The organism is Sporosarcina sp. BI001-red, assembly GCF_003384035.1.
GTDB lineage: Bacteria > Bacillota > Bacilli > Bacillales_A > Planococcaceae > Sporosarcina.
Genome location: NZ_QQAK01000015.1, coordinates 115,344 through 200,638, shown reverse-complemented (window position 1 = coordinate 200,638; position 85,295 = coordinate 115,344). Strand labels below are relative to the sequence as shown.

The following is an 85,295-nucleotide window of genomic DNA, read 5'->3' as shown; positions in this document are numbered from 1 at the left end:
TTCGTACTGGCATCATTTAAGATGTCTATCAGATCAATTAAGATCTGTTTGTGTTTGTTCCACCGGCAGAACCGGTTTCCCAAACGATATTTCGTTGACATTTTGCTGTTCAGTTTTCAAGGTTCATGTTGTCTGAAGCGCTTCTAGTAAGTCTCGCTCCCGACTGCTTTATTACTATACCAAGCGCGTCAACATAAGTCAACACTTTTCGTCAATTAAATTACTAATCATTAATTTAACCGAAAAACATGGCTCTAAATATCATTTCTAAACTGTTTATCTTACTTAGTATTTAAATGATTATGGAGTACTTATTCAGCTTCTCAACAAAAAAAGCCGCTAACTTCCTATAACGGAAAGTCAGCAGCTGTAGAAGCTTCATTATTTAACGAAAATGAAATACAAAATGAAGAGAACCATCAATATATACATAATAGGATGTATTTCCTTCTTGCGACCGCTTAGTAGCATCGTAATTGGATAGAAGATAAATCCAATCGCTATTCCTGTTGCGATACTATATGTCAATGGCATCGCAATGACGGTGAAGAATGCCGGGACAGCCATTTCAAAACGTGTCCACTCGATATTCCCCAAATTAGAAACCATCAATACTCCGACAATGATTAAAGCAGGAGCTGTTACTTCAGGTGTAATGACAAACAACAGAGGCGAGAAGAATAAAGCGAGCAAGAACAGGAGCCCTGTTACAACAGAAGCAAATCCTGTTTTCGCACCAGCTGCAACGCCTGCTGTGGATTCCACGTAAGAAGTTGTTGTAGATGTTCCGAAAATTGCACCTGTAACGGTTGCCATGGAATCCGCCAACAATGCTTTTCCGGCACGTGGCAGTTTTCCTTCCTTCATCAACCCAGCTTGAGTTGCGACTGCAACAAGTGTTCCAGCAGTATCAAAGAAATCTACAAACAAGAATGTAATGATGATGACAAGAAACTGCGTTGTAAACAATTCGCTCGGGTTATTAAAAATGGTTTCAAATGCTGCACCAAAAGTCGGAGCGACACTCGGTACACTGGAAACAACTTTATCCGGTACGTCAATAAGATGGGTCAACATCCCTGCCACGGTAGTTATAATCATTCCGTAGAAAATTGCTCCTTTAATTCCTCTAACCATCATGATCACTGTAATGACCAATCCGAAGATCGCAAGCAATACGGGACCTTGTGTTAAATCACCTAATGTAACGAGTGTATTGGGGTCGCCCACAATAATATTTGAATTTTGAAACCCTAAGAATGTGATGAACAAACCAATTCCCGCACCAACCGCATATTTCAATTGCGCCGGGATTGCGTTAATGATCTGTTCACGAAGTCCAGTTAATGAAAGAACAATAAAAATAAGTCCTGAAAATAGCACACCTGTTAACGCCGTTTGCCAAGGGATTCCGTACCCAAGGACGACAGAATATGCAAAGAATGCATTCAATCCCATGCCTGGTGCTAATCCTATAGGATATCTCGCTATGAGTCCCATAAATAATGATCCGACTGCTGCTGCCAATGCAGTTGCAACGAATACTGCGCCTTTGTTCATCCGCATTGCGTCCGAAATATCTGGGACACCGTCAAGAGATAATACAAGTGGATTCACGGCCAATATGTACGCCATCGCAAGGAATGTCGTTAATCCCCCGATGATTTCTCTTCTATAATTCGTTCCTAACTTGTCAAACTCAAAATACTTCTTCATCATCAACCGTCCTCATCTGTTTTGGATTTAAAAAAAGCATGCGACATCTACCGTCGCATGCTCCTTTAAACTCTTCAAAATGGGGACCCTTCTTAGTAAGTACTCTAGCAAGAAGCGTTCCATTCATCGTAGTCAAAGCATTTACGGTGCTCTGGTAGAGACTTTCGGGCCTTATTCCCAAGGATATACGACAATCAGCTATTTAGTTTTATTCCCACTCGATAGTACCTGGTGGTTTTGCAGTAATATCATAAACAACGCGGTTGACGTGATCGACTTCTGCAGTAATCCGTGAGCTGATTTTCTCCAAAACATCCCAAGGGATACGTGCCCAGTCAGCACTCATACCATCTGAAGAATGAACTGCACGAAGACCGATTGCATGGTCATATGAACGCTTACCGTCTCTCACACCGACACTTTTGATGCCAGGAAGAATTGCGAAGTATTGCCAGATTGAACGGTCGAGACCAGCTAATGCAATTTCTTCGCGAAGAATGTAATCTGCATCGCGGACAATGTTCAACTTATCTTCAGTTACTTCACCAAGTACACGAACACCTAGACCTGGTCCAGGGAATGGCTGACGATTGTAGATGTCTTCAGGCAATCCAAGCTCTTTACCGACATTACGTACTTCGTCTTTGAACAATGCTTTCAATGGCTCGATCAATTCAAAGTCCATATCTTCAGGTAACCCGCCAACGTTATGGTGAGATTTGATGACTTCAGCAGTTGCTGTACCGCTTTCGATGATATCCGCATAAATTGTACCTTGTGCAAGGAAATCGATGCCTTTCAGCTTTGCTGCTTCTTCATCGAATACGCGAATGAATTCGTTACCAATGATTTTACGTTTTTCTTCTGGGTTTGTAACACCCGCAAGCTTGTCCAAGAAACGCTTCGCTGCATCTACTTTGATGAAATTCATGTTGAACTTCGTGCTGAAAGTATCTACAACACTTTCCACTTCACCTTTACGTAACAAACCGTGATCGACAAAGATACATGTCAACTGATCCCCGATTGCACGGTGAATCAATGTTGCGACTACTGAAGAATCGACACCGCCACTAAGTGCACATAAGACATTGCGATCGCCGACTTGCTCACGGATCTTTTGCACTTCCTCTTCAATGAAGCGTTCCATTGACCATTCGCCTGTCGGATTACAGATTGAACGAAGGAACGTACGAAGAATCGTTTCTCCATTTTCTGTGCTGTCGACTTCTGGATGGAACTGGACGCCGTATAGTCCCTTATCAGCATTCTCGATTGCTGCGATATGTCCATGCTCGTCTTTTGCTGTTGCAGTAAAGCCTTCAGGAAGTTCTGTAATTTTTTCAGTACCGCCAATGTGTGCTGCAAAAGATCCGCTGATTTCTGCAAATAATTTAGAAGTACCTTCAGCAGTTAGTGTAGACGCTGCACCATGTGCTTCCATAGATGCTGTCTTACCGCCAAATTGCTGTGTAATGACTTCTAAGCTTGAGCCAAGTCCAAGAACAGGGAGTCCTAATGTAAAGATTTCAGGATCAATGTCTGCGTCCATTTTCGTATCTCCACCAGATAAGACAATGCCAGCTGCGTGCATATTACGAATCTCTTCCGCTGTTACTGTGTGCGGATAAAGCTCGCTGTAAACGCCTAAATCGCGGATAACTCGTGTAATAAGTTGGTTGTACGTGCTGCCTAAATCCAAAACTACGATTTTCTCTTGTTCTGACAATAATGGAGCTGCTGACATGAAATCCACCTCTTCTTATTTTTATTTCAAGTATACCCTTAAAATAGAGAAAGACGCGTTAGAAAGTGAACTCTTTCTCCGCGTCTTCTGTTTCTATCTATATCTATGAAATAACGAAAACAGACCACGGATTTCCCGTAGCTGCATTCGCTAACATAGACAGGTCATTTGTGGTGACCAGGTAGAAACATCCGAACCATATTATCGGACCTATATGAGAGCATTCAAGTATTTTATTCCTGGCATCATTCTACTTGCATTCAGTAAAAAAATCAACCAGTTGTCTCGATGATTAAATCTTCCCATATTTTACGTAATTCAGTCCAGTCTTGTTGAGTTTCCCTTTGTCCGTATAAGCCTTTCTCATACGCAACGGTTAACGTACTCATTATGTCATCGCCACGCATTCGATCCACTTCTTTTGCGTAGTTTGATAATGTCATGCCCGCGGGCTTCCTAATACCAATCCGGTTCAACTGTTTCAATAACTGTTCATATTGAATCGCAAATGTTTCCCATCCTTCTGACTTACTTCGACTCTGACGGACAGCAACCCGAGGCAGCCATTTTTTCCGAGTAGTATATAATCCAACTGCCAGTACAACAACAGCACCTCCAGCAATGATACTAACTGTCACCCAAGAACGTAACCATTCCGGAATAATTTGAAGCAACCAAGATTCCTGGTTATTTTTTCGTTTAGCAGCTTGCTGGTCTTGCTCTTTTTTCTTCTTTTCCGGGCGCTTGATTGGATCTTGTTCTTGCTCGTCATCTTTCGCTACTTCAATATCGAAATTCACATTCGATATTCCATTAAATCCAATGGTCGGTTCAAATGGCATCCAACCAATGCCAGGCATATATGCTTCTACCCAAGAATGCGCTTGGTTGTTAGTCACTGTGTAATACTTATCCCGATTATCATCACGATTTAACTGACCCGGGGCAAACCCCTTCACCCATCTGGCGGGAATGCCGACAGATCGAAGCATGACGACCATGGACGAACTAAAGTTGTCGCAATAGCCTCGTTTCGTTTCAAATAAAAATTGGTCGACATAATCTTCATTTTCTTTAGGGACAGCAACCTCGTCTCGAGAGTATACAAATCCACTTCTTCCGAAATACCTTTCAATGGCTTGCGCTTTCTGATAAACACTCGGTGAGCTCTTGGTCACTTCTTGGGCTAAGTCGTTCACCCGTGCCGGGAGTTCATCTGGCAAGTCCAAAAACTCATCCATTTCGAATCTTAAAGAATCGAGCGATGCCATGTCCGTTTCACGGAGTTCCTTCAAGCTGTATTCCGGAGGAACGAATTCTGTTTGGTATGTCATGTCTATAGGCTCATCAGAATTCAGTGTCAGCTTTCCTGAATCGATTTCTTGCTTATATAGAAGTCCTTCAATAGTCTGCAAGTCTTGTAAACCATATGGATACGGCAAGATTGGGAGAGGTTCATACATTTCCACTTCCGCACGTTGTCTAGGTGGAATTAGTACCTGCCCACCAATCACTCCTGAAAAACTCCCTTGAGACTCAGGATATTCCTCGGATGAAAACTGAATCCATCCTTTCGAGGTGTACGTATTTTTCGTCTCCATTCTCCAATATTGGCGAGAATCTACATACGCTTCAAATACAATTGAGTCATCTGGTTGAAAGGGTCCACCTAATTGCGTATCATCGGGATCGTATCCTACTTTTGAAATCCCTTGTCCGTTTCCACTGTCTCCTAAACCTGCAGCAGAGCGAATAAACGGAACAGGATCTGGCCACGCAGGTTCTTTAACAGGAACAAGAACCGCGACAATTGCAACGAATAGTAACAGCCCCCCTAAAGGAGCGATTACATTAAAATAACTTCTAATCGGCAACTTTGTTTTCGTTTTTGCAGATAAGCGAAGCGGAAACAATAGTCCCAGCAATAGCAGGCCAATCACCATGACTCTCAAGATTGCAAAAGAGGCGTCAAACGTTGTAAATGTATCCACCACTGAGAGGAAAACCACTGTCATTCCGAAAAACAGCATGATTGACTTGCGGTATTCAATCCAAAAACGGATTAAGTAAGCAAGCATCCAGAGTAAAATGAAGAATAGTCCTGTACGAAACAAATAGGAAATCTCCATCCATTGACCGGACCAAATGAATGTTAAACTTTGTGCTATATCGGATACAGTCATTTTCAACGCTTCACTAGTTAGCCATTCATTTCCACGAAACACAAACTGAAGCGAAAGAGTTATGTAAATCACCTTAATCGGAACGACAATCCACCCTGGAATGCGTAGCAAACCAAATAACAAGGACATTCCTATAAATCCATAAAAGTGGCTAATGTGCCCCGTGTCTGTCAGTTCTGCAACTGGCTTAAGCCACTCGATTGTCATGAAGTAAGCAAGTATATACAACAGTATCACCAGCCACTTATCGATCCGGACATCTTTCACCCTTTAGCCACCTCCTGAAACGAGCGTTCAAACTGTTTATCTGTCAGCAATTGAACGGTCACACCTAGCGCTTTTGCCGCTCTTACATTCTGCTCAACAAGGTTAGAGAGTGGTTCCGCTCCTTTTCTTACAACAAAACAAAATACCGGTTGCGCGCGTGAAGCACTCAGTACAGCGCGTAACAAAATAGCATCTGGATTTCCCGAAATGATCACGATTGCCCCAGCACCTTGTAGTGCAACCGCATAGTTGGGTGGTTTTGCCTCTGTCGCATCTATGGGTTGGAGACGAGCTAGTTGTGTGAGAGCTTTTCGAAGCTGACCCTCTCCTGAGATTGTCCCAATCGCAGCGTTACCAACATCCGTCGTTAAAAATGTCAAATCCGCCTTGCGTGCAGCAGCTTCTTTTAAAATGGAAGCGGCGAAACGAATTTGTTCTTCAATCGTTTCTGAGGATCTAGCATCCAGCAATAAGGTGACATGCTCACCTCGTTTGTTCTCGAATTCTTTCGTCATTAAATTTTGCGTCCGGGCAAATGACTTCCAATGGATCCATGACATCCGATCTCCTGGTTGATAGTCTCTGACGCTCGTCGCTACCGTTGTTTCTTTGATTAAAGAAAATGGTGATCTCGTTGTCCCTTTATCATGATACGAACCGATTGGCACGTATTGTACGGACTTTGTCTCAGGGAAGATTATGAGTGATGACTCTCCTTCTGTGACAATCGTTTCGCGTTTTTTTACCCATCCTAAAAAGTCCGCTATTTCTATTTGCACAGGGGAAAAATGATGCTCCCCTCTTTGTTTGCCTTGTAATTCGTACTGAAAGAGTACCTCTTTTCGAAATCCCATGACAAACAACTTTGAAGTTCCTCCTTGCGTGATCGTGGCAAACCCATCACATTCTAGTTCTTGAACGGAAAGATACAACAACGGGAATCGATTCCTACGTTTCACACGAATCGTCACTGTCGTCGCTTCACCAATCCCAAGTAAGGGATGTTGAATAACGCGTGATACCGTGATCGATTTCAACGGATATAATACAATGGTTAACGCATACAAAGTAAACGGCACGATGAAGTAAAAAATTGTCCAACTCCCCATACCGCCTTGAAACATTGCAAACGAGTATGCCCCCCCTATAATGAGCAGAACAAATAACGTTTGAATGATGAGTGTTGCACGCTTTCGTGTCATACAGAGTTCGTCCTTATGACTGGAACACGGACTTTCGCTAAGACATCGATCAGAACAGTTTCTATGGAGTGGCCGCTATACTCCGCGTCTGGATGCAAGATGATTCGATGACTAAATGCATATGGAAGTAAATACTGTACGTCGTCTGGCGTAACATAATTCCGTCCTTTGATGAGTGCAAATGCTTGGCATGCTTTCATGAGGCCAAGCGATCCCCGTGGACTGACTCCAAGGTAAACGGATGCATGGAGACGTGTAGCAGTCGCACAGTCGACGATATAAGATTTAACCGTTGCATCCACAACGACATCTGTCGCAGCAACTTGAAGTTCGAGTAAGTCATCCAGCGTAATGGCAGGAGCTGTGAGTTCAGGTGGAATTTGAGATTCTGAACGAGAAAGCACTTCAATTTCTTCATCTCTTGTTGGGTAACCCATTTTCAATTTAAATAAGAACCGGTCCATTTGAGCTTCCGGAAGTGGGTAGGTCCCCTCATATTCAATCGGGTTTTGTGTCGCCATCACAAAGAACGGTCGTGGCAGTTGCAATGTCTTCCCATCAATTGTGATGGACGATTCCTCCATCCCTTCTAATAATGCTGCTTGGGTTTTAGGAGAAGTCCGGTTAATTTCATCCGCCAATATGATGTTGCCAACTATCGGACCTGGTCTGAATTCAAACTCCATCTGCTGTGGATTGTAAATTGACACCCCAAGTACATCTGAAGGCAATAAGTCTGGCGTAAACTGGATCCTCTTGAACTCAGCGCCGATAGATGCAGCCAAAGATTTTACCATCACCGTTTTTCCTACACCCGGTACATCTTCGAGAAGGACATGTCCTCCCGCTATTAATGCTGTAAGACTGAGTTCACTAATTTCACGTTTCCCCACAATTGTTCGCTCAACGCTATTCAATATAGCATCGATGTTCTCTTTATGTGACATCCCATTTCCCCCTTGATGATTTGCTGGATGACTCTACAGTTATTTCCATCATACCGGAATTTGAACTGTCCGACAAACTAATATACAAAACAAACAGAATTAATGGTTAATAAAAAAACCTCCCTAGAGTTAAGAGAGGTTTTCGCCATTATTTCCAAAAATTATCAAACACTGTAATCGGAAGATGTCGTTTGTGTTCGGAACGTAGGTAGTGACGTTCAATTGTTTGACGCACATCGTCAGGTACCTGTTTTCCTTCCAAATAATCATCGATTTGTGTGTACGTAACACCGAGTGCCACTTCGTCTGGTAGTGCAGGCTTGTCTTCTTCCAAATCCGCAGTCGGAACTTTGTTATACAGATGCTCCGGGCAACCAAGGAATTCAAGCATTTCCTTCCCTTGTCGCTTGTTCAAGCGAGATAACGGAGTCACATCCGCTGCCCCATCGCCAAATTTTGTAAAGAAACCGGTGATAGCTTCAGCTGCATGGTCTGTTCCAATCACCGCACAATGATGGAACGCGGCCATTGAAAACTGAACTTTCATACGTTCCCTAGCTTTTTCGTTACCTTTTTCAAAGTCAGTTAAAGAAATCTCTGCCGTATCTAGTGCAAGGCGGCTAGCATCTACTGCTCCTTTAATGTTCACAGTATACGTAAGGGTAGGGTTGATGAAGCGCAAAGCATCTTGACAGTCTTCTTCGTCAAATTGCGTGCCGTATGGTAATCGGACTGCGACAAACTTATAGCGATCCGTCGCGAGCTCCTTATTCAATTCATCTACTGCCATCTGCCCTAGTTTTCCTGCTAACGTCGAGTCTTGACCTCCTGAAATCCCAAGGACGTACCCTTCTAAAAACTTGTTTCCCACTAAATACGCCTTCAGGAAATCCACCGAAACCCGAACCTCTTTTTGAGGATCGATTTCCGGTTGCACATGCAATTCATGAATAACTTGCTGTTGTAGTTCATTCATTTCAGATCACTCCTCGTGTATGAAATCGCTTACCATTTCCTGGACCTCTTGAATATTTCTCATCTTATTATCCCAACACTTCTGACTCAAATCGACAGGATACTCTTCTGGATTGAGGGAACGCTTGTATTCATCCCACAATAGATTCAAGTTGTCTTTTGCATACTGCTGGATTTCCGTGGCGGTTGGTAAATCATAGATCACTTGTCCATTGTCGATGACTTTTTCATGAAGGTCCCTTGCTTCAAAATTCGTCACAAACTTAGAAATGAATGTGTGCACGGGATGAAACATTTTAATACGATGTTCTGCATTCGGATCTTCATCATACATCGTGATGTAGTCTCCTTCAGCTTTGCCGTTTTCTTTATCGATAATTCGATATAACTTTTTACGCCCAGGCGTTGTCACTTTTTCAGCGTTGGATGAAATCTTGATAGTGTCCACCATTTCACCATTTTCACCTTCGATTGCAACAAGTTTGTAAACCGCACCGAGCGCCGGTTGGTCATATGCAGTAATAAGTTTCGTCCCGATTCCCCACACATCTACTTGCGCCCCTTGAGCTTTCAAGTTGAGGATAGTGTATTCGTCCAAATCATTAGAGACAACAATTTTCGCATCTTCAAATCCTGCTTCGTCCAACATACGACGTGCTTCTTTCGAAAGAAACGCGATGTCACCACTGTCTAGGCGAACGCCTATGAAGTTGATTTTGTCGCCAAGTTCCTTCGCTACTTTAATAGCCGTCGGCACGCCAATTTTCAATGTATTATACGTATCAACAAGGAACACACAATCGCGATGGCGTTTTGCGTACGAGTGAAAGGCTTTGTATTCACTTTTATAAGCTTGTACGAGTGAGTGTGCATGCGTACCACTCGCCTGTATACCGAATAGTTTTCCCGCACGGACATTACTGGTCGCTTCCACCCCGCCAATTACTGCAGCACGAGCTCCCCAAACAGCCGCATCCATTTCTTGGGCACGTCTACTTCCGAATTCCATCACCATCGCATCTTTGACGACTTGCTTAATACGGCTCGCCTTCGTTGCAATCAAGGTCTGGTAGTTGACGATATTCAAGAGTGCCGTCTCAATAAGCTGCGCTTCTGCTAGCGTAGTTTCAACTCGAAAGATCGGTTCGTTTCCAAAAACAGTTTCCCCTTCTTTCATAGAATAGAGGTCCCCCGTAAAACGGACGTCCTTTAAATAATTAAGAAAGTCTTCTTTATAATGTAATTCTTCTTTTAAATAAGCGATATCAGTGTCCGTAAATTTCAGATTTCGCAAGTAATCCAGAGCACGCTCAAGTCCTGCAAAAATCGCATATCCATTTCCAAATGGCAATTTCCTGAAATACAACTCGAAAATAGCTTTCTTATTATGGATACCTTCTGCCCAGTACGTTTCCATCATATTGATTTGATAAAGATCTGTATGTAATGCAAAGCTATCATCTGTATAGTTTGAACTCACACTAATTCGCCTCTTCCAATGGATTATGTAGACTACTTATAACGTTAACTACCCTTTTTCATATTCCTTGTAACTTACTTCAATTGACCATTATCCAAATACTTTTAGTCCAACAGCTCCTCCAACAATACAACTCAAGAATAGCATTCGCTTCCAACCTGCACTTTCGTTGAAGAACATGATCCCAAGCAAAACGGCTCCTGCAGCTCCTAAACCTGTCCAAATCGCATAGGCAGTCCCCATCGGAATCGATCGCATCGCAAGCGACAGGAAGACAAACCCCCCGGCAAACGAAACAACTAGAAAAAGTAATCGAAGTGGAGTCTTTTTCTGGATGAACAAATTAATACACATGACGCCAAAAATCTCGCCAAAACTTGCGATAACTAAATAGATCCAAGCCAACTCATCCACCTCCTTGCCCATTCTCGTGAGTTTCCGACGTAAGCTTAATGCCAATCACACCAAAAAGAATTAAGCCAATGAACAAGAAGCTAGTGACATTCAACGGAGCATTAAAGACAAAGAAGTCGACAAGAACAATAGCGGCTGCACCACTCCCAGTAAATACAGCATAAACGGTTCCCGAGGGAATTTGTTCACAGGCTTTGATGACGAAAAAGAAACTGAAGATAATTGCGATGCCCGTGCCAGCCCATTCGAGTAAACTATTTGCGTGACGGAGCCCCACTACCCAAAACACTTCTACCACCGCAGCCAAAACAACATAGATCCAAGCCATTTCAGAAGCCTCCTGAAGAATTTCTAAACTATATGTAAGTATATCAAATTCCCCAGAGAAAGAAATCTTCAATACCTATTGCTTTCAGTAATCAGCCGTGTTATTATCAGAACAATCACTTTTCAAACAATTCAATAAACAAATCTTATCAAGAGAGACGGAGGGACTGGCCCTACGATGTCTCAGCAACCAGCCATAATGGCCGAGGTGCTAATTCCAGGAGATGCACATGCATCTCTTAAGATGAGAGCTGACTTCATGCAGTATGCAAAGAAGGCCCTCTTATGATTCATGGAGGGTCTTCTTTTTATATAAAATAGCCGGTATTCGGCATTAAAGAAAAGGCGGGATTGAGATGACAACACAAACACAATCAGATTTGCTAGCTGCTCTTAATACGTTAAAAGCAAAGGAATGGGTGGATCTCACTCATACATTTGGACCAGATTCCCCACACTTCTTCATGTTCGAAGACGCGGAGTTCAAAACACTTTTCAATCATGATGACGGTTTCTTTGCACAACAATTCAGCTTTGCGGGCCAATATGGAACACATATAGATGCGCCCATCCACTTCGTCCGGGATACTCGTTATTTAGAAGAACTCGAGTTAAAAGAGCTTGTACTTCCCCTAATTGTTGTCGATAAATCCAAAGAGGCAGGTGCTGATCCTGACTTTACGTGCTCGAAAGACGACTTGTTAGCATTTGAGAAGGAAAACGGGACGATTGAAGAGGGATCATTTGTTGCACTTCGGACTGACTGGAGCAAACGCTGGCCAGACTCTGAGAGCTTTTGCAACAAAGACAAAGACGGAAATAACAGAATCCCAGGGTGGGGATTGGATGCCTTGAAATTCCTCTTTGAAGAACGGGGCATAAAAGCCGTAGGTCACGAAACCTTTGATACCGATTCTGCAGCAGACTTCAGAAAAAATGGAGCGCTCCATGGAGAATATTACGTACTCGAACAAGATACGTATCAAGTTGAACTACTAACGAACTTAGACAAACTCCCGACAAAAGGCGCTGTCATCTTTAATATCGTTCCAAAACCTGAAAAAGCATCCGGATTCCCAGTACGCTCTTTTGCAATCCTCCCTTAACAAAAAACAAGCATTCTGCTGTTTACACAGAATGCTTGTTTTTATTATGCTTTTTTCGATGCATGCATTTCAGTCATGCGCTCATAAAAGTCAACGAAGTTATTCACAACAGAATCCAAAAATGCGACTGTTGATGCGTCTGTTAACTCATCGTCCTCACTCAGTTTCTGATGAATGGATCCAATGTATACTTCATTGTTTGGCAAAATGAGTGGGGATAGACCCGGATTGGATAAAATTTCGCGTAAATGGATTTGAGCTCGTACGCTTCCGAACACACCCATTGACGACCCGACGATGAACGCAGGCTTATCACGTAACGTTGCTTCTCCTCCACGGGATAACCAGTCTAACGCGTTTTTCATAGCGCCAGGGATGGAGAAGTTATATTCAGGAACTGCAAATAGAACAGCATCCGAGTCTTTTACATTCTCTTTAAATGTACGAACATTTGCAGGCGGTTCACTTTCATGATCTACTGAAAACATTTCCACGTCGTTGATCGAAACTAACGTAATGTCTAAACGATCTGCATAACGTTTCTTCATGAAGTTCACCAATCTTTTATTGTAGGAAGTCGAACTTGTACTTCCGATAATTGCTTTTACTCGTATTGTCATTATTGAGGAACTCCTTTATATGATCTTTTATTTGATATACTTAAATAAGAATAGCACTTTCACCCACGAAACCTTATTATTTTGCTCAGGAATCAAAAAAACTGCACCTTCTCAAACACTAATGTGCCCGAGAAGGTGCAGAATATGCCTCAATCATTAGAACTTAAATCTTCGAATCGTTTCTTGCAATCCTTCCGCCATTTTAGCAAGTGTATCTGAGGCGGCTGCAATTTCTTCCATAGAGGCAGTTTGCTGTTCGGCCGTAGCTGCAATATTCTCCGTATGATTTGCGGAATTCATGGCAATCGTAGCGGTTTGTTCTATGACCGCTGCAATTCGGCTGGACTCCACTCTGTTTCTTTCAGTACTGCTCGTCACATCTGTGATCTGTGATGAGATACTGCTAATCGCTTCTGAAATCTGTTGGAAGGTTTTTCCCGTCTCTTGAACGAGATCAGCCCCTTCTTTTACCGCTTGATTTCCTTTTCCTATAGCTGTTACCGAATAGCCAATGTCTTCCTGAATAGCTGCAATGAGCGTACCCACTTGAGTGGCAGCGTTTGAAGATTGTTCCGCAAGTTTGCGTACTTCATCAGCAACTACTGCGAAGCCTCTTCCGTTTTCACCTGCACGCGCAGCTTCAATTGCTGCGTTTAAGGCAAGCAAATTTGTCTGTTCAGCAACGTCTGTAATCATTCCAGCGATTTTGCCGATTTCTGCAGATTTACCGCCAAGCTGGTTGACGTAATTGAATGCGGAATCCGTTTCATGCTGGATGGAATCCATATGGTTCACAACCCGTGTAACTGAGTTTGACCCTTCATGAGCAAGTTGGACTGTTGTCCGGACCGTATTCCCTGCTTGCCCCATCTCTTTTGTTACATACTCCATATCTGACGACAAATTAGCAGCTGCTTGATTGGCAGTTTCCGTTTGTTCAAGTTGACCGTCAACTCCGCTTGCTAACTCTTGAATCGCTTCTGAGACGTGCTCAACAGAACGACTCGTTTCCTCACTGCTTGCTGACAACTCCTCAGAAGTTGCGGCCACTTGCATGGATGCGTTCGAAACTTGTTCGATCATATCCTTCAGATTATCTGACATACGATTTGTGTATAATGCAAGATCTCCGATTTCATCACGATTCCTGACATGTCCAACTTCTCCGGACAAATCACCATCTGCCACTTGGGCGACATGATTTGTAATCCTTATAAGAGGCTTCGATAGATGTCCTGAGAACCAAATGATGACGACAGCCCCGGCGAGAAGTGATACTCCAAGAACTACTGCCAAAACCACCAACAAGTTTTTGGACTCGCTATTAAAATCCATTAAGTAAGATCCCGCTACAACGTTCCAACCCCACTGAGGGAACACTTGCGTATAGACAATTTTAGGCGCAACGGTCTCTGTTCCTGGCACCGCGAAATCGAAAGTTAGAAACCCTCCGCCACTTTGAGCGGTTTTAATTGTTTCCATTGTAGTCATCATGCCGTCTTTCGTCTTCGATCCACTTAAGTCTTCACCCTCTTTAACAGGGTGTGCAAGAGCGACTCCATCATCTCCAAGGACAAAGAAATACCCGTGTTCACCCATATCCACTTTAGATTCCATTGTACGGGTTCCATCTTCCTGAAGCGGACCGATCAGTTTTTCTTTTGCAATCTCTTGTGCTTCTTTAAGTGATATATTGCCTTTATCCACTTGTTCTTGTAGCGACTCCATTACATCGATCGCTAACATAACATCATTTTTTAATCCTTGCGATCCTATATCATTTAAACTACTTTTAGCTAATGTGTAGCCACTAAGTCCGATAACAAGACTTGGTATTACAAGTAAAATAGCAGAAATCAATATAAGTTTTGTACGGATTTTCATTTTCATATCTAATCCCCCCATAGGTGATATCGGTTAAAACGTGTTAATTGTGACTATTTCAATGTTTTTGCAATACTTTTTCCGTGACCTTAGGAATTGGATAACTTCTACCTCTTCATTTCTTAACTGGCTTGTATTGAACATGAAGAATTCATCCTATCTATCCCACTCATCGGATGGCGTCACCTCATAATGCATAGTACTTCAATTGTCTTGTAACCAACCAAATTAAAACCCCATCCACTCCGAAAATACCGGAGTGGATGGGGTTTTAATTTTAATAAGCGCGCGCAAACCAAACAGTATGCTTTGCGTCTTTACCACAGTTAATACATGTATGCTTTTCAACTGGTGGATTGAATGGAATGTTACGCGTCGTGAACTTAGTTTCTTCTTTCACATGCTCTTCACATGCGTCTTCTCCACACCATCCTGCAAGAATCCAACCAGGAATTTCATTGTTTTCTTGGGATGTTGCAATATGGGTCGTGAGCTCATCTAACGTTTCAATGTTCGTGTGAGAGTTTTCATCACGGAACGAACGTGCTTTTACCAACAAGCGGCTTTGCATCGTTGTCAGTTGGTTTTCAATTTCGGATACCAAGCCATCTAATGCGAATGCTTCTTTACCTTCTTCATCGCGAATTTTCAACATGGCTTGTGCGTTCTCTAAATCACGTGGTCCAAGTTCAACTCGAACTGGTACGCCTTTTAGTTCCCACTCGTTAAATTTATAACCAGGAGACTGATCCGAATCATCCAAACGTACGCGGATTCCTTTAGACTTCAACTCCGCATAGATTTCATCCAGCTTTTCCATGATTGCAGGATTCTTTTTCCAAGGACCTACCGGGATTAAGACAACTTGAGTTGGCGCAACGCGTGGTGGTAACACCAACCCTTGCTCGTCACCGTGAACCATAATGACAGACCCGATCAGGCGAGTTGACGTTCCCCATGAAGTTGTATGAACGTATTCGTGTTTATTTTCTTTTGTCAGGTATTTAATATCAAATGCTTCAGCGAACTTTGTTCCAAGATAATGGGATGTTCCTGCTTGAACTGCTTTTCCATCCTTCATCATCGCTTCAATTGAAAACGTATCTACAGCCCCTGCGAAACGCTCTGAAGGTGTTTTTTGTCCATCATAGACAGGAATCGCGAGAAGTTCTTCAACAACTTCTTTATAAATGTTCAACATTTGCATCGTTTCGTGACGTGCTTCTTCTTCATTCGCGTGCGCAGTATGGCCTTCTTGCCATAAGAACTCAGAAGTACGGATGAACGGCAATGTCTTCTTCTCCCAACGGAAAACGTTAGCCCATTGGTTAATAAGGACTGGAAGATCACGATAGCTCTTAATCCAATCAGAATATAAGTGACCGATCATCGTTTCTGATGTTGGACGAAGCGCAAGTTTTTCTTCAAGTGGCTCCCCCGCAGCTTCTGTTACCCATGGCAATTCAGGAGCGAATCCTTCGATATGATCCTTTTCTTTTTGGAAGAAGGATTCAGGAATTAACATCGGGAAATACGCATTACGGTGACCTGTTTCTTTGAATCGACGGTTCATCTCATCCTGAATGTGCTCCCAGATTTCAAAGCCATCCGGTTTGAACGCGATACACCCTCGTACTGGTGTATAATCCATCAAGTCTGCTTTTTGAATCGTATCAATATACCACTTCGAAAAATCATTCTGTTGCGTGTTTGACATGTCTATTCCTCCTGTTCAATGATTGTGCGCGAAGTCTTTGTCCACAAAAAAACACAAAAACATCCTTGTAAAAGGACGTCTTTGTGTTTTGGACGCGGTACCACCTTAGTTCGACTAATTAGCAAACATCGCAAATTAGTCCTCTATCGTTTCGTAACGGGACGAACCGGTCGTGTTTACACGACATCTCGGTGGTAGGGTTCGAACAAGAAGAGGTGATAGAGCTTTCAGCAATGCGCTCTATTTTCTGTTTCACGATTCTTATCTACTTAGCCACTTCATCGATCATTATTTCCTATACTATACCAAACAATCGTTTCCTAAACAATGGTGAAAAGCGTCCCATCCCTCACCAAAGAAAAACAGCTCCTTATTAAAATCATCTTAAGAAAAATGGATTCTTTAATATAGTCGGGGTTTCCAAAAATAGTACCCCCTCTTGTAGTGAAAAGAGTGATCGATTTCGAGTTTCATTACGTAAGCTTATTAAGAGTCGACTTGCTAGAGTACAGGTCCTATGACTTATGGTATTCTAGGAGAAAAGCATTTATAAAGGAGACTCGGATGAAACATACAGACGACGGAACCTTATACGCTCTAGCCGCCGCCAAGGATCGATCAGCATTTGAACTCCTCTATGATCGATACGAAAAACTCATCTTCTCCTTTGCTTACCGATTGACTCAAGATCGTGAAATCGCAGAGGAAGTTGTGCAAGATGTATTCGTAAAGTTATGGAATGGTACGACTACCTATAAAGAAGAAAAAGGTTCCTTTTCTTCATGGTTGTTAACCGTGACCCGAAATAAGGCCATTGACGAAATCCGTCGCTTAAAACGACATGACCACGAACCTATGATTGAAAAGGATTCCCTTATTGAACAACCGGGAAGCGTAGAAAATACGGTTGAATGGGGCGAACAGCGAAACTCTATACGGAACGCCGTTCTTGAACTCAAGCAGGAGCAACAAGAAATTATCGAACTCTTTTACTTCAAAGGGCTCAGTCAACAAAAAATCGCAGATCAGTGTAAACTACCACTCGGGACTGTCAAAGGTCGAATCCGATTAGCACTTAAACATTTAAAAGGGTTCATCGCCCAGGAAGGAGGATTCTCGAATGACTGAACAATGCGTGCATCTACTTGATTATTTCAACCGTTCTTTGACTGAGGAAGAACTACTTGCCTTCGAACACCATCTCGAAGAATGCCCTTCCTGTAGCGCAGAACTTGAGGAACTCAACTTATTAACCGAAGACCTTCCCTACTTGGCGGATGAAATTGAAGTACCGTCTACTTTAAAAGCAAAAGTTTTCGCAGCAATTGATGAACAACCAGCTTCTGTTGTTAACGATAGTAAACCATTTAGCACCAATGTAGAAGAATTCCCTCAACCGAAAAAAGTGATACAACCTAGGAAACGAAAAGGTCCACTAGTTCCTGTACTCGCAGCTGCACTCGTCGCTTCGCTAATGACAAATGCTTACCTAGCAACAATGGATGATTCCGCGCCAACTGAAGTCGCAGAAAGCGATCTCCAACTAATCGGCAAAGCCTTGTTGGATCCGCAACCTGGAGCAGACAATGCCACAGCAGTTGCAATGATGATTAAAGACAATAATGAAACGGTGTTGTTAGTAGATGCCAGTAATTTGCCAAAGTTGAAAGACAACGAATTGTACCAGGTTTGGGTAATTGATAAGGAGACGCCTCAACCAGCTGGCTCATTTAAGCCAACCGTTGATGGCAACGGATCGGTTACGCATCCAATGGATCAGCTCAAAGGCGATTGGGATACGGTCGCAATTACGATTGAAACCGAGCCGAACCTCCCTTCTCCAAAAGGATCTATTGTTCTTGCGGGTAATATTTAAATACACATAAACCAAGTAGGACCGCCGTTCATGGCGGTTCTTTTTTGTTGCAATATAAACTTTTGAAAGTTTTCTATACAAAAAGTGATCCATTCTATTTTTCTCTCCGTTAGCTTATTACAAAACCGAAAAGGGGAGATTCATGATGAACTACAAAAAACTCGCAGCAATTCCATTAAGTGTTTCACTATTATTCCCAATGGGAGCGATCGCGAATGCAGCTGATCACTCAGGCCACGGAACAACCTCAATGGCTGTTTCCAACCCAGCTACCGATTTGAGAGCGACTCTGGATTCCATCCTTTCCGAGCACGCATACTTAGCGATTGTTACTATGCAAAAAGGCATAGACGGTTCAAAAGACTTTGACGCAGCTGCAGCACAATTAGGAGAAAACACGGACGAATTATCCGCAGCAATTGGTTCCGTGTATGGGGATTCAGCAGGCGAGCAATTCAAAGAGATTTGGAGTAGCCATATCGGATTCTTCGTCGACTATGTGAAAGCAACTGCAGCAAATGATGAAGACGGCAGACAAACAGCAGTTAAGTCGTTGGACGGTTATCGCGTACAAAACGCAGAATTCCTTTCTAAAGCAACCGACAATCGTTTGAAAGCAAGCGACCTGGAAGAAGGTCTAAAAATGCACGTAGATCAGCTAATCTGGGCATTTGATAACTACAATGCAGGAGAATATGAAAAAACATACGAAGGCATCACAGAGTCAATGATGCACATGTTTGAACCAGGAAAAGGAATCGCTTGGGCAATTACAGATCAGTTCCCCGAGAAATTTGACAACCAATCTGTCGATACACCGGCTGCTGATTTACGTGAACAGTTGAATAACCAATTCTCCACACATGCAGCACTCGCAGTCCTAGCGATGCAAAAAGGAATTGACGGAGCCAAAGACTTCGATGTCTCCGCAGCTGAATTGAATGCCAATACGGAAGACCTGACGAAATCGATTGAGTCTGTTTACGGCGCAGAAGGTGCAAAACAGTTCAATGAAATTTGGAGCAGTCACATCGGTTACTTCGTGGATTATGTAAAAGCCACTGCTGCAAATGATGAAGAAGGAAGAAAAAAAGCAATGGCCAATTTAGATGATTATCGTGCTAAACAAGCAGCAATGTTAGAATCAGCAACCGAAGGACGTTTGAAAGCTGCTGACCTCGAAGAAGGCTTGAAAGTACACGTGGATCAGCTACTCGCTGCATTCAACAAATACAATGATGGCGATTACGATGGAGCATATGATGACATTCACGAAGCATACAGCCACATGTTTGGTGTCGGTACAATGATGGCAGGGGCTATTGTTGATCAGTATCCCGACAAGTTTGCAGGATCCATGCCTGCAGATATGCCGAAAACCGGGCTTGGTGGGATGAGCCAAGAGTCGAATGATTCTACAGTTATGTGGATAATGACTAGTTTGATACTCGCAATGGCAGCTGGGGCTGTTGTAATCCGCAAGACACGTACAGAGAAGAACTAATTAGGAGGGGGCTTGGTCCCCTTCTTTTTCTATATAATACATTTCATGGAGGTATTCATTATGAAAGTCCCTACATTACTTACTTCAGGACTTCTCGCACTTGCGTTAACAGGGTGTAGTAGTTCGCATGACTCTTCGGCACAAACGGTAGCTTCCCCGGAACCTCAATCCTCTCTACCTACAAAACAAGAGGCCTCTGTAAAGAAGCCATCACCAGACGGACTACTACTAAAATCAGAACAAAAAGGGATTATCCCGGTTACACTCGAAATCCCTGCAATCGGGGTGAAAACCGATATCGAAAATGTTGGTGAGTTAGAAAACGGTCAGATGGGGGTACCAGACGGTGTGGATAACGTTGGATGGTTCGAACCAGGAACATTGCCAGGAAATAGTGGGAGCTCAGTAATGGCTGGACATATCGATTCGCTGACTGGACCCGCTGTTTTTTATAAGTTGGATCGATTAAAAAAAGGGGATGAAGTTGTTGTTCGCGGTGAAGATGGGAAATCGTTGACCTTCATTGTTACAAGAACGGAAAAGTATCCTCGCAAAGATGCACCTATCGAAGAAATTTTTGGTTTCTCCTACGGTAGCCGTTTAAACCTGATCACATGTACAGGAGAATTTAATAGAAAAGCAAAGACGCATGAAGAGCGTCTAGTCGTCTATACAGAACTTAAAGGGCAAGCCGAGGAAGGTTGACTTCACTGAGTACGGGTATACTGCTACAAAGGAGTGAGATCTATGAATTCGTCACACCAGAATAAATCATTTTCTCCTATAGAAGCCGTAAATGTGATTGAGCAAGTTGCCGGGATACACAAGGGGTATCGAAGAGCCCATGCAAAAGGAATTGGATTCGATGCCCTATTCACACCGAACGATAATGCAGCACCTTTTACTCAAGCTTCATTTTTGCAAGGAGATACTCAAAAAGTCATAGTTCGTTTTTCACATAGTTCTCCAATACCCGATACTCCAGACCAACTGATCCCAATCAAAGGGATGGCTGTACAGTTTCCATCGCCGAACGATAAGCCCATTTCTCTCGTAATGGCTAATGTACCTGTGTTTCCAACTAAAACGCCGGCAGCATTTGTACGGCTCATCCAAGCATTTGGTGGAAAAGACATCTCCTTAAAAGCCAAACTCGCGACACTTAGTAAGGATACTGAATTCAAAACTATCCCACCTTTACTCAAGCGATTGAAAACACCCGCAAGCTTTGCAACAACCCGCTTCTGGGCACTTCATGCTTATATTCTCGATACAACTTCAGGTGAACGTCAAGCTGTCCGCTTCTCATTTGAACCTGTTGCTAAGGAGGATCAACTTCCCTTCACGACAAAAGATATGGAACTGGAGCTATTGGAACGAATGGTGGATTCCCCGGTACATTTCAGACTGCTGATGACGCTGGCAGCATCAGAAGATCCTATAAATGACCCATCCATTTCATGGCCAGATGATCGACTTGTTGTTGATGTCGGTGATTTAGTACTGACTGAAAAACGGGCAGACCTTGCAGATAACCATCTGTTTAACCCAACAAACGAAGCGCCCGGATTCAGCTGCTCGGATGATCCGGTGCTGCATTACAGATCTGAGGTATATGAAGAATCATATCGCAGACGGATATCTGGAAGATAACAATCCTTCGGCCAACTATGAACTAACTTCTAGTTTCTCTCACAATTATTAGGTTTTGACATAGTTTGATAGGGGTAACTTAAGGTTAATTGAGTTTGGAAAAAGGAGGTACTTTTATGATCCATTTAAAGAGTAAGATTGAGGGGAAGACAGTCAAATACGGAGGTGCATTGAAGCTATTCAAAGACGCTGGCATGGACATAGGAGGGGGCTGGGAATACGATCACGGCATGTTCGACACAATTTTGTTCCAGCGCAAGGAAACAACCATCTATTTAAGAGTCCCTTTTAAGGTGTTAGAAGGCGAACTGGATTCGTCTAATACCATCATTCACTTTCAAACGCCTTTCGTGATTAAGCACGTCATGAATGTCGGGTTGGATGAAGAAGATAGTGCCACCATGACCGTTGCTGGGCTGGAGCAATTTCAGGCTCCGCAAAATCCAGATGCACCCATTGATCGACAGCATGAATTTGCAATCGATGCTCAGATGAAGCTAGATCAGATTACTGAGGACGTCCTGTTTGCTTCTATTTAAAATCCAGCATACATACACTATTACCTCCCCATGAAAACTGCCTCTCTTGCTGAGATGAGCAGTTTTTTTATAAAGTTATTGATTGCTTTGACTCAGTTCAAGAAACCGCGTGAATGCTTCCTGTTCATCAAAAGTACTGAACCAGACATAATCTTCATTATCCAATATTCTAAAGTGTTGGCTGATCAAGTTTTGTTGAATTCTAAAGTCTCCTTCGTTTTCTACTTCTTTCCACCAAACTTTACCTCCTAGTGTCTTGCCTTTCGGCCGATCCAAACCATTATGGGCAATTGTCCGGATAACTTCCAAGGGCGCATCACCTAAAAGGGATTGAATGATTTCACTATCTGAAAAAAGAGAGACAATCGCTACCACTACAGTCCAACTAGCAGTTGTTCGATTTTTTTCTATTTGAACTAAGGTTTTCTTGGATATCCCTAAAATTGAAGCCATGGTTTCTTGGGAATACCCCGCTTCTGTTCTGATTAGGATGGCACGATGTGAGATTTGCTCGATAAGTTGTTCTGGATTCATGGGATCCCCCCTTACATAATAGTGTAATTCTACACGTATTGAAGTGATTTAACAAAGTTAATATTGATCATGGCAACTTGTTTATGCCATTTCCGTCTTGTTACCAATGAACGAAAAAGTAGGTACTAAGAAATGGAGCGACTTCGATGAAAAAGGGGAAACGTCTTATGTTTGTAATACTCGTGAGTTTGTCCATGATCTTCGTATGGTGGTTCGTAACAAGTCATGCGATGAATAAGGCACAAAATAAGCGTGCTGACGGAAAATATTCAGTTGCAGTCGTTCTCGGTGCAAAAGTAAATGGAACCACCCCTTCGCTAGCACTACGATATCGGTTGGAGTCTGCTCTTTCCTATGCAGAGAGCCATCCGAACGTCACGCTCGTTCTTTCCGGAGGACAAGGGCCTGATGAAGGTATTAGCGAAGCACAAGCTATGGTGAATTATTTATCAGCACAAGGATTTCCTGAAAATCGTATGCTAGTGGAGGATCAGTCCACTTCAACGTATGAAAACTTAGTCAACACGAAGAAACTACTTCCTCAAGAAGTGACAGGTATCACGTTAATCACTAGTGATTACCATTTAGCACGTGCAGGATATCTTGCAGAAAAAATAGGAGTTGAATGGGATGCAATCCCCGCCAAAACACCAAAAGTTGTGGAAGCGAAAGTTCGATTCCGTGAGCGACTTGCCTTGTTGAAAACATGGATTGTTGGAAAATGAGTAGGCGCATCACCTTCTATATGCTATCTACATAGGCTATTTAGAAGAGGAGGAGTTCCAATAGCCGATACTCAATTTGAACGGACTTGTTTCCAATTTTCACAGATTTTAAATGGGAAGAGCAAAACAGATGGCTCCTTGTGTTCGATTCCGTTAAAACGTCAGTTAACTGTCAATATGCAAGGAAAGAAGACCACTTCTGTGTTAGGCGTGAACGTTACATTCGAATCACTAGACACTCAAGGAAATGCCCTGAACATTGCAGAAGTCGTATTACTTGAAGAGGAAGTCCCTCATTTCTTATTTGCAGTTATGCAACAAGGCCTTATCGTGAGTGCTTTGCATAATCATTGGTTATATACGAATCCCAATCTGATGTATACACACGTTCAATCAGTCGAACCCCCCACCACCTTTGCGCAAAAGATATCGAATGCATTTGGTACACTTTCACCGCCTCCAGTGGATGTTGCATCCCATTAATACTTATAAACGAATAACAACTGATTAATAGAAAATTTCAAAAAACATATTCTCCTCTGAATTTTACTATGATAGTCTTAGTAAGTGTCATTAGTAAAAGGGGGAGGTATGGGAATGCGCGTACTTACAAGATGGTCGAACACTATCATGGAACGATATTTACCAGATCCGTACATATTTGTAGCAATACTCACACTCGTTGTATTTGGATTAGGACTTGGTTTAACAGACTCCGGACCACTTGACATGGTCGTCTACTGGGGAGATGGTTTCTGGGAATTACTTTCATTTACCATGCAGATGGTCATTGTTCTCGTAGCAGGTCATGTTTTAGCGAGCAGTCCCCTATTTAAAAAGGGACTGAGCAGCTTAGCAAGTCTGGCAAAGTCACCGGGTTCTGCAATCATTCTAGTTACCGTTGTTTCTTTAATTGCTTGTTGGATCAACTGGGGATTCGGTTTAGTCATCGGTGCCTTATTTGCAAAAGAAATTGCAAAGAAAGTGAAGACAGTTGATTATCGATTACTGATTGCTAGCGCCTATTCTGGATTTATCATTTGGCACGGAGGACTTGGGGGTTCCATTCCTTTATCCATTGCAACTGCTGATCATCCATATGCGGATTTGATGGGGATCGTGCCAACATCAGAGACGATCTTTTCTTTTTATAATCTTTTGATTGTTGGAATTCTCTTTATTACCCTTCCTATTTTAAATCGGTTTATGATGCCAAAACCGGAAGATACGATCGCCGTAGACCCGGCACTTTTAGAAGATGAATTGCTGATAGATGAAGTCACTGAAAAAACACCTGCATCACGGTTAGAAAACAGTTGGATTCTTTCAATGGCCATTGGTGCTCTTGGACTCGTCTATTTAGTTCATCACTTCGCGGTGAATGGATTCAACTTGAACTTAAATATAGTCAATTTGATATTCTTCATATTAGGCATCATTTTCCACGGTACACCGAAGCTTTTCCTAGCAGCTGTTACTAATGCTGTGAAAACAGCGGGTGGAATTATTATCCAGTTCCCTTTTTATGCGGGCATTATGGGTATGATGGTCACATCTGGATTGGCTGGTGTGATCTCAGAAGGGTTCGTTAATATGTCAACTGCAGCTACATTCCCATTATTTTCGTTCTATGCAGCCGGAATTGTAAACTTCTTTGTTCCTTCCGGAGGCGGACAATGGGCTGTTCAAGCACCGATTATGCTGGATGCTGCCCAGACGTTAGGAGTTAGTTATTCTAAAACTGCAATGGCCATCGCTTGGGGTGATGCTTGGACGAATATGATTCAACCGTTTTGGGCGTTGCCAGCACTCGCAATCGCAGGTCTTCGTGCAAAAGATATTATGGGATACTGTATTTTTGTCCTTTTACTTAGCGGTATCGTCATTAGTGTCGGTCTATACTTCTTCTAAGTGTTTCTGAACATTAGAAAGGACGATCCAAGAGTCACTTTGACTTTTGGATCGTCCTTTTTATATTAGCTATTCAGATATTCTTTCACTGCTTGTGATACTACTTTACCTTCAGCGCTACCTGCAGTTTCCTTCATTATCTGACCAACGACTGGGCCCATAGAACTTTCTTTGCTAATGCCAAGTTTGGCGATAAGTTCTTTAACTTCATCTACAGAAAGTTGTTTTGGTAAATAGTGCTCAACGATCGTAATCTTTTCAGCCTCTGCAGCAACAATATCTTCACGATTCGCTTTTTGCCCTTCTTCGAGTGATTGCTTTGTTTGCTTAAGTTCCCGCTGAACCACTTTCAACTCTTCCTCTTCCGTCAATTCACGTTTAAGATCGAGCTCTTGGTTTTGAATTCCTGCACGAAGCAAGTTAATGACACCCTTCTTAACGGTGTCCTTTTCTTTCATTGCTGTTTTCATATCAGCCATTAATGTCTTTTTTAGTTCTGACATTGCAATCCCTCATTTCAGAAAGTACGTTCAGCTCTAGTATACAAAAAAATCCCCTATACCACACTCCCCGTGCCTTCACAGTAATGAATAGTTCAATGGGAGTGGATATGTTAGGGCAGAAAACTGCGTAAAGAAGCTCGGACTACAAATAGTCCGAGCCATTTTGCTTTTATCGTGCGAGTCTCTTTTCAACATCATCTACAATATCTTGAACCGAGTTCCCTTCGATGCTGACAACAGGGAAATCGTATTGATCCACATTGACATCACTCAGCGCTCGGACTACACCGAAATCATAACCACTTACACGTTCGTCCGATTCAAACATTTTCACTTCATGTCCTTTTTCCTCAAGTGCCTGTTTCACATCATCAAATGGTTTTTCAACTGCAATTTTAGCCATAAAAAAACTCCTCCTTTTAGTACCAATATGTTTTATGTTTATATTATTATAATTCCCCATTATCTACATTTTTAAACTAACTCAATTTAACTATGTTTCCTATCCATTCTCCTATTCCCCTTCCCTATGCCGTATTAACGAGGTTCATGGTCATTTATATCGGGTATTCTCTAGTAGACAGTTCGAAAAGGAAGTGAGATATTCTTGTTTGGTATTTCAGATTTATTTGCGCTAATAATATCTTCTTTCATCATTATTCCGGTAACAGTTTTCATACGGGAATTTGGATATTTGTGATTACAGCCAGGGAAACTTACCACTCGTGACATCTTTATTACCACTGAACGCCAAGAAATGTACCACGCTACGCCAATGCGTTTACCACTCTAATACCTTTGTATAATTAGTGAGCACACCTTTAAGTGTGACATTAGTTATATGGAGGTATTTTTGCATGATTCAATATCGAAAGATACTGGAATTACAAGACGAGGGAATTAGCCTAAGGGGGATTTCAGCAAGTACAGGTAATTCGCGTCAAAAGGTAACTGAAGTTCTAACCACTGCAGATCAAAAAGGACTCATCTGCCCATTGGAAGAAGAAATGACAGATCAATGGATAGAGGAATTTCTCTTTCCCGAAAAAACGTTAGAAGGTTCTGGGAGACACCCTTTAGACTTCGAACGTATTCACAAAGAGTTAGGGAAGCCCAATGTGACTCTCTCGCTCCTACATCATGAATATGAAGCTGAATGTAGAACTAATAAAAAGATTCCATACTCCTATCGGAGCTTTCTACGTCACTACAGTAAATATGCCAATAAACATAAAGCTACACTACGTATCCGGAGAAAACCTGGTGAAATAATGGAAGTTGATTGGGCAGGTTCCACTTCGTCTGTCATTGACAGAGATACAGGAGAAAGAATAAAAGCTTATATATTTGTGGCAACATTGCCGTGTAGCCAAATATCATATGCGGAAGCTACCCTATCAATGGACCTTCGGTCTTGGATAGATGCCCACAATCGCGCCTACGAGTATTTCGGTGGTTCTACACAGATCGTTGTACCAGATAACCTTAAAGCCAGTGTAACAAAGCATACATCTAGTGAATTGGTGCTGAATCAGTCGTACAGGGAAATGGCCGATTACTACAGTACAGTAGTCATGCCTGCGCGAGTCCGGTCACCTAAGGACAAAGCAAGTGTAGAGGGGGCAGTTAGAGTTATATCCACTTGGATTATTGGAGCTTTACGCAATGAACGTTGTTTTAGTTTAGAGGAGTTAAATAAAGAAGTATGGAAAAAGCTAGAAGAATTCAATCATCGGCCTTTTACACGAAAAGAAGGATGTCGCATGTCGGCATTTAATGAAGAAGAGAAATTTGCGCTTTCTCCTCTTCCCGCTATGCCTTTTAAAATGTCTCACTGGAAGACCGCGAAAGTACGTCCAGATTACCACATATCTATTGAAAGCATGTTTTACTCAGTTCCATATGAGTATATCAATCAACAAGTAGAGATGAAAATCTCTGACGATCTTGTGGAAATCTTTTTTAATCATATGCGAGTCGCTTCTCATAAAAGATTATATGGGAAGTTTGGTCAGTTATCTACTGTTCGTGATCATATGCCTGATAACCATAAGTTGTTCGTAGATCAGACACCCGATGCAGCTATTGAATGGGCGGAAAGCATAGGTCCAGCAACATTAAAGGTCGTTCAATACATTATGACCAATACTTCTAATGAAAAACAAGCAACACAATCGATATTTTCCTTAAAGAAATCCGAGCGTAGTTATACGAAATATGAGATAGAGCGTGCATGTAAAATGATTGGATCTATCACTAAAAGACCTACGGTCACGAGTGTGCAAGCACTCCTCAAGAGCAATAAAAAGAACGACCTAGAGCAAGAACTGGAACGCGCCATAGAAACTATCGAAAATAACCATAGCTTCACACGAGGGGCTTCATATTATGGAGGGACGAAAAAATGATGAATGATCAATCGGTATCTAAACTATACGAAATGAAATTAAATGGCATGGCAGAAGCTTATCAAGAACAAGCAAACAATAAAGAATTTCAGAAGATGAGTTTTGAGGATCGATTCTCGCTACTTGTCGACCTAGAATATTCTCGTCGGAAAAGCAATAAACTTCAGCGTTTAATTAAATCAGCTTCTTTCATGAACTCTACTGCCTGCATCGAAGACATAGAATATTATGCAGATAGAAAACTGGAGAAAGAATTCATATTAAAGCTCGCAAATGGTGCTTATATCCTTGATGGACACAACATCATTTTAAAAGGACCAACAGGTTCTGGGAAAACATTTCTAGCTAGTGCATTTGGCGTAGCGGCTTGTCGGCAATCCCACACAGTAAAATACATTCGATTACCTGAGTTATTAGATGAACTGTTACTTGCCAAGTTAGCAGCAGATGGAAGCTATAGAAGATGTCTTAAAAAGTACGCTAAGGTGGATTTACTTATCCTTGATGAATGGTTATTAACAGATCTATCAACCGATGAAGCAGCTATCGTATTAGAAATTGCTGAATCTCGCCATAAAACCGCATCTATTATTTTCTGTTCACAAATTGATCCAAGCGGATGGCATCTTAAATTAGGAAACGAAACCATTGCGGAAGCTATATTAGATCGTATTGTCCATGATTCTTATCAAGTTTTAATAGATGGCGATGTTTCTATGCGAGAGCGTCATGGATTAGCTGGATTTAAATGATTTAAGAATACGGTGAAGACCTCATAGTTAAGTACTATCTCCATAAAGATTTACCTGATGAACTCGTTCATTGAGAGGTACCGAGGTGATTAATGAAAGTTTAAATAATAAGAGATTTAAATAAGACAAACAGCCACCGGAACGTTCCGATGGCTGTTTATTTATATACGTCTACAACGCTTTGACTGCCAAATTTCCATAGTGGTAAACGCATTGGCGTAGCGTGGTACATTTCTTGGCGTTCAGTGGTAAAAAAGATGTCACAAGCGGTACATTCTACTGGCCGTAATCAGATATTTGCCCGTTACCTACTTATTTGGCGTGAAAAACCCCCGCCTCACTATTGGATCTGGGCCTCGTGTATACATGTTCGGAGTCTTCGATATCCGTAAATATTATCATATGTATAGTTGGTTCTCTTTCGATGATATAAAAAGAAAAAGTAATTTCGCTTATATTATGGTATACGCATCGCCAATTCTTTCAAATGTCATATTTGCTCTCACATTGAATACCTTAATCGCAAATGGATTTCTTGAAGAGCAGGCAAGGTTTTGGAATCGGTTTATATTTTATGCATTTTTTTATGTGTTAATTGATGCAGTTCCTATGCTTATGACAAATGGAAAACCGAATAACGGAATGATTATATATGAGCTAATCCGATACGGTAAACGTGTAGATTACTGTGAAGATGACATTATTCCTTCCACCACACAAGTAGATAAAGAATATGAAAAAGAAATGAAAAACATTGAAGAAGTGCAAGAAAAGATTGAACAAGAAAAGAAAGGAATATGTAATAAAACTCCTGAGGAGGCAGAGAAAGCTGCTGTAGGGCAACAAATACAAGAAAACATTCAAGACACTGCCGCGGAGCTTACAAAAGAAGAATTTAGAAAAGAAAAAGAATCTGACTAACGAAAAGGAAAGAGGTCTATTTCAGACCTCTTTCCTTTTATTGTGTTCTCATGATGTGCTCTCCGTTAGTATCTCGTTCTTCAATAAAATCAAAGCCTAGTTTCTGATAGAGTCGAACTGCTTCCTTATTATCAGGGTATACACTAAGGTAAATTGGTTGCTGTCCGTATTCCGATGTTACTTTTTCAACTAACATTTTCATGAATTGTGTACCGTAACCTTTACCTTGGAATCGCTCATCAATCAGTAACCGATCAATCCATAATCTACCGTGCTCGCCTTCTTCTTGGAAAAGTCCATACATTGCAAATCCGACGAGTTCTCCATTCACATAGAGTCCAACAGGTTTGAACTGCTCCCACTCAACGGAGTCCTCAAGGCATTCATAAGGTGTTTCTATATATTCTTTTTGTGACTGGGCAACTTTCAATTCAAGGATATCTCGATAGTTCGTTGCCGTTACGTCATGAATTTCAAGATTCACGACTTTTCAACCCTTTCTGTTGTACTGCATAAAGAATCTATGCATACGTGCTTACTATTTGAACTGACGTCATTCCCCGAGATGAGGTTTCACTTTTTCGTCTTCTGTTTGAATCTGTTCAAATTCTTCAGCAATCTCAAGCACTATACTAAGAATGATTCTATTTTCTAGAATAGGATCACTTGCTAATGTGAGATGTAAGTGTTTGACCACACTAGAATACGTAACCCCCGTTAACCAGCATGTCTCAATCTGTTGTAAAAACGCTACTACTCTTAGAGAAATTTCTTCTTTCATACCGTGCATTTCTTTCCACATCAACAGTTCATAGAGCGTGTTACTCGCGAGTCTTCTTGGAGCAAATAGCTCATCTGCGACATCTGTTCCAGCAGCTTGTAAGTTAACACGCGCACGCTCTTCAATCATCGTACTAATGATTAATAAGTTTTTCATACTATGGCTGCCGACTGCAGCATTTCCATTAATGGCGTCCTTCGCTTCTTTCAGCATTTCAGTCAGCGTATCATTGGACATTCTTCCTAAATTGACATTGGCATCCGTCATTTTATACGGAAGCACAAAACGGTTAATAAGGAGCGCAATAAAAACTCCCGCCAACACCATTAATAATCGTTCTACCGTCAAAAATTGAGTTTCTCCCGATATTAAAGCGACAGAACCGATTGCTGAGAACGTTACTAGGATTGTACTGTAGCGATACACTTTTACATAACTCATCAAATACCCTGCAAATAATAACAATCCTGTGCGTACTGCTGTTACTTGGAAGATCGAGAATACAATCCATACGAGTGTTGCCCCAACAACTGTCGCAAATATACGATCTCGCATTTTTTTGTGCGATTGTTCATAAAACGGGATGATGACCGACAAAACGGTAAACATCATCCATCTACCTTCTGTTAAGTCGAAGAAGTCCATTAAGAAACCAGAAATTGCAATCCCCGTCGCCATACGAACCGCATACGACATTTTTAGTGATGATACATGAAGGGGTGCCGCATTCAATGTGAATTTCTTGAATTTCAGTGGAATTTCTTCGATTTTCCGAGTGATTTTACGTTTTTCAGGTGTTAACTGCTGTAACGCGAGTAAGCTGTCTGTCAGATAGTCAATGTTATTCAGTAAACGCAATTGAGTTGAGGACTGGGGCGGCTCTGTCATATAACTTTGCATCACTTCTTCTGATGCTTTACTTAGTTCCCGCGCATTGATTTCTTTGGAATCCCCTTCTAACGCTTTGTTTAAAATCATTCTCACATCTTGAATTACTTTTCCTTCTGCATGTCTCGGCTCCAAGGTATCTAAAAGTGTATCCATTTTCTCTAGTGCAGCTGTGATATTTAACCGTAATCGTCCCTCTTCGGTTAGATAGTAGTCTTCTTCGCGCTGGTCATAGATCATGGAACGGAGCGATCCAATGGACTTTCGAATTGCTGTATCCATTTCGGTAGAGTCTTCCCCCGCCAGCTTCTTGTCTATTTTCCCCAACAGTGAGGTACAAACACTTTTCACAATCGGATCTCCATTCTTAGAGATCCGTTTCCGATTTACAAGCATTTGTAATGCCATGATTGAAATGGCACCAACTACAAGTCCTACTAATCGGAGTGGTAATTCAGCTCCCGTTACAGGTATCGCTAGTAAAAATAAATATTGAAGTGAAAATGGTAAATACAGTGGATTTTTCAAGTTGAATATCAATGTGTAACTGATGATGAACATCATTACAAAATGGATTGGTACCGCTGTCCATACAGAGAATCCAGCGGCAAATGCTGCAATTCCAGTCAATAAATTCAAACCGGCAAATTTAACTGTGTTCTGAACAGGGTGGATTGTCAGATCACGTTCTAGCAACATGAGCATCGCTGTAATTGTAGCAACACCTATCAAGATATTGTTTTGTCCAAACAATGCGCCAAACAACAAAATATAAGCCATTATTCCAACAAATAACAGGGTATTGCCTATAATCTTCTTCTTTGTCATGTTTTATTTTTTCATTCCTTTTCAAAACCTAATTGTTTATTAGGCTTCGGATTTGTATTATTACTTTAACCCAAACTACTATTTTCACTAACAAATGTACTTGTATTTGTGTGAGCAATTTCAGGACTTAAGACTTTTTCATCCACATTACCTAAGCATCATTCTCACCTATAACGAAACTCTATAGATGAAGAAACGTATCATACACAGCATACCCAATTAGGAGGCACTCTACATATGAAGAAAACAGGACTTTTGCTACTTATTATTTTTTTACTTGCAGCATGCAGTTCTAATAAGGTACCGTCACAGAAAGAGGACGACATCGATAGCGACTCAGCTGAAGAGAATGCGGAACAAACGAATGAAAACGGTAAGGAGATTACCCCAACTTCATCTGACGAAATCGTGGATAGTCAAACATCTGATGAAGACGGAGAGTTGTACGACGAAGCAAAAATGAGGACCGTTGAAATCCCTTCCGTCTATGACAATGAAGGGAATTTCCCTAAAAACCTTACACAAGAAGAATATGAACAGTTAGCCAAAGAACAAGGAATTGTCCGCTATGCACTTGATGATCACCCAGTGAGAGGCATTACAAGCCAAGGCGGTAAGGTAACAAATGTAACCAATCTAGGGGATGCTTTGATTGATATTACAGAAAGTCGGGCTTATCAATTACAAGATTCTGTACTCCCTGAGGCCTATCAATTATTTCTTCAAACACGTGCTGAGGAATTCGCTACCACCCCTGATTCCGAATATCGTACTTGGGAGGAAGCGACTAATCTAGAACGAAGTATCATGCAAATTGTTCTTCTGATTGCACCTTCCTTAAATGATCTTGGATATCTCATTGAGAATGATGAGTTTGAACACCCGGTATTCCCAATCATTCAAGAAGATTTCTTCGACCTTGGATCTCCAACTGTATTAGTTCCTGGTCCACAGACGGGAACGGATATGGCGCTATTTGAAGAAATGATGAAAATGAAAACGATGTGGGAGGAAATTGGAAAGTTTGATAATCCTGCAGAAAATAAGGAAGCATTTGTAGAAACATACAAAACACTTCGTAGTGAAACAAATAATTTAATCGTCCGTGTAAATTTCGCACTTACTGAATGATAAAAAACCCGCTTTGCACATTGTGCAAAGCGGGTTTTTTAGGCTACATCAGCTGCTGCTGCTGCTAAACGTTTTTCGGTTCGGGTGACAAGGAATATACTTGCTTCGTATAAACCTATCATCGGAATTAGAATAATGAGCTGACTGAAGAAGTCAGGTGGAGTAATGAGTGCTGATATGACTCCTAGCACTACATATGACCATTTTCTCACCTTTTTCATAGATCCTGAAGTAAGAATTCCAATCGCGGAAAGGAATAACGCAACCACAGGTAATTCAAACAGTAAACCAATTGGCATTGTTGTTATCAAGAGAAAGCGTGCATACTCTTGTGCCGAAACCATCACGTCAAAGTTCATACTACCGAGTTTGACTAAGAAATTGTAGCTAAGCGGGTTCACAACAAAGTAACCAAATGCTATTCCTGCTACGAACAATATTAGGATCGCAGGAGAGTATAGACTTAAAAAACGACTTTCCTTTTCATTTAGACCCGGTTTCACAAATTTCCACAAGAAGTGGCAGAGAAATGGAACAGATAGTCCAAATGCAAGTGCAGCTGAAATGGTCGTGTAAAACGAAATGACTTCCATCGGACTCAAAACAATTAACGTGTACCCGTGTGTAATGTAAGGGAACCATACGTTAATGGTACTGAATGCGGCGATGAAAAACACCAAGAAAACAACAATACTTTTGATCAGCTGTTTTCGTAATTCACTTAGGTGTTCTACGAGGTTGGAATCTCCACCCTCGTCTTCGGTTTCATCTTTTGTTTCTTCGGGTGGAATAATTCCGTTCTCGTCCGTAGGAGTCGTGAGTGCTGGTGTCTTTAAGACCTCTTCATCTGCAGCATCCGATTTAGCTTCTACGGACAATTCAGCTTCTTCTTTATTCTTTTTATCTAATGGACTTAATATTTTCCGATTATGATCTCCATATGGATCCATCGTTTCACCTACTTCTCTGTATCAGAAGTTTTGCTAGCTTCAGTTTTTTTAACTTCAGCTTTCTCATCATCATCCATAATATCTTTTGCAGACTTTTTAAATTCAGCAAGTGTCTTTCCTACCGCAGAACCAACCTCAGGTAATTTACGAGGTCCGAACAAAATTAGTACAATTACAAGAATGATAATAAGCCCTGGTACTCCAATAGCTGCTAAGTTCATATCTTTTTTCCCCTTCCAAATTAGACGAGCATGCCGCCTTGTTTACGGTATTTCTGAATCCCTTCAGCTGTTCGGTAAGCTAGTGCTCCGACAGTAGCCGTTGGGTTATAACCACTATTGTGATTAAAGTTTCCTGCGCCTACCACAAAAAGATTTTCCATATCCCAATGCTGTAGATAGTTGTTTACGACACTTGAATCAGGATCCGCACCCATTATTGTACCACCCGTATTGTGCGTAGATTGATATGGTGCAACGTCATAGTCGCCTAAAGGTCCACCGCCCTCAGTCTTCTTAGCGCCCATACCTTTCATAACCTCAACAGTCTTTTCGGTAATAAATTTGTGTAAGTTTCGATCTTGTTCCGTAAAGTTGTACGTTAACCCTAACAATGGTACACCATATTTATCTTTGTATGTTGAATCCAGTGATAAATAATTATGTTTGTGTGGCATCGAAGCACCTTGTCCAAAAACATATAGCGAACGTGTATAGTTTTGAATGGACGCCTTTTTAAACTCAGCTCCCCACATAGGGACGTCAGAAGGGACCGGATTGCTTAAAATTGGACGGTCACCGGATTGGACAAATGAAATACTAGCTCCATGAATGAAATCCAATTTGCTATGGTCAAAGGCATCACCATTGAAATCATCAATTGTCATTCCAAGTGCGCCTGCACCCATGAATGTATTCATTTGCTCATCAAAGAACCCTGCAGCTCCTGGTTCAATCTGGTAGCAATAATTTTTTCCAAGCGAACCTTTTCCAGTTGCCGGATCATACTGTTCACCAATATTCGATACCATGAGCAGTTTAGCATTATTCATCACATAACTAGTGAGCACAACAACATCGGCAGGCTGGATGAACTCTTCGCCCGATTGCGTATCGACAAAGCGAACCCCTGTTACCTTATTACCTTTTTTCAGAACTTCAACAACATTCGCATCGAAAATAATATCATAATTTCCTGTCGCTCTTGCAGTAGGAATTACTGTAACCTCTGGTGAAGATTTCGCACCATACTCACAACCAAATCGCTCACAGAATCCACAATATTGACAGCCACCGATTTTTGATCCATCTGGATTTTCGTAAGGTTCTGAAAGTGTTGCCGCAGGAACCATATATGGATGATATCCAAGATCAGTTGTTGATTTCTCAAACTTTTTCAACAACGGTGTTTTTTTCATTGGTGGTGTCGGAAAGGCAGATGAACGCTTTCCCCAAAACGGGTTCGTATCTTCACCCGACAGACCAGCTGTTTTTTCAAACTTATCATAATAAGGTTCCAGCTCATCGTAAGTTATGCCCCAGTCAGACAACAAATAATCTGATGACAGCTTATTTTTACCGTATTTCTTATCAGTTTGTGATTTAATCTCAAAATCATATGGAAGAAAGCGATATGTCATCCCGTTCCAGTGGGTTCCAGCTCCTCCTAAACCTTCACCTAGAAGGAATGACCCTAATTGACGCATTGGCAATGCACGTTGTTTGATATTATTACGAACTGTCACAGTTTCTTTAGACAAATCCTGCATCAACTCGTACCTTACTGCATAGCGATACTCGTCATGCACCATCGAGAAGTCTCTTGTGCCACGATCTTTTCCTCGCTCTAACCCACGTACTTTCATTCCCGCTTTCGCACATTCAGCAGCGATAATACCGCCTGTCCAACCAACACCAACTGTTACTACATCTACTTTATCGAGCGTCTTTACCACTGTGACTTACCTCCCTCTTTGATTAATGTTGCATACTGCTAATGGATTTAGGCTCGAACTTCTTAAATTTATCGTCCTCAATGTCATTGATATAAGACATTTGATGACCCGGGAATCCTTTCATCTTCCATCCTTCCATGTTTGCATTTCCGTTATAAATCGGATCTGCATAAGCACCTTCTAGAGTTGCCGAACGGAGTAAACCGAAGAAGAATGAGGCAGACGCCCCTTTCATTGGCACAGCATTCTTTTGCAAATCAGTAAGGATTTCATCCATCTGACCAGCTTCGATTTCTGTGAAGTCCTTGTCAAACCTCTTGTTCGCTTCGCTGTCCATTAATGCAATACCTACACGGTAAATGTCTGAACGGCTCATGCGGCTTTGGTATCCTTGCGTTGGCTCACCCTCGTAGAATGGGCCTTGCATATATTCCTTCGCATTGCTGCCATAATTACCAGCAAGTTGATTGTCAATAAAAAATGGGACGCCTAGACCGATTGCACCTGGTCCTAGATCATCCTCAGGAAAAATACGTTCTGTAGCTTGGGAGAGTACGTCAAACTCATGTTGATTTTGAAAAAACATAAGTCCTCGATTCGCATCGGAATTTTCATGCTTCATATCCATAGTATCGTTGCTGGAAGTATCACTTTTTTTCGCGTTAAAACCAACCAGTCCGCCAATTAGTCCTCCACCGACTAACGTACCTGCCGCAATACCGCTTGTTTTCAAAAAGTCCCGTCTTGAGACACCTTTTTTTGAATCTGCCATGTAAATTCCCTCCTAACTAATTTATGTGTGTGGCATTAATTCTTTATCCTTCGTTTAATTGTATAAACGAATTACAAGATTACGTGAAAAACACGTCATTTTTTGTCGAATAATGTCGATATTCGCGTTTTATTTTATCAGAGTAAAGGAATAGGGTCAATAACTATTTCGGATTCTAAAATAATTTACTGTCTAATTAAATTTCCCTATGAATGTTTTTGAACGTTTTTGAAATATTTTGGTTGAGTTCAGAATACTCTAGGTATATGATGAATGTAACGAGATTGGTTAAGGGGGATTCCCATGCTAGAGACTGAACGTCATCATCTAATAGTGAAGTTGTTAGAGCACAACCAAACGGTTCGCTTGCAAGACATCACTACTGAAACAGGTTCTTCAGAGTCTACAATACGACGTGATTTAATAGAATTAGAGCGCCAAAGAAAACTAAAACGAGTACACGGTGGTGCAGCAAAGCTACAAGGAAAACTCCAGGAATCTTCTATGTCTGAAAAAACATCTAAAAACCTTCAAACAAAACAACAAATCGGTCAACTAGCTGCTTCTTATATCCAAGAAGGCGACACGATCTACTTAGATGCCGGGTCTACCGTGTTTGAAATGATTCCCTTTCTTCCTCCATCTATCATTGTCGTGACCAATGGAATTTCTCATACGGATGCCCTGCTTGAACGTGGTTGTAAAACGATTCTAACGGGTGGGATTGCAAAACCTTCCACCAAAGCTTTAATTGGCAGAGGTGCTGTTCATAGTCTTCAACACTATCGTTTTGATAAGTGTTTTCTAGGTGTGAATGGCATCCATCCGGATTATGGGTTTACCACTCCTGATGAAGAAGAAGCACAAATCAAAGAACTCGCGATTCAATTATCAAGAGAAGCTTATATTTTGGCAGACCATTCTAAGTTTCAAGAAGTGGCCTTTGCGAAGTTCGCTGGCCTTTCACAAGCAGTTGTCGTAACGACAAGTGAGAGCTCCGAATCCTTACAAGCATTCCCGAAGAATACGAAATTGGAGGTGATTGTCGAATGATCTATACAGTGACGCTGAATCCCTCATTGGATTATTTACTGACTCTCGATTCCCTATCACTAGGTGCGTTAAATCGTTCGACCTCAGATCATTTTTTAGCTGGTGGTAAGGGCATAAATGTCTCACAAGTGTTGACGACGTTAGGTGTCCCAAGTAGCGCACTTGGCTTCACTGGAGGGTTTACTGGACAGGAAGTTGAACGACTCCTGCAAAAAGCCGGCATTTCTACAAATTTCATATCCGTCGAAGGAGAAACACGAGTGAACGTGAAAATACGTGCTGCTGAAGAAACGGAAGTAAATGCAACTGGCCCCATTATCGACGCTCTCCGTTTTGAAAAGTTGAAAGCACAAGTGAAAAACTTAGGCAGGCATGATGTACTCGTACTATCTGGCAGTATCCCTTCTTCGCTTCCTGAAGACACCTACGAACAATTTGCACGGTTATGCAAAAAGTCGGGTATCCGTTTTGTTGTCGACGCTGAAGGTACTTCTTTGTTAAAGACACTTCCTTACCGCCCGTTTCTTATTAAGCCGAACCACCATGAACTAGGGGAAATGGTCGGTGCTGAAGTAAATTCGCTGCATGATGCAGTGAAGCATGCGAAAACGCTCGTCCACCTTGGTGCCGAACAGGTAATTGTATCGCTGGCCGGCGCGGGAGCCGTGTATGTAAATGATTCGCTTTCACTCATTGCCAATGCACCTAAAGGCACAGTTCAAGGATCTGTCGGTGCTGGAGACTCCATGGTTGCTGGATTCCTCGCGTCACTTGAACAAGATGAAACAATAGAACAGGCATTTAAAATGAGCATCGCTTCCGGAAGTGCTACCGCGTTTTCCGATCGATTATGTACGAAACAACAAGTTGACGCGTTACTACCTCAAGTTGTAGTGACATCATTAGAAGGAGGGAATGGACAATGAGGATTACCGAATTGTTAACGGCTGATACGATTTTACTTGGGCTTAAGGGAACAGACAAACCAACGGTCATCGAAGAACTAGTGGATGTGCTTGACAGAGCCGGGAAACTAAATGATCGCTCTGCATTCAAAAAAGCCATTTTGAATCGAGAGTCACAAAGCACGACTGGGATTGGCGATGGTGTCGCAATCCCCCATGCGAAAACGAGTGCCGTTAAGGTTCCAGCGATTGCATTTGGTCGTTCGGAAGCGGGGGCGGAATACGAATCGCTTGACGGACAGCCGGCTCATTTGTTCTTCATGATAGCAGCTGAAGACGGTGCAAACCGCATGCATTTGAAAGCGCTCGCACGGTTGTCCACGGTACTTATGAACGAAGACGTACGCAAGCAATTACTCAAAGCTTCATCGAAAGAAGAGATATTGTCACTCATTGACGCACATGATCAGCCGGATGAAGAACCCGCTCCTTCGACGCCGCCACCATCGGCGGATTCGTCTAAACCATATGTAGTTGCTGTTACTGCTTGTCCTACAGGGATTGCCCACACGTATATGTCCGCAGATTCACTCAAAAACAAAGCGGCAGAGCTCGGAATCCCGTTCAAAGTCGAAACGAACGGATCGGGTGGTGCACAAAACGTGTTGACTGCTGAGGATATTGAGCGTGCAACGGCTGTTATTGTTGCTGCGGATACCAATGTCTCAATGGGGCGTTTCGCTGGGAAACATGTAATTGAAGTTCCTGTTGCAGAAGGGATTCGGAAGCCGAAGGAATTACTTGACCGCGCGGTGAAACAAGATGCACCTGTGTATAAGGGCAGTTCGAGCGCTGATTCAGAGGCTGGTGAAGAATCAGCATTGACTAAAGGAATTGGATCTACAATTTACAAGCATTTGATGAGCGGTGTGTCAAACATGCTTCCATTTGTAATCGGTGGCGGGATACTTATTGCCATCGGATTCTTGTTCGGGCCAAACTCATTTAAACCAGATGACCCGTCCTATAATGCATTTGCTGCTGTATTGAATACAATTGGTGGCGGAAATGCGTTCGCGTTAATGGTTCCTGTCCTCGCAGGGTTCATCGCCCTTAGTATCGCGGATCGTCCTGGTTTTGCCCCTGGTATGGTCGGTGGATTAATGGCTGCTACGAGTGGTGCTGGTTTCCTCGGTGGAATCATCGCAGGTTTCCTTGCCGGTTACTTGGTAGTCGGATTAAAGAAGTGGCTTTCTGCACTTCCTCCTTCATTGGACGGGATTAAGACGATTTTGCTCTATCCATTACTTGGAATCGCAGGCACAGGACTTATCATGCATTACGTCGTGAATACGCCATTCAGTGCTCTCAATACCGCCATTTCCGCATGGTTAACAGGACTCGGTACAGGGAATGCGGTAATGCTTGGGATTGTCCTTGGATTAATGATGGCAATTGATATGGGGGGGCCTATCAACAAAGCTGCCTATTTGTTCGGTACAGGATTACTCGCAAGCGGCGTGTACGAACCGATGGCTGCAATCATGGCAGCTGGAATGGTTCCACCTTTCGCCATTGCAATCGCAACAACCGTTTTCAGAAACCGATTCTCTCTTCAACAACGGGAAGCTGGCAAAGTGAACTACATTATGGGGGCATCATTCATCACTGAAGGTGCGATTCCATTCGCAGCAGCAGATCCGCTGCGCGTCATTCCCTCTGTAATGGTTGGTGCAGGAATTGCTGGTGGTTTATCGATGGCGTTCCACATCGGTTTACAAGCACCTCATGGCGGGATATTCGTCTTCCCTCTCGTTGACGGAAGTTGGATGCTCTATTTACTCGCTGTGGCCATTGGATCGATTGTATCCGCGATTCTCCTTGGTATTTTGAAGAAGCCTGTGTCTTCTTAACCTAAAAAAGTCGACTTCGTCATATGCGAAGTCGACTTTTTTCTATTAAACAGGTCTTATCGTGATTTCATTGACGTTGACATAGTCAGGCTGTGTAACTGCGTAAACAACCGCTTTTGCGATATCCGATGTTTGAAGTTTCTTGCGATCGCCCCAGTCGTACTTTTCCCCTAATCGAGTGTCGACCAATCCCGGAGAGATATTGGTCACTCGGACACCTGTTTTTGCAAGTTCTTTTTCGAGACCCATAGAGATTGCACGGACGGCAAATTTAGTTGCGCTGTAAACTGTGCTTGTTTTTGTCACTTCTGTTGCAGAAACGGAAGCGATGTTAATAAGATGACCTGCCCCTTTTTCAAGCATGGATGGCAGTACGGCGTTGATGCCGAACAAAACACCTTTAATGTTGACGTCAATCATTTGCTCCCATTCTTCCGTTTTGCCAGAACGCACTTCTGCTGTAAGTACTTGCCCGGCATTGTTGACGTAAATATCTACGCCGCCAAAAGCATCTTTCGCTTTAGCTGCGAGTGCTTCCACATCTGATTGGCTGGATACATCTGTCTTCACAACAAGCACGGAGCCGCCATTGTCTGTAAGTTGTTTTGCTAATTCATGTAACTTTTCTTCGTTGCGTGCAGCAAGAACAACGTTTGCTCCCTGTTCCGCAAGTTCCTTTGCAATACCTGAGCCAATCCCGCTGCTTGCACCTGTAACAATTGCCGTTTTCCCAGTGAGTTGTTTCATCCAAAATCCCTCCTACTAGTCGTTGAAGTGAGTGTATCATACCCTACAGACACGAGCTTGATTAAGGATTTTTATTGTTGTTCATTAAAAAAAGGACCGTCTTCAATAGGAGAAGGCCAATGAAAAAGTCCTTTAATATTTGTTGTGTATAGGAGACTGTTGATTTCCCCTTCAGGCGGACGCTTTCTGAGGGGCTCGATTTCAGCCTCCTCGTCGCTTCGCTCCTGCGGGGTCTTCAATCTTCGCTGATCCCTCCAGAGTCGCCGCCTTCTTCTCCAATCAACGAGGATTCTTCATTCGTCAGTAGATAGTCAAAATCTTCATAATCATAAATGGAAAGATAATGAAAGAGGCACCATTTCGTTCAAGTTTGAACGAAATAGTGCCTCTTTTTTAACTATACAACTTGTTAGCTTGAAAAAAGTAAGTTTTTTCATGTCCTCCAATAGGAGACGGTTCTTTTTGTTTCACAGTATATAATTCCCTGCAATTCCTGCAACAACGCCTAGCACAACGACAGATACACTGACGAAGACGAGAACACGTTTAGGGAACGACTTTGAAACGAGCAATAATGACGGCAAACTAACAGCTGGCAATGTAAGCAACAATGCTGCTGCCGGGCCACCGCCCATTCCGTATGCCATGAATGTCTGGATGATTGGAATTTCTGCAGCTGTTGGAATGACAAACAACATGCCGCCAATCGCAATAAGCACTAGTAACAAAATTGAACTTCCTGTCGCTTCCCCTAATTGTGGGAACAACCACCCTTTCACTGCACCCATCAACAAAACGGATAGGAAGTACGCCGGTAATATGAACAATGTCATTTTCCCTAGACTCTTGAGCCAGCGCATAAGAAACGAACCTTGTTCTTCCTCAGCAGCTTGCTGTAATAACTTTTCCGTATCCACCGGTTTAACGGCTGGGGCGAATCGGTTCGCTAAATAGCTCACACCAAACGTCAAAATTATTCCAAACACTAACCGAAGCGCCGTGAACTTCCAAGACAATACGAATGTCATGAACACGAGCGCCGCTGGATTTAACGTTGGATTTCCAATCCAAAATGCAAGTGCCGCACCAACTGATACATTCTTTTTGCGGAGACCTACTGCTACAGGGGCTGCGCAACACGTGCACATCATGCCCGGTACTGCAGCGAGTCCGCCAGCAGCTGTACTTGCGAATGATGTTTTACCAAGTACACGAATAAGCCAATTTGCTGGCAGAAGCACTTGCAATAATGAGCCTAATAGAATTCCGAGCACTGCGGCTTTCCATACTGCAGCAAAATACGTTACTGCATAGTCCCACGCTCCTGAAAAAGAAGCTGACTCCGCTTTTCCGGGGTCTGTTCCTAAAATTGAGTCCCCGATGGAATGTGTCGTAATCGCAGTAATACTCTTGCCCACATACGGCATCCATTTAACATAGGTAAGACCAATGATCGCAATTGCTAAAAACGTTAAGCTATATAGAAGAACTCGTTTAGACTGAGTTTGATGATGTACTTCTGTCGTATTCACGATATAACCTCCATCCAAAAATTGAAGAACTGAATAATTATAGCATTAATGAACGACATCTGCGTTAAAAAATATTAATCGAAAACTCCAACATTGCTAGTACCAGTAAAAATATCTTGTACAACTAAATTTCTTCTGGTAGTATAAAAACAATTAAATTGCTCCTTTAACACGGTCCAGAGAGGCCGGAAAGGGTACCGGATTGTAAGACTGGCTCTGCCTTGTCTTACGTGATTTGTCGTACTTTGCCCTTGCTGTCCTCCAAGACGGCGAGGGCATTTTTTGTGCACATTTAACTACTGAGCACTCTTTTAATAAGCGTTCTGTGAGACGCAAAAAGAGGATGGCAATCGCCGTGAATAACGGTTCCATTCTTCTTACGTTGAGCAACACCCTACAATAGGAAGGCGGAACATACGATGAATTATCAAAAGAAAACGGTGGTGGCTTCAGTCGCCGGTCTTACTCTTGAAGGCATGGATATCATGTTCATTTCCTTCGCAATGACGATGATCATTGCGGACTTCGGAATCGACTTTGCAACAGGCGGTCTGATCTCATCTGTTACAAATATCGGTATGCTCGTCGGAGGCGTGCTCTTCGGGATTTTAGCAGATAAATTCGGACGCGTTAAAGTGTTCACATATAGTATTCTATTGTTCGCACTTGGAACAGCCCTTACTGGACTTGCAGCGAACATTGAACAAATTTATATCTACCGCTTCATCGCTGGACTTGGTGCTGGTGGAGAATATGGAATAGGAATGGCACTCGTTGCGGAAGCATGGCCTAAAAACAAACAAGGTCGCGCATCCTCTTATGTTAGCGTTGGGGCTCAATACGGTGTCATCTTAGCTGCATTGCTAAGCGCACTCATTTTACCTGCGTTCGGTTGGAGAGCATTGTTCTTCGTTGGCATCATCCCAGTCATCTTTGCATTCATCGTGCGTCGTAATTTGGATGAATCCCCTGAGTGGCTCGAATCTCAGAAATTGAAAAAAGCTGCGCAGAAAAAAGAGAATGCCGGGAAACTTCGTTTGCTTGTTGCTTCCCCACGGGTTGCATTTACAACAGTTACACTCGCTGTCATGGCGACTGTCCAAATTGCAGGGTACAACGGCTTGATGATCTGGTTGCCTTCAATGTTGCAACAATCACAAGGGCTTTCTGTTTCAAGTTCGGCTCTATGGACAATCAGTACAGCAGTTGGAATGATCGCAGGTATGCTCGTCTTCGGGCAAATCATGGACAGACTCGGTGCGAAAAAAGCGTATGGTCTCTTCTTAATCGCATCAGCCATAGCCGTCTTCCTGTACAGCTATGCAACAGGCAGTGCCGGGGTTCTGATTGGTGGAGCTATCGTTGGGTTCTTCTCTAACGGGATGTTCGCAGGATACGGAGCTTTGATCAGCAGTTTCTACCCAGTGGAAATCCGAAGTACTGCAACGAATACTATTTTCAACTTTGGACGTGCTGTCGGCGGTTTCTCACCAATACTCGTCGGGTACATCTTGCAAAACTATGATATGACTGCTGCGATGATTTACCTCGCAATCCTGTTCTGTGTGTCATTCATCTTCATGTTGACACTTTCGCATACACAGAAGGAAAGTCCATCTAGTGTAAGCACACCTACTGTAGACTTAAATTAATCCATAAAGAAAGCCGTCCCTCTAAACTTGGGACGGCTTTCTTATATATAGATCACTTTGCTAGCGTCAGCAACATCTCTCGAATGGTCTTACAAGCAACTGCTGTCGAGGCACCTGACGGATCGTATTGTGGTGATAATTCTACGACGTCTGTCGCTACGATATTTTCAAGTGTTTGAAGGTGTCCAATCGCCGCGAGCAATTCCCGGTATGTGAGGCCACCAGGCTCAGGCGTTCCGGTACCGGGGAATGTTCCAGGATCCAGTACATCCAAGTCTATCGTCACATACACGGGGACGTCTTTCAACGAGTTTACCACTTCGGGTAACGTATCAAGTGTGAACTTTTCCAAATGGGTATGCGTCTTTGCCCAGTCAAACTCACTCTTCAAGCCGGAGCGGATTCCGAACTGAAAGATGCGTCCGTCACCGAGAAAATCGTGGCAGCGCCGAATAACGGATGCGTGCGATAGTGGCTCCCCCATATAGTCTTCTCGTAAATCGGTATGCGCATCAATGTGGATGACATGCAGATCTGGGAACGTGTCGTAAGCCGCTCTGATGGAAGGCAAGCTGACTAAATGCTCTCCTCCTATCATGAGAAACTTCTTCCCATCCGCCAAGACTTGACCGCTGAACGTTCCAATTTGTTGAAGGACACGCTCCGTATTCCCGAACGGTAATTCCAAGTCACCGTGGTCGAAAACGCAAGCATCTTCGAGGTCTTTATCCAAATAAGGAGAATACGTCTCTAAGCCATAGGAATCCGGACGAATCGCTTGGCCTGCAAATCGGGTACCAGGTCTGAAACTAGTCGTTCCGTCAAATGGTGAACCGAATAATACGATATCCGCTTCTTCATAGGGTGTTTCACAGCCGATGAAGGGATTTGTATTCAACACATTATTCTTCACTATCTAGCGCCTCCCGCACATAACTCGGCAATGCAAATGCTCCGCGATGAAGATCTGTATTGTAATACTTCGTCTTCAAACCGAGTGCGTTCCACTTTGTCGCATCTGCATCTTTCAATGGATCAAGAGATTTCGAAGCGAAACCGAACAGCCAGTGGCCCGATGGATACGTCGGCATATGATATTGATAAACACGTGCGACAGGGAAGATTTTTTTAATCTTCGTGCGCGCTTTTTTCATGTTCTCTGCATACTCCGAGAAATACGGTGACTCATGCTGGTTGATCAAGATCCCTTTGTCATTTAACACACGATAGCATTCCTTGTAAAAGGCTGTCGTGAACAACCCTTCTCCTACTGAAACCGGGTCAGTAGAATCGACGAGAATTAAGTCAAAAGAAGCGTCTGGTGCATTTTGGACATATGCAAGTCCGTCACCGAAAGCGAGTTCCATGCGCGGGTCTTCTTCTACACCTGCTGCTGTAATTGGTAAGTACTGTTGGCACAGACGGAATACTTGCTCATCTATTTCAGCAAGGACAACTTGTTCCACGCCTGGATAGCGCAATACTTCACGCGCAGTCCCCCCGTCTCCGCCGCCGATCACGAGCACTTTCTTAATCTCTGGATTCGTTGCGAAAGCCGGGTGGACAATCATGTCGTGGTAGATGAATTCGTCTTTTTCGTTGACCATCATCAAGCCATCTAGCGTGAAAAACGTACCGAATTCTTTGCCTTCATAAAAATCGATTTGCTGGAACGGCGACTTTTCGCTGTGCAGATGCTTTTCATATCCTACAGAAAACTTGCAGTCCTCGCTCCATTGTTCTGTATACCAACTCATACGTTTGCACCTGCCAATATTGGTTTCACAGTCACTTCTTCAATCTCACGCTCTGCAAACTGACGAATCTTTTCGACCATGCCACGTGGTACTTCAAATGACTCCACCTTTTTGGCTTGTAGCTTCTCAGCCAAATAATCAGCCGCTTTCCAAGGGCTTACTGAATCGCCACATGTATAAACATCTACAGAAGCAAAGCCGTATTCTGGCCACGTGTGAATCGTAAGGTGAGATTCCGCGATGATGACAGCGCCCGATACCCCGTATGGATTAAAATGATGGAACACTGATTCTACAATGGTAGCTCCTGAATAATCAGCAGCCTCTTTCATGAACTGCTCAATCACTTTGTTGTTCTCTATAATTTCACTCGGGCACCCATAATATTCAATCAACACGTGGCGTCCTAGCGCCGATAATTCTAAACTCATCGTTAAAATCCCCCTTTTACGACAGTCACGCTGCCACTTTGTTTTGACTCAGATAACACGCTTCCGAATGCTTGCTCATAATAGGCATAATGCTGGATCACTTCACACGTTATTCGTTCACCTGGAATCACTAATGGAATTCCAGGCGGGTAAATCATTAATGTATCTGCACTAATTCGACCGATGGCATCATCTATCGCTACTGATTCTTGTTCTGCATAAAATGCATCTCTCGGTGTCATCACGAGTTCATTGACAGAATCCACCACTGTCCATGCAGAGTGGAGAACGTGCGGTTTTGTGCACGTTCGTTCTATATCTAGCAATGCTGATGTTAGACATTCGATTGTAGTTGTTGTATCCGCTGGCGTCACCACCGCCATGACGACATACCCTTCTGCAAGCTCCATCTGAATACCATAGCGTTGTTTTAATAGTGAATAAACTTCAAAACCAGTCCGTCCCAGGCCGTTCACCCGGATCACTAACTTCGTCCAGTCATGGGACTGAAGAAAACGATTGCTGACATTATTGTTTTTCAACACTTCATAATGTCCGCCTGATTCAATTAATTCTATAGCCTCGTCAATAATCGGCTTCAATCGTTGAAATGCATTAGCCCCATGAAGGGCAAGTTCTCTTCGAGCTGCGTCCAATGAGCTCATCAGCAGGTAGTTGGCACTTGTCGTTTGGAGCATGCTGGTCACTTTCCGTACTTTATCTGCAGTAATGCGATTGCCTTGAAGCAATAAAAGCGAACTTTGAGTAAGCGAGCCGCCCGTTTTATGCATGCTCGTTGTAACAAGATCTGCTCCCGCTTGTATGGGGTCAATCATTCCCTCCATACTCCTTAAATGCGCACCGTGTGCAGCATCGACTAGTACGATGGCACCTGCTGCATGGGCTATTTCACAAATCGTCTTCAGATCGGTCATCGTCCCGAAATACGTTGGATACGTAACGAGCACTGCCTTTGCAGTTGGATTTTCTTTCAGTGCTTTCGCGACGTTTTCTGCTGAAACACTATGTGAAATCCCAAATTGTTCATCCACTTCCGGTTGCATGAATGTAGGCAAGACACCACTTAAGATCATTCCGTCTATGACCGATTTATGGCAATTACGTGGTACAAGGAGTGTCTCCCCTGGTTTACACGACGCGAGAAGCATCGCGTGGATCCCGACAGTTGTGCCGTTGACTAGAAAAAACGCATGATCCGCTCCAAAACTTTGTGCCGCTAACTCTTGTGCATCTTTAATGACCGATTTCGGATGGCTTAACAAGTCTAGCTCCACCATCGAATTGACATCCATTTTCAGCGCTTGCTCCCCGATTGCATCGCGAAACGGAGTGTTCAATGCTCCCATTTTGTGACCCGGTACATCAAACGAAACCGTTTCAGAATTCGCATATCGGACGAGCGCGTCAAATAGTGGCGCATCCGTTTGGAGAAGATTTCTTGTTGGAACTGTCGTCTCTTTGACGATGTTCATCAGCACCCGGCTCCGATTGTGTCATGTACAGATTGCGTTAACGCATCCACTTTGTCTGTCCGCTCCCAAGGTAAATCTAGTTCTGTACGGCCAAAATGTCCGTATGCAGCTGTCGCCTGGTAACGTGGTGCCCGTAAATCTAGCATGTCGATAATCCCTGCAGGCGTCAGATTAAATACTTCTCGTATAGCACGAAGCATTTTTTCGTCTGAGACATTTCCTGTTCCAAACGTATCAATTGCAATACTGATTGGCTCACTGACGCCAATTGCGTAGGACAGCTGAATTTCACACTTCTTCGCAAGTCCAGCAGCAACAATATTTTTCGCGACATATCGTGCAGCGTATGCCGCGGAACGGTCGACTTTCGTACAGTCTTTTCCAGAAAATGCACCGCCACCATGACGAGCTGCTCCACCGTATGTGTCGACGATGATTTTTCGTCCTGTTAACCCTGCGTCTCCATGAGGACCACCTGTGACAAATCGACCCGTTGGATTGATCAGCACACGGATTGGTTCAGGTAAATTGAATTCTTTCACCGTATTAAAAATGATTTCCTCTTTCACATACGCATCGAACGCTTCTTTATCAAAGTCACCGTCATGCTGGATCGACATTAAAATCGTCTCGATCTTTGGCGTTTCTTTCGATGTATAGTCAATCGTTACTTGAGATTTCATATCGGGACGTGCCCAGCGGAACTGACCGTTTTTCCGGAGGACAGACGCTTTTTTCACAAGCGCGTGTGCCAGTTCAATCGGCAACGGCATGAATCCTGCTGTTTCGTCCGTTGCAAACCCGAACATCAGACCTTGGTCCCCTGCACCGATTTCTTTCGTATCACTCGACGTATCTACGCCCATAGCGATATCCGGTGATTGCGTATGGACAAGCACTTGCACGTTACAAGTGTTGCCATCGATTCCTAATTCATCGTTCACATATCCTATTTCCAGAAGCGTTTGCCGAGCGATTTTTTCAATATCCAACACCGCTCCTGTTGTGATCTCTCCACCAACAATTACAGTGTTTGTTGTCGTAAACACTTCACACGCAACCCGTGAAAACGGGTCCTGTGCAAGCGCTGCATCCAAAACTGCATCCGAAATTTGGTCCGCAATTTTGTCTGGATGTCCTTCTGACACTGACTCTGAAGTAAATAAAATCTTTTCAACCAATTGTATCCGCTCCTTACAAAAAATGTGTTTTGGAGCACAAAAAAAGCTCTCCTACAACCTAAGGAAAGCTTCGATCTGCATCAGCTGCTTATCCTCTTATTGTTCACAGTTCCATAACAAAACTGCGCTCAGGTTGGGCGCCCTATCCAGAAAAATATACTGAATGGGTTTGCCACCGCATCGTCGACCCCTCGTCTCCACGGCTACTAATAAGAATGACTTTATTCATGCTGAAAATAATAGTATAGGATTGTGTTTTTCATGTCAATATATTTTCACAATTTAATTGAATGAAAGTTCAAATGGTTAAATAGTGTTATGAATTTATATATACAACTATATATATTGGCTCAAACAATTCCATTGACCGCCGTTGTTTTCCGCTCCCGGTGGACGCTTTCCGAGGGGCTCGATCTCAGCCTCCTCGGCACTTCGCTTCTGCGGGGTCTTCGATCTTCGCTGATCCCTCCGGAGTCGCCACCTTCCGCTCCAAACTACTAATATACCTGAACCTTTACTTCAACATTTATAGACTTCTTCTGTTAACCGTAGCTTCAAGAAGAGAATATTGATAGACTGGAAATCAAGTATTTCAAATCATTCTAAAAGGTGGTCAAGATCTAGTGAAATTGATTTTTATGATTTCCGCATTCCCGCTAACCATACTCATTGTAGGAATTGCAGGGATTATACTGTATAAGAAGACCCTTCGCCAAAAAAGTTGGTTCGATGGCCTTCAGTTGGAATTCGAATCTGTGAACTGCCTACATAGAAAAACACTTCCCTACGCAGAGACATTCGGTATTTCGTTCAAAAGGAAAGAAACGAGAGTTAAGAAAGTTGTTCTGAACAAATCAGAAATACGTAAAAACGTTACTTACCGACTCTTCTGTGAATCCTGCCACAAAAAGCGCTCCTTCCATCTGATTGAATCACCCGAAGTGAGTGCCTATCAAAAGCACAAGATCCTCTATCTCTTAGGGACATTTGCGACCATTTTTCTTGTATACGGTGTCATTATCGCTCCTGTTCTTACATTCGTTTCTAAATTGTTTAATCTTTAACGAAAAAAGTAAACCCCATCGCAGTTACGACACCAAAAATTATTGACCATAACGCGATACTGACTGTCATCCAAATGATTGTCTTCTGTTTGGAAGCACCAAATAGAAGAGCGAAAAAGGCTGCGATGTGTGTACCGATAAGAATCGGTCCCGCTAATGCGAGTCCGGCAACCCCGTATTTATCCATGATTTTTCTACCACGGAGTTGCCTTTTAGATTCACCCTCCGTATTATCACCTTTTCGTCCCCTGTACCATTGCTCCATTCGCTGGTACAGAAAGATGAGCAGTACCACGGTCAGCATATTTCCTGCAAAGGCCGATACTATGACCCAGAATGGAGACAGGCCTCGGACAATCCCGACCGGAATAACAATTGCAATTTCAAGAGCGGGCACGGCTGCCCCTAAAAACACTAATATGTACTCAACCATATTTTCTCCTTCCTAACTTACAAAACCTTGCTTTCTTCTTTCAAGTCTTTTAAGGATTGCTTACCTCCACACACTCAGCCGCTCTGATTTATCGACAAAAATAGCAGACATCGCCGTGAGTCTCGCAACGAGCAATTCTTTTCGACCTTCAGGTGTACGCGTGTAAGTCAACCTAGCATGGTCAACATGATGATTCCATTGTTTCAGGAAAAACTCTGCGTATTCTTTTTTACGACCTATTTCTTCAGGAACTGCATGGAAGTCACGTCGTTGGATGAAAAGAAGTTTTGACTGACGTACTAACAAGTATCTCGGGTTTTCAATAGGGTCAAGCAACTCTTGCATCGCCTTGAGAAAAACCGTTTGTTCATGGATAGTTCCCCGTTCCAAACTACAAGATATCGAATCTCCTCCCTCTGTTCAAATGCGATTTTCTTTCAGAGGAATGGATAGTAAGCCAGCATGAAACAGTGTCTCATAGACAGCAGTCGCAGCTTGAATCATACTGCGTTCCAGTGAACGATGGCGAATCATCGCTTTACCTGACTTCCATAAATACGGAGAAGCTAATACAATCCCGACCAGTAACGCGATCATCAGCCGTTCTTTCGATATATTGAAAGGGACAGGTCCCATTATTTCTCGAGCCGCTTCAAAAAACACTGCCACTCCGACAATGACTAATGATTTAACAGTCGCTGCGTATACGAACGGCTTCGGAATTCTCTTCCGTTCGGCGACAAGCTCTTCTTTCCGCTCACCGCGTTCTGCATTTCCTATAGCCTGCTGCCACCTTTTCTGTAATGATGTTCGGTCCACGGCGCGTTTAAACGTCTTCTGATTTTGTTGCTCTGCAATACTTCCAGATTCGAGACTTCTCGCTAGATGGAGCCTATCGATGCCTGAAGAAATGCGCGGAAGTTCTGCATCCAGTCCGATTAACGATTGGAAGCGTCTTTCCAAGGCAATCTGGTCTGGACCGCCTCCTTCCATTACCGGCTGAATACATACTAAATGCCAGATAGCAGCAGTTTTATTCGGATTTCCTGCTTGAGTCCGAATGGCACGCCCTCTCATCTGATTGCTCAACATATAACTTCCTACTGTCGAGGCAATAATGAGTGAATTGATGGCAGGCGCATCCCAACCTTCTCCAAGAAGCGCTGCAGTACCGATGAGCACTTGGATTTCGCCTCTAGAAAAAACTTCTGTCATGAGAGAGGTCACCTGCTGTCGATTGGAACCCACTTCAACGGAGACATACCCATCGTCTTGCACTAAAGGTACTGAAGAAAGTTCAACCCCGCTATTCATAGCAAGTTCAGTAAGTGTCGCCCATGCGGTCGCTGGAATAATGATGAGCGACCCCGTCAGCACGCCAAGTCGCGAATCCGTTCTTGGTGATCTGCGAAGTCTTTCAAAAATGGGAGCAACTCCAAGACGTACCAACGGTTTTTCATCATCCGCTGACGTTGGCAGCGCCTCTTTATGGATGTAATCCGTCAAAATCACTTGCCGCAGAGAAGTTCCTTGCTGCTCGGTTTCGAACGATACGATCTCTTCAATACTATTTAGTTTGGTTACACTTTTCACTAGAGTCTGTTGAATTTCATGACTCGAACGCAGCGTAACCGTTCGTCGTTCAATCGCATTCATTCTGGATAATTCTAATCTCATGGGCCTCAAAACAGGATGGTCAACCTCGTAAAATGGATCTTTATACAAAACACCATTCAATAGTTCTTCAAGCCAACCGAGAGAAAACTCTGGGATATTCTTTTCATCTGCTCCGATGATTTCGAGTCCGTCCTTCCAACTCTCACTCCCTGCATTTCTTAAAAACAACAGCAAGCTTGAATAATATGCAGGGTTGCCAAGTAACTCATCCATGTATTCTTCCGGCGTACGAATCCATGGGTGTCCCTCCAACATTTCGAGGAATTCCTGGTTGGATAAAAGACGCTCGACAAACGTATCCACTGACCGATGGAACTGTGCAATTATTCCTGCTTCTTCCGGTGAGGGGATAGATGCATAGACATAATCCTGATGGGGACAAAGATCCCCTTCACGAATTAGTTCGGGGACGTAGATTTCTTCATCAATCGGACCGCAAAGCTGTATGTAGTTGTTCCATTCTCTTTGCCCAGCGTCGTACGGCGGTGTGGCTGTGAGTGCAACAATGTTCGGTTCGCTCAATCGATCCCTGATTGTCATTGCACTTTGCCACCACGACGTGCGTAAGTGATGGGCTTCATCCAAAATAATAGTTTTGAAATTCACAGCATCGAATGCTGCGAAGAACGTTTCAAGATGTTCTCCTTTTAACACACTATGTAAAGATTGGTAGGTTGTCACCGTCATTGCCGCCGGGTTTCGTAAATCCGTTGAAATCCAGTCTGGCTGTTGAGACTCTTGCAAAAATGACTCGACGAAACGCTCAATCCACTGATTACGAATCGCAAGCGTTGGTGCAATAATGAGTGTGGGTTCATCTAATCTGAGCATCACTTCAAGACCGAGAACCGTTTTCCCTGATCCTGGCGGTGCCACTAGATGGAGGTGCCTGTTTTTCAAATGGTCATCCAAATCTGCAAGAATTCGCGCCTGATAGGATCTCCACGGATGGCAAAAGGTTATGTTTTCGTTAAATACATTCATAAACTTGCCTCCTCTCCAATTACACTATCCTTAGTTATTATACGGAATCTTGCTATGAATAGTTTCAGCAATGTGTTCTGTCCCATAAGGAAAACCAGCTCCCTTCCTAGAAGCTGGTTTCATTCCCTATCTATTCGGCTAAAAGTGCGGCACCGTAAGTTTCCAAGATGTAACGCGGAACAAAGAACCGGACGGTGACAAGTGGATCGACGACTTGACTCACTTGAACTTGCCCTACTGCGCTCAGCAGCATGGTCACTTCAGATAAACTGAGTTTGGTTCTTGCTGCCAATAAATCTGCTGTCTCTTCGACTGCAATCTTTACCGCTTCGTCCAATGTTTCCGCCGAAACTAAGAACGTGAATCCTTTTTCATTTTCAAGCAATGGATGATTAAGTGGCGTGTTTTTAATGACATCCAGCGTGACGACAGCACTGCCCGGCACTTCAATTCCAGAAACACCAATTTCGCCATCTCCCATCGCCGCATGGAAGTCTCCTAGCGCAAACAGCGCACCTTCAGCGAAAACCGGGAAGTACAGGACGGCCCCTTCCGTGATCAGCTTCGTGTCCATATTCCCGCCATGTGCCCCCGGGGTTCCGCACGAAATCGGTTCCCCTTCAGGAGCAACGCCAATAACGCCAATCATCGGATTTAGCGGAATGGAAAGCCGATTGTTAAATTTAGCAACACCGTTTTCGATTGGTATGATTTTAGATTCGAGCTCCGTCAGACGGTGTCCCATCACACCAAGATCCGGCCCCGTTGCCATAACTCCTTGGTCGCCAATGTTCAGCTTTTGAATGGTCACTTTCAAGATATCGCCAGCAGATGCGCCATTCACAAAAATGGGGCCGGTTGCGGGATTAATGGCATCCCAGTCAATCCCACTAATTTTCGTATCTGGTGACTGGACTTGGTTTTTAAAGCAGTCATATGTTTCAATTTCAATGGTTGTTCCGGAATTGATTCTCTTTACTGGCGGATGTGTTTTACTGAATGCGTAGATGACATCCTGGTGCGACAACGTTTCGGTCACTATTCATCATCCTTCCGTTAGGTTTCATCCATTCTAGCAAGACTTTTCAAAGATTGCGAATAATACTGGATGCACTCTACTAAAAAACAAGATAGGAAACTCCCCTATCTTGCCAGTTATACTTGTGATTTAGATACTGACGGTTCAACTTCCACGTCCACATTGCCTTGAATAGCTTTGGAAATCATGCAGTTTCTCTCTGCTTCCACTATGAGCACATTCAACTTTTCAAAGTCAGACGCACTCGCTTCTGGTTTCAATGAAACTATTGGTCTATGAATAATCTTTTTATACGTGAAGACACCCATTGTCACATCGACAAATCCAATAGATTCGAGCGACATGTTCCCGAGGGGCAAGTGAGCCCGCTCAATCATCGCTGCTAATGTAATGATATAGCACGTAGCCGCTGCACCCAGTAGCATTTCATCGGGGTTTGTGCCAATGTTCGGACCTTCCATTGCTGACGGGATTGATATTTTAGTTTGAAGATTTCCTGCTTCAATATACCCTTCACTATTACGGCCACCTGGCCAAAATGCTTTCAAGTGAAATTCATGTTCTGCCATTTTCTACACCTCTTCTTCTACACTCATACTTTTGGCTTTACCCTATTTGAGTTGCTAATAATCCACTTTGTAGGGCGAATGCAATATGTCCCCTTTCCTCTTCATTCACAGTATACTAGTTTAAAAAGATTGCACTGGAATTAGGCGGTCTGATGATCAAGCTCGGACAATTTTTATCTGCACGCGCAGATATCACCCCCCCCCCCCGCGAAGCGCCACCAATATCATCTTTCAATCACTTGAATTGTGTCCCTTTATCGAGAAACTCCGCTATGTGTCGGACAAATCCCTCTGTGTGATGGAGAAACACGGCTATGTGTCCGAGAACCCTCGCCGGTTGTCGGACAATTCATCAGTTCTGTCGGACAATGTGAATTCAGTCTTCCCCATAGAGTTGTCCCTTCCTAAACAAGCGAAGCGCCACCAATTTCATCTTTCAATCACTTGAATTGTGTCCCTTTATCGAGAAACTCCGCTATGTGTCGGACAAATCTCTCTGAGTGATGGAGAAACATGGCTATGTGTCCGAGAACCCTCGCCGGTTGTCGGACAATTCATCAGTTCTGTCGGACAATGTGAATTCAGTCTTCCCCATAGAGTTGTCCCTTCCTAAACAAGCGAAGCGCCCCCAATTTTATCTTTCAATCACTTGAATTGTGTCCCTTTATCGAGAAACTTCGCTATGTGTCAGACAAATCTCTCTGTGTGATGGAGAAACATGGCTATGTGACAAACAAACACCACCCACCGATCGACAACTCACTCTATCTGATCGCCAATTCACACAAAAAAACCGGGTGCCCAAAGGCAAACCGGTTTCAAGACTTCATCTCATGCAAATGATTTGTGCAGTTAAATAACTCACACAAATTTTCATTGTCACTGATTTTAACAATCGTCAACGACGTATTCCCAAGCGGTTCTTCATACGTCGTTCCAGGCAACAACTCAGACAATAACCGTTTGATGAATCCACCGTGACTGACTGCAAGTACGCGGCCATCTGGATAACGTTGCTGCATCTCTTCAATGAACGACATCCCTCGGGTGATCACACTATCATGCGACTCCCCTTGCAAGTCAAGCTGCTTCCAATCAGGACCCCACTTTGCCAAACGATCGGCTTCCGTCGTCCCTTCGATCAATCCACCAGCACGTTCACGCAACCGTTTGTCTTCAATTACTTCAGCATGAGTCAACTGCAACCCAATAAGTTCTGCAGTTCGTTTTGCACGCTGCCAAGGACTTGTGTAAATTACATCCCACTTATCTGCCGCAAATCGCTCTGCTGCACGTTCCGCCATCATAATTCCTTCATTATCCAAGGGAATATCCGTACTCCCTTGCGCTCGTCCTTGTTTGTTCCAGGCAGTCACCCCATGGCGTACAAATCCAACTGTCGTCATCCAAGCAGCCTCCTTTTCAAACATTGTAATGTGTATTACTTTATCATATACCCGCTAACTTTCAAAACAATCTAACAACATTCGAACTTATTCGACAGCGCGATTCATAGACTGTTCGACAATTACTTTGCCTGCCTTAATTACGAAGTTTGCAATCGGTTGGTCTTGAATCACGTCACTCAATTTCTGAGAATCAAACACAACCAAGTCCGCCAGTTTCCCTTCAGCAATTCCATAGGTCTCTTCAATACCTAGACATTTTGCCGCATTGTACGTAATCATATCGAGAACAGTTCGCTGCTGTTCAGCAGATCCCATGAATTGTGTCTCCGCAAGCAAATATCCGATCAGTAACAAATTCGCATTGCCAAACGGTGTAAAGGCATTGCGGATATTATTTGAAGCGAATGCCACATTTACCCCGTGTTCAAGCATCTGTAGAACTGGTGCCATCCCACGTCGTACGTTTTTCTCATCGTTGCGTCCATTCAAATATACATCCGTTGCAGGTAGCGGCATGATCGTAATCCCTGCCTCCGCAATTTTAGTAAATAACGTAGACGCGTCTTCAGGCTCAAGCGATCCAAGACTCGTCACATGACCGAGCGTCACACGCCCCTGCATCCCTCGCTCCATCGTCATATCGCAAATTCGATCCGTCAGCATGTACCTAGGATCTTCCGTATGATCGGCAAAATCCACATGCAAGTCTAGCGGTAGATCATGCTTTTCCGCTAGTTCAAAGACCATTTCCAAGTGGCGAATGGAATCTTTCAGCGTCTTTTCATTGTAAGGGCACCCGCCAACAACTTCCGCACCCATACGAATGCCTTGTTCCATCCGGTCAAGCGTCCCTTCGGACTTCAATATCCCTTCTTGAGGAAACACAACAATTTGCAAGTCGATTTTTTCCTTATAGACCTCTTTCAATGCAAGCAACACTTCCACGCCAAGCAACTTCTCGATATGATCGACATCAGGATGAGCACGCATAACCGTTGTTCCTTTAGCAATCGCCCACTGCAACACTTTCTCAGAACGCGCATACACATCTTCATACGTATACTCTGCTTTCAGTTCAGCAGTATTTTTAATCGCCTCTTCAAGTGTTCCGGATACATTCGGTTTTCGTTCTTCTAAAAATGCTTTGTCCGGATGGATATGCCCCTCGACTAAGCCTGGGAGAACAACTCTTCCTTCACAGTCTATAATGCGATCCGCATAATCAGATAACCTTGTTCCGATTTTCCGGATGAACCCTTCTTCAATCCAAATATCCTGCAATTCTTGATCATCCCGGACCCGTGCATTTCTAATCAGCAACGTCATCATCTTGCTGCACCTCCATTAGTTCGTCTCTTCATTCTCTTTCGGCACACTCAACCGTTTCACAACCTCTTCATCCCGGATTATCGGTTGGATTTTCACATCGTCCAACGAATGCAGGTTGATATGACAGTACCCGTTCGGATTCTTCACTAAATAATCTTGATGGAACTCTTCAGCTTTATAGAAGTTATCGAGAGGTGCAGCTTCCGTTGCAATGTCTTTCTTATAGAACTGCTGTTCATCTTTCACAATTTCTTTTACAGTATCTGCATCTGCATCATCAGAATAATAAATTCCGGAACGGTATTGAACACCTGCATCATTTCCCTGCTTGTCAATGGAAGTCGGATCAATCACTTGAAACAGATGGTCAATGAGGGACTCTAATGATATCCGGTCAGGATCATACGTCACTTCTACAGTTTCCACGAATCCTTGGTCACCTTTAATGACGTCTTCATAACTCGGATTTTCTCCAGTTCCGTTGGCATATCCGGAAACCGTATCTTGGACACCGTAAAGTTTAGCAAAATACGCTTCCACGCCCCAGAAACAGCCGCCCGCAAAGTATATCTTGTGCAACTCGCTATCGTCATAGTTCAAGTGTTCGTTAATATTTGTCACGTCATCTTTCAACACGTACCCGTCTTCTTGTTCAGGCTCCGTGCTCGGTCTACCGGCATTGGCACCGCAGGAAGCTAGAAGGAAAACTGCACAAACCATTGAAAACAACATCGCCTTACGTTTCAACATAACACTCCTCCTATTCTTCAGTTCGTTTTGAATTCATAGCTCACATTCTTTCTATCAGTTTATCACACAACACAAAAAAGCTACCCAGTTCGGATAGCCTTCTATGCTCCTATTACGCTGTGCCGAGAACGACACCGCATTTCTTCAAGTACTGGCGATACGCGATGCTCACACGATCTGATACAAGCGATAATTCTACTTGCAAATCGAGTGGCAGTTCTTCAGGTTTCTGATTTTGAACAATTGGTTTGTCTTGGGTGAATATCAAATCTTGGAACGCTACAATCTCTTCATCTGTCTGTCCGGTATCGTAGTTGAACGACAAAATTCCATACGCGACAGAATGCGTTTCTGACATAGGTCGCACCGTCAGTAGTATTGTCATCAATCTATCATTTTCTGCATCTCGCTTCGTAAAGCGTACCGTGAGCGGACGAACAATCTCATACGTATAGTACACGTATTTTGCCACTCCAGTCCCATCTGCATCCGGTTGGAATATACGGATTTCATCTGAATACATTCTTCCATCGACTTCGTTCATCTTATACGGTTCAATTTCACGATGCGCTTCTTCACCAAGATAACCTTGGTGAACAACAGCTAGATGACCTACATCCAAGAAATTTTCCACTATTCTCGGTGGAAGCGCTTCTGCTTCCTGGGGACCCCAAATGACACTTCTCCATTCATCTGACTCCATTTCTGGATACGTAAAGAAATCAGGTTCATTTCCTGAAAGATTCACCCAGATGAATCCATACTTTTCGATGCAAGAATAGGTGATGGCTTTCGCTTTTTTCGGAATCGATTTCCCTTCAGGCAACTGAGGGATTTTCACACAATCCCCTTCGTCTTCGTATTCCCAACCATGATATGGGCAGACAAGACAATCATTCTTCACTTCACCGAGCGATAGTGCAGCCCCCCTATGTATACATAAATCCTTAAATGCATGAACCCCTTTGCTATTTCGGAAAATCGCCAGTCGTTCTCCCATTAATACAATTTGAATCGGCGCTTCTTGGACATCTTGAGATCGACAAGCAACGAGCCACTCTTCTTGCAAGACAGTATCTTTCAACATGGATAGATCCCCTTCCACTGGTTTGGTTACCCCAAGTGTACGAAAGGATTCTCGATAGGTCAACCGAAATACGAACTAATTTTTAAAAATTTTTAAAAATGTTCGTAATTAGACTGTACAAATCGATTTTCATTCTTTATACTCCAATCTATACCGTAACAAAAACGAACTAAGGAGTGTTCACGTGTCAAAGAAACGTCCTGATGGTTTGCTCATAGGTGTTAATGAGAAAGTAAGTTATCCAAAAGCGATCGCACTCGGATTACAACACGTACTCGCAATGGATTTGTACATAGCGCCCATTATCGTGGCGGGCTTACTATCGTTAAGTACTGAAAATACTTCGTTCTTCGTCCAAATGTGTTTCCTCGCAACCGGACTTGCTACACTCATTCAAACTGGATTCGGTTTAAAACTCCCAGTTGTTCAAGGCCCTTCCTACGTACCCATCGGTGCAATTGCCGCAATTGGGGGCAAGCTAGGACTCGGCGCGATTGCAGGAAGTCTCATTCCTGGAGCCATCATGATTGCACTCCTTGGTTATCCTTTAAAAGTATTCGCAAAAACCGTCCGTAAAATTGTTCCACCCATTGTTGGAGGAACTGTCATCATCATTGTAGGTATCGCGTTAATGCCCGTAGGCTTGAACAATATTTACTTCGCAGAAGGGACCATCGGACAAAACGTAGCCATCGCTTCAATTTCTGCCGGTGTCCTTGTCACGTGCATGGTTCTCGGTAAACGATTGCCACGATTCGGCTCGTTTTTCCGACTCGTCTCTGTTATTCTCGCAATTGTCACTGGCTCGATCGCTGCTAGTTTCTTTTATCCAATCGACTTCTCACCTGTAAAAGACGCTGCATGGTTCTCACTTCCGACATTATTGCCATTCGGAAAGCCCGTATTCGATATGGGTGCAATTCTTACGATGATGCTTGTCTACTTAATCATTCTGCTTGAAACAACTGGTACGTGGTTCGTTGTTTCAACGATTACAGAAGAAGAGCTGGATGAAAAACGTCTAAATCGTGCATCATTCGGTGAAGGACTCGGCTGTTTCATCGGTTCCCTTTTCGGGAGTACGCCACTCACTGGCTACTCATCTAACGCAGGACTTCTAGCAATTACAGGAGTCGGCAGCCGCATGGTCATCATGGCAAGCGGATTCATTCTAGTATTACTGGGGTTCATCCCCAAATTATCCGCAATCATTATTTGCATCCCAGAATCCGTCATTAACGGGATCTTCGGTATTGTCTGTGTTGCAATTGTCACGAACGGCATGAAAATCATTCAACCAATCATTATTGACGATCGCAATATGATCGTGATCGGCGTTCCAATTTTGCTGACGATTGCTGTTACTGTGCTTCCGAAAGAAGTGCTCGCAACCGTTCCGAACTGGGCGAATTACCTTCTCTCTTCAGGGATTTCAGTCGGTGCACTTGCGACTGTGATTCTGAACTTGATCATTCCTGTGGATAAAAACTTAGGACAAAAACAAATCCAAACAGAACAGTCGAATGATACAATTTAGAAAACCCTATGTATTCCTTCCACAAGAAAAGACCGCTAATAATAACTCATTAGCGGTCTTTTTTCATGCACTTATATACATTCCATTTATTAAATTGTCGCTGCCTATAATTTCAACAACGACGTCCAACATATTCTAGACCTTTTAATAAAGAAATATAGTAACTGATAAACTTATCAATTAGTATGGATTTGTTGCAATGAAGCTAGCTGTTTTCACATAAACCCGAGGATGCAGTTTTAATTGGTTTACAATAATTTCAGCAATGTCTTCAGCTTGAATTAGTTTCGTATCATCATTTTCAGAAATTAAGTTTGACTCTAACGCTAAATCAGTGGCTACCGTACTAGGTGCTAAAGCGGAAACCCTAATATTATTCCGACGAACTTCCTGCGCTAATGATTCAGTAAACCCGATCACACCAAATTTAGACGCACAATAGGCACTTGATGTCGCTGCCCCATTTAGCCCATTGGTCGATGAAATATTAATAATATCTCCACCATTTTTTTCAATTAGCTGAGGCAATACGGCACGGGTAACATAATAAGTACCCATTAAGTTTACATCAATTATTTTTTTCCATTCTTCCGGATCCATATCTAACACTGACGCAAATGCTCCAATACCTGCATTGTTTATTAAAATATCAGCAGGACCTAAGTCATTCGTTAATGTCGTAATTGCTGTTTCCACTTGGTCTTTAGATGAAACATCAGCCGTAACGTAAGCTACTTTGACACCTAACTCACCAAGTTCAGCAGCCACATTTTTTAAAGTTGATTCATTTCTTGCGAGTAACCCAACATGTACCCCTTCTTTTGCCAATGCAACAGCAACTGCTTTACCAATTCCTCTCGCTGCACCAGTAATATATGCGGTTTTTCCTTGTAGTGATTTTGCCATATTAGCGTCTCCCTTCCATGCTTTCCATATAACTATAGCTTTTATTATACTACTCTCTGCCCACACTAGCATGGACTTTGTTTTTCGGTTGTATTCTAATTATGCTTTATGACTCTTTGAAGGCTTGAAGATCCCCCAAGGTACTTCCCTTATACAACACATGGTCACTTAATAAAACAGCACTTATTTATGGTACGGTTCACCCATCTATCTTTATTGTTTAATGATAAATCAAACACCGTATTAAACTAACCTGCCTCTTTAGTTCATTAAGAAAAAAGAGATGAAATAGCAACTTGATGATTTATGCCTCTATTTACAATTTATGTTTTGAAAAGAGAGACTATTAAGGTGTTCAGGTATAACCTGTTCTTTGCAAGACAGGATAAGTCTGTACCTATATGCTTCTTTATATTAAAAACATGTTCAAAAAATAGCTAGTGGCCCATAAGGACCTTCGATAATCTCTATTTTCGTTTCAAAAATCCCAGTCAAAATGTCGGGATTCATAATCTCTTCCACTGTTCCAAAAGCGGCAATTTGTCCATCCTTCATAGCACAAATTCTATCAGAATATTTGGCTGCGAAATTTATATCATGCATAACAGTCACAATTGTTCTCCCAAATTCATCAGCAACATGTCTCAGGTACTCCATCATTTGAACAGAACGAGCAATATCAAGATTATTCAGAGGCTCGTCCAAAAGTACATATTCCGTCTCTTGGCACAACACCATTGCAACATATGCCCTTTGTCTTTGACCACCTGAAAGTTCATCTAAATATCTATTTTCTAAATCAGTCAAATCTAAGAAGTCTATATACTTGGATATAATAGCCTCGTCCTCTTTAGTTAACCTTCCTTGCGAATATGGGAAACGTCCATAACCGGCTAGCTGTCTGACAGTAAGCCTCGTTACAAAATGATTTTCTTGTCGTAAAATAGTTACAATTTTTGCTAAGTCCTTTGATTTAGACTTAGAAACATCCATGTTTGCAACCTTAATTTGACCCTCATCCATATCCAAAAGTCTGCCAATCATCATAAGTGTCGTAGACTTCCCAGCGCCATTGGGTCCAATTAAAGAAGTGAAACCAGCTTTTGGTATTTCAATATCCAAAGGTCCAATTTTTACCTCATCAGTATAGTGCTTTCTAGCATTATTAATTTTTATCATAGGGCCCTCTTCCTTAAAATCACAATTAAGAATATTATTCCGCCTACCAATTCAATAATAACTGATACTACGCCTTGAGCATGGAATACATGATTCATTATAAAGTATGCACCTGTCAGTACTACAAATCCTATAGCAAGAGCCATCGGGAAAATATATCTATGGTCATGAGTAGGCGCTGCTTGATAACTCAACGTCGCAACCAAAAATCCAAAGAATGTAAGTGGTCCAATTAAAGCTGTTGAAATAGACATCAAAACCGCAACTAGTATAAGTATATAAATTATACTAGACTGATGCTTAACACCAACAGAAGTTGCAACATCCTTCCCAAGTGATAAGACATTTAACCTATTTGAATAAAATACAATTAAAAATCCTACAATTATTACAATAGGAATTACGACTGGAAAATAAGCAGCATCCGCATTATTGACAGAACCAAATAACCTTGCCTGTAAAACGTCAAACTCTGACGGTGATAGGATTCTTCTCATAAAACTTGAAACAGACCTCAGTCCAGTACCAATAATAATTCCAACTAAAAGCATTAGTTGTAAGTTTCCGTACTTTCCAGAAAGCAGCCATCCATATAGCATTAGACTCATCAAGATCATAAGAAGGACTTGAAATAGAAATGAACCAATCCCACTAAAATTAATGATGGCAGTAACACCAAATAAAAATACTGTACCCGTTTGAATTGTTGTATAAAGCGATTCAAACCCTAAAAGTGAAGGCGTTATAATTCTATTATTTGTAATTGATTGAAAGGCAACGGTCGATAAACTATGACAAATCACAGCAATAATCATTGCAATAATAGCTACAATTCTTCTCTTAACAACGGGTATAAAAGAAGGTGAATCTATTGGAACTGGATTGTTATAAACTAAAAGACCATACGAAGAAAGAGCACCCAAAACAATCAATGTGATAAGCAATATCCAATAACGTTTCTCATCTTTCTTAGAACGAAAAGCCTTAGCTGATCTATTTTTATTATGGAGGCCAGAATGAACTTCAACATTTTCTTTGTGTCTAAATTTTATTGCGCTCATCTTGACCTCCCTGGCTTTCTTTGTCTTAATAAAATAATAATAAATACAATTGACCCTACTGTTCCAAGTATTAAAGAGACAGGCAATTCGAAGGGCATTATAATTGTACGAGAAATTATATCGGAAGCAGTTATCGTACCCATTCCTATCACACATACCCAAGGCAAATTGCTTCTGAGGTCATCTCCTCTAAAAATTGAAACAATATTTGGGACAATTAAACCTAGAAAAGGCAAGTTTCCTATTACAGTTGCAACAATTCCAACTGCTAAAGAAATTAAAGCAGTAGCAATAAGAATGATTCCATTATAATTTACACCTAAACTTGTTGCCACATCTTCTCCCAAGCCAGCCAAGGTCAACCTATTCGCATAGATAAAAATCAGGACAGTAACGACAACGATTACCCATAAATATTCATATCTTCCTATTTGGACATTCGCGAAAGAACCCACAAACCAACTTTCAATATTTTGAGTCATTTGAAAAACAAGTCCTAAAAATGTCGTAACGGCAGAAATCACTGCCCCTAGCATTAGCCCAATAATCGGGACAATTAAAGATGAACGGAGTTTAACTTTTCTTAAGAACAAAAAGAAAACCATCGTTCCAATAAAAGAAAAAAGGATGGCTCCAGTCATTCTTAGCATTAAAGGTGGTGCAGGAAATAGTAAATAAACTACCAGTAGTCCCAACCCAGCCCATTCAATCGTTCCTGTTGTGGTAGGTTCGACTAGTTTATTTTGTGTAATAAGTTGCATGACGAGTCCACCCATTGCCATGGCTGCTCCAGTAAGCAGTAGCGCAGCTGTTCTTGGAATACGGGTTATGAAAAACATATTCACCCCATCTTCTTGTCCTCGTAGCTCATAAACGCCAGTAAACAGCGATATAATTGTTAGTATTCCAACAATTATAATCGCAATTACAAATGATTTTGTCCATATTTTATTTTTATTATAAAAATGAGGTTGAGAATTTTTCTCAACCCCACTAATGATATTTTTCGGCACTATGTGATACTCCTTTATACTACTTACCTAAAGCTTCTTTAAGGTCCTCAAATAACTTTAAATAAGTTTGAATTGATTCATTTAAGTATGTGTCAGCAGGTGCATAAACAATTTGTTCTTTAGTAATAGCTGTTGTTTTTTGAAGAGCAGGTGATTGATCAATAACATCTTGTGCAGGAACTTTATCAGTTATGCCAGTTATTGAAGCATCACGGTCCATTACGAAAATCCAATCAGGATTACTTTGTGCAATAGCTTCAACTGAAACTTCATCACCTTGGTGATCTGAGGTAGACTCTTTAACTTCTAATGCTGGAACCCATCCAAAGATTTCATACATTGGTCCCCAAACGCGTCCAGAACCAGGAGCTGCAAAACCAATATCTCCACCCGAAACGATAACACCCATAACTGTATCTGTTCCATTATATGCAGACTTAGCATCTTCGATAGATTGATCAAAATCAGCTATTAATTTTTCAGCTTCTTCATTTTTATCAAAGATCTTGCCCAAAGTAACTGTATTGTCTTTAAGTCCTTTTACCAAGTTTTCACCAGGTGTCTCAGTTTCCTCAGAAACATCAACATTGATATCAATAACAACTGCATTTGGTACTAATTTTTTTATATCATCATAATAGTTAGCAAATCTTTGTCCAACTATTACAAGTTCAGGGTCTGCTGCAGCTAAAATTTCAAGATTTGGTTCACGATGATTCCCAATGTCTTGGACTTTTTCATCCTTTACATAGGGTGAATCTGCAGTCATTACAGCCTTTGGAACAGCAGCTAACTCAATTCCCCAATCAGCTAAAGTTTGAAATGATCTATTATCTAAAACAATTACATTCTTAGGGTTTATAGGAACCGTAACAGTTCCATGTATATCAGTGATTTCAACCGATGTAGCTTCAGCAGGTTCTACTTCTTCCTCCCCAGCTTCCACTTCACTAGATTCAACTTCTTTATCCTTATTTTCAGCTTTGCCTGATTCATTATTTGTGCCTGAGCAAGCTGTCAACATTAAAACAAAGACTGCCATAGTAATGACTAATTTGAATTTACTCAATGCTTGTACCTCTCCTCTTATATGTATTATTGACTATTGAGTTGATAAATTATTATCTCTGTTCAATTCACATAGTGCATAGCAATGAAAGAACCTAAGTGATAATGATTATCAATTTCAATGTCCTGATTAACTATAACAAATTAGAAAATATTTGCAACACTTTTACCAAAATTTTTGATCATTTTATTTTTATATAAATTTAAACAAACAAAAAAGACTGATTCCTTTAAACCGGGAATTAGTCCATTTTTCAATAAATAGTTACACATTAGAAATCTCATAAATACTATGCCAAAAAGCTTAATATCATGATACCCGTTTCAATCAAAACTTTACCTCATTAAGTAATATTCTTATAAACAGTTTTGATTCAAAGCTCATAAACATCCAATATATTATATTTATACCAAACAATAAGGAACTCTATTTTTTTGTTTTTTATGAGTTTATAGTATTACTTTCATCGACCCAAGAATTCATTTCAACGATTTCCTCTACTGATAAACTCTGTTCTTCAGTAACTTTTTCTTCTACAAAGTACTAATTCACTTCTTACCACTTGGGATAGTTTACAGTTCTGAAACTTCTCTATATGTGAATGCAGTGGCATGGTTCCCTCCATATGCATCAGCCTCCAAACTCAAATCCAAACGCAACATACAAGAACATTGCTAGTTCAGCAATACCAAGACCAAGCACTATGAACGGAATCGCTTTTTTAGGGCCGTCTTCAAATACGGCACCTAGCGTTCCTGTCACTAAGAAGATGGGGCCTGCGAGTATAGTTGAGATTATTATGACCACTATCCCCATGAGAGGATTCGTGAAAAATAGTATAAAAATGGAAGCGATTTGTAAGACAAAGACAACAAACATGGCAAATGCAATTCTACCGGCTATCGTACTAGGCATGAATTCCTCCTCGAATTTCTAATTGGGTAAGACCTTTAGAAGGTGGGTTCCTTCTTCTCATTAGATGAACAAGCCTTCCTTAACATTTGGGCCCGTTAATGGAATATATGCTTACCCCTTATTAAATTTCCTAAATTCATTTATGTAGAAAGCTACATAACCGCAGTTTGGACATACTGCCGCTTTAGGTTTAGCGGAAACATTGTTGAAAACCCCTTTGCCCTTTTGAATAACCTTAATTCCATACATCCCACCTTCAACACTCACTCTGCAATTCTCTATCATTTCAGTTTGGCATTGATTACAAATTTTTTTCATTATAAATCCTCCATTTATTAAGAGAAGTTTACTCCTGACGTTTTCTTTATTACGATTAAAGCGCCAGTATGTTTCAATATACTCTTTCATTATAGGTAAACTTATTACTCTTCTTAATCGGACACTTTGCAGAATAGACCTATTCTCCTTTGCATTCACAGTACGCTTTAAATGATATATATTTTACTGGCAATTTTTTCGTTTGATGATTCTGTAGTACTTGAAGAGGTTTTCCAGCACCCTCAAAGTGAAATCAGCCGGATTGAGTTTTTAAATACCAGGTACAAGCAACAGGATAAGTGCGATACTAAACGTGGAAGTGATCCAGGTAATTACGAGCTTCCTCTCTAGTTTGGCAGTGGACTCAACCGCCTTATGCACGATCGATAAAACGAACAGGTTCATGAAAAACAGGAAATAGAATACAACAATGAACACCAGCCATGGATAGGCAGTGAAAATCTCTCCTACAGGTGTTAACGTGAATAGCAAGATAAAACTCACCAACGAGATCATGAGCCATATAAAGATGATACTAAACATTTTGCTCCAAATCTTATGTTTCATGAATGAGCTATGTTTTTTTCCATAGTTATAAAGTAGATGATTGCAAACGAACAGTACAATCGAACTAGCTATAATGATGACAAGTTGCGGTGATTTCATGTTTTCAATTCCATTCACATCATTTTGTAAATAATAATCACTTACAATGGCACACAAAACCAAAAATATGATGCTGATCAGTTGTTTCATATAATAAGTAATCACTGTGACGTCACCTGTTTTCTGAGAAGGACGAAAATTTTTTTGACGCTGTATAAAGAAAGGGTGACGATTACTGCTGTTATGGCATACTTAATGAGTCCAGGGATTTCCAACTGTTGAACATGAAAAGAATTTGTCGAGTAAACCCAAGTCAAAAGAAATCCTTGTAGCAAATCTGCAAACCCTATCGAGATGAGTACAACCAAAAAAGTCCCCATAATAGCTTTCATATATCCCACTCCTTTGTATAACTTTACGGAAAGCTGTGTTAAAAGGTTTCACGCACTTGTAGGAGAACGACCTAGAACTGAGAATCTATGAAGCTCAGGTCCTGCTTTGTATCATGCATGTTGACTTCTATTTTGGAGAACTGAAGAAATGGGGAACTTCCTCATTTACCACAGTATTTATAAATTCCATGGATAGACTCCAATCTTTGAATTAATTTAAGTTGAACCTGTTGAGTAAAGGTGCTATTCGGTTGTTCCTAGGCATCTTCCAGTTGAGAATGAATACCTCTATTATCTTAAAATCATGACAACCGGTTTCTCTACTGAAGTTTCTATGGAGACGCAGAAAGTTCAACCTTTACATTATCGGTTTACTCATAAAGGTTTCTTCATATAATTTCTTCTATAATTTCACAACAAAAAAGCACTGCTTTAAGCAATGCTTGATTAAAAAATATTTTGTTATGTTAGAACACATTCAACTCGATTGAACAATCCCTACTGTTTAAAACTATCTCTCCTCCAATAGGGAAGGTGAAACTCGGTTGGGTGTGACCGAAATCAACGTCATAGAGAACGGGTATTTGTTGAAGTATCGGATGTTTGTCTAGGATATAACGAATGTGCTCATCAGTAACTTTGGATCCACGTTGGAACCGTCCAATAACGAGTCCGCGGATTTCACCCGCCACTTGCAGCAAGGAAGCCAAATCGCGAGCAAACGTCTCGGGAATCGTCATTTCATCATCTTCTATGAACAAAATCGACTCCTTTAACTCAGGCATATACTCAGTCCCCTGCAATAGGTTCAGCGTACACAAATTCGCACCAAAGACGCGTCCCGTTGCCACTCCCTCGTTATAAACTTTCCACTTTGTCGGTTCAAACGATCGATTTTCCTGGTCCATATACCATGAATCGTCACTCCACTGCTTAGAAGGTGTGAGCGCAACCTGTTCATCTTGCATGAGACATTTTTTGAAGAACTCCGTCTGCCATTCTCGTCCAATATCCATCGAAAAACTTGAAAAATGAGGTCCCGAATACGTGACCATCCCTGTTTTGGCCGTAATGGCTGTCGCAATTGCGGTAATGTCACTATATCCACAAAATACTTTAGGGTTGCTACCAATCAGTTCATAATCCAAATACGGTAGCAATTCATTGCTATTGAATCCGCCAATGACCGTCAAAATGCCTTTGACAGCAGGATCTCTGAACGCTTCATGGACATCCTCGACTCGGTGCTCAATGGAAGCGGAGTGGTGTAGATCCGACTCAAACGCGAACTTACCGAATGTCACCTTAAAACCAAGTGCTTCCAGTCGTTCTGTGGCGCTCTTCACTCCAACTTCAGACAATATTGCACCACTTCGACTCGGTGCAACAATACGAATCTCATCACCAATTTGTAATTTAGCAGGGACGTTCATTGGCTCACAACCTTTTCAACTAGTGTCAAACTATTTTGATTCATCATAAGACAATGACCCTACGAGGTCAAACTAAAACAGGTACCTATTAGAAGGTACCTGTTTTAGTTAGTTATTACGTCGTGCGAACTCTTTCATCGCATTGCGCATGAAACTGGCAAGCCCTCCGCCAAACTGATCGATGTTCGTTGTGAATCGTTCATCTGCCACATACATCTCCCCAAGTCCTGCGAATGCTTCCAATGAGTACGTACCGATCGTATTCAAAAACTGAAACCACTTCCCAATTGCTTTTTGGGCTTCCTCCGAGTCCGGTTGGAGATGTCGTACGTCAGCAAGGCGTCTGTAAATCATATTCATTTTTTCCTGCTGCTTACCACCGAACTGTTGTAACTTCTTACTCGTTTCATCCACCACTTCATCCCCCCACCGGTCTCGCGCTTCCTGTTCATAAGGATTTAAGTTAAAATCGAATCCTTTGAATCGCTCTTCACGTGTCATCGTCCCTTCACCCTTTCCTTCTTTTATCGTTTGTTCAATCGTTCTGATCATGTCGTCGAGTTGACATCGCTTCTGATGGAGCATCTGTTGCTGACTAACTAACGCTTCCAGTCGATTGAATGATGGATTCGTCAGTATTTCTTTAATTTGTTTCAACGAAAAACCAAGTGCTCTGTAAAACAGAATCTGCTGCAGCTCAGCAAGATTTTCGTCGGAGTAAACCCGATATCCCGCTTCACTTGTTTTTGCAGGAATCAATAATCCTAGTTCATCATAGTGATGCAACGTTCGGACACTTACGCCTGATAATGCTGCTACTTCTTTCACTTTCATACCCATCCTCCTTTCCTATGATCAGTGTAAAGGCTGACGTAACGTAAGAGTCAACAGTAAAAAGGAGACTGCTTATTTTTATAAGCCGCCTACCTTGAAGATTCATATTCGAACCAATAATAAGCCTGAGCTACTCAGATAACATTCGTGAAGTAGATAAAGATCACTCTCCAGCAACGTATACCCGCGTGAGTTGAATTACACTAAATCCTTTTAAACTAATATCCATGTGAGATCAGATTGTGATGGAATTCAACGGAACGGATTGCTGAATAGTTCCAATTCCTAATTCTCATGGTCCCATTTCTTATGTCGATTGCAGTATACTTAGATTATATTGTTTCTTATCGAGGTGATTATATGGAGTTTCTTCACTCCTTACTAGACGAGCCACTAATCTTATTATTCATTATACTATTTCTTGGCTCCTGGTTTGGCTCCCTTTCTATTAAAGGTCTGAACTTAGGAGCAGCTGGAGTTTTGCTAGTGGCCATGGTATTTGGACACTTCGGTTTCGCGATTTCACCCGTCATCCAAAACTTCGGACTAAGTCTATTCATTGTCGGCATCGGATTACAGGCTGGGCCGAAGTTTTTCCGTATGCTCCGATCAAGTGGCCTGATTTTTGGGATTCTATCGTTCCTAATCATCCTCTTTGCGGTGGTAACGACGATCGTGGTCGCGAAAGGGCTCCACTTGGATCCGGCGCTAAGTGTCGGACTAATGACAGGTGCCCTTACGAGTACACCTGGTTTAGCCGCGGCCTTGCAAGCAACTCATGATCCCCTTGCATCTGTCGGTTATGGGATTGCTTATCCATTCGGAGTGCTGGCCGTCGTATTATTCGTCCAGTTATTACCCCGCATCGGGAAGGTAGACTTACAAAAAGACTTGGAAGATACCGCAAACCCTATTCGAACGGTAGGTTCTCCCGTACTCACTACGCTTGAAGTGACGAACCCGATGCTTCATAAGAGCAGCTTGAGCGAGTTAAATTTCGCTCCTTATGACGCCGTTGTCAGCCGGGTCATCCGTGATGGTCATACGATGATTGCGTTAGGTGATACGATATTGCTAAATGGAGACAACTTAGTGGTCGTTGGCAACGAAACGAAGCTTGAGGGATTGACTGCCTATATTGGCAAACCTGTCGATACAGATTTAGACAATCCCGACAATGTTCATCTTCGTAAAGTGACTGTCGATTCTGATGAAGTCATTGGAAAAACACTGAAAGAACTCCGTTTACGTAAAGATCACGGGACGACTGTAACACGTATTACGAGGGAAGGGATCGAACTGACGCAAAACCCGAATTTGCCATTGATTCGAGGGGATGTGTTGACGATTGTCAGCACGGAACAACGGCTTGATGAAGTCGAAGAACTATTCACCCGTAAGAAACTCACCATCACGAATTTGGATATCTTCTCAATAAGTGTCACGTTACTGCTTGGTGTATTGCTCGGGATGGTTCCTATTCCAATACCAGGTCTTGGCACCATTAAGCTAGGAACTGCGGGTGGTCCGCTCTTTGTTGCATTAATCATCGGGCATTACGGCAAGATCGGACCGATTCACGTACGCTATTATGGTCCTTCCAATCATGTCATCCGCGAGCTAGGTTTGGTGTTGTTCCTGGCGGGTGCCGGAACGACAGCAGGTGCCGGCATTGTAGAAGTGATTCAGACTGAAGGTGTGAAGCTCATATTTGGCGGTGTTCTGATAACACTAGTCCCTATTTTTGCTGGCTATTTCGCGGCACGGAAATTGCTAAAACTAAGTGTCGTCCACTCCCTAGGCGGACTTTCGGGTGGTATGACAAGTACACCAGCACTTGGTGCGCTGAACCAGCTCATCGACTCGGAAGACCCAGCGATTGCCTATGCAGCTGCGTATCCATTCGCGCTTATACTCGTTGCGATCGCCTCACAACTGATTGTGTTCTTCCTATAGAAAAAGACCCTATACATCCACCGCTTACAACGGCTGGTGTATAGGGTCTTTTGTTACGTCAGGTCTACGCATCCAAACGAATGCGAGTATAGCTCCTCCTATGAGAACGATTGTTGCGAAATAGAAAGGATAGTCCAGGTTAATATCGAACAGAATTCCTCCTACGATCGGGCCGATCATATTCCCGATGCTCGTGAACATGGAGTTCATCCCTCCAACAAAGCCTTGTTCATTCCCAGCAATTTTAGATAAGTAGGAAGTCGCCGCTGGACGGATCAGGTCAAATCCGACAAATACGACCATCGTTACTGCTAAAATCGCAAAATACGAACTCACTACGGTCATCGCTCCAACTAAAATAGCGGATAAAACTAAGCACAAGTAAATGAGCTTCTTTTCACCTATCCGTTTTGCGAGTCGGTCGAACAGGACAACTTGTGCAATGGCACCGACAATTCCACTTCCCGTAATAACAATCGCAATATCTGCAGGTGTGAACGCAAACTTGTGATCGACGAACAGGCTAAAAATGGATTCGAACGCTGCAAGTCCGAATGATAAGACAAAAATCAGAAGGAAAACGATGAAGTATATGGGCGCAAAAACCCGAGTCAACCCCGGTTTTTTCGTATTCATCGTTTGTTCATATTGACGGTCAGGTTCACGTAACATAATTAGCGAGAAGATTGCGGCAAATAGTGCCAGACCCGCCGCGAAGAAAAACGGAACCCGGGTACCGAGAGTCGCGAGAAATCCGCCTACTCCTGGTCCTAGGATAAAGCCAGTGGAAATCGCTGCGGACATATAGCCAAGCGCTTTCGCCCTAGTTTCATTTGTCGTGATATCTGCGATGAACGCTGTCACTGCTGGCATGATGAAGGCTGCACTGATCCCACCGACAATTCGGGATGCAAACAGCACCGATAACGTTTGACCAATAGCAAACAATAGTTCAGATGCACTGAACATGACTAATCCTATGACAATCATTTTCTTCCGTCCAATTGAATCTACCCAACGTCCCGATAACGGTGACGCTACAAGCTGTGCCACTGCAAAGAAAGCGACTAAATAGCCGACTGTTTTTCCCGAGAGGTGCAATTCATTCATCAACGTTGGCATGACGGGAATCACAAGACCTATGCCTAAGAAAGCAATGAGCAAATTGGTTAGCAACAACCATAAAGTTAGGGATGGTTTTTTCATTAAAATACGCTCCTACAGCCAGTATCGATCCAAAATAATATATTTCTTCATCTTATCACGGTTATGGCAGGTTACCTAGCTAATTGTTTTAACGAATACATTGGTTGTGACTAACTATTGTCAGCGCGCATTAAAAAGCTCCGGCACCACCACCGCCGCCTCCGACTCCGCCGCCTCCTCCCCCAGATGATGAAGATGTTGTCGATGCAGCAACTGCACTACCTGCCCGATTCAATTGCGTGTATGCAAGCGTACCGATTGGGAAGTAGTACATAATCGGCAAAACACCCCCTCGTTCGTATGTGGAATCTGTTGAAAACAATTTCTTTTCATCTATTGTCTTTGTACCAATCCCAAAAATCACCGCACGCTTCTGGTCATCATCAAGTTGTTCATTCAAATCTGATTCTGTCACCTCTGGCAATCGCTTCTGGAAATCTTCCCATTGATACTGAAGCCCATGTCCCTTGACTGTTTTCGGACCGTACAAAAACCCAAATAGTACGAGAATGATACTAGGGAATATTAAAAACAATAGCCACATAGGTTGGTTATAGATTCCAAATGCAATCATAGGTGCGATCAGTAAAAATCCTGCTATTGCGGATAAGACACGGACTCCTTTACCGCCGCCCTTCAACTGGTTCTCATCTATTTCCTTATAAATAGACTTCTCCCAGGCAATTTGCAATTTATTGTATTTAGTGACTTCCTGTTGAACTGATAGTTTGTCTCCTTCCAACACTTCCAAATCACTGTAGGAAAACGTATCGCCGCTGCCAAAACCATCGAATAACCATTCAATGAGTAATCGTTCGTGCTCATACTCCGTATCCCGATTAATTACACGAAATGCATCTTCTCCTTCTCTTTCAATGTATCCTTTTCGAAGAAGTTCTAATAATGCAGTTGTTTGAACTTGTGTACTTTTCACATGGGGCACCGTGTATCTAAGCGTTGAAGGCAAGCTCATAATCGCCTCTGGAACAAAATAGGCTTCCGGATAATCCATCATTGCTATCGCTCGACGTTTGTTTTTTAGTTGCTTGACATATACACCTATAAGAAGCAATAGCAGTACAGCACCTCCAAATATGAATGGCGCCACCTTCCCCGATAACTTGTGCATCTTGTCAAAACGAGCTTGAGCCGCTATGAGTGACGCTTGCTCCTTTTCCAATTCGGGTCGTACTTGTTTGTCACTTGTACGTACAGCTCCTGGAAACAGTGCTTCGTCAACACCTACACGTACATCTGCATTTGTCCCAGCTGATACTTCACCGAGATTAAATACAACCGTTCCCTCTTCATCCGTCACTTCAGATCCACGGGCTGCATTATACCCCATCGCAATCACGTCTTCCGTTGCTTTAGGTGGTCGAACGGTGATCACTACGTTTTCAAAGTCCGTTTCGTTACGGTCATCAAAAAATGGCCAATAAAATTGTGCCATGTCCGCGTATTTTTCTACACCTCCTACAATTGTGTAGGTTAATTCAATAGCGACAGTCTCATCTTTTGCCTTCCGATGAATTTTATAGTTGCCGTTCTTCCCTTCGATTTTTAGGGGTTTCCCATTCTCTTCAGCATGAAGGTCACTGATTTCACTACCTTTTTTCGGATATAGATCACGGGTGATCCCATTGAAGTCACCATCGAATTCGTATGTCAACAGTTCCTTCACTTGTACATTCCCATCCGTTTCTAGGTGTGCATCAATCTTAAAATCGTTGATTGTGAAGTCATCTGCAAATGCTGGAATCGGGAAAACGATCAGCAATACCAACATCACAACACTTAACAATATCTTTTTCACGTCCATCACTCCCTTTCTTCTCTTACGAATGTTCACCGTAATAGTTTCAAAGTTCGAAAGACTTTTCTGTTTACATGTCTCTTTCCCTAAATTCACCAAAATAAAAGCGTCCCATCCATTTTCGGATAGAACGCTTTCGACATCTCTATTTATTGCTCCAATAGCCGATAGTCAAAATCAGCAAACGACTCAATGAGCTGACCTTTTTCATGGAACGACAAAGAACGTGTCACATCGTTCGGGATAATTAAGCAATGCACACCTGCGCTAATTGCCGCAATCGATCCGTTATAGGAGTCTTCCACTGCAATTGCTTCATCTGCCGTAACACCTAATCGTTTCAATGCCACGTTGTAAATCGCTGGATTCGGTTTCACTTCTTCAACATCGTCCGCTGAAACTATAATGGGGAAGTACTCTATCAAGCCATACTTATTGAGAAATCCTTCAATCCAATTACGATTTGAACTACTCGCAACTGCAAGGAGCACACCACGTTCTTTCAATTGCTTCACAGTCTCTAAAAACCCTTCCCGCAACGCCAATTGTTCCCGAATTGTTTCAAACCGGCTATTGACCTGATCATAAAAAACAGTGCGATTCATTGGTACATCCAACGATTGGTCGATAAAATCAAACAAGTCTCCATCCGTTGACCCCACTACTTTCACGAATTCTTCCAACGTCAAATTGAAGCCATGCTGTTCCTTCAAGATTTCTTGATAGATATCAAACCAAGCTGATTCTGTATCAATGATCGTTCCATCAAAATCGAAAATAACTGCCTTCTTCACTCTTGTTCCTCATTTCTTCATACGAAGTAATACTTCTGTCCCTATTATAGGGGCTCAGACTCATTTGGTCGACCCATACTCTTGGATTCGTTTTGTTATCAGAATACTGTCGTTAATCTTTCTTTCATTTGTTATACTTAATCCATAACCGAGTAAATAGAAATGAGGAGACTACATGCAATTAGTGACACTAGCTACGGCCTTACCTAAGCAAATTAGTACTGCAAAAGGAAAAGAACTCGTCACGGGCATTTGTAAGGAAACAATTGAAGAAGCATTCTTGTCCGTTGATGGTTTCAAGGGCGATGATGTAGCGGATAAAAAACACCACGGTGGACTAGATCGTGCGGTTTGTCTATATCCTCATGAACATTATTCTCAATGGAATGAGGAGTTTGGATGTGTACTTCCTCCCGCTGCGTTCGGAGAAAATATCACAGCATCCGGAATGACTGAAGCTGAGGTTTGTATTGGCGATATCTTTACTTTAGGAGACGCTATCATACAAGTAACTCAAGGAAGAGTCCCATGCAATACAATTGATCAGCGACTTGGATATCCAGCGATGAAGGGCATGATTCAGACAGGATTCACAGGCTACTTATGCCGCGTTCTAAAAGAGGGGCTTGTTCGGTCAGATGCTCAGATTACGTTACACAAAAAAGATCCCCATGGAGTCACAGTACTTGAAGCCAATACAACGTATTTCCACAATCCAAAAGATGTCGAAGGACTCCGTCGTGTGCTAGCAATTGAAGCACTCGCTGGCGATTGGCGTGATAAGTTCGGCAAACGCTTAGAAATAGCTTTGGCGAACAGGTAGTATCTTAAACTGTTAGGTGAGAGAGAGGTTGCCAGAAAATTTGTACTGTTGTATACTCGAGTCACTTACATAACTGACCGTACGGGTGCTTGAGTGAATCAGGCTGAGATAGCAGACGAATCCGCTGCTGACCGCATCTGATCTGGATAATGCCAGCGTAGAGAGCCGTGATCTGAGGATCATTTGGGTACCCGGGAACCCACTCCTCGACCGTCTGCGCTTTCAGACGGTCTTTTTTTGTGAGAACACAAGCAAAAAAGGAGTTGGAGTTCCATGAAAAAGTTAACATTCACCGATTTACTCATTACGATTATGGTAGGTGTCGTATTTGGGATCCTTATGAAGTTTTGGGATGATCTTTATACGGTTGTCAAACCGATGATGCCTGTTGCGCGACAGCTGCTTTATGGTATGTGGTTCATGACTGGCGTGTTTGCATTTCTACTCATCCGTAAGCCGGGTGTTGCATTGATTGCCAGTATTGCAGGTGCAGGTCTTTCTGCATTTATCGGACATGGGTTGGAAGTTCTAATTTACGGGTTTGCTCAAGGTTTAGCTGCAGAATTGCTGTTTGCGGCATTCCGTTATAGAAAGTTCTCTATGGTCATTGCGGGGGTTGCAGGAGTCTTCTCATGTGCTGCGAGTTTCGGGCTGGACATGTTTTACGGATATGCTGACTTGGAAACTTGGGCGCTCGTTGTAAAATATGGATTGCGCGCAATTAGTGCATTCATCTTTACGGGTGTATTTGCAGTACTCATCGTTCGTGCACTCGAAGCGACAGGTGTTACTCAATCCATACGACCGGTAGCGAAAGAAGAGTATTCGCTGCTGGACAGGTGATTTGAATGAAAACTGCGATAACACATCATCGAGAAGCCGCATTCAGTATGACGAAGTTGCGATTGAAGTTTCCTGGAGAGGAAACCTTGTTATTCAAGGACCTCTCCTTCTCAGTTCGTAAAGGTGAAAAAGTGCTGTTGCTCGGTCCTAGCGGCTGCGGGAAGTCAACGCTGCTGCAAGTTGCCAGTGGCATCGTCCCGAATTCCTTTGAGTTACCAATGAAAGCAGAAGCACTTGAGCTCCCGGATTCATGGGGATTTGTCTTCCAAGATCCCGACACTCAATTTTGCATGCCTTATGTAGATGAAGAACTCGCATTTGTATTGGAAAACTTGAACGTGCCACGCGAAGAAATGCAAGTGCTAATTGTTGCATCGCTGGAACGTGTCGGCCTTCATCTAACTGACTTACACACTCCAATTCTTGAGCTTTCTCAAGGTATGAAACAACGGCTAGCCCTTGCTTCTGTGCTACTGATGGAGCCGGAAGTGCTGTTTTTGGATGAACCTTCTGCCCTTCTAGATCCTGAAGGTACTAAGCAAATTTGGACATCCATCCAAGCCGCAACAGCTGAGCAGACTGTCGTCATTGTGGAACACAAGATTGAGCAGATCGCTGAGTGGATTGACCGTGTCGTTCTGTTTACGGATGATGGAAAGATAGCAGCAGATGGTCCGCCTGATTCGATTTTCAAAGATTATAAGGAAGAACTCATTCGATATGGCATTTGGTATCCAGGAGTATGGGATGACTATTTGAATTCAAAAGTATTTAAGACGTTGAGTGAGAATCGTTCATCCACAAGTACGGTTGAAGTTCTTCACGCGGAGGAATTCAACGGGTATCGCGGTAAGAAATCCGTTATTCACGTGCCAAGCGCATCTATTCGCCAAGGTTCTTGGGTGACGATTTTGGGAGAGAACGGTTCTGGTAAGAGCTCGCTACTGCTTTCTCTTATGCAGTTATTGAAAACGTCAGGTGCGTTGCAAGTGAATGGCGAGCCTATCGTACAAAAGAAGCGTAGGAAAACACTTCCTGCTGGACTATCGCTCGTCTTCCAAAACCCGGAACTTCAGTTTGTAACGAATTCGATTACGGATGAATTGACGATTTCGTTGATGAGTGTTTCGTCTACTGAAGCGAATCACCATGCAGAAGAAATGATTGAGCTGTTCAACTTACCCGTCTCAGGTAACCGCCATCCCTATCAGTTATCGGTTGGTCAAAAGAGACGCTTGAGCGTCGCAACTGCGCTAACTTCATCCACCGACATTTTGTTGTTGGATGAACCGACATTCGGTCAAGATGCTCGCAATACGTTCGGGATGCTAGAAAAGTTGGAGTCGTTGCGGAGGAATGGCATGACGATCGTGATGGTAACACATGATTTAGAGATCGCATCACATTTCGCGACAGATATTTGGACAGTTTCGGATGGAGAGCTCGTTTCATGCACGCGTAAAGGGGGTGTTGCGGATGCCCGCTTGGTTTACGCCTAATCGAGAAACATGGCTATTTCGAGTGAATCCGGCGTTGAAATTCATGATTTTTGTTTTGCTGCTACTCTTTACGCTGTTCACTAGGAATTTAGCCTTTGTCAGTTGGCTAGCTGTCCTATTCGGGATTCTACTCTATGGATTCAGTGGATATCCGATCCGAAAGTTAGCACTACTTTCAATTCCACTTATTATCTCTTTTGCCTCTTCAGCGTTCACAATGATGCTGTTCGGTAAAGGAGATACAGTGATCTGGCAATGGGGACTCTTTAAAATTTCTGAAGAGAGCATACAGCACGGATTGCTACTCGGTACAAAATCGTTAACATTCGGGTTTGTCGGTTTTACATTTCTACTCACTGTGCAACCGGTACTGTTCTTTTACGCGATGATGCAGCAATTCCGATTACCTTCAAAATATGCGTACAGTTTCATCGCATCGATTCGCTTGCTCCCTGTTGTGGTCGAGGAGATTCAAGTACGGAGTAACGCACTGAAAGTTCGCGGCATTACGTTCTCTCGTGGGATGAAGGGTTGGGGCGAACGGATTCAAGCATACGCAGTACCTCTATTTGCACAAAGTATTCGCCGTGCGCAGCGGATTGCTATTGCGATGGAGGCAAAACAATACCAGATGGGCGCCGCCCGAACTTACTTCTACCCGACTTCATACAGTCGGATGGATGTGGTGTTTATCGGCGTAATTTCCGTGAGTATAGCTAGTGTTTCGATGGTTGCGTTTGTGATGAATTAAGTGAAAACAGGAGCCTCCCGGTGATGGGAAGCTCCTGTTTTTGTTAGGATATTTCAATAAAACGACTTCGCGGAGGCGAAGCTCCCTTTAATTTGTTTTTAAAGTGCTTGATTGGTCGCGAAATTGTGTGAAGTTGGCGTTTGGCTTACTCCGCGAGTGGGGTTGGATGGGATGCTACTTTGCGTTTATGAGCGTTTTGCGTGGTTTATGAGCACTTTGCAGAGTTTATGAGCGTTTTGCGTGGTTTATGATCACTTTCCTAGGTTTATGAGCGCTTTCTGTGATTTATGATCACTTTCCTAGGTTTATGAGCGCTTTCTGTGGTTTATGAGCACTTTCCTAGGTTTATGAGCGCTTTCCGTGATTTATGATCACTTTCCTAGGTTTATGAGCGTTTTCTATGGTTTATGAGCACTTTCCGTGATTTCAGAATAAGGTAAGGAACTTCATCTAGTAAGTTGAATTGGTTATAGGACGAGAAATCATTTACCAGAGATCCGATAAGTAGATCGCCTATTACGAGAACATCCCTTCCGCATTAATTAGCGGAAGGGGTGTTTCTCTTTTTCCTAATCATCCAGAAGAGTGTTCCTATTAACGCGAGTAAACTTACAACCAGAGATACTCCGAAATAAGGGGGCCGATATGACATTTCAATTGTATTGGTACCCGCCACTATCGGTATACCCGTAAACGCATAATTCGCTTTCAACACAGACACTTTTTTTCCATTCACTTTAGCGGTCCACCCTTTTTCAAATGGAACCGGCATGATCGCCAGACTGTCTCCATTTGAATTATCCAACTGTACAATTACACGACCGCCTTTCCACTCTACGATTGGTTCAGAAGTCTGTTTGGCTTTCCGCTCAGCCTTCTGAAGTGTGGAATAATCCTCAGCGTAAAGAGCTAAATCACTTAATGTATACGTCCCTTTAGGCACACGGATTCGAATCGTTTCTTCAGATGGGACCCGGATCGTCATGTCATTGACACGCGTGCGGTATATCGAATCCGACCGTTTACGTGTCGTTTTGTAGTCATTCACTTTGAGTTGAAAGCCTATGTCTGAAGTTGCGCGCTCTAAGTGAAAAGAAACATACACGTCTTCTTTCAGAAGACGGACATCCGACACTTTTAAATCGATTCCGCCATTCTTTCCTGTCACTACAAGTTTGTCATCTTCATACGTAGCTTGGATAGGATGAATGGTCACCTTGTCCATTACATTTTTCGCAACTGGAACAGATTCTGATGATTCATCCCACCCATCCAAAATTACACCATCTAACATCGCGTGCTCCCGAGCAATCGCAGGACTTTTCGCCAACTGTTCTTCTGTATAGACCGTATTCGTAGTTCGGACAAATGGTAGACGGTGTTCGTTTTCAAACGCTTTGAAATCACCCTTTTGCGCGACTTTTTCAAAACCGAACGGAACCGGATTCCCCTTATCTGAACGAACCGTATATCCTCCGTTCAGTAAGCTATAGAGGTTCGTTCGTCCGCCAAATCCCGCATATCGACTGACACTCTCTCGTCCCATGTCGATCGATAAGTCGTCTAAGTAAAAATGCAGCAAGTGCTGATTTAAAATACTCGAGTAAATACTTGTCCCTAAAAAGTCCTGGACAATCGGTGTGTTGTTGCGTGTACCAATCATCCAATCGATTCTTGTGAGTGGATCTTTTTCACGCGACGTCAACTGCTGGACCAGTTCGCGTGATTCTTCCCCGTTGTAGGCTTCACTCTTGAAAAAGGACTGCGGAATGCCTTGTCCTTGAACTTGCTCTACTTTCTGATGATTTCCTGTGAGCTTTTCCTCTTGAAACATGTTTACTGTGACTAAACTGGAACCGATAATCACGATCCACAATGCAATATCCCAATGTTTAAATTGCCGAACAGCAGCAAGAATTGCAACTGCACAAGTTAGCAGTGCCATCACAACTAAACTGTCAGCATACAAACTTGGCTTACCTTCCAATTCCATAATTGAAAATAGGTAATAAACCACGATTGTCCCGAACGCCCCAATTACTACATGCTTCAAGTAGATTTCCTTCCAATTCTGCATTGCGACAGCTGCCAATCCACCTGCAACTAACATTAGCATGTGTTCCCATCGAAATTGTGGTGCGGATAACCCATTAAACACACTTCCAACTGCAGGAGATGCGTGAAGAATTGCTAACAATACGGTCATAAGAGCAAATAACCCAAATGCTTTCTTTTTATACAATGGAAATAGAATTAGGCAAAGGATCACAATAGCAGGTAAGACCACTAACTTCCCATCGGATAAAATATTCTCCGTCATATCGAACAGTGGAATGTCCCCTTCAAATGGTGGTCTGAAGTTATTCAAATACCCGTAAACAGCCGGAACAAAAAATGGACTACTGATTGCTGCTCCAAGCACCCCACCTAATAGAAATTGTATGATTTGCTTCGTCCGCTTCAACTCACCCTCAACCAAAGGGATAATCCATCGAAAAACTATGTAGATCAACGTTAGCAAGAAATTAATATAGGCAAAATAGAAATTGTCGATCATGCTGAGTGCTACCGCGGCAATGAACCAACCTGGTTTCCCGTAGCGCATAATCCGTTCTGCACCGATGAGTAATAGTGGTAGAAAAATAATAGCATCTGCAAAGAACTCCCAATACGTCACATGGCGGAAGTACAAAATACTAACTCCATAAATAGTTGCGCCGATATAGGCGAATCGTGTTTTCAAACCGATTAAGCGAAAGAAAACTGTTGTGATTAGCAGAATCACAGTCAGCCGAATGATACTGACAAACACAGTTACATCTGCCCAGTGTTGAAGTCCAGGAGTAGTCAGAACCCCTATCCACTCTAAGACTGCTGTAACTAAGGCAGTTAGTAAAAAGACTATGGATGTTGAAAAGTAATAACCTAGTTGTGAAAAAGTTCCGCCCCCTAAGCCAAAACGTTCTGAGTAAAAGAAGTTCCCGTCACGCATGGATTCATAAAGAAAATGTTTGAAAGGAATCATTTGTGATAAGCCGTCGTTCGGACCTACCACGTAGCGTCCTTGCATCCATTCTGACAACATGAACCAGTGTGCAAGTATTGCTGTAATCACACTCACAACAACAAGTCCGAGCCAACTTTTTTTAGTCATCATGCCGCCTTCAGCACCTTTCCAGTCACAACGAATGTCACAGGAACTGTAATGATTAACGCCCCCAGAGGCGCAATGCTACTGCTCACATGCAATCCGTCTACTAGAATGTAGAGCAACACAGCAGTCACCACGATATTGACAAGTTGAGTCACCGGGTATATTAAAAACTTTTTTAGTGTAGGTTTCACTTTATAGGTCACATAACTATTCAAGAAAAATGAAATAACCATACTTAAAATGACAGCACTAAAATGAGAGATCATATAGGCTAATCCAAGCCCTTTTAATCCATACAAGTAAAACGCATAGTAGGTGGCTGTATTAATTACGCCAACAATGGCGAATGTGATGAATTCACGAACTTCGAATTTTGGCATGAGAGACTGGTTTTCCTTTCACCGCTTCGCTTGTCCGTCGAACGAGGTAATGCGGGCGTTTTTTAGTTTCATTGTAAATCCGTCCAACATACTCTCCGATTATGCCTAAGGATAACAATTGGACTCCACCAAGAAAGAGGACTGCTGAAATAGTCGTGAAATAACCGGGTACGTCTACACCGTTTCTTGCGATATCAATTAACGTGATAAAAATATAGCTAATAGCTAAAAACATGCTTACCAAACCTGTATAGAAGCACAATCGCAATGGCTTCGTATTAAACGACACGATACCATCCACTGCATAGTTGAGCAATTGCTTAAATGACCACTTCGTTTCACCATGCTGTCGTGTGACATTATCATAACAAATCGTCTTCTGTTCCAATCCAATCCATGAATACAACCCTTTGGAAAAACGATTTCCTTCACTGAGTTGCAACAACGAATCGACCGCGCGACGGCTGAGCAAACGGAAATCACCTTCGCCATCATGTAACTCGACATCGATCGTTTTGTTCACTCCCCAATAATAAGCACGCGACAACAAGGACCGAATAGGAGAATCTCCTTTCCGATTTCGCTTCGCA

Annotated in this window: 79 protein-coding genes, 4 riboswitches and 1 other annotated feature (1 of these 84 only partly in view); of the genes, 25 read left to right on the top strand and 54 right to left on the bottom strand. The window is 42.5% G+C overall.

All coding sequences use genetic code 11. The features are described 5' to 3' along the window. Nucleotides 1–381: 381 nt before the first annotated feature. The 9 genes from DVB69_RS15380 to DVB69_RS15340 all read right to left on the bottom strand — a co-directional run bounded on the left by DVB69_RS15380 (nucleotide 382) and on the right by DVB69_RS15340 (nucleotide 11,259). Nucleotides 382–1,716 (bottom strand): NCS2 family permease, encoded by a 1,335-nt coding sequence (locus tag DVB69_RS15380; protein ID WP_116020009.1) that lies wholly within the window; start codon nucleotides 1,714–1,716, stop codon nucleotides 382–384. Between the two features lie 109 nt (nucleotides 1,717–1,825). Further along, nucleotides 1,826–1,927: riboswitch (purine riboswitch) on the bottom strand. Next, nucleotides 1,925–3,463 carry a glutamine-hydrolyzing GMP synthase gene (gene guaA / locus DVB69_RS15375; protein WP_116019993.1) on the bottom strand — a complete coding sequence of 513 codons (1,539 nt, stop codon included), beginning with the start codon at nucleotides 3,461–3,463 and terminating at the stop codon, nucleotides 1,925–1,927. It overlaps the preceding riboswitch by 3 nt. Nucleotides 3,464–3,599: 136 nt before the next feature. After that, a riboswitch (purine riboswitch) is annotated at nucleotides 3,600–3,701 on the bottom strand. 34 nt (nucleotides 3,702–3,735) lie between these two features. Continuing rightward, nucleotides 3,736–5,913, bottom strand: coding sequence for a transglutaminase TgpA family protein (locus DVB69_RS15370; RefSeq protein WP_116019992.1), 2,178 nt, complete (start codon nucleotides 5,911–5,913; stop codon nucleotides 3,736–3,738). After that, on the bottom strand, nucleotides 5,910–7,115 hold the full coding sequence (locus DVB69_RS15365; RefSeq protein WP_116019991.1) for a DUF58 domain-containing protein: 1,206 nt from the start codon (nucleotides 7,113–7,115) through the stop codon (nucleotides 5,910–5,912). Before DVB69_RS15365 ends, DVB69_RS15370 begins: the two co-directional genes overlap by 4 nt. After that, complete coding sequence (locus tag DVB69_RS15360; protein WP_116019990.1) at nucleotides 7,112–8,062, bottom strand: AAA family ATPase; 951 nt, start codon at nucleotides 8,060–8,062, stop codon at nucleotides 7,112–7,114. Before DVB69_RS15360 ends, DVB69_RS15365 begins: the two co-directional genes overlap by 4 nt. Nucleotides 8,063–8,210: 148 nt before the next feature. After that, entirely contained in the window at nucleotides 8,211–9,038 is an 828-nt protein-coding gene (nadE, locus tag DVB69_RS15355; RefSeq protein ID WP_116019989.1) for an ammonia-dependent NAD(+) synthetase, read from the bottom strand. A gap of 6 nt (nucleotides 9,039–9,044) precedes the next feature. Continuing rightward, nucleotides 9,045–10,517 (bottom strand): nicotinate phosphoribosyltransferase, encoded by a 1,473-nt coding sequence (locus DVB69_RS15350; RefSeq protein ID WP_116019988.1) that lies wholly within the window; start codon nucleotides 10,515–10,517, stop codon nucleotides 9,045–9,047. A gap of 90 nt (nucleotides 10,518–10,607) precedes the next feature. Then, nucleotides 10,608–10,922, bottom strand: a complete 315-nt coding sequence (locus tag DVB69_RS15345; protein ID WP_116019987.1) for a DMT family transporter — start codon at nucleotides 10,920–10,922, stop codon at nucleotides 10,608–10,610. A gap of 1 nt (nucleotide 10,923) precedes the next feature. Then, nucleotides 10,924–11,259 (bottom strand): DMT family transporter, encoded by a 336-nt coding sequence (locus tag DVB69_RS15340; RefSeq protein ID WP_116019986.1) that lies wholly within the window; start codon nucleotides 11,257–11,259, stop codon nucleotides 10,924–10,926. Nucleotides 11,260–11,401: 142 nt separating this feature from the next. After that, nucleotides 11,402–11,509, top strand: a riboswitch (SAM riboswitch). Between the two features lie 105 nt (nucleotides 11,510–11,614). Here DVB69_RS15340 and DVB69_RS15335 point away from each other — a divergent pair. Further along, nucleotides 11,615–12,364, top strand: a complete 750-nt coding sequence (locus DVB69_RS15335; RefSeq protein WP_116019985.1) for a cyclase family protein — start codon at nucleotides 11,615–11,617, stop codon at nucleotides 12,362–12,364. A gap of 44 nt (nucleotides 12,365–12,408) precedes the next feature. Here DVB69_RS15335 and DVB69_RS15330 read toward each other — a convergent pair whose 3' ends face one another. From DVB69_RS15330 to proS, 3 genes are all read right to left on the bottom strand, one after another. Beyond that, nucleotides 12,409–12,984, bottom strand: a complete 576-nt coding sequence (locus DVB69_RS15330) for an NADPH-dependent FMN reductase (protein ID WP_116019984.1) — start codon at nucleotides 12,982–12,984, stop codon at nucleotides 12,409–12,411. A gap of 156 nt (nucleotides 12,985–13,140) precedes the next feature. Beyond that, nucleotides 13,141–14,874, bottom strand: a complete 1,734-nt coding sequence (locus tag DVB69_RS15325; protein WP_158541109.1) for a methyl-accepting chemotaxis protein — start codon at nucleotides 14,872–14,874, stop codon at nucleotides 13,141–13,143. 271 nt (nucleotides 14,875–15,145) lie between these two features. Then, the gene (proS, locus tag DVB69_RS15320; protein WP_116019982.1) at nucleotides 15,146–16,585 is read right to left on the bottom strand and encodes a proline--tRNA ligase; all 1,440 of its coding nucleotides are present in this window, start codon (nucleotides 16,583–16,585) and stop codon (nucleotides 15,146–15,148) included. Between the two features lie 68 nt (nucleotides 16,586–16,653). Further along, nucleotides 16,654–16,876, bottom strand: a binding site (T-box leader). A 273-nt stretch (nucleotides 16,877–17,149) separates the two neighbouring features. Here proS and DVB69_RS15315 point away from each other — a divergent pair. From DVB69_RS15315 to DVB69_RS15290, 6 genes are all read left to right on the top strand, one after another. Beyond that, a complete protein-coding gene (locus DVB69_RS15315; RefSeq protein WP_116019981.1) occupies nucleotides 17,150–17,713 on the top strand; it encodes an RNA polymerase sigma factor in 564 nt (187 codons plus the stop codon). Then, nucleotides 17,706–18,461, top strand: a complete 756-nt coding sequence (locus tag DVB69_RS15310) for an anti-sigma factor (protein ID WP_116019980.1) — start codon at nucleotides 17,706–17,708, stop codon at nucleotides 18,459–18,461. The genes DVB69_RS15315 and DVB69_RS15310 overlap by 8 nt, the downstream gene beginning before the upstream one ends. 145 nt (nucleotides 18,462–18,606) lie before the next feature. Continuing rightward, a complete protein-coding gene (locus tag DVB69_RS15305; protein ID WP_116019979.1) occupies nucleotides 18,607–19,965 on the top strand; it encodes a copper amine oxidase in 1,359 nt (452 codons plus the stop codon). 60 nt (nucleotides 19,966–20,025) lie between these two features. Further along, nucleotides 20,026–20,670 carry a class F sortase gene (locus DVB69_RS15300; RefSeq protein WP_158541108.1) on the top strand — a complete coding sequence of 215 codons (645 nt, stop codon included), beginning with the start codon at nucleotides 20,026–20,028 and terminating at the stop codon, nucleotides 20,668–20,670. Nucleotides 20,671–20,712: 42 nt separating this feature from the next. After that, nucleotides 20,713–21,618 (top strand): catalase, encoded by a 906-nt coding sequence (locus DVB69_RS15295; RefSeq protein WP_116019977.1) that lies wholly within the window; start codon nucleotides 20,713–20,715, stop codon nucleotides 21,616–21,618. A 116-nt stretch (nucleotides 21,619–21,734) separates the two neighbouring features. After that, entirely contained in the window at nucleotides 21,735–22,157 is a 423-nt protein-coding gene (locus DVB69_RS15290; RefSeq protein WP_116019976.1) for a YugN family protein, read from the top strand. A 75-nt stretch (nucleotides 22,158–22,232) separates the two neighbouring features. Here the strand turns inward: DVB69_RS15290 and DVB69_RS15285 are convergent, their stop codons facing one another. Next, nucleotides 22,233–22,691: a helix-turn-helix transcriptional regulator gene (locus DVB69_RS15285; RefSeq protein ID WP_116019975.1), complete on the bottom strand. Its 459-nt coding sequence runs from the start codon at nucleotides 22,689–22,691 to the stop codon at nucleotides 22,233–22,235. Nucleotides 22,692–22,837: 146 nt separating this feature from the next. On the opposite strand from DVB69_RS15285, the gene DVB69_RS15280 reads away from it, so the two are divergent. The 3 genes from DVB69_RS15280 to DVB69_RS15270 all read left to right on the top strand — a co-directional run bounded on the left by DVB69_RS15280 (nucleotide 22,838) and on the right by DVB69_RS15270 (nucleotide 25,327). Continuing rightward, a complete protein-coding gene (locus DVB69_RS15280) occupies nucleotides 22,838–23,416 on the top strand; it encodes a YdcF family protein (RefSeq protein WP_116019974.1) in 579 nt (192 codons plus the stop codon). A gap of 60 nt (nucleotides 23,417–23,476) precedes the next feature. Then, nucleotides 23,477–23,899 carry a DUF1259 domain-containing protein gene (locus tag DVB69_RS15275; RefSeq protein WP_116019973.1) on the top strand — a complete coding sequence of 141 codons (423 nt, stop codon included), beginning with the start codon at nucleotides 23,477–23,479 and terminating at the stop codon, nucleotides 23,897–23,899. Between the two features lie 114 nt (nucleotides 23,900–24,013). After that, nucleotides 24,014–25,327 (top strand): short-chain fatty acid transporter, encoded by a 1,314-nt coding sequence (locus tag DVB69_RS15270; protein ID WP_116019972.1) that lies wholly within the window; start codon nucleotides 24,014–24,016, stop codon nucleotides 25,325–25,327. 65 nt (nucleotides 25,328–25,392) lie between these two features. On the opposite strand, the gene DVB69_RS15265 is transcribed toward DVB69_RS15270, so the two are convergent. Together DVB69_RS15265 and DVB69_RS15260 are read right to left on the bottom strand one after the other, a co-directional pair. Next, the gene (locus DVB69_RS15265; protein WP_116019971.1) at nucleotides 25,393–25,830 is read right to left on the bottom strand and encodes a GatB/YqeY domain-containing protein; all 438 of its coding nucleotides are present in this window, start codon (nucleotides 25,828–25,830) and stop codon (nucleotides 25,393–25,395) included. Nucleotides 25,831–25,999: 169 nt separating this feature from the next. Further along, a complete protein-coding gene (locus tag DVB69_RS15260) occupies nucleotides 26,000–26,233 on the bottom strand; it encodes a YkuS family protein (protein ID WP_116019970.1) in 234 nt (77 codons plus the stop codon). A 454-nt stretch (nucleotides 26,234–26,687) separates the two neighbouring features. Here DVB69_RS15260 and istA point away from each other — a divergent pair, with 454 nt between their 5' ends. The 3 genes from istA (at nucleotide 26,688) to DVB69_RS15245 (ending at nucleotide 29,911) form a co-directional block, all read left to right on the top strand. Next, nucleotides 26,688–28,238 (top strand): IS21 family transposase, encoded by a 1,551-nt coding sequence (gene istA / locus DVB69_RS15255; RefSeq protein WP_116019969.1) that lies wholly within the window; start codon nucleotides 26,688–26,690, stop codon nucleotides 28,236–28,238. Beyond that, nucleotides 28,235–28,990 carry an IS21-like element helper ATPase IstB gene (gene istB / locus DVB69_RS15250; protein WP_199562880.1) on the top strand — a complete coding sequence of 252 codons (756 nt, stop codon included), beginning with the start codon at nucleotides 28,235–28,237 and terminating at the stop codon, nucleotides 28,988–28,990. The genes istA and istB overlap by 4 nt, the downstream gene beginning before the upstream one ends. 366 nt (nucleotides 28,991–29,356) lie before the next feature. Then, entirely contained in the window at nucleotides 29,357–29,911 is a 555-nt protein-coding gene (locus DVB69_RS15245) for a hypothetical protein (protein WP_147300782.1), read from the top strand. A gap of 37 nt (nucleotides 29,912–29,948) precedes the next feature. On the opposite strand, the gene DVB69_RS15240 is transcribed toward DVB69_RS15245, so the two are convergent. Both DVB69_RS15240 and DVB69_RS15235 read right to left on the bottom strand, forming a co-directional pair. Then, a complete protein-coding gene (locus DVB69_RS15240; RefSeq protein WP_116019967.1) occupies nucleotides 29,949–30,395 on the bottom strand; it encodes a GNAT family N-acetyltransferase in 447 nt (148 codons plus the stop codon). A 69-nt stretch (nucleotides 30,396–30,464) separates the two neighbouring features. Continuing rightward, nucleotides 30,465–32,408 carry an FUSC family protein gene (locus DVB69_RS15235; RefSeq protein WP_116019966.1) on the bottom strand — a complete coding sequence of 648 codons (1,944 nt, stop codon included), beginning with the start codon at nucleotides 32,406–32,408 and terminating at the stop codon, nucleotides 30,465–30,467. A gap of 237 nt (nucleotides 32,409–32,645) precedes the next feature. Between DVB69_RS15235 and DVB69_RS15230 the strand changes: the two genes are divergently transcribed. Further along, the gene (locus DVB69_RS15230) at nucleotides 32,646–33,539 is read left to right on the top strand and encodes a hypothetical protein (RefSeq protein WP_116019965.1); all 894 of its coding nucleotides are present in this window, start codon (nucleotides 32,646–32,648) and stop codon (nucleotides 33,537–33,539) included. A gap of 38 nt (nucleotides 33,540–33,577) precedes the next feature. On the opposite strand, the gene tatC is transcribed toward DVB69_RS15230, so the two are convergent. Genes tatC through DVB69_RS15210 form a run of 4 tightly spaced genes read right to left on the bottom strand, consistent with a single transcriptional unit; the run spans nucleotide 33,578 to nucleotide 37,215 of the window. After that, nucleotides 33,578–34,489, bottom strand: a complete 912-nt coding sequence (tatC, locus tag DVB69_RS15225) for a twin-arginine translocase subunit TatC (RefSeq protein WP_116019964.1) — start codon at nucleotides 34,487–34,489, stop codon at nucleotides 33,578–33,580. A gap of 8 nt (nucleotides 34,490–34,497) precedes the next feature. Next, the gene (tatA, locus tag DVB69_RS15220; protein ID WP_116019963.1) at nucleotides 34,498–34,710 is read right to left on the bottom strand and encodes a twin-arginine translocase TatA/TatE family subunit; all 213 of its coding nucleotides are present in this window, start codon (nucleotides 34,708–34,710) and stop codon (nucleotides 34,498–34,500) included. Nucleotides 34,711–34,730: 20 nt separating this feature from the next. Then, complete coding sequence (locus DVB69_RS15215; RefSeq protein WP_116019962.1) at nucleotides 34,731–36,443, bottom strand: GMC family oxidoreductase; 1,713 nt, start codon at nucleotides 36,441–36,443, stop codon at nucleotides 34,731–34,733. Between the two features lie 22 nt (nucleotides 36,444–36,465). After that, entirely contained in the window at nucleotides 36,466–37,215 is a 750-nt protein-coding gene (locus DVB69_RS15210; protein ID WP_116019961.1) for a gluconate 2-dehydrogenase subunit 3 family protein, read from the bottom strand. Between the two features lie 303 nt (nucleotides 37,216–37,518). Here DVB69_RS15210 and DVB69_RS15205 point away from each other — a divergent pair, with 303 nt between their 5' ends. From DVB69_RS15205 to DVB69_RS15195, 3 genes are read left to right on the top strand one after another with little or no spacing between them, the layout of a single operon-like run. Beyond that, nucleotides 37,519–38,268: a DeoR/GlpR family DNA-binding transcription regulator gene (locus tag DVB69_RS15205; RefSeq protein ID WP_116019960.1), complete on the top strand. Its 750-nt coding sequence runs from the start codon at nucleotides 37,519–37,521 to the stop codon at nucleotides 38,266–38,268. Then, nucleotides 38,265–39,194, top strand: coding sequence for a 1-phosphofructokinase (pfkB, locus tag DVB69_RS15200; protein ID WP_116019959.1), 930 nt, complete (start codon nucleotides 38,265–38,267; stop codon nucleotides 39,192–39,194). Before DVB69_RS15205 ends, pfkB begins: the two co-directional genes overlap by 4 nt. Then, nucleotides 39,191–41,086, top strand: a complete 1,896-nt coding sequence (locus DVB69_RS15195; RefSeq protein WP_116019958.1) for a PTS fructose transporter subunit IIABC — start codon at nucleotides 39,191–39,193, stop codon at nucleotides 41,084–41,086. The genes pfkB and DVB69_RS15195 overlap by 4 nt, the downstream gene beginning before the upstream one ends. Nucleotides 41,087–41,131: 45 nt before the next feature. Here DVB69_RS15195 and DVB69_RS15190 read toward each other — a convergent pair whose 3' ends face one another. After that, complete coding sequence (locus DVB69_RS15190) at nucleotides 41,132–41,833, bottom strand: SDR family oxidoreductase (protein ID WP_116019957.1); 702 nt, start codon at nucleotides 41,831–41,833, stop codon at nucleotides 41,132–41,134. A gap of 467 nt (nucleotides 41,834–42,300) precedes the next feature. Then, the gene (locus DVB69_RS15185; RefSeq protein WP_233505428.1) at nucleotides 42,301–43,365 is read right to left on the bottom strand and encodes a permease; all 1,065 of its coding nucleotides are present in this window, start codon (nucleotides 43,363–43,365) and stop codon (nucleotides 42,301–42,303) included. Nucleotides 43,366–43,784: 419 nt separating this feature from the next. On the opposite strand from DVB69_RS15185, the gene DVB69_RS15180 reads away from it, so the two are divergent. Continuing rightward, entirely contained in the window at nucleotides 43,785–45,017 is a 1,233-nt protein-coding gene (locus tag DVB69_RS15180; protein ID WP_116019956.1) for an MFS transporter, read from the top strand. A gap of 52 nt (nucleotides 45,018–45,069) precedes the next feature. Here the strand turns inward: DVB69_RS15180 and speB are convergent, their stop codons facing one another. Genes speB through metK form a run of 5 tightly spaced genes read right to left on the bottom strand, consistent with a single transcriptional unit; the run spans nucleotide 45,070 to nucleotide 49,879 of the window. After that, on the bottom strand, nucleotides 45,070–45,930 hold the full coding sequence (gene speB, locus DVB69_RS15175) for an agmatinase (protein ID WP_233505427.1): 861 nt from the start codon (nucleotides 45,928–45,930) through the stop codon (nucleotides 45,070–45,072). Next, the gene (gene speE / locus DVB69_RS15170) at nucleotides 45,920–46,774 is read right to left on the bottom strand and encodes a polyamine aminopropyltransferase (protein WP_116019954.1); all 855 of its coding nucleotides are present in this window, start codon (nucleotides 46,772–46,774) and stop codon (nucleotides 45,920–45,922) included. The genes speB and speE overlap by 11 nt, the downstream gene beginning before the upstream one ends. After that, nucleotides 46,771–47,205 carry an adenosylmethionine decarboxylase gene (gene speD / locus DVB69_RS15165; RefSeq protein ID WP_116019953.1) on the bottom strand — a complete coding sequence of 145 codons (435 nt, stop codon included), beginning with the start codon at nucleotides 47,203–47,205 and terminating at the stop codon, nucleotides 46,771–46,773. The genes speE and speD overlap by 4 nt, the downstream gene beginning before the upstream one ends. Nucleotides 47,206–47,207: 2 nt before the next feature. After that, nucleotides 47,208–48,698, bottom strand: a complete 1,491-nt coding sequence (locus DVB69_RS15160) for an aminotransferase class I/II-fold pyridoxal phosphate-dependent enzyme (protein WP_116019952.1) — start codon at nucleotides 48,696–48,698, stop codon at nucleotides 47,208–47,210. After that, the gene (gene metK / locus DVB69_RS15155; protein ID WP_116019951.1) at nucleotides 48,698–49,879 is read right to left on the bottom strand and encodes a methionine adenosyltransferase; all 1,182 of its coding nucleotides are present in this window, start codon (nucleotides 49,877–49,879) and stop codon (nucleotides 48,698–48,700) included. Before metK ends, DVB69_RS15160 begins: the two co-directional genes overlap by 1 nt. Nucleotides 49,880–50,502: 623 nt before the next feature. Here metK and DVB69_RS15150 point away from each other — a divergent pair. Next, on the top strand, nucleotides 50,503–50,943 hold the full coding sequence (locus DVB69_RS15150; RefSeq protein ID WP_116019950.1) for a hypothetical protein: 441 nt from the start codon (nucleotides 50,503–50,505) through the stop codon (nucleotides 50,941–50,943). On the opposite strand, the gene DVB69_RS15145 is transcribed toward DVB69_RS15150, so the two are convergent. From DVB69_RS15145 to DVB69_RS15110, 9 genes are all read right to left on the bottom strand, one after another. Then, a complete protein-coding gene (locus tag DVB69_RS15145) occupies nucleotides 50,933–51,376 on the bottom strand; it encodes a small multi-drug export protein (protein WP_116019949.1) in 444 nt (147 codons plus the stop codon). The genes DVB69_RS15150 and DVB69_RS15145 overlap by 11 nt on opposite strands. 60 nt (nucleotides 51,377–51,436) lie before the next feature. Then, nucleotides 51,437–51,712 carry a hypothetical protein gene (locus DVB69_RS17835; RefSeq protein WP_233505426.1) on the bottom strand — a complete coding sequence of 92 codons (276 nt, stop codon included), beginning with the start codon at nucleotides 51,710–51,712 and terminating at the stop codon, nucleotides 51,437–51,439. A gap of 84 nt (nucleotides 51,713–51,796) precedes the next feature. After that, nucleotides 51,797–54,037 carry a DEAD/DEAH box helicase family protein gene (locus tag DVB69_RS15140; RefSeq protein ID WP_233505425.1) on the bottom strand — a complete coding sequence of 747 codons (2,241 nt, stop codon included), beginning with the start codon at nucleotides 54,035–54,037 and terminating at the stop codon, nucleotides 51,797–51,799. 130 nt (nucleotides 54,038–54,167) lie between these two features. Beyond that, a complete protein-coding gene (locus DVB69_RS15135) occupies nucleotides 54,168–55,076 on the bottom strand; it encodes an acetamidase/formamidase family protein (RefSeq protein ID WP_116019948.1) in 909 nt (302 codons plus the stop codon). A gap of 116 nt (nucleotides 55,077–55,192) precedes the next feature. Continuing rightward, entirely contained in the window at nucleotides 55,193–55,645 is a 453-nt protein-coding gene (locus DVB69_RS15130) for an OsmC family protein (RefSeq protein ID WP_116019947.1), read from the bottom strand. An 818-nt stretch (nucleotides 55,646–56,463) separates the two neighbouring features. After that, complete coding sequence (locus tag DVB69_RS15125; protein WP_116019946.1) at nucleotides 56,464–57,051, bottom strand: histidine phosphatase family protein; 588 nt, start codon at nucleotides 57,049–57,051, stop codon at nucleotides 56,464–56,466. A gap of 87 nt (nucleotides 57,052–57,138) precedes the next feature. After that, entirely contained in the window at nucleotides 57,139–58,383 is a 1,245-nt protein-coding gene (locus tag DVB69_RS15120) for an amidohydrolase family protein (RefSeq protein WP_116019945.1), read from the bottom strand. Between the two features lie 15 nt (nucleotides 58,384–58,398). Next, nucleotides 58,399–59,133 (bottom strand): peptide-methionine (S)-S-oxide reductase MsrA, encoded by a 735-nt coding sequence (gene msrA, locus DVB69_RS15115; RefSeq protein ID WP_199562879.1) that lies wholly within the window; start codon nucleotides 59,131–59,133, stop codon nucleotides 58,399–58,401. 112 nt (nucleotides 59,134–59,245) lie between these two features. Then, nucleotides 59,246–60,220: an aromatic ring-hydroxylating oxygenase subunit alpha gene (locus DVB69_RS15110; RefSeq protein WP_116019944.1), complete on the bottom strand. Its 975-nt coding sequence runs from the start codon at nucleotides 60,218–60,220 to the stop codon at nucleotides 59,246–59,248. Between the two features lie 184 nt (nucleotides 60,221–60,404). On the opposite strand from DVB69_RS15110, the gene DVB69_RS15105 reads away from it, so the two are divergent. Further along, nucleotides 60,405–61,757, top strand: a complete 1,353-nt coding sequence (locus DVB69_RS15105; protein WP_116019943.1) for a uracil-xanthine permease family protein — start codon at nucleotides 60,405–60,407, stop codon at nucleotides 61,755–61,757. Between the two features lie 180 nt (nucleotides 61,758–61,937). Here the strand turns inward: DVB69_RS15105 and DVB69_RS15100 are convergent, their stop codons facing one another. The 11 genes from DVB69_RS15100 to DVB69_RS15050 all read right to left on the bottom strand — a co-directional run bounded on the left by DVB69_RS15100 (nucleotide 61,938) and on the right by DVB69_RS15050 (nucleotide 71,489). Next, a complete protein-coding gene (locus DVB69_RS15100; RefSeq protein WP_116019942.1) occupies nucleotides 61,938–62,663 on the bottom strand; it encodes a 3-ketoacyl-ACP reductase in 726 nt (241 codons plus the stop codon). Nucleotides 62,664–63,089: 426 nt separating this feature from the next. Continuing rightward, nucleotides 63,090–63,842, bottom strand: coding sequence for an iron ABC transporter ATP-binding protein (locus DVB69_RS15095; RefSeq protein ID WP_116019941.1), 753 nt, complete (start codon nucleotides 63,840–63,842; stop codon nucleotides 63,090–63,092). After that, nucleotides 63,839–64,903, bottom strand: coding sequence for an iron chelate uptake ABC transporter family permease subunit (locus DVB69_RS15090; RefSeq protein ID WP_116019940.1), 1,065 nt, complete (start codon nucleotides 64,901–64,903; stop codon nucleotides 63,839–63,841). Before DVB69_RS15090 ends, DVB69_RS15095 begins: the two co-directional genes overlap by 4 nt. After that, nucleotides 64,900–65,916 carry an ABC transporter permease gene (locus DVB69_RS15085; RefSeq protein ID WP_116019939.1) on the bottom strand — a complete coding sequence of 339 codons (1,017 nt, stop codon included), beginning with the start codon at nucleotides 65,914–65,916 and terminating at the stop codon, nucleotides 64,900–64,902. The genes DVB69_RS15090 and DVB69_RS15085 overlap by 4 nt, the downstream gene beginning before the upstream one ends. Before the next feature lie 19 nt (nucleotides 65,917–65,935). Continuing rightward, complete coding sequence (locus DVB69_RS15080; protein WP_116020005.1) at nucleotides 65,936–66,958, bottom strand: siderophore ABC transporter substrate-binding protein; 1,023 nt, start codon at nucleotides 66,956–66,958, stop codon at nucleotides 65,936–65,938. Between the two features lie 657 nt (nucleotides 66,959–67,615). Then, on the bottom strand, nucleotides 67,616–67,900 hold the full coding sequence (locus DVB69_RS15075; RefSeq protein ID WP_116019938.1) for a hypothetical protein: 285 nt from the start codon (nucleotides 67,898–67,900) through the stop codon (nucleotides 67,616–67,618). A gap of 111 nt (nucleotides 67,901–68,011) precedes the next feature. Then, nucleotides 68,012–68,218 carry a nucleic acid-binding protein gene (locus DVB69_RS15070; RefSeq protein WP_116019937.1) on the bottom strand — a complete coding sequence of 69 codons (207 nt, stop codon included), beginning with the start codon at nucleotides 68,216–68,218 and terminating at the stop codon, nucleotides 68,012–68,014. 270 nt (nucleotides 68,219–68,488) lie between these two features. Then, nucleotides 68,489–68,989, bottom strand: a complete 501-nt coding sequence (locus DVB69_RS15065; protein WP_116019936.1) for a hypothetical protein — start codon at nucleotides 68,987–68,989, stop codon at nucleotides 68,489–68,491. Continuing rightward, nucleotides 68,986–69,216 carry a hypothetical protein gene (locus DVB69_RS15060; protein ID WP_116019935.1) on the bottom strand — a complete coding sequence of 77 codons (231 nt, stop codon included), beginning with the start codon at nucleotides 69,214–69,216 and terminating at the stop codon, nucleotides 68,986–68,988. The genes DVB69_RS15065 and DVB69_RS15060 overlap by 4 nt, the downstream gene beginning before the upstream one ends. 467 nt (nucleotides 69,217–69,683) lie before the next feature. Then, complete coding sequence (locus tag DVB69_RS15055) at nucleotides 69,684–70,649, bottom strand: S66 family peptidase (protein WP_116019934.1); 966 nt, start codon at nucleotides 70,647–70,649, stop codon at nucleotides 69,684–69,686. A gap of 108 nt (nucleotides 70,650–70,757) precedes the next feature. After that, entirely contained in the window at nucleotides 70,758–71,489 is a 732-nt protein-coding gene (locus tag DVB69_RS15050) for a MerR family transcriptional regulator (protein ID WP_116019933.1), read from the bottom strand. Nucleotides 71,490–71,843: 354 nt separating this feature from the next. Between DVB69_RS15050 and DVB69_RS15045 the strand changes: the two genes are divergently transcribed. Further along, on the top strand, nucleotides 71,844–73,439 hold the full coding sequence (locus DVB69_RS15045) for an aspartate:alanine exchanger family transporter (RefSeq protein WP_116019932.1): 1,596 nt from the start codon (nucleotides 71,844–71,846) through the stop codon (nucleotides 73,437–73,439). A gap of 24 nt (nucleotides 73,440–73,463) precedes the next feature. On the opposite strand, the gene DVB69_RS15040 is transcribed toward DVB69_RS15045, so the two are convergent. From DVB69_RS15040 to DVB69_RS15030, 3 genes are all read right to left on the bottom strand, one after another. Next, nucleotides 73,464–74,645, bottom strand: a complete 1,182-nt coding sequence (locus tag DVB69_RS15040; RefSeq protein ID WP_116019931.1) for an MFS transporter — start codon at nucleotides 74,643–74,645, stop codon at nucleotides 73,464–73,466. Nucleotides 74,646–74,775: 130 nt separating this feature from the next. Beyond that, nucleotides 74,776–76,461, bottom strand: coding sequence for a DUF2207 domain-containing protein (locus DVB69_RS15035; protein ID WP_158541107.1), 1,686 nt, complete (start codon nucleotides 76,459–76,461; stop codon nucleotides 74,776–74,778). Nucleotides 76,462–76,610: 149 nt separating this feature from the next. Next, entirely contained in the window at nucleotides 76,611–77,255 is a 645-nt protein-coding gene (locus tag DVB69_RS15030) for an HAD family hydrolase (protein ID WP_116019929.1), read from the bottom strand. A 175-nt stretch (nucleotides 77,256–77,430) separates the two neighbouring features. Between DVB69_RS15030 and DVB69_RS15025 the strand changes: the two genes are divergently transcribed. The 4 genes from DVB69_RS15025 (at nucleotide 77,431) to DVB69_RS15010 (ending at nucleotide 81,171) form a co-directional block, all read left to right on the top strand. Further along, nucleotides 77,431–78,078: an MOSC domain-containing protein gene (locus DVB69_RS15025; protein ID WP_116019928.1), complete on the top strand. Its 648-nt coding sequence runs from the start codon at nucleotides 77,431–77,433 to the stop codon at nucleotides 78,076–78,078. Nucleotides 78,079–78,149: 71 nt separating this feature from the next. Next, a riboswitch (TPP riboswitch) is annotated at nucleotides 78,150–78,259 on the top strand. Between the two features lie 92 nt (nucleotides 78,260–78,351). Next, nucleotides 78,352–78,921 (top strand): ECF transporter S component, encoded by a 570-nt coding sequence (locus DVB69_RS15020; RefSeq protein WP_116019927.1) that lies wholly within the window; start codon nucleotides 78,352–78,354, stop codon nucleotides 78,919–78,921. A gap of 5 nt (nucleotides 78,922–78,926) precedes the next feature. After that, a complete protein-coding gene (locus DVB69_RS15015) occupies nucleotides 78,927–80,420 on the top strand; it encodes an ABC transporter ATP-binding protein (protein WP_116019926.1) in 1,494 nt (497 codons plus the stop codon). Continuing rightward, nucleotides 80,398–81,171 carry an energy-coupling factor transporter transmembrane component T family protein gene (locus DVB69_RS15010; RefSeq protein ID WP_116019925.1) on the top strand — a complete coding sequence of 258 codons (774 nt, stop codon included), beginning with the start codon at nucleotides 80,398–80,400 and terminating at the stop codon, nucleotides 81,169–81,171. The genes DVB69_RS15015 and DVB69_RS15010 overlap by 23 nt, the downstream gene beginning before the upstream one ends. A 538-nt stretch (nucleotides 81,172–81,709) precedes the next feature. Here DVB69_RS15010 and DVB69_RS15005 read toward each other — a convergent pair. The 3 genes in view from DVB69_RS15005 to DVB69_RS14995 are tightly spaced (each overlapping or abutting the next) and all read right to left on the bottom strand, a layout consistent with a single transcriptional unit that may run on beyond the window. Beyond that, nucleotides 81,710–84,328 carry a YfhO family protein gene (locus tag DVB69_RS15005; RefSeq protein WP_116019924.1) on the bottom strand — a complete coding sequence of 873 codons (2,619 nt, stop codon included), beginning with the start codon at nucleotides 84,326–84,328 and terminating at the stop codon, nucleotides 81,710–81,712. Continuing rightward, the gene (locus tag DVB69_RS15000) at nucleotides 84,325–84,705 is read right to left on the bottom strand and encodes a GtrA family protein (RefSeq protein WP_116019923.1); all 381 of its coding nucleotides are present in this window, start codon (nucleotides 84,703–84,705) and stop codon (nucleotides 84,325–84,327) included. The genes DVB69_RS15005 and DVB69_RS15000 overlap by 4 nt, the downstream gene beginning before the upstream one ends. After that, nucleotides 84,683–85,295 carry the 3' portion of a glycosyltransferase family 2 protein gene (locus DVB69_RS14995; RefSeq protein WP_116019922.1) on the bottom strand. 359 nt of this gene lie beyond the right edge of the window, so 613 of the gene's 972 nt are visible here — the last part of the coding sequence; the start codon falls outside the window, past its right edge; its stop codon occupies nucleotides 84,683–84,685. The genes DVB69_RS15000 and DVB69_RS14995 overlap by 23 nt, the downstream gene beginning before the upstream one ends.

Excerpts from the sequence above, each read along its gene's own strand:
- DVB69_RS15010 (WP_116019925.1), top strand. The coding sequence starts at position 80,398 with ATGCCCGCTTGGTTTACGCCTAATCGAGAAACATGGCTATTTCGAGTG.
- DVB69_RS15145 (WP_116019949.1), bottom strand. The coding sequence starts at position 51,376 with ATGGTTGAGTACATATTAGTGTTTTTAGGGGCAGCCGTGCCCGCTCTT.
- pfkB (WP_116019959.1), top strand. The coding sequence starts at position 38,265 with ATGATCTATACAGTGACGCTGAATCCCTCATTGGATTATTTACTGACT.
- DVB69_RS15265 (WP_116019971.1), bottom strand. The coding sequence starts at position 25,830 with ATGTCAGAACTAAAAAAGACATTAATGGCTGATATGAAAACAGCAATG.
- DVB69_RS15180 (WP_116019956.1), top strand. The coding sequence starts at position 43,785 with ATGAATTATCAAAAGAAAACGGTGGTGGCTTCAGTCGCCGGTCTTACT.
- DVB69_RS15040 (WP_116019931.1), bottom strand. The coding sequence starts at position 74,645 with ATGAAAAAACCATCCCTAACTTTATGGTTGTTGCTAACCAATTTGCTC.
- DVB69_RS15000 (WP_116019923.1), bottom strand. The coding sequence starts at position 84,705 with ATGCCAAAATTCGAAGTTCGTGAATTCATCACATTCGCCATTGTTGGC.
- guaA (WP_116019993.1), bottom strand. The coding sequence starts at position 3,463 with ATGTCAGCAGCTCCATTATTGTCAGAACAAGAGAAAATCGTAGTTTTG.
- DVB69_RS15310 (WP_116019980.1), top strand. The coding sequence starts at position 17,706 with ATGACTGAACAATGCGTGCATCTACTTGATTATTTCAACCGTTCTTTG.
- DVB69_RS15325 (WP_158541109.1), bottom strand. The coding sequence starts at position 14,874 with ATGAAAATGAAAATCCGTACAAAACTTATATTGATTTCTGCTATTTTA.
- DVB69_RS15285 (WP_116019975.1), bottom strand. The coding sequence starts at position 22,691 with ATGAATCCAGAACAACTTATCGAGCAAATCTCACATCGTGCCATCCTA.
- DVB69_RS15305 (WP_116019979.1), top strand. The coding sequence starts at position 18,607 with ATGAACTACAAAAAACTCGCAGCAATTCCATTAAGTGTTTCACTATTA.
- DVB69_RS15120 (WP_116019945.1), bottom strand. The coding sequence starts at position 58,383 with ATGATGACGTTGCTGATTAGAAATGCACGGGTCCGGGATGATCAAGAA.
- DVB69_RS15070 (WP_116019937.1), bottom strand. The coding sequence starts at position 68,218 with ATGAAAAAAATTTGTAATCAATGCCAAACTGAAATGATAGAGAATTGC.
- DVB69_RS15130 (WP_116019947.1), bottom strand. The coding sequence starts at position 55,645 with ATGGCAGAACATGAATTTCACTTGAAAGCATTTTGGCCAGGTGGCCGT.
- DVB69_RS15205 (WP_116019960.1), top strand. The coding sequence starts at position 37,519 with ATGCTAGAGACTGAACGTCATCATCTAATAGTGAAGTTGTTAGAGCAC.
- istA (WP_116019969.1), top strand. The coding sequence starts at position 26,688 with ATGATTCAATATCGAAAGATACTGGAATTACAAGACGAGGGAATTAGC.
- DVB69_RS15335 (WP_116019985.1), top strand. The coding sequence starts at position 11,615 with ATGACAACACAAACACAATCAGATTTGCTAGCTGCTCTTAATACGTTA.
- DVB69_RS15050 (WP_116019933.1), bottom strand. The coding sequence starts at position 71,489 with ATGGGTATGAAAGTGAAAGAAGTAGCAGCATTATCAGGCGTAAGTGTC.
- DVB69_RS15110 (WP_116019944.1), bottom strand. The coding sequence starts at position 60,220 with ATGTTGAAAGATACTGTCTTGCAAGAAGAGTGGCTCGTTGCTTGTCGA.
- DVB69_RS15100 (WP_116019942.1), bottom strand. The coding sequence starts at position 62,663 with ATGGCAAAATCACTACAAGGAAAAACCGCATATATTACTGGTGCAGCG.
- DVB69_RS15270 (WP_116019972.1), top strand. The coding sequence starts at position 24,014 with ATGCGCGTACTTACAAGATGGTCGAACACTATCATGGAACGATATTTA.
- DVB69_RS15080 (WP_116020005.1), bottom strand. The coding sequence starts at position 66,958 with ATGGCAGTCTTTGTTTTAATGTTGACAGCTTGCTCAGGCACAAATAAT.
- nadE (WP_116019989.1), bottom strand. The coding sequence starts at position 9,038 with ATGAATGAACTACAACAGCAAGTTATTCATGAATTGCATGTGCAACCG.
- DVB69_RS15360 (WP_116019990.1), bottom strand. The coding sequence starts at position 8,062 with ATGTCACATAAAGAGAACATCGATGCTATATTGAATAGCGTTGAGCGA.
- DVB69_RS15090 (WP_116019940.1), bottom strand. The coding sequence starts at position 64,903 with ATGAGCGCAATAAAATTTAGACACAAAGAAAATGTTGAAGTTCATTCT.
- msrA (WP_199562879.1), bottom strand. The coding sequence starts at position 59,133 with ATGTTGAAACGTAAGGCGATGTTGTTTTCAATGGTTTGTGCAGTTTTC.
- DVB69_RS15095 (WP_116019941.1), bottom strand. The coding sequence starts at position 63,842 with ATGATAAAAATTAATAATGCTAGAAAGCACTATACTGATGAGGTAAAA.
- DVB69_RS15235 (WP_116019966.1), bottom strand. The coding sequence starts at position 32,408 with ATGACAAAGAAGAAGATTATAGGCAATACCCTGTTATTTGTTGGAATA.
- DVB69_RS15075 (WP_116019938.1), bottom strand. The coding sequence starts at position 67,900 with ATGCCTAGTACGATAGCCGGTAGAATTGCATTTGCCATGTTTGTTGTC.
- DVB69_RS15015 (WP_116019926.1), top strand. The coding sequence starts at position 78,927 with ATGAAAACTGCGATAACACATCATCGAGAAGCCGCATTCAGTATGACG.
- DVB69_RS15330 (WP_116019984.1), bottom strand. The coding sequence starts at position 12,984 with ATGACAATACGAGTAAAAGCAATTATCGGAAGTACAAGTTCGACTTCC.
- DVB69_RS15260 (WP_116019970.1), bottom strand. The coding sequence starts at position 26,233 with ATGGCTAAAATTGCAGTTGAAAAACCATTTGATGATGTGAAACAGGCA.
- tatA (WP_116019963.1), bottom strand. The coding sequence starts at position 34,710 with ATGAACTTAGCAGCTATTGGAGTACCAGGGCTTATTATCATTCTTGTA.
- DVB69_RS15295 (WP_116019977.1), top strand. The coding sequence starts at position 20,713 with ATGAATTCGTCACACCAGAATAAATCATTTTCTCCTATAGAAGCCGTA.
- DVB69_RS15315 (WP_116019981.1), top strand. The coding sequence starts at position 17,150 with ATGAAACATACAGACGACGGAACCTTATACGCTCTAGCCGCCGCCAAG.
- DVB69_RS15045 (WP_116019932.1), top strand. The coding sequence starts at position 71,844 with ATGGAGTTTCTTCACTCCTTACTAGACGAGCCACTAATCTTATTATTC.
- DVB69_RS15125 (WP_116019946.1), bottom strand. The coding sequence starts at position 57,051 with ATGACGACAGTTGGATTTGTACGCCATGGGGTGACTGCCTGGAACAAA.
- DVB69_RS15280 (WP_116019974.1), top strand. The coding sequence starts at position 22,838 with ATGAAAAAGGGGAAACGTCTTATGTTTGTAATACTCGTGAGTTTGTCC.
- tatC (WP_116019964.1), bottom strand. The coding sequence starts at position 34,489 with ATGGATCCATATGGAGATCATAATCGGAAAATATTAAGTCCATTAGAT.
- DVB69_RS15195 (WP_116019958.1), top strand. The coding sequence starts at position 39,191 with ATGAGGATTACCGAATTGTTAACGGCTGATACGATTTTACTTGGGCTT.
- DVB69_RS15055 (WP_116019934.1), bottom strand. The coding sequence starts at position 70,649 with ATGAACGTCCCTGCTAAATTACAAATTGGTGATGAGATTCGTATTGTT.
- DVB69_RS15005 (WP_116019924.1), bottom strand. The coding sequence starts at position 84,328 with ATGATGACTAAAAAAAGTTGGCTCGGACTTGTTGTTGTGAGTGTGATT.
- speD (WP_116019953.1), bottom strand. The coding sequence starts at position 47,205 with ATGAGTTTAGAATTATCGGCGCTAGGACGCCACGTGTTGATTGAATAT.
- DVB69_RS15160 (WP_116019952.1), bottom strand. The coding sequence starts at position 48,698 with ATGAACATCGTCAAAGAGACGACAGTTCCAACAAGAAATCTTCTCCAA.
- speE (WP_116019954.1), bottom strand. The coding sequence starts at position 46,774 with ATGAGTTGGTATACAGAACAATGGAGCGAGGACTGCAAGTTTTCTGTA.
- proS (WP_116019982.1), bottom strand. The coding sequence starts at position 16,585 with ATGTCAAACACGCAACAGAATGATTTTTCGAAGTGGTATATTGATACG.
- DVB69_RS15340 (WP_116019986.1), bottom strand. The coding sequence starts at position 11,259 with ATGGCTTGGATCTATGTTGTTTTGGCTGCGGTGGTAGAAGTGTTTTGG.
- istB (WP_199562880.1), top strand. The coding sequence starts at position 28,235 with ATGATGAATGATCAATCGGTATCTAAACTATACGAAATGAAATTAAAT.
- DVB69_RS15300 (WP_158541108.1), top strand. The coding sequence starts at position 20,026 with ATGAAAGTCCCTACATTACTTACTTCAGGACTTCTCGCACTTGCGTTA.
- DVB69_RS15210 (WP_116019961.1), bottom strand. The coding sequence starts at position 37,215 with ATGGCAGATTCAAAAAAAGGTGTCTCAAGACGGGACTTTTTGAAAACA.
- DVB69_RS15020 (WP_116019927.1), top strand. The coding sequence starts at position 78,352 with ATGAAAAAGTTAACATTCACCGATTTACTCATTACGATTATGGTAGGT.
- DVB69_RS15190 (WP_116019957.1), bottom strand. The coding sequence starts at position 41,833 with ATGAAACAACTCACTGGGAAAACGGCAATTGTTACAGGTGCAAGCAGC.
- DVB69_RS15380 (WP_116020009.1), bottom strand. The coding sequence starts at position 1,716 with ATGAAGAAGTATTTTGAGTTTGACAAGTTAGGAACGAATTATAGAAGA.
- DVB69_RS15290 (WP_116019976.1), top strand. The coding sequence starts at position 21,735 with ATGATCCATTTAAAGAGTAAGATTGAGGGGAAGACAGTCAAATACGGA.
- DVB69_RS15365 (WP_116019991.1), bottom strand. The coding sequence starts at position 7,115 with ATGACACGAAAGCGTGCAACACTCATCATTCAAACGTTATTTGTTCTG.
- DVB69_RS15060 (WP_116019935.1), bottom strand. The coding sequence starts at position 69,216 with ATGAAAGCTATTATGGGGACTTTTTTGGTTGTACTCATCTCGATAGGG.
- DVB69_RS15025 (WP_116019928.1), top strand. The coding sequence starts at position 77,431 with ATGCAATTAGTGACACTAGCTACGGCCTTACCTAAGCAAATTAGTACT.
- DVB69_RS15245 (WP_147300782.1), top strand. The coding sequence starts at position 29,357 with ATGTTCGGAGTCTTCGATATCCGTAAATATTATCATATGTATAGTTGG.
- DVB69_RS15140 (WP_233505425.1), bottom strand. The coding sequence starts at position 54,037 with ATGAATGTATTTAACGAAAACATAACCTTTTGCCATCCGTGGAGATCC.
- DVB69_RS15230 (WP_116019965.1), top strand. The coding sequence starts at position 32,646 with ATGAAGAAAACAGGACTTTTGCTACTTATTATTTTTTTACTTGCAGCA.